95 protein-coding genes, 1 tRNA gene and 1 other RNA gene (1 of these 97 running past the window's edge) are annotated in these 115,343 nt (G+C 72.2%); 75 read left to right on the top strand and 22 right to left on the bottom strand.

The features are described from left to right. Positions 1 to 117: 117 nt before the first annotated feature. The gene (locus ABT008_RS24530; RefSeq protein ID WP_350698794.1) at positions 118 to 630 is read right to left on the bottom strand and encodes an Lrp/AsnC family transcriptional regulator; all 513 of its coding nucleotides are present in this window, start codon (positions 628 to 630) and stop codon (positions 118 to 120) included. Between the two features lie 205 nt (positions 631 to 835). Between ABT008_RS24530 and ABT008_RS24535 the strand changes: the two genes are divergently transcribed. From ABT008_RS24535 to ABT008_RS24610, 16 genes are all read left to right on the top strand, one after another. Further along, a complete protein-coding gene (locus tag ABT008_RS24535) occupies positions 836 to 2,020 on the top strand; it encodes a polyamine ABC transporter substrate-binding protein (protein ID WP_350698796.1) in 1,185 nt (394 codons plus the stop codon). Between the two features lie 2 nt (positions 2,021 to 2,022). After that, the gene (locus ABT008_RS24540) at positions 2,023 to 3,174 is read left to right on the top strand and encodes an ABC transporter ATP-binding protein (RefSeq protein WP_350698969.1); all 1,152 of its coding nucleotides are present in this window, start codon (positions 2,023 to 2,025) and stop codon (positions 3,172 to 3,174) included. A 22-nt stretch (positions 3,175 to 3,196) separates the two neighbouring features. Then, positions 3,197 to 4,111, top strand: coding sequence for an ABC transporter permease (locus ABT008_RS24545; protein ID WP_350698798.1), 915 nt, complete (start codon positions 3,197 to 3,199; stop codon positions 4,109 to 4,111). Beyond that, positions 4,108 to 4,941, top strand: a complete 834-nt coding sequence (locus ABT008_RS24550) for an ABC transporter permease (RefSeq protein ID WP_350698800.1) — start codon at positions 4,108 to 4,110, stop codon at positions 4,939 to 4,941. Before ABT008_RS24545 ends, ABT008_RS24550 begins: the two co-directional genes overlap by 4 nt. After that, the gene (locus tag ABT008_RS24555) at positions 4,938 to 6,356 is read left to right on the top strand and encodes an NAD(P)/FAD-dependent oxidoreductase (RefSeq protein ID WP_350698802.1); all 1,419 of its coding nucleotides are present in this window, start codon (positions 4,938 to 4,940) and stop codon (positions 6,354 to 6,356) included. The genes ABT008_RS24550 and ABT008_RS24555 overlap by 4 nt, the downstream gene beginning before the upstream one ends. Beyond that, entirely contained in the window at positions 6,356 to 7,558 is a 1,203-nt protein-coding gene (locus ABT008_RS24560; protein ID WP_350698971.1) for a saccharopine dehydrogenase family protein, read from the top strand. Before ABT008_RS24555 ends, ABT008_RS24560 begins: the two co-directional genes overlap by 1 nt. Further along, positions 7,555 to 8,568: an agmatinase gene (speB, locus tag ABT008_RS24565; protein ID WP_350698804.1), complete on the top strand. Its 1,014-nt coding sequence runs from the start codon at positions 7,555 to 7,557 to the stop codon at positions 8,566 to 8,568. The genes ABT008_RS24560 and speB overlap by 4 nt, the downstream gene beginning before the upstream one ends. A gap of 46 nt (positions 8,569 to 8,614) precedes the next feature. Next, positions 8,615 to 9,007 carry a type II toxin-antitoxin system RelE/ParE family toxin gene (locus ABT008_RS24570; RefSeq protein WP_350698805.1) on the top strand — a complete coding sequence of 131 codons (393 nt, stop codon included), beginning with the start codon at positions 8,615 to 8,617 and terminating at the stop codon, positions 9,005 to 9,007. Next, positions 9,004 to 9,315: a helix-turn-helix domain-containing protein gene (locus tag ABT008_RS24575; protein WP_350698807.1), complete on the top strand. Its 312-nt coding sequence runs from the start codon at positions 9,004 to 9,006 to the stop codon at positions 9,313 to 9,315. The genes ABT008_RS24570 and ABT008_RS24575 overlap by 4 nt, the downstream gene beginning before the upstream one ends. 279 nt (positions 9,316 to 9,594) lie before the next feature. Beyond that, on the top strand, positions 9,595 to 10,260 hold the full coding sequence (locus ABT008_RS24580) for a response regulator transcription factor (RefSeq protein ID WP_350698808.1): 666 nt from the start codon (positions 9,595 to 9,597) through the stop codon (positions 10,258 to 10,260). Further along, on the top strand, positions 10,257 to 11,315 hold the full coding sequence (locus ABT008_RS24585) for a sensor histidine kinase (RefSeq protein WP_350698810.1): 1,059 nt from the start codon (positions 10,257 to 10,259) through the stop codon (positions 11,313 to 11,315). The genes ABT008_RS24580 and ABT008_RS24585 overlap by 4 nt, the downstream gene beginning before the upstream one ends. Before the next feature lie 166 nt (positions 11,316 to 11,481). Then, on the top strand, positions 11,482 to 12,621 hold the full coding sequence (locus ABT008_RS24590; protein ID WP_350698811.1) for an acyltransferase family protein: 1,140 nt from the start codon (positions 11,482 to 11,484) through the stop codon (positions 12,619 to 12,621). After that, a complete protein-coding gene (locus ABT008_RS24595) occupies positions 12,573 to 13,640 on the top strand; it encodes a threonine ammonia-lyase (RefSeq protein ID WP_350698812.1) in 1,068 nt (355 codons plus the stop codon). Before ABT008_RS24590 ends, ABT008_RS24595 begins: the two co-directional genes overlap by 49 nt. Further along, complete coding sequence (locus ABT008_RS24600) at positions 13,637 to 14,764, top strand: D-alanine--D-alanine ligase family protein (RefSeq protein WP_350698813.1); 1,128 nt, start codon at positions 13,637 to 13,639, stop codon at positions 14,762 to 14,764. Before ABT008_RS24595 ends, ABT008_RS24600 begins: the two co-directional genes overlap by 4 nt. After that, on the top strand, positions 14,761 to 15,396 hold the full coding sequence (locus ABT008_RS24605) for a M15 family metallopeptidase (protein WP_350698815.1): 636 nt from the start codon (positions 14,761 to 14,763) through the stop codon (positions 15,394 to 15,396). The genes ABT008_RS24600 and ABT008_RS24605 overlap by 4 nt, the downstream gene beginning before the upstream one ends. A gap of 121 nt (positions 15,397 to 15,517) precedes the next feature. Next, positions 15,518 to 16,198 carry an RlpA-like double-psi beta-barrel domain-containing protein gene (locus ABT008_RS24610; protein ID WP_350698817.1) on the top strand — a complete coding sequence of 227 codons (681 nt, stop codon included), beginning with the start codon at positions 15,518 to 15,520 and terminating at the stop codon, positions 16,196 to 16,198. A gap of 88 nt (positions 16,199 to 16,286) precedes the next feature. Here ABT008_RS24610 and gabT read toward each other — a convergent pair whose 3' ends face one another. Continuing rightward, positions 16,287 to 17,594, bottom strand: coding sequence for a 4-aminobutyrate--2-oxoglutarate transaminase (gene gabT / locus ABT008_RS24615; RefSeq protein ID WP_350698819.1), 1,308 nt, complete (start codon positions 17,592 to 17,594; stop codon positions 16,287 to 16,289). Positions 17,595 to 17,598: 4 nt separating this feature from the next. Continuing rightward, entirely contained in the window at positions 17,599 to 19,035 is a 1,437-nt protein-coding gene (locus ABT008_RS24620; protein ID WP_350698821.1) for a gamma-aminobutyraldehyde dehydrogenase, read from the bottom strand. Between the two features lie 141 nt (positions 19,036 to 19,176). Here ABT008_RS24620 and ABT008_RS24625 point away from each other — a divergent pair, with 141 nt between their 5' ends. Continuing rightward, entirely contained in the window at positions 19,177 to 20,616 is a 1,440-nt protein-coding gene (locus ABT008_RS24625) for an aldehyde dehydrogenase family protein (protein ID WP_350698823.1), read from the top strand. 7 nt (positions 20,617 to 20,623) lie between these two features. Here ABT008_RS24625 and ABT008_RS24630 read toward each other — a convergent pair whose 3' ends face one another. Continuing rightward, positions 20,624 to 21,856 (bottom strand): SUKH-3 domain-containing protein, encoded by a 1,233-nt coding sequence (locus ABT008_RS24630; protein ID WP_350698825.1) that lies wholly within the window; start codon positions 21,854 to 21,856, stop codon positions 20,624 to 20,626. A gap of 222 nt (positions 21,857 to 22,078) precedes the next feature. Here ABT008_RS24630 and ABT008_RS24635 point away from each other — a divergent pair, with 222 nt between their 5' ends. From ABT008_RS24635 to ahcY, 7 genes are all read left to right on the top strand, one after another. Further along, on the top strand, positions 22,079 to 22,894 hold the full coding sequence (locus tag ABT008_RS24635; protein WP_350698827.1) for a hypothetical protein: 816 nt from the start codon (positions 22,079 to 22,081) through the stop codon (positions 22,892 to 22,894). A gap of 70 nt (positions 22,895 to 22,964) precedes the next feature. Continuing rightward, on the top strand, positions 22,965 to 24,344 hold the full coding sequence (locus tag ABT008_RS24640) for a phosphomannomutase/phosphoglucomutase (protein ID WP_350698829.1): 1,380 nt from the start codon (positions 22,965 to 22,967) through the stop codon (positions 24,342 to 24,344). Positions 24,345 to 24,406: 62 nt separating this feature from the next. Then, positions 24,407 to 24,589 carry a Trm112 family protein gene (locus ABT008_RS24645; protein WP_350698830.1) on the top strand — a complete coding sequence of 61 codons (183 nt, stop codon included), beginning with the start codon at positions 24,407 to 24,409 and terminating at the stop codon, positions 24,587 to 24,589. Then, positions 24,586 to 25,782, top strand: a complete 1,197-nt coding sequence (locus tag ABT008_RS24650; protein ID WP_350698832.1) for an SIS domain-containing protein — start codon at positions 24,586 to 24,588, stop codon at positions 25,780 to 25,782. The genes ABT008_RS24645 and ABT008_RS24650 overlap by 4 nt, the downstream gene beginning before the upstream one ends. A gap of 79 nt (positions 25,783 to 25,861) precedes the next feature. Next, on the top strand, positions 25,862 to 26,815 hold the full coding sequence (locus ABT008_RS24655; RefSeq protein ID WP_350698834.1) for a cation diffusion facilitator family transporter: 954 nt from the start codon (positions 25,862 to 25,864) through the stop codon (positions 26,813 to 26,815). Positions 26,816 to 26,818: 3 nt separating this feature from the next. Beyond that, positions 26,819 to 27,982, top strand: a complete 1,164-nt coding sequence (gene manA / locus ABT008_RS24660) for a mannose-6-phosphate isomerase, class I (RefSeq protein ID WP_350698835.1) — start codon at positions 26,819 to 26,821, stop codon at positions 27,980 to 27,982. A 292-nt stretch (positions 27,983 to 28,274) separates the two neighbouring features. Continuing rightward, positions 28,275 to 29,801 carry an adenosylhomocysteinase gene (gene ahcY, locus ABT008_RS24665; protein WP_350698837.1) on the top strand — a complete coding sequence of 509 codons (1,527 nt, stop codon included), beginning with the start codon at positions 28,275 to 28,277 and terminating at the stop codon, positions 29,799 to 29,801. A 141-nt stretch (positions 29,802 to 29,942) separates the two neighbouring features. Here ahcY and ABT008_RS24670 read toward each other — a convergent pair whose 3' ends face one another. Both ABT008_RS24670 and ABT008_RS24675 read right to left on the bottom strand, forming a co-directional pair. Continuing rightward, on the bottom strand, positions 29,943 to 30,101 hold the full coding sequence (locus ABT008_RS24670; protein WP_350698838.1) for a hypothetical protein: 159 nt from the start codon (positions 30,099 to 30,101) through the stop codon (positions 29,943 to 29,945). Beyond that, complete coding sequence (locus ABT008_RS24675; protein ID WP_350698840.1) at positions 30,101 to 31,177, bottom strand: RDD family protein; 1,077 nt, start codon at positions 31,175 to 31,177, stop codon at positions 30,101 to 30,103. Before ABT008_RS24675 ends, ABT008_RS24670 begins: the two co-directional genes overlap by 1 nt. Positions 31,178 to 31,218: 41 nt before the next feature. On the opposite strand from ABT008_RS24675, the gene ABT008_RS24680 reads away from it, so the two are divergent. Further along, on the top strand, positions 31,219 to 32,208 hold the full coding sequence (locus tag ABT008_RS24680) for a stage II sporulation protein M (RefSeq protein WP_350698841.1): 990 nt from the start codon (positions 31,219 to 31,221) through the stop codon (positions 32,206 to 32,208). Here ABT008_RS24680 and ABT008_RS24685 read toward each other — a convergent pair. The 5 genes from ABT008_RS24685 to ABT008_RS24705 are packed head-to-tail and all read right to left on the bottom strand — an operon-like array spanning position 32,175 to position 37,363. Then, entirely contained in the window at positions 32,175 to 33,485 is a 1,311-nt protein-coding gene (locus ABT008_RS24685; protein ID WP_350698843.1) for a DUF58 domain-containing protein, read from the bottom strand. The genes ABT008_RS24680 and ABT008_RS24685 overlap by 34 nt on opposite strands. Continuing rightward, entirely contained in the window at positions 33,482 to 34,471 is a 990-nt protein-coding gene (locus ABT008_RS24690) for an AAA family ATPase (protein ID WP_350698844.1), read from the bottom strand. The genes ABT008_RS24685 and ABT008_RS24690 overlap by 4 nt, the downstream gene beginning before the upstream one ends. Continuing rightward, the gene (locus ABT008_RS24695; RefSeq protein ID WP_350698846.1) at positions 34,468 to 35,847 is read right to left on the bottom strand and encodes a DUF4350 domain-containing protein; all 1,380 of its coding nucleotides are present in this window, start codon (positions 35,845 to 35,847) and stop codon (positions 34,468 to 34,470) included. The genes ABT008_RS24690 and ABT008_RS24695 overlap by 4 nt, the downstream gene beginning before the upstream one ends. Further along, complete coding sequence (locus tag ABT008_RS24700) at positions 35,841 to 36,521, bottom strand: DUF4129 domain-containing protein (protein ID WP_350698848.1); 681 nt, start codon at positions 36,519 to 36,521, stop codon at positions 35,841 to 35,843. The genes ABT008_RS24695 and ABT008_RS24700 overlap by 7 nt, the downstream gene beginning before the upstream one ends. Further along, complete coding sequence (locus ABT008_RS24705; protein WP_350698850.1) at positions 36,518 to 37,363, bottom strand: hypothetical protein; 846 nt, start codon at positions 37,361 to 37,363, stop codon at positions 36,518 to 36,520. The genes ABT008_RS24700 and ABT008_RS24705 overlap by 4 nt, the downstream gene beginning before the upstream one ends. Positions 37,364 to 37,572: 209 nt before the next feature. On the opposite strand from ABT008_RS24705, the gene mtrA reads away from it, so the two are divergent. From mtrA to hpf, 5 genes are all read left to right on the top strand, one after another. Continuing rightward, entirely contained in the window at positions 37,573 to 38,262 is a 690-nt protein-coding gene (mtrA, locus tag ABT008_RS24710; protein WP_111245291.1) for an MtrAB system response regulator MtrA, read from the top strand. A gap of 12 nt (positions 38,263 to 38,274) precedes the next feature. Beyond that, a complete protein-coding gene (mtrB, locus tag ABT008_RS24715) occupies positions 38,275 to 40,044 on the top strand; it encodes an MtrAB system histidine kinase MtrB (protein ID WP_350698852.1) in 1,770 nt (589 codons plus the stop codon). Beyond that, positions 40,041 to 41,837, top strand: coding sequence for an LpqB family beta-propeller domain-containing protein (locus ABT008_RS24720; RefSeq protein ID WP_350698854.1), 1,797 nt, complete (start codon positions 40,041 to 40,043; stop codon positions 41,835 to 41,837). Before mtrB ends, ABT008_RS24720 begins: the two co-directional genes overlap by 4 nt. A gap of 8 nt (positions 41,838 to 41,845) precedes the next feature. After that, complete coding sequence (locus ABT008_RS24725; protein WP_350698856.1) at positions 41,846 to 42,547, top strand: ComF family protein; 702 nt, start codon at positions 41,846 to 41,848, stop codon at positions 42,545 to 42,547. 250 nt (positions 42,548 to 42,797) lie between these two features. Beyond that, on the top strand, positions 42,798 to 43,427 hold the full coding sequence (gene hpf / locus ABT008_RS24730) for a ribosome hibernation-promoting factor, HPF/YfiA family (protein ID WP_350698857.1): 630 nt from the start codon (positions 42,798 to 42,800) through the stop codon (positions 43,425 to 43,427). Positions 43,428 to 43,518: 91 nt separating this feature from the next. On the opposite strand, the gene ABT008_RS24735 is transcribed toward hpf, so the two are convergent. Beyond that, the gene (locus tag ABT008_RS24735; protein WP_350698859.1) at positions 43,519 to 44,628 is read right to left on the bottom strand and encodes a GNAT family N-acetyltransferase; all 1,110 of its coding nucleotides are present in this window, start codon (positions 44,626 to 44,628) and stop codon (positions 43,519 to 43,521) included. Between the two features lie 170 nt (positions 44,629 to 44,798). Between ABT008_RS24735 and secA the strand changes: the two genes are divergently transcribed. Further along, entirely contained in the window at positions 44,799 to 47,726 is a 2,928-nt protein-coding gene (secA, locus tag ABT008_RS24740) for a preprotein translocase subunit SecA (protein ID WP_350698860.1), read from the top strand. A 115-nt stretch (positions 47,727 to 47,841) separates the two neighbouring features. Here secA and ABT008_RS24745 read toward each other — a convergent pair whose 3' ends face one another. Next, the gene (locus tag ABT008_RS24745; protein WP_350698862.1) at positions 47,842 to 48,498 is read right to left on the bottom strand and encodes an Rv3235 family protein; all 657 of its coding nucleotides are present in this window, start codon (positions 48,496 to 48,498) and stop codon (positions 47,842 to 47,844) included. Between the two features lie 123 nt (positions 48,499 to 48,621). Beyond that, positions 48,622 to 48,849 carry a helix-turn-helix domain-containing protein gene (locus ABT008_RS24750; RefSeq protein WP_350698864.1) on the bottom strand — a complete coding sequence of 76 codons (228 nt, stop codon included), beginning with the start codon at positions 48,847 to 48,849 and terminating at the stop codon, positions 48,622 to 48,624. Between the two features lie 205 nt (positions 48,850 to 49,054). On the opposite strand from ABT008_RS24750, the gene ABT008_RS24755 reads away from it, so the two are divergent. Continuing rightward, complete coding sequence (locus ABT008_RS24755) at positions 49,055 to 49,573, top strand: DUF6912 family protein (protein ID WP_350698865.1); 519 nt, start codon at positions 49,055 to 49,057, stop codon at positions 49,571 to 49,573. Between the two features lie 13 nt (positions 49,574 to 49,586). Here the strand turns inward: ABT008_RS24755 and ABT008_RS24760 are convergent, their stop codons facing one another. After that, entirely contained in the window at positions 49,587 to 50,624 is a 1,038-nt protein-coding gene (locus tag ABT008_RS24760; protein WP_350698867.1) for a hypothetical protein, read from the bottom strand. Between the two features lie 331 nt (positions 50,625 to 50,955). Between ABT008_RS24760 and pruA the strand changes: the two genes are divergently transcribed. The 8 genes from pruA to ABT008_RS24800 all read left to right on the top strand — a co-directional run bounded on the left by pruA (position 50,956) and on the right by ABT008_RS24800 (position 58,504). Next, on the top strand, positions 50,956 to 52,584 hold the full coding sequence (gene pruA / locus ABT008_RS24765; RefSeq protein ID WP_350698868.1) for an L-glutamate gamma-semialdehyde dehydrogenase: 1,629 nt from the start codon (positions 50,956 to 50,958) through the stop codon (positions 52,582 to 52,584). Between the two features lie 217 nt (positions 52,585 to 52,801). After that, on the top strand, positions 52,802 to 53,317 hold the full coding sequence (locus ABT008_RS24770; protein WP_350698870.1) for a PadR family transcriptional regulator: 516 nt from the start codon (positions 52,802 to 52,804) through the stop codon (positions 53,315 to 53,317). A gap of 164 nt (positions 53,318 to 53,481) precedes the next feature. Then, the gene (gene prfB, locus ABT008_RS24775) at positions 53,482 to 54,603 is read left to right on the top strand and encodes a peptide chain release factor 2 (RefSeq protein ID WP_350698871.1); all 1,122 of its coding nucleotides are present in this window, start codon (positions 53,482 to 53,484) and stop codon (positions 54,601 to 54,603) included. Positions 54,604 to 54,721: 118 nt separating this feature from the next. Beyond that, positions 54,722 to 55,402 carry a cell division ATP-binding protein FtsE gene (gene ftsE / locus ABT008_RS24780; protein WP_117229384.1) on the top strand — a complete coding sequence of 227 codons (681 nt, stop codon included), beginning with the start codon at positions 54,722 to 54,724 and terminating at the stop codon, positions 55,400 to 55,402. Positions 55,403 to 55,470: 68 nt separating this feature from the next. Then, the gene (gene ftsX / locus ABT008_RS24785; RefSeq protein ID WP_350698873.1) at positions 55,471 to 56,346 is read left to right on the top strand and encodes a permease-like cell division protein FtsX; all 876 of its coding nucleotides are present in this window, start codon (positions 55,471 to 55,473) and stop codon (positions 56,344 to 56,346) included. Between the two features lie 132 nt (positions 56,347 to 56,478). Further along, positions 56,479 to 56,958 carry an SsrA-binding protein SmpB gene (gene smpB, locus ABT008_RS24790; protein ID WP_350698875.1) on the top strand — a complete coding sequence of 160 codons (480 nt, stop codon included), beginning with the start codon at positions 56,479 to 56,481 and terminating at the stop codon, positions 56,956 to 56,958. Positions 56,959 to 57,065: 107 nt separating this feature from the next. Continuing rightward, positions 57,066 to 57,441: a transfer-messenger RNA gene (ssrA, locus tag ABT008_RS24795) on the top strand. 94 nt (positions 57,442 to 57,535) lie between these two features. Beyond that, positions 57,536 to 58,504: a hypothetical protein gene (locus ABT008_RS24800; RefSeq protein ID WP_350698877.1), complete on the top strand. Its 969-nt coding sequence runs from the start codon at positions 57,536 to 57,538 to the stop codon at positions 58,502 to 58,504. Positions 58,505 to 58,569: 65 nt separating this feature from the next. Here the strand turns inward: ABT008_RS24800 and mdlC are convergent, their stop codons facing one another. Beyond that, entirely contained in the window at positions 58,570 to 60,165 is a 1,596-nt protein-coding gene (gene mdlC / locus ABT008_RS24805) for a benzoylformate decarboxylase (protein ID WP_502890504.1), read from the bottom strand. A 271-nt stretch (positions 60,166 to 60,436) separates the two neighbouring features. On the opposite strand from mdlC, the gene ABT008_RS24810 reads away from it, so the two are divergent. Together ABT008_RS24810 and ABT008_RS24815 are read left to right on the top strand one after the other, a co-directional pair. After that, a complete protein-coding gene (locus ABT008_RS24810) occupies positions 60,437 to 61,027 on the top strand; it encodes a YqgE/AlgH family protein (protein ID WP_131053527.1) in 591 nt (196 codons plus the stop codon). Between the two features lie 102 nt (positions 61,028 to 61,129). Further along, positions 61,130 to 61,202 (top strand) — tRNA-Ala (locus ABT008_RS24815). Positions 61,203 to 61,389: 187 nt separating this feature from the next. Here ABT008_RS24815 and ABT008_RS24820 read toward each other — a convergent pair. Then, a complete protein-coding gene (locus tag ABT008_RS24820; RefSeq protein WP_350698973.1) occupies positions 61,390 to 62,598 on the bottom strand; it encodes an ATP-binding protein in 1,209 nt (402 codons plus the stop codon). Between the two features lie 465 nt (positions 62,599 to 63,063). Between ABT008_RS24820 and ABT008_RS24825 the strand changes: the two genes are divergently transcribed. Together ABT008_RS24825 and ABT008_RS24830 are read left to right on the top strand one after the other, a co-directional pair. Further along, positions 63,064 to 63,894 carry an aspartate/glutamate racemase family protein gene (locus ABT008_RS24825; RefSeq protein ID WP_350698881.1) on the top strand — a complete coding sequence of 277 codons (831 nt, stop codon included), beginning with the start codon at positions 63,064 to 63,066 and terminating at the stop codon, positions 63,892 to 63,894. Continuing rightward, positions 63,864 to 65,006, top strand: coding sequence for an NAD(P)H-dependent flavin oxidoreductase (locus ABT008_RS24830; protein WP_350698883.1), 1,143 nt, complete (start codon positions 63,864 to 63,866; stop codon positions 65,004 to 65,006). Before ABT008_RS24825 ends, ABT008_RS24830 begins: the two co-directional genes overlap by 31 nt. Before the next feature lie 53 nt (positions 65,007 to 65,059). Here the strand turns inward: ABT008_RS24830 and ABT008_RS24835 are convergent, their stop codons facing one another. Next, positions 65,060 to 66,283: an MFS transporter gene (locus tag ABT008_RS24835; RefSeq protein WP_350698885.1), complete on the bottom strand. Its 1,224-nt coding sequence runs from the start codon at positions 66,281 to 66,283 to the stop codon at positions 65,060 to 65,062. Between the two features lie 267 nt (positions 66,284 to 66,550). Here ABT008_RS24835 and ABT008_RS24840 point away from each other — a divergent pair, with 267 nt between their 5' ends. The 26 genes from ABT008_RS24840 (at position 66,551) to ABT008_RS24965 (ending at position 91,252) form a co-directional block, all read left to right on the top strand. After that, positions 66,551 to 67,432 (top strand): cupin domain-containing protein, encoded by an 882-nt coding sequence (locus ABT008_RS24840; RefSeq protein WP_350698887.1) that lies wholly within the window; start codon positions 66,551 to 66,553, stop codon positions 67,430 to 67,432. Then, positions 67,429 to 68,235, top strand: a complete 807-nt coding sequence (locus ABT008_RS24845) for an enoyl-CoA hydratase/isomerase family protein (protein ID WP_350698889.1) — start codon at positions 67,429 to 67,431, stop codon at positions 68,233 to 68,235. The genes ABT008_RS24840 and ABT008_RS24845 overlap by 4 nt, the downstream gene beginning before the upstream one ends. Next, positions 68,216 to 68,644, top strand: coding sequence for a MaoC family dehydratase (locus tag ABT008_RS24850; RefSeq protein WP_350698891.1), 429 nt, complete (start codon positions 68,216 to 68,218; stop codon positions 68,642 to 68,644). The genes ABT008_RS24845 and ABT008_RS24850 overlap by 20 nt, the downstream gene beginning before the upstream one ends. After that, positions 68,641 to 70,185: a class I adenylate-forming enzyme family protein gene (locus ABT008_RS24855; protein ID WP_350698893.1), complete on the top strand. Its 1,545-nt coding sequence runs from the start codon at positions 68,641 to 68,643 to the stop codon at positions 70,183 to 70,185. The genes ABT008_RS24850 and ABT008_RS24855 overlap by 4 nt, the downstream gene beginning before the upstream one ends. 249 nt (positions 70,186 to 70,434) lie before the next feature. Then, positions 70,435 to 71,457 (top strand): ABC transporter substrate-binding protein, encoded by a 1,023-nt coding sequence (locus ABT008_RS24860; protein ID WP_350698895.1) that lies wholly within the window; start codon positions 70,435 to 70,437, stop codon positions 71,455 to 71,457. Between the two features lie 29 nt (positions 71,458 to 71,486). Beyond that, complete coding sequence (locus tag ABT008_RS24865; RefSeq protein WP_350698897.1) at positions 71,487 to 72,347, top strand: ABC transporter permease; 861 nt, start codon at positions 71,487 to 71,489, stop codon at positions 72,345 to 72,347. Continuing rightward, positions 72,344 to 73,168: an ABC transporter ATP-binding protein gene (locus tag ABT008_RS24870; protein ID WP_350698899.1), complete on the top strand. Its 825-nt coding sequence runs from the start codon at positions 72,344 to 72,346 to the stop codon at positions 73,166 to 73,168. The genes ABT008_RS24865 and ABT008_RS24870 overlap by 4 nt, the downstream gene beginning before the upstream one ends. Further along, positions 73,165 to 73,677 (top strand): MaoC/PaaZ C-terminal domain-containing protein, encoded by a 513-nt coding sequence (locus tag ABT008_RS24875; protein WP_350698901.1) that lies wholly within the window; start codon positions 73,165 to 73,167, stop codon positions 73,675 to 73,677. Before ABT008_RS24870 ends, ABT008_RS24875 begins: the two co-directional genes overlap by 4 nt. Next, on the top strand, positions 73,674 to 74,465 hold the full coding sequence (locus ABT008_RS24880) for an enoyl-CoA hydratase/isomerase family protein (RefSeq protein WP_350698903.1): 792 nt from the start codon (positions 73,674 to 73,676) through the stop codon (positions 74,463 to 74,465). The genes ABT008_RS24875 and ABT008_RS24880 overlap by 4 nt, the downstream gene beginning before the upstream one ends. Further along, positions 74,465 to 75,397, top strand: coding sequence for a TIGR03564 family F420-dependent LLM class oxidoreductase (locus ABT008_RS24885; RefSeq protein WP_350698905.1), 933 nt, complete (start codon positions 74,465 to 74,467; stop codon positions 75,395 to 75,397). The genes ABT008_RS24880 and ABT008_RS24885 overlap by 1 nt, the downstream gene beginning before the upstream one ends. 130 nt (positions 75,398 to 75,527) lie before the next feature. Then, positions 75,528 to 76,292 carry a FadR/GntR family transcriptional regulator gene (locus tag ABT008_RS24890; RefSeq protein ID WP_350698906.1) on the top strand — a complete coding sequence of 255 codons (765 nt, stop codon included), beginning with the start codon at positions 75,528 to 75,530 and terminating at the stop codon, positions 76,290 to 76,292. A 172-nt stretch (positions 76,293 to 76,464) separates the two neighbouring features. Then, the gene (locus ABT008_RS24895) at positions 76,465 to 76,998 is read left to right on the top strand and encodes a MaoC family dehydratase (protein WP_350698908.1); all 534 of its coding nucleotides are present in this window, start codon (positions 76,465 to 76,467) and stop codon (positions 76,996 to 76,998) included. After that, the gene (locus tag ABT008_RS24900) at positions 76,995 to 78,035 is read left to right on the top strand and encodes an LLM class flavin-dependent oxidoreductase (protein WP_350698910.1); all 1,041 of its coding nucleotides are present in this window, start codon (positions 76,995 to 76,997) and stop codon (positions 78,033 to 78,035) included. The genes ABT008_RS24895 and ABT008_RS24900 overlap by 4 nt, the downstream gene beginning before the upstream one ends. Further along, positions 78,032 to 79,312, top strand: a complete 1,281-nt coding sequence (locus ABT008_RS24905) for a CaiB/BaiF CoA transferase family protein (RefSeq protein ID WP_350698912.1) — start codon at positions 78,032 to 78,034, stop codon at positions 79,310 to 79,312. The genes ABT008_RS24900 and ABT008_RS24905 overlap by 4 nt, the downstream gene beginning before the upstream one ends. Then, on the top strand, positions 79,309 to 80,667 hold the full coding sequence (locus ABT008_RS24910) for an MmgE/PrpD family protein (RefSeq protein WP_350698914.1): 1,359 nt from the start codon (positions 79,309 to 79,311) through the stop codon (positions 80,665 to 80,667). Before ABT008_RS24905 ends, ABT008_RS24910 begins: the two co-directional genes overlap by 4 nt. Before the next feature lie 14 nt (positions 80,668 to 80,681). Continuing rightward, positions 80,682 to 81,956, top strand: coding sequence for a Rid family hydrolase (locus ABT008_RS24915; protein WP_350698916.1), 1,275 nt, complete (start codon positions 80,682 to 80,684; stop codon positions 81,954 to 81,956). After that, positions 81,953 to 82,456 (top strand): FAS1-like dehydratase domain-containing protein, encoded by a 504-nt coding sequence (locus ABT008_RS24920; protein WP_350698918.1) that lies wholly within the window; start codon positions 81,953 to 81,955, stop codon positions 82,454 to 82,456. Before ABT008_RS24915 ends, ABT008_RS24920 begins: the two co-directional genes overlap by 4 nt. Next, on the top strand, positions 82,453 to 82,908 hold the full coding sequence (locus ABT008_RS24925; protein WP_350698920.1) for a MaoC/PaaZ C-terminal domain-containing protein: 456 nt from the start codon (positions 82,453 to 82,455) through the stop codon (positions 82,906 to 82,908). Before ABT008_RS24920 ends, ABT008_RS24925 begins: the two co-directional genes overlap by 4 nt. Continuing rightward, the gene (locus ABT008_RS24930) at positions 82,905 to 84,062 is read left to right on the top strand and encodes an acetyl-CoA acetyltransferase (protein ID WP_350698922.1); all 1,158 of its coding nucleotides are present in this window, start codon (positions 82,905 to 82,907) and stop codon (positions 84,060 to 84,062) included. The genes ABT008_RS24925 and ABT008_RS24930 overlap by 4 nt, the downstream gene beginning before the upstream one ends. Next, positions 84,062 to 84,478 carry a Zn-ribbon domain-containing OB-fold protein gene (locus ABT008_RS24935; RefSeq protein ID WP_350698924.1) on the top strand — a complete coding sequence of 139 codons (417 nt, stop codon included), beginning with the start codon at positions 84,062 to 84,064 and terminating at the stop codon, positions 84,476 to 84,478. The genes ABT008_RS24930 and ABT008_RS24935 overlap by 1 nt, the downstream gene beginning before the upstream one ends. 37 nt (positions 84,479 to 84,515) lie before the next feature. Continuing rightward, complete coding sequence (locus ABT008_RS24940; protein WP_350698926.1) at positions 84,516 to 85,673, top strand: acyl-CoA dehydrogenase family protein; 1,158 nt, start codon at positions 84,516 to 84,518, stop codon at positions 85,671 to 85,673. Further along, entirely contained in the window at positions 85,673 to 86,533 is an 861-nt protein-coding gene (locus ABT008_RS24945) for an HpcH/HpaI aldolase/citrate lyase family protein (protein WP_350698928.1), read from the top strand. The genes ABT008_RS24940 and ABT008_RS24945 overlap by 1 nt, the downstream gene beginning before the upstream one ends. Then, entirely contained in the window at positions 86,530 to 87,138 is a 609-nt protein-coding gene (locus ABT008_RS24950) for a cupin domain-containing protein (RefSeq protein WP_350698930.1), read from the top strand. Before ABT008_RS24945 ends, ABT008_RS24950 begins: the two co-directional genes overlap by 4 nt. 3 nt (positions 87,139 to 87,141) lie before the next feature. Beyond that, positions 87,142 to 87,906 carry a thioesterase family protein gene (locus ABT008_RS24955; RefSeq protein ID WP_350698931.1) on the top strand — a complete coding sequence of 255 codons (765 nt, stop codon included), beginning with the start codon at positions 87,142 to 87,144 and terminating at the stop codon, positions 87,904 to 87,906. Continuing rightward, the gene (locus ABT008_RS24960) at positions 87,870 to 89,081 is read left to right on the top strand and encodes an acyl-CoA dehydrogenase family protein (RefSeq protein ID WP_350698933.1); all 1,212 of its coding nucleotides are present in this window, start codon (positions 87,870 to 87,872) and stop codon (positions 89,079 to 89,081) included. Before ABT008_RS24955 ends, ABT008_RS24960 begins: the two co-directional genes overlap by 37 nt. A gap of 152 nt (positions 89,082 to 89,233) precedes the next feature. After that, on the top strand, positions 89,234 to 91,252 hold the full coding sequence (locus ABT008_RS24965; protein ID WP_350698935.1) for a sigma-70 family RNA polymerase sigma factor: 2,019 nt from the start codon (positions 89,234 to 89,236) through the stop codon (positions 91,250 to 91,252). Positions 91,253 to 91,281: 29 nt separating this feature from the next. Here ABT008_RS24965 and ABT008_RS24970 read toward each other — a convergent pair whose 3' ends face one another. The 4 genes from ABT008_RS24970 to ABT008_RS24985 form a co-directional block, all read right to left on the bottom strand. After that, a complete protein-coding gene (locus tag ABT008_RS24970) occupies positions 91,282 to 91,680 on the bottom strand; it encodes a carboxypeptidase-like regulatory domain-containing protein (RefSeq protein ID WP_350698937.1) in 399 nt (132 codons plus the stop codon). A 132-nt stretch (positions 91,681 to 91,812) separates the two neighbouring features. After that, positions 91,813 to 92,853 carry a trypsin-like serine peptidase gene (locus ABT008_RS24975; RefSeq protein WP_350698939.1) on the bottom strand — a complete coding sequence of 347 codons (1,041 nt, stop codon included), beginning with the start codon at positions 92,851 to 92,853 and terminating at the stop codon, positions 91,813 to 91,815. A 168-nt stretch (positions 92,854 to 93,021) separates the two neighbouring features. Further along, a complete protein-coding gene (locus ABT008_RS24980) occupies positions 93,022 to 94,293 on the bottom strand; it encodes a cation:proton antiporter domain-containing protein (protein WP_350698941.1) in 1,272 nt (423 codons plus the stop codon). A 78-nt stretch (positions 94,294 to 94,371) separates the two neighbouring features. Continuing rightward, on the bottom strand, positions 94,372 to 95,652 hold the full coding sequence (locus ABT008_RS24985) for an MFS transporter (RefSeq protein ID WP_350698943.1): 1,281 nt from the start codon (positions 95,650 to 95,652) through the stop codon (positions 94,372 to 94,374). A 420-nt stretch (positions 95,653 to 96,072) separates the two neighbouring features. Between ABT008_RS24985 and ABT008_RS24990 the strand changes: the two genes are divergently transcribed. The 5 genes in view from ABT008_RS24990 to ABT008_RS25010 are tightly spaced (at most 35 nt apart) and all read left to right on the top strand, a layout consistent with a single transcriptional unit that may run on beyond the window. Beyond that, positions 96,073 to 98,010: an amino acid adenylation domain-containing protein gene (locus ABT008_RS24990; RefSeq protein WP_350698945.1), complete on the top strand. Its 1,938-nt coding sequence runs from the start codon at positions 96,073 to 96,075 to the stop codon at positions 98,008 to 98,010. Then, on the top strand, positions 98,007 to 99,788 hold the full coding sequence (locus ABT008_RS24995; protein ID WP_350698946.1) for a carbamoyltransferase family protein: 1,782 nt from the start codon (positions 98,007 to 98,009) through the stop codon (positions 99,786 to 99,788). The genes ABT008_RS24990 and ABT008_RS24995 overlap by 4 nt, the downstream gene beginning before the upstream one ends. Further along, complete coding sequence (locus ABT008_RS25000; RefSeq protein ID WP_350698948.1) at positions 99,785 to 103,996, top strand: non-ribosomal peptide synthetase; 4,212 nt, start codon at positions 99,785 to 99,787, stop codon at positions 103,994 to 103,996. The genes ABT008_RS24995 and ABT008_RS25000 overlap by 4 nt, the downstream gene beginning before the upstream one ends. Next, entirely contained in the window at positions 103,983 to 110,603 is a 6,621-nt protein-coding gene (locus ABT008_RS25005) for a non-ribosomal peptide synthetase (RefSeq protein WP_350698950.1), read from the top strand. The genes ABT008_RS25000 and ABT008_RS25005 overlap by 14 nt, the downstream gene beginning before the upstream one ends. 35 nt (positions 110,604 to 110,638) lie before the next feature. Then, positions 110,639 to 115,343 carry the 5' portion of a non-ribosomal peptide synthetase gene (locus ABT008_RS25010; protein WP_350698952.1) on the top strand. Its footprint extends 5,717 nt past the window's final position, so the window shows 4,705 of its 10,422 coding nt (coding positions 1-4,705); the start codon lies at positions 110,639 to 110,641; the stop codon falls past the right edge of the window.

The raw sequence follows: 115,343 nt of genomic DNA on the forward strand, positions 1-115,343 counted from the left end.
AGCGACGTCGCCGCCGCCGTGGTCGTGGTCAGCCGCGACGACGACGCCCCGCTGACCGACGCCGACCGGGCCGCGATCACCAACGGCACCAGCGGCGGGGGTGCGCGGGGCGCACACTCAGGCGGTGCCCCAGCTGTAGGTCTGCTTGCGGAGTTTGAGGTAGACGAACGCCTCGGTGGAGAGCACTCCGGAGACCGCGCGCAGCCGTTGCAGGATCTCCAGCAGGTGCTCGTCGTTGCGGCAGACCACCTCGGCCAACAGGTCGAAGGAGCCGGCGGTGATCACCACGTAGTCGACCTCGTCGAGTTCGGCGAGCCGGTCCGCCACGCTCTCCAGGTCGCCGTCGGTGCGCAGCCCGATCATGGCCTGCCGGGGGAAGCCGAGCTGGAGCGGATCGGTCACCGCGACGATCTGCATCACCCCGGCGTCGAGCAGCCGTTGTACGCGTTGACGTACCGCTGCCTCGGAGAGCCCGACCGCCTTGCCGATGGTCGCGTACGGGCGGCGGCCGTCCTCCTGGAGTTGTTCGATGATCTGCTTGGCCACGTCGTCGAGCAGGACGTGGCTGGCGCCCTCCCGCACGCTGACCCGGCGTCCGCCGGTGGCGTTGTCCTGCTGCCGGTTCGTCATCGAGCGCTCCCCATGTCCATCACGGCGCTGAGCCTAACGCCACCGCGCAGTCTGGCGTAATTCGTCGTCCACGGCTATTGCGGCTACGGAATCCCTTGTGAGCGAGGTTTCCTCATGTCAGGATCAGTCGTCCATCGCCATTGACCCTCCCGTCGGCGCGCCCACCCCCGTCCCGCCGCCGACGATGACCTGTAGGAGTCGTCACATGCGAAACGCTTACCGGCCCCTCACCCGGCGTGGTCTGCTCACCGGCACCCTCGGCTCGGCCGCGCTGCTCGCGGCGGGTGGCACCCTCGCCGGTTGCGGCACCCCCGGCGCGCAGCAGACCGAGGCCGGTTGTGTCAGCGAGGACCTGTCCGGCACGGAGAAGACTCTCGCCTTCTCCAACTGGCCGCAATACATGGACGTCGACGACGACGACGCGTCGAAGCGCCCCAGCCTCGACAGTTTCGTCGGTGACTCCGGCATCCAGGTGACGTACACCGAGGACGTCAACGACAACAACGAGTTCTTCGGCAAGGTGCAGAACCAGCTCGCCGCCTGTCAGGGCACCGGGCGGGACGTCATGGTGCTCACCGACTGGATGGCCGCCCGGATGATCCGGCTCGGCTGGATCCAGAGGCTCGACAAGTCGAAGCTGCCCAACGTCGAGGCGAACCTGCTGCCGTCGCTGCGGAACCGCCCCTTCGACGTGGACAACCACCTCGCCGTCCCGTGGCAGTCGGGCCTGGCCGGGTTGGCGTACAACGGGCGGGTCACCAAGGAGATCCGGACCGTCGATGAGTTGCTCACCCGCCCCGACCTCAAGGGCAAGGTGACCGCGCTGACCGAGATGCGCGACACCGTGGGGCTGCTGCTGATGTCGAACGGTCACAACCCGGCCGACTTCACCGCCAACCAGTTCGACGACGCCCTGAACAAGCTCAAGAAGGCGGTCAGCTCCGGGCAGATCCGCCGGTTCACCGGCAACGACTACGCCCCCGACCTGGCCAAGGGCGACATCGCGGCGTGCATCGGGTGGTCCGGCGACATCATCCAGCTCGGCTTCGACGACGAGCAGATCAAGTTCGTGGTGCCGGACTCCGGAGTGACGCTCTGGTCGGACAACATGCTCGTGCCGAACAAGGCGACCCACAAGGGCAACGCCGAGGCCTTGATGAACCACTACTACGAACCGGCCATCGCCGCCCAGCTCGCCGCATACGTCAACTACATCTGTCCGGTGCAGGGCGCGCAGGAGGAGATGGAGAAGATCGACCCGGAGCTGGCCGCCAACCCGCTGATCTTCCCGGACGAGGCGATCCTCTCCAAGGCCCGCGTCTTCATGGCCTTGGACGAGCAGCAGGAGCGCGAGTACGAGACCAAGTTCCAGCAGGTTATCGGAGCGTGACGATGGCGCGGGACACTCCGGCCGGCGACCTGAGGCTGGCCAACCTCACCAAGACGTTCGGCCCGTTCACCGCCGTCGACGACCTGAGCCTGACCATTCCGCAGGGCTCGTTCTTCGCCCTGCTCGGCGCGTCCGGCTGCGGCAAGACCACCACGCTGCGGATGATCGCCGGGCTGGAGGAGCCGACCAGCGGGCAGGTGCTGCTCGGCGACCGGGACATCGCCCGGCTGCGCCCGTACAAGCGGCCGGTCAACACCGTGTTCCAGAGCTACGCTCTCTTCCCGCACCTGGACATCTTCGAGAACGTCGCCTTCGGCCTGCGGCGGCGCGGCATCCGCTCGGTCGACGGGCAGGTCCGCGAGATGCTGTCGCTGGTGCAGCTCGACGGGTACGAGCGGCGTCGCCCGGCCCAGCTCTCCGGTGGGCAGCAGCAACGGGTCGCGCTGGCCCGGGCACTGATCAACCACCCGCAGGTGCTGCTGCTGGACGAGCCGCTCGGCGCGCTCGACCTCAAGCTGCGCCGGCAGATGCAGATCGAGCTCAAGCGCATCCAGACCGAGGTCGGCATCACCTTCGTGCACGTCACCCACGACCAGGAGGAGGCCATGACGATGGCCGACACGGTCGCGGTGATGAACGCCGGGCGGATCGAGCAACTCGGCCCACCCGCCGAGATCTACGAGTTCCCGGCGACCGCGTTCGTGGCCAACTTCCTCGGCCAGTCCAACCTGATCGCGGGCGAGGTCGCCAGCACCGACGGCGACGACCTCCTGGTCACCGCGCACGGCGCGCGGTTCTCCGTGCCGTCGGCGCGGGCCCGCGCCGACCAGGGGCCGGTCTTCCTGGGCGTACGCCCCGAGAAACTGCACCTGGTCGGGGCCGCCGTGCAGGTGCCCGCCGGCAACCAGCACCTCGAAGGCACCATCACCGACGCCTCCTACGTCGGGGTGAGCACGCAGTACCTGCTGCGCACCGGCTGGGGCACCGAGCTGAGCGTCTTCGTCGCCAACAGCGGGGCGCAGCAGCGCTTCGCCGTCGGCGAGCGGGCCGTGGCGTACTGGGATCCGCAGCACGCCTTCCTGCTCGGTCGCCGCGCCGACGAGGAGGACCGGACCACTCCGGTTCTGGACGAGCCGGTCGGTGCGTCCTCATGAGCCAGCGAAGCGAGACCACGGCGTGAGCGCGCTGGCCCACGTACCCACCGGCTCCGGGCAGCCGGCGTCGCCGCCGCCGGCTGCCCGATCGGGGCGGTACCGCCTCCTGCCGTACCTGTTGCTGCTGCCGGGCGCGGCCTGGCTGCTCCTCTTCTTCGCCCTGCCGCTGGTGCAGCTCGCCGCCGCCAGCCTCTATGACCCGAACGGCACGCTCTCCACCGGGTACGCGATGACCTGGGCGTTCGGGAACTACCCGGTGGCGTTGCAGACGTACTGGCCGCAGTTCAGCCGCTCGTTCCTGTACGCGGGCATCGCCCTGGTGCTGGCGCTGCTGATGGGCTACCCGCTGGCGTACGCGATCGCGCAGAAGGCCGGCCGGTGGAAGAACCTGCTGCTGGTCTGCGTGATCGCCCCGATGTTCACCAGCTTCCTGGTGCGTACGTTGGCCTGGAAGACCATCCTGTCGGACAACGGCTGGTTGGTCGGGCTGCTGCGGGACGTGCACCTGCTCGGTCCGGACGGGCGGCTGCTGGCCACCCCGATCGCGGTGGTGCTCGGCCTGACGTACAACTTCCTGCCGTTCCTGGTGCTGCCGCTGTACGCGAGCCTGGAGCGGCTCGACTACCGGCTGCTGGAGGCGTCCAGCGACCTGTACGCCAGCCCGCTGAAGACGTTCCGGCGGGTCACCCTGCCGCTGTCGATGCCGGGCCTGATCGCCGGGACGCTGCTGTTCTTCATCCCGGCCACCGGCGACTACATCAACGCCGAACTGCTCGGCACGCCCAACCAGTACATGATCGGCAACGTCATCGACTCGGCGTTCCTGGTCCGGCTGGACTATCCCCAGGGCGCGGCGCTGTCGTTCCTGCTGATGTCGGCGATCCTCGCGGTGGTCTTCGTCTATCTGCGGCGGGCCGGTACCGAGGAGGTGCTGTGAAGATCTCCCGGTGGTTCGCCCAGCACTGGGTGATGGGCGTGGCCCTGCTGGTGCTCGGCTACCTGTTCCTGCCGATCGCGGTGGTGGGCGCGTTGTCGTTCAACCGCCCCTCCAACCGGCTCTCCTACGACTTCCACGAGTTCACGCTCGACAACTGGCGCAACCCGTGCGCCACCTCCGACATGTGCGACGCCGTGGTCCGCAGCGTGCAGATCGGCTTCATCGCCACCGTCGCGGCCACCGCGCTCGGCACGCTGATGGCGTTCGCGCTGGTCCGGCACCGGTTCCGGGGACGGTCCGGGCTCAACGTGCTGATCTTCCTGCCGATGGCCACGCCGGAGCTGGTGATGGGCACCTCGCTGCTGGCCCTCTTCGTCGCCGGTGCGGTGCCGCTGGGCTTCTGGACCATCGTCATCGCGCACGTGATGTTCTGCCTGTCGTTCGTGGTGGTGACGGTCAAGGCGCGGCTGGCCGGGATGGACCGGCGGCTGGAGGAGGCCGCGATGGACCTCTACGCCAGCGAGTGGCAGACGTTCCGCCGCATCACACTGCCGCTGGTGCTGCCCGGCATCGTGGCCGCCGCGCTGCTGGCGTTCTCGCTCAGCTTCGACGACTTCATCATCACCAACTTCAATTCCGGCACCACCGTCACGTTCCCGATGTACGTCTGGGGTGCCGCCCAGCGGGGCATCCCGCCGCAGGTCAACGTCATCGGCACCGCCATGTTCGCGATCGCGTTGCTGCTGGTGCTGGCCAGCATGCTGCGGGGGCGACGGGCCCGCCGGGCGGCGATCGCGGTGCCGGCTGTCCGGGCGACAAGCCGGTCATGACCGGGCCATCCGCCGGCCGGGCGCTGGCCGACGCGGTACGCGCGCCGTTCTGGCTCGACCGGCCGGAACGCCCCGACCCGTTGCCGCCGCTGCCCGGCCCGACCACCGCCGACCTGCTGGTGATCGGGGGCGGCTACAGCGGGTTGTGGGCCGCCCTGCTGGCCAAGCAGGCCGACCCGGCGCGGGACGTGCTGCTGGTGGAGGCGGGCACCTGCGGCTGGGCGGCCTCCGGGCGCAACGGCGGGTTCTGCGCCGCCTCGTTGACGCACGGGCTGGCCAACGGGGTGCAGCGGTTCCCGGACGAGATCGGGACGCTGGAGCGGCTCGGCCGGGAGAACCTGGACGCGATCGCCGCGACCGTGGCGGAGCACCGGATCGACTGCGACTTCGCGCGGACCGGCGAACTGTCGGTGGCGGTCGAGCCGTACCAGCTCGACGGGCTGGCCGCCGACGCTGCGCTGGCCGGGCGGTACGGGCACGACGTGAGCCTGCTCGACGCCGACGAGGTGCGCGCCGAGGTCGACTCGCCGACGTACCTGGGCGGACTGTGGGACCGTGACCGGGTGGCGATGCTCGACCCGGCGCGGTTGGCCTGGGGACTGCGCCGGGCCTGCGTGGACCTCGGCGTACGGGTGCACGAGCACACCCGGGTCACCGGCCTGTACCGGGACACCGGCGCGTTGCTGGCGCGCACCGTCGCCGCCGACGGCAGTCCCGGGGCGGTCCGTGCCGCCAAGGTGGTGCTGGCCACCAATGCGTTCCCGCCGCTGCTGCGCCGCCTGCGCACGTGGATCGTGCCGGTGTACGACTACGCGTTGACGACCGAGCCGTTGACGCCCGCGCAACGTGACGCCGTCGGCTGGCGCAATCGGCAGGGGCTGGCCGACACCGGCAACCAGTTCCACTACTACCGGCTCACCGACGACGGGCGGATCCTGTTCGGCGGCTACGACGCGGTCTACCACTACGGCAACCGGATGACGCCGGCACTGGAACAGCGCGACGCCACCTTCAGCGCCCTCGCCCGCCACTTCTTCACCACCTTCCCGCAGCTCGCCGACGTCCGGTTCAGCCACCGATGGGGCGGGGTGATCGACACCAGCACCCGGTTCTGCGCCTTCTTCGGCACGGCGTACTCGGGTCGGCTCGCGTACGCGGCCGGGTACACCGGGCTCGGCGTCGGGGCGACCCGGTTCGGTGCCCGGGTGATGCTCGACCTGCTCGACGGCGTGGACAGCCCGCTGACCCGGCTCGACCTGGTCCGCAGCCGTCCACTGCCGTTCCCGCCCGAACCGGCCCGCGCAGTCGGCATCGGGCTCACCCGCTGGTCCATGGCCCGGGCCGACGCCGCTCAGGGGCGGCGCAACCTGTGGCTCCGTACGCTCGATCGCTTCGGTCTGGGGTTCGACTCGTGATGCGTGTGCTGCTGATCGGGGCCGGAGGCGTCGGTTCCGCCGTCGTCGCCATCGCGGCCCGACGTGCCTTCTTCGACACCATGGTGGTCGCCGACCACGACGAGACCCGCGCCGCGCGGGCCGTCGCCGGACGGGACGCCCGCTTCGTCGCCGCCGGCGTCGACGCTGCCTCGGCCGAGGCGGTCGCGGCACTCTGCCGCGAACACCGGATCACCCACGTGCTCAACGCGGTCGACCCACGCTTCGTCATGCCGATCTTCGACGGTGCGTACGCGGCCGGCGCCGACTACCTCGACATGGCGATGTCGCTGTCCCGTCCGCACCCGACCCGTCCCCACCAGGAGACCGGCGTCATGCTCGGCGACGCGCAGTTCGCGGCGGCCGACCAGTGGACGGCGGCCGGGCGGCTGGCGCTGTGCGGCATCGGTGTCGAACCCGGCCTCTCCGACGTCTTCGCCCGCTACGCCGCTGACGAGCTGTTCCGCGAGATCGACGAGATCGGGGTACGCGACGGGGCGAACCTGACCGTCGACGGCTACGACTTCGCCCCGTCGTTCTCCATCTGGACCACCATCGAGGAGTGCCTGAACCCGCCAGTGATCTGGGAGGCCGGCCGGGGCTGGTTCACCACCGAGCCGTTCAGCGAGCCGGAGGTGTTCGACTTCCCCGAGGGGATCGGGCCGGTCGAGTGCGTCAACGTGGAGCACGAGGAGGTGCTGCTGATCCCGCGCTGGGTCCGGGCGAAGCGGGTCACCTTCAAGTACGGCCTCGGCGCGGAGTTCATCGAGGTGCTCAAGACGCTGCACAAACTCGGTCTCGCCGCGACCGAGCCGGTGCGGGTGGGCCCGGTGTCGGTGTCGCCGCGTGACGTGGTGGCCGCCTGCCTGCCCGACCCGGCCACGCTCGGCGACCGGATGCGCGGCAAGACCTGCGCCGGCACGTACGTCACCGGCATCGGCACCGACGGTCAGCCGCGCCGGGTCTACCTCTATCACGTGGTCGACAACGAGTGGTCGATGCGCGAGTACGGCCACCAGGCGGTGGTCTGGCAGACCGCGGTGAACCCGGTCGTCGCCCTGGAGTTGCTGGCCGACGGCGTGTGGTCGGGCAGCGGGGTGCTCGGTCCGGAGGCGTTGCCGCCCAAGCCCTTCCTCGACCTGCTCACCGCGTACGGCTCGCCGTGGGGAATGGCGGAACGATGACCCGGTACGGCCCGATGTACGGCCCCGACGTGACGTTCCTCGGCGTACCGCCCTGCACGATCGAGGAGCCCGTCACGTACGCCGACGCCGACGTGGTGATCATCGGCGCGCCCTTCGACGGCGGCACCTCGCACCGCCCCGGCACCCGGTTCGGCCCGTCCGCCATCCGGCAGGCGTGCTACCTGCCGCACGACGGCTCCCGCCCGTCCCTGGCGCTGCGCGTCGACGCGCTGCGCGACATGTGCGTCTACGACGCCGGTGACGTCGAGATGTTCTCCGGCGACATCGAACGGTCGCTGTCCGCGCTGGAAACCGCCGTGTACGCGGTCGCCTCGGCCGGTGCGATCCCGGTGGTCCTCGGCGGCGACCACTCCATCGCCCTGCCCGACGCCACCGGGGTAGCCCGGCACCACGGGCTGGGCCGGGTGTCGCTGGTGCACTTCGACGCGCACGCCGACACCGGCGACATCGAGTTCGGCTCGCTGCACGGCCACGGCCAGCCGATGCGTCGACTGATCGAGTCCGGCGCGGTACGCGGCGACCGGTTCCTCCAGATCGGCCTGCGCGGCTACTGGCCGGGCCCCTCGACCCTGTCCTGGATGGCCGAGCAGCGGATGCGCTCGTACGAGATGACCGAGATCGTGGCCCGTGGCCTGGACGACTGCCTCACCGAGGCGTTCGGCATCGCGACCGACGAGTGCGAGGGCGTCTTCCTCTCCGTCGACGTGGACGTGGTCGACCCGGGCATGGCCCCCGGCACCGGCACTCCCGAACCGGGCGGCTTCACCAGTCGACAACTGCTCGACGCGGTCCGTCGGGTCTGCTACGAACTCCCCGTCGTCGGGGTGGACGTGGTCGAGGTCGCCCCGCCGTACGACCACGCCGACATCACCGCGTACCTCGGCAACCGGGTCGTGCTGGAGGCGCTGTCGGCCATCGCCCGCCGCCGTCGCGACGCCGCCGGCGGCCCACCCTGGAACCCCACCCAACCCCTCCTCGACCGCCGCTGACCCGCGACGGCACCTTGCTGGGTTTAGCTCGGGCTATAGTTCTGCCATGGGTTCTGGTCGCCGCCGTTGGCAGGTCCGAGTCACGGGAGAGGTCCGCCGGTGGCTCCAGGATCTCCGTCGGGACGACTCGGATACCTACGAACGTGTCCGGGTGGCCGTGGACATGTTGGCGGAGATCGGGCCGGGGTTGGGGCGCCCCCTCGTTGACACGCTTCGGGGGAGCAGCGTCAGCAATCTGAAGGAGTTGCGACCGAGGTCGGGTCGGGATGTCGCCATTCGTGTGCTGTTCGTCTTCGATCCATGGTCGCAGGCGGTGCTTCTGGTCGCCGGTAACAAGGCGCACAACTGGACGCAGTGGTACAAGGAGAACATCCCGTTGGCCGAGCTGGCCTACAAGGCGTGGCTCGACAGCGAGTACGAGCGTAGGGGGGAATCGTGACCGAGTTCCACGACTGGGACGAGGTGCGTGCGGAGCTCGGCGGTGACGACGCCGCCCACGACGAGGAGCGTGCCAGGACCGAGGCGTGGGTGAGCGCCTATCACCTCGCTGAGGAACGCAAGCGGCTCGGGCTCACGCAGCGAGAGGTGGCCGAGCTCATGGGAGTGACCCCAGGGCGGGTCAGCCAGATCGAGAACGGCGACCTCGACGTCAACGAGGTCGCCACGTTGAGTCGGTACGCCAACGCGCTCGGAGCCCGGCTTCGCATCATCTTCGACTACGGCAACGATCTTCGTCAGATCGCCTGAACAACCTTGGTGCCCGGTGGGCCCGTTCCGCAGCCGTAGTGGGGTCGTCCACTGGATCGCGCATGCCCTTGCGAGCGTGAGGTGGGTCACGTTCTGTCACGTGGTGGGGGTGGGGGCGGGACGTAAGTACTGATCAGGCGCGCGGGGGCGGTTGGCGCACGCCGCCGTTTGTAGTGGCGTCGTGGACGTGGAGTATTGCTGCGGCGGGCACTTACGAAACCCTTATCTTCCGCCTGCGAACGTATGCCCGGCAAACGACGGACCACGGGGGCGAAGAGCGTGCGGGTGTTGGTGGCGGACGACGAGCGGCTGCTGGCGGACATGGTCGCCGAGGGCCTCAGGCGGCTCTCGATGGCGGTGGACGTCTGCTACGACGGTGACGGCGCGTTGGAGCGGATCGGGGTCAACCGCTACGACGTGGCGGTGCTGGACCGGGACATGCCGGGCCACACCGGCGACGAGGTGTGCCGCAGTCTGGCCGGGTCCGGTTCCGGTACGCGGGTGCTGCTGCTCACCGCCGCCGCCGGCATCCGGGACCGGGTGGAGGGGCTCGGGCTCGGCGCCGACGACTATCTCACCAAGCCGTTCGCCTTCGCCGAGTTGGTCGCCCGGGTGCAGGCGCTCGGTCGGCGGTCCGCGCCGGCGGTGCCGCCGGTGCTGGAGCAGCACGGGGTGGCGCTGGACGTGGCGCGGCACTCGGTCACCCGGGACGGCCGGTCGGTCAGCCTGAGCCCGAAGGAGTTCGCCGTGCTGCATGTGCTGATGCGCGCGGACGGGCGGGTGGTCAGCTCGGAGGAGCTGCTGGAGCAGGCGTGGGACGAGTTCGCCGACCCGTTCACCAACACCGTCCGGGTCACCGTGATGACCTTGCGGAAGAAGCTCGGTACGCCTCAGGTCATCCACACCGTGCCCCGGGCCGGTTACCGGATCGGTGCCGCGTCGTGACCCCGCGTCGCAGGATCGTGCTGGTCGGCGTGGTCGCCCTGATCGCCGGGTACGCCCTGCCGGGGCTGACCGTGTCGGTGGTGAGCGAGCTGTGGTGGCGGGTCCGGGGGCTCTGTTCCAGCGGGCTGCCCGGCGGCGGGTTGGTGTGTGAGCCGGCGCGGGGCCTCACCGGTCTCGCGCTTCCGCTGCTGGGCCTGGTCGTGTTCCTGCTCGCGGTGGCGGCGATCTGGGCCGCTGCGGTCTGGTGCCTGCGTCCGGTCCGGGACCTCGCCGGTCCGATCTCGAACGTCGGGCCGCAGAACCTCGGCTACCGGATCCGGATGCGCGGCAACGACGAGGTGGCCCGGCTGGCCCGGTCGCTCGACGAGATGATGGAGCGCATCGCCGCCGGGTACGAGGGGCAGCGGCGGTTCGCCGCGAACGCCTCGCACGAGTTGCGTACGCCGTTGGCCGTGCAGCGCACGCTGATCGAGGTCGGGATGGCCCGCTCCCTCAGCGGCGAGCAGCTGGAGCTGGTGACTGGCCAACTGCTGGAGACCAACGAGCGTAACGAACGGCTGATCGAGGGACTCCTCGCGCTCAGCGAGAGCGACCAGGGGCTGCGGTCCCGCCTGCCGCAGCGCCTCGACGAGGTCGTCAAGGAGGTGCTGGCCGCGTACCAGGACCGGATCACCGAGGCCGAGGTGACCGTCAGCACCCACCTGGAGCCCCGGACCGTGATGGGTGAGCGGGTGCTGCTGGAACGCCTGGTCACCAACCTGATCGAGAACGCGATCAAGTACAACCACCGGGGCGGCGCGATCAGCGTCACGGTCGGCCGCAACCCGGCGCTGACCGTGGTCAACACCGGCCAGGTGGTGCCGGCCGAGGCGGTGTCCGGGCTCTTCGAGCCGTTCCGCCGGCTGGCCCGGGACCGCACCAACCAGAGCGGCGGTGCCGGTCTCGGCCTGGCCATCGCCCGCTCGATCACCCAGGCGCACGACGGGCTGATCGCCGCCCGCCCCGCCGAGTACGGCGGACTGCGGGTCGACGTCCAGCTACCCCACGCGCCCTGAGCCGACGAGACCGTCGTCCCGTCACCTCGGTGACGAATCCATCGGCATAGGTCACACCAATCTTCGTTCCACAGTGAACGCTTCACCCCTGGCAATCGTCGTTTCGTCCGGAGCATCACCTTTCGCCTGCGCGAAATGTCCGTCCTTCGTCGGATGAGGAGACCCTGTGCGCACTCCTGAGCTGGTCGCGCCCACCACCGGCGCCCGCCCGAGCGGCGGGCGGTTGGACTGGGCGGACGTCGCCAAGGGCGGCTGCATCCTGCTGGTCCTCCTCTGGCACGTGATCATGAAGGACTACCTCCAGATCGACTGGCGGCTGGAGGTGCCGGTGGCGGGCGCCTGGGGGACGCTCGGCGAACTTCTGCTGCCGATGCGGATGCCGCTGTTCTTCACCATCTCCGGGATGTTCGCGGCCACCGCCGTGCAACGCCCGTGGCGGGCGGTCGGCCGCCCGCGCATCGCCAGGTTCCTCTACCTGTACGTGATCTGGCTGCTGATCCACACCGCCCTGCTGGCCCTCGCGCCGGGCTTCCCGACCGACCGGGCGACAAACCCGGGGGAGTTGCTGGCACAGCTGACGGTCACCCCGTCCAACCTCTGGTACTTGTACGCGTTGGCGCTCTACTTCGTACTCGCCAAGGCGTTGCGGCGGGTCCACCCGGCGCTGCTGCTGGCCGCGGCGGGTGCGCTCAGCGCGGTCGCCGCGGTGGGGCTGCTCGACACCCCCGGCAACCGGGGCGGGCTCTATCAGAACCTGGTGTTCTTCCTCGCCGGCCTGCACCTGCGCCGGTACGTGCAGCGCTGGTCGGCGGGGGTGACCACCGGGCGTCTGCTGCTGGCGGCCGGCGGGTACCTCGCCGTGCTGGCCGCCGTGCGGGTGACCGGAGCCGGGCAGGTGCCCGGGGTGACGCCGCTGGTCTCCGTCGTCGCGGTGCTGGTCGGCGTCGCCCTGGCGGTGCAACTGGCACGGTGGCCGCTGATCCGCGAGCCGCTCGCCGCTCTCGGTCGCCAGACGCTGCCGATCTATGTGATCCACATGCCGGTGCTGGCACTCCTGCACCGACTGATCGCCGAACCCATCGCCGACCTGGGTGACTCCGCCCGGCTCGCGTTGGCCTTCGGCTACCCGTTCTCGCTCACCGTCCTGGTGCTGGCGCTCAGCCTCGGCCTGCACCGGGCGTTGCTGGCGGCGCGCGCGACCTGGCTGTTCGACCTGCCGGCTCGCCGCGCGCCGATCGACTCGACAAGGGAGACGACATGTCCCACACCGATGCCGCCGAACCCGATCGGCGAACGGTCGACGTGACAGCGGCCGCGCGCTGGCTCGACGGCCAGGTGCTGCGTACCCCGCTGCTGCGGTCCCCGGTGATCGACCGGCTGGTCGGCGCGCAGGTGCTGCTCAAGGCGGAGAACCTGCAGACCGGCGGCTCGTACAAGATGCGGGGTGGGCTGTACGCGGTGGGGCGCCTCGCGGCCGCCGGTCACGGCGGTGTGGTCGCGCAGAGCACCGGCAACCACGCCGTCGCGGTCGCCCTGGCGGCCCGTCGGCACGAGATGGCCGCCACGGTGGTGCTGCCGGTCGACGCGACGCCGTCGAAGGTGGCACGGGCCCGCGGGGCCGGTGCCCGGGTGGTCCTCGCCGGCTCCAGCGTGGAGGAACGGCTGGCGGTCGCGCGCCGGATCAGCGACGAGACCGGTCACCCGATCGTCGACGCGTACGACCACCCGGACGTGATCTCGGGACAGGGCAGCGCCAGCCTCGAACTGATCGAGGACGCCGAGCGGGCGGGCACCCCGCTGGACACGCTGATCCTGCCGGTCGGTGGGGGCGGCGGCGTCGCCGGTGCCTGCCTGGCCGCCGCCGACCGGCCCATCGACGTGTACGGCGTGGAGCCGGTCGGCTGCGACTCCCTGGCGCACAGCCTGGTCGCCGGTCGACCGACGCCGGTCCCGCCGGCGGCGACGATCGCCGACGGGCTGCGACCGTCCTGCGTCGGCGAGCTGCCCTTCGACATCCTGCGGACCCGCCTGCGCGGCGTGATCCGGGTGGACGACGACGAGATCGCGGCGGCGTTCCGGCTGCTCCTGATGGAGCTGAAGGTGCTGGCCGAGCCCTCCGGCGCGGCCGGTCTGGCCGGTGCCCTGAGCCTGGCCGCCGACGGTGCGACGCGCGTCATCGTCGGCTCCGCCGCACCGGTCGTCGTACCCGGAGACGGCTCTCGACAGCGCACGGTCGGCGTGGTGCTGACCGGCGGAAACGTGGAAGCGGACCTGGTCGCCCGGCTGGCGACCCCGGTCCTGCCAAGAGAAGGAGTGGCGGTATGAGTGCAGAGGTTCGGATCGGGATTCTGTTCGGTGGGCCGTCGGCGGAGCACGACGTCTCCTGCGCCTCGGCGCTCGGGGTGGCCCGGGCGTTGTCCGGCGGCGGGTACCGGGTCGTCGCCATCGGGGTGACCCGCAGCGGTCGGTTCAGGCTGATGCCGGACGACGTGTTACGTCAGTTCCTGGAAGGCACCGGCGGGGAACGGGCCATCGACGACCGGTTCACAGTGACCGGCCCGGCGGTGGAGTTGCGGGCCGGGTGGCGGCGCGGCACCGCGCTGGTGACCGCGGCCGACCCGCCGGGTGCGGTGCAGGCCGAGTTGGACGTGGTCTTCCCGGTGCTGCACGGCCCGTTCGGTGAGGACGGTGTGGTGCAGGGGCTGCTCGAATCGCTCGGTGTGCCGTACGCGGGCTGCGGCATCCTCGCCTCGGCGGTCGGCATGGACAAGGTGGCCATGAAGCGGGCGCTTCGGGCCGAGGGGGTGCCGGTCACGCCGTACGTCTCCTTCGACGCGCCGACCTACCGGGCCGCCGAGGACCCGGAGAAGCTGGTGGTCGGGCTGCGCCGGCCGCTGTTCGTCAAGCCGGCCCGGATGGGTTCCTCGATCGGGATCTCCCGGGTCGGTGAGGGCGACGACCTGGCGGCGGCGGTCGAGGAGGCGCTGCGACACGACAACCTGGTCATCGTGGAGCAGGGGGTCACCGCGCGGGAACTGGAGTGCGGCGTACTCGGTGGGAACCGGCCGGAGGCGTCGGCGGTCGGCGAGGTCACGGTCACCGGTGGCTGGTTCGACTACCGGCAGAAGTACTTCGGCGACAGCGACCCGATGGTGGTCCCGGCGGTGCTGTCGGACGAGGTGACCGAGCGGATCCGGGAGTTGTCGCTGCGGGCGTTCGCCGCGATCGGCGGCTGGGGGCTGGCGCGGGTCGACTTCCTCTATGACGAGGAGGCCGGCGAACTGTACGTCAACGAGCTGAACACCATGCCCGGCTTCACCGCGCACTCGATGTACCCGAAGGTGTGGGCGGAGAGCGGCGTCGGCTACCGGGAGATCGTGGACCGGCTCGTCGCGTTGGCGATCAGCCGGCACGCGGAGCGGCCCGGCGGCACGGGGGAGGTGCCGTGATCCTGCTCTGTGATCCACGGGTCGCGGCGGTGCCGGGCGCGGACGACGGTGAGCCCCTCGTCGACCTGCGCGGGATACCGGAACTGCGGCTGGACGGGCGGGCGGCCGACCCCGAGGGTGCGTACGCGCGACTGCGCAAGGGGGTGGCGGAGCGGTTGCTGGCCGCGCAGGACGCGCTTCCCGACGGGCTGCGCCTGCTGGTGATCGAGGGCTACCGGCCGTACCGGGTGCAGTTGGAGATCTTCTCCGGCTATCACGACGAGCTGCGGCGGGCGCATCCCGACTGGTCGCCGGAGCGGGTGTACGAGGAGACCACGAAGTTCGTCTCGCCGGTCGAGGTCGCGCCGCACAGCACCGGTGGTGCGGTGGACCTGACGCTCTGCACCGCCGACGGGGTGGAGGTGGACATGGGTACGGCGGTCGACGCCACCCCGGAGGCGAGCGGGAACGCCTGCTTCACCGCCGCGCCGACGATCGGCGAGGCGGCCCGCCGGAACCGCCGCATCCTGGTCGACGCGTTGACCGGCGCCGGGATGGTCAACTACCCGACCGAGTGGTGGCACTGGTCGTACGGGGATCGGTACTGGGCGCTGCTGACCGGAGCCCCGCACACCTGTTACGGACCGGTGTGACCGGCATGCCGCAGAGTTCATCCGAAACTTTGTTTTCGATACGCGTCACGCCGGTGAACTGGATAGCGCTCCCAGGCCGTACCGACACCTGAACGCAGGCGGTGAGTACGGGAGGCGACAGGTGAGGCTGCAACGGAAGCACGTGTTGGCGGCGGGGGTGGCGGTGGTCGCCGCGGCGACCGTGGCGGTGGGCACCGGGCTCGGGTTCGCCGACAGCGGCCCGACCGGGCGCAGCGCCTGCCCCGGCTCCATCACATTCTCGGCGGAGGGCGGCGCGCCGGGCGCGACCAGCGACCGGTTCCCGGTCGGCACCCGGCTGCGGGTGACCAACCTGGACAACGACAAGTCGGCGGAGGTGACCGTGGTCGGACCGTCCGGCAGTTGCGTGCTGCTCAACTCCGCCGCCATGGAGTTGGTCCGCGAGCCGGGCCGGAACGTCATCCGGCGCAACCTCGTGGAGCGCCTGGACGGCCCGGCGGCGCGGCCGGACACGGCAGCGCCGGGCGGGCCCGCCGACCGGCCCGGCTCGTTCTCCCCGCCGGCCGCCCGACCCGGCACGGCGTCGGCCTGCCCGGGCCCGATCACCTTCTTCGAGGAGGCGGCCGGGCCGGGTGCGACCAGCGACCGGTTCCCGGTCGGCACCCGGCTGCGGGTGACCAACCTGGACAACGACCGGGCAGTCACGGTGACGGTGACCGGCCCGTCGGCGAGCTGTGTGCTGCTCAACTCCGCCGCGTTGGAGCAGATCCGCGAGCCGGGTAAGAACCTCGTCCGCAACAACGTGGTCGAGGTGCTGCGCTGAGTTGCGCTGAGCTGAGCTGAGCTGCGCTGAGCTGAGCTGTTAGGAGGGGTCCCCTGCTATGCACGAGGCGTTAGCAGGGGACCCCTCCTTACACAAAGGCCGCGTCGAGGATGTCCAGCCCGCGGGTGAGGTCGGCGTCGGAGATCACCAGTGGGGGCAGGAAGCGCAGCACGTTGCCGTAGGTGCCGCAGGTGAGGGTGAGCAGACCGGCGGCGTGGCAGGCGGCCGAGATCGCCGACGCGGCAGCCGGGTCCGGGGTCAGGGTGCCCGGCTGCACCAACTCCACGGCGAGCATCGCGCCCCGGCCGCGTACCTCGGCGATCCGGGGATCGCGTGCGGCGATGCTGCGCAGTCGAGCCGTCATGGTCGCGCCGATCCGCCAGGCGGCGGCGGCCAGGTCCAGCTCGTGCAGGGTCTCGATGGTGGCCAGCGCGGCGGCGCAGGCGATCGGGTTGCCGCCGTACGTGCCGCCGAGGCCACCGACGTGCACCGCGTCCATCAGCTCCGCCCGCCCGGTCACGGCGGCCAGCGGCAGTCCACCGGCGATGCCCTTGGCCAGGGTGATCAGGTCCGGCTCGACGCCCTCGTGCTGGCAGGCGAACCAGTCGCCGGTGCGGCAGAAGCCGGTCTGGATCTCGTCGGCGACGAAGACCACCCCGGCCGCCGTCGCCCAGGTGCGCAGCGCCGGCAGGAACCCCGGTGCGGGTACGACGAAGCCGCCCTCGCCCTGGATCGGCTCGATCAGCAGCGCGGCCACGTTCTCCGCGCCGACCTGCTTCTCCACCATCTCGATGGCCCGTGCGGCGGCGGTGGCGCCGTCGAGTCCGCCGTCCCGCAGCGGGTACGACATCGGTACCCGGTAGACCTCACCGGCGAACGGCCCGAACCGGTGTTTGTACGGCATGTTCTTCGCGGTCAACGCCATGGTCAGGTTGGTCCGGCCGTGGTACGCGTGGTCGAAGACCACCACCGCCGGTCGCCCGGTGGCGTGCCGGGCGATCTTCACCGCGTTCTCCACCGCTTCGGCACCGGAGTTGAACAGCGCCGACCGCTTCTCGAAGGCGCCCGGGGTGAGCGCGTTGAGGCGTTCGCAGACCGCCACGTACGACTCGTACGGGGCGACCATGAAGCAGGTGTGGGTGAAGCGTTCGACCTGGGCGCGTACCGCCTCGACCACTCGGGGCGCGGAGTTGCCGACGTTGGTGACGGCGATGCCGGCGGCGAAGTCGATCCACTCTCGACCGTCGACGTCGGTGACGGTGCCGCCCGAGGCGCTGTGCACATAGGAGGAGATCACGCTTCCAACGCCCCGGGCCACGGCGGCGCCCCGCCGCTTGTGCAGATCGTCCGAGGACGGTGTCGGCGGCACCGTACCCGGCTCGTTTCCGACGCTCACCGGCTCAGCCCTCGATGTTGTGCATGACGTGCTTGAGTCGGGTGTAGTCCTCCAGGCTGTAGACCGAGAGGTCCTTGCCGTGCCCGGAGTGCTTGAACCCGCCGTGCGGCATCTCGGAGACGAACGGGATGTGGGTGTTCACCCAGACGCAGCCGAAGTCGAGCCGCCGGGTCATCCGCATCGCCCGACCGTGGTCCCGGGTCCAGACCGAGGCGGACAGGCCGTAGTCGACCCCGTTGGCCCAGCGCACCGCCTCGTCCTCGTCGGAGAACCGCTGCACGGTGATGACCGGCCCGAACACCTCGTCCTGGATGATCTCGTCCTGCTGGCGCAGGCCGGAGACGACGGTGGGCGCATAGAAGTAGCCCCGCTCGCCCACCTGCGCGCCACCGGTCTGCACGGCGGCGTGATCCGGCAGGCGGTCGACGAAGCCGCGTACCCGGGCGAGCTGGTTGGCGTTGTTGAGCGGGCCGTAGAGCACGTCCTCGTCGTCCGGCCCGCCGGTGCGGGTGTTGCGGGCCTGCTCGGTCAGGGCGGCGACGAAGTCGTCGTGCACGCCGGGGCCGGTGAGCACGCGGGTCGCGGCGGTGCAGTCCTGGCCGGCGTTGAAGTAGCCGCCGGTCGCGATGGCCTCGGCCGCCGCCGCGACGTCCGCGTCGTCGAAGACCACCACCGGTGCCTTGCCGCCCAGTTCCAGGTGGGTGCGCTTGAGGTCGGGGGCGGCGGCTGCGGCGACCTCCATGCCGGCCCGGGTGGAGCCGGTGATCGACACCAGTTGCGGGGTGGGGTGCGCGACGAGGGCCCGGCCGGTGTCCCGGTCGCCGCAGACCACGTTGAACACGCCCGGCGGCAGGTACTCGGCGGCGATCTCGGCCAGCAGCAGCGTCGACACCGGCGTGGTGTCCGACGGCTTGAGCACCACCGTGTTGCCGGCGGCGAGCGCCGGGGCGATCTTCCAGACCGCCATCATCAGCGGGTAGTTCCAGGGCGTGACCTGGGCGCAGACCCCGATCGGCTCGCGCCGCACGTACGAGGTGTGCCCGGCCATGTACTCGCCGGCCGACCGCCCCTCCAGCAGTCGGGCGGCCCCGGCGAAGAAGCGGAACTCGTCCACGGCCGGCGGAAGTTCCTCGTCGGCGGTGAGCTGCCGGGGTTTGCCGGTGTTGCGGACCTCGGCGTCGACCAGGTCGGCGGCCCGCGCCTCGACCGCGTCGGCGAGCTTGAGCAGTGCCTTCTGCCGCTCGGCCGGGGTGCTGTCCCGCCAGCTCTCGAAGGCGGTCGCGGCGGCCTTCATGGCGGCGTCGACGTCGGCGGCACCGGAGACCGGGGCCTGGGCGAACGCCTCCCCGGTACACGGGTCGATCAGGTCGGCGTAGCCGCCGTCGGCCGGCTCGACGTACTCGCCGTTGACGAAGTTGCGCAGCTTCTGCTGGTCACTCATGACTGGATCACTCCGAGGGGTCCGGGGGTCGCGCTGCGGCGGTTATCGCAATCTTCGTGCCATCTTCGCTACTGAATTCGCGGCAGACAAGGTCTAGCGCGACCGTTTCCGTGGGCGACTGCCGGGGTTACGCTGCGATACGTGGAACCCACCCCGTTCTTCGTCGCCGGCCGTCCCGCCCACGGTGCCGGGGAGCTGACCGTGCACCACCCGTACGACGGCCGGGCGGTGGGGCGTACCACCCTCGCCACCGCCGAGCAGGTCGAGGCCGCCGTGTCGGCGGCGGCCGAGGTGGCCGCGGCCGCCGCCGAACTGCCCGCGCACGCCCGCGCCACGGCGCTGGACCACGTCTCGCGCCGGCTCGCCGAGCGGGCCGAGGAGGTGGCCGCGCTGATCACCGCCGAGAACGGCAAGCCGGTCAAGTGGGCCCGGGCCGAGGTGGGCCGCGCGGTCTCCACCTTCCGGTGGGCCGCCGAGGAGGCCCGGCGCTTCTCCGGCGAGCTGCAACGGCTCGACACCGACCCGGCCGCCACCGGCCGCATCGCCCTGGTGCGGCGGGTGCCGAAGGGCCCGGTGCTGGGCATCACCCCGTTCAACTTCCCGCTGAACCTGGTGGCGCACAAGGTCGCCCCGGCCGTCGCGGTCGGCGCGCCGGTGGTGGTCAAACCGGCCCCGGCCACCCCGCTCACCGCCCTGCTGCTCGGCGAGATCCTGGCCGAGACCGACCTGCCGGCCGGGATGTTCTCGGTGCTGCCGCTGCCCAACGACCGCGCCGCCGAGCTGGTCACCGACCCCCGGCTGCCGGTCGTCTCGTTCACCGGCTCCGGCCCGGTCGGCGCGGCCGTCCGCCGGGCCGCACCGGACAAGCACGTCACGCTGGAACTGGGCGGCAACGCGGCGGCGCTGATCTGCGCGGACTGGGCGGAGGACGCCGACCTCACCTTCGCCGCGCAGCGGATCGCCACCTTCTCCAACTATCAGGCCGGGCAGTCCTGCATCGCGGTGCAGCGGGTCTTCGTGCACGAGTGGCTCTACGACGGCTTCCTGCCCCGACTGGTCGCCGCCGTGCGGGAACTGCGGACCGGTGACCCGTCCGACGAGTCCACCGACGTGGGGCCGCTGGTCTCCGAGGAAGCGGCCCGACGGGTGGAGGCGTGGGTGGACGAGGCGGTGACGGGCGGGGCCGCTGTCGAGACCGGTGGCCGGCGGTCCGGGGCGACGTACCCGCCGACGGTGCTGAGCGGGGTGCCCCGTCAGGCGAGGGTCCGGGCCGAGGAGGTGTTCGGACCGGTGCTCGTGGTGGACCGGGTGACCGACGACGAGGCCGGCTTCGCGGCGATCAACGACTCGGCGTACGGGCTCCAGGCCGGTGTCTTCACCCGGAGGCTGGACGTCGCCTTCGCGGCGGCGCGGACGCTGGAGGTGGGCGGCGTGATCGTCGGTGACGTGCCGTCGTACCGGGCCGACCAGATGCCGTACGGCGGGGTGAAGGGGAGCGGGGTGGGACGGGAGGGGCTGCGCAGCGCCATGGACGACTACACCGACCCCCGGGTCACCGTCCTCACCGGCATCCGGCTGTAGACCCGGCTCACCAGGAGCCGTCGTCGCGTACCCGGGCCGGGGCGTGACCGGACAGCAGGGTGACCAGGGCGGCGTCGAGGTCCGCACCGAGGAACCACTCGCCGGCCTGGTCCAGCGCGAAGACGCGGCCCCGCTCGTCCACCGCGAGGACGCTGTGCTGCTCCTCGGTGCCGATCGGGAACAGCCGTGCCCCGATCACCGCCGCGAAGTCGGCGAGCGAGTCGGCGGTGTGCGCCACCTGACGCGCCCGTAGGTCGAACGGGGAGATCCAGACCTGCTGCCCCGGGCCGCGCAGCCTGCTGGAGAGGTTCGCGAACGCGGCGAGGGCGGTGATCGCGGCGGGGAAGCCGGGGTGCTCGTGCGTCCGGCCGCGTACCGCGCGGACGTCCCGGAGGGTCGCGGTCGCCGCCGCCTCGTCCCCCTGGTGCGGACGCCAGCCTGCGGCGACGAGGGCGTACGCGACCTGCGGCGGGAACCGACCCGGGGTCGGGTCCGGTGCCGGACCGGGCGAGCTGGGCGTGACCTGGTCCCGGGCGGTGTCCGGCAGGACGGCGAAGTCCACCAGCAGGGTCAGGCACGAGTCGCAGGGCCGCTCGGCCGGGCCGCCGTGCGGGTCACCCGGCTCGCGGACCCGGAACACCTCGGCGCGGGCCGGCGCCAGCAGACCCTTGGCGTCGCCCAGGCTCATCGGGGCGATGCCCTCGGCCGCGCGTCGGTGGTCGTAGTGGTGCAGCACGTCGGAGACGACCACCACCTCCGCGTGTCGTTCGGCACCACGGACCAGGTGCCCGGCCGGCAGCCCGTCCAGGTACGCGTCGAGCAGCGGATGGTGGCGCAGCGGCAGGTCGCCCTTTGCGCCCTGGGCGGTGAAGATCCGCCCCTCGACGGTGAGATGCGCGGTGACCGTCGGAGTGGGCAGCCGGTGGACCTCCCGCATGAGCTGACCGGCCGGGTCCACGGTCCGCGGCACCGGTGGTCCGCTCGGACGGCTGCGCCGGTAGAGCCGCTCGACCACGTCGGCCGCCACCCGGGGCCAGGTGCTCACCTCACCGGTGTGCTTGTCGACCACCGTGGTCGGCAGGTCACCGGGGAGCGCCCGCGCTGTCGTGGACACCGTGGAGGTGATGACGTAACCGAGGTCGAACTCGGTGACCGATGGTCGACACTCGTGCCCGAGGCGTAACGAGTCGCGACGCGCCCACACCGCAGCGATCTGCTCGGCCTGCTCGCGGTCGATCACACCGGGAACTTACCGGAGGAGCCCGCCGTCGTGGCACTGCGTACGGCCGTTCTTACCGAGGGTGAGTCGCGCCGGAGCGCGGTGCGGGATCCGATGCCGCCTCGGCGTACCGGCGCCAGCGTGATGCGGCACACCTGCGGAGTGTTCGCCGACCGGTCGAGGTCGTGCCCCGGTAGTAGCCTGACCGCGGTCCCCCGTCAGGGGGAAGAACGGTGGGTGGTCATGTCGGTACGTCGCCACACGGCGCGTCTCGCGACGCTCTGCGTGTTCCTGGGCGGCATGGTGGTGCTCGGCGGCGCGCCGGCTCACGCCGGAGACTGGGCGCACTCCGTCCAGGCCGTCAACCAGTCCTCCGGCGGATCGCCGGTGATGTACTTCGGCATCGGCATGGTCGCCCTCGGCGCTCTGCTCATCGTGTTTCTGATCGTCCGGTCCCGGAGGGACCGGCGGCAGCGTCGGGACCGGGTCGAGATCCCGCAGCCGCGCAACCCGGGTGGCACCACCTACCGCTCCGGCGCGAGCCACGGTGCCGCGTCGGTGCCGCCGGGCCCGGGTGCCGTGCCGCCGGGCCCGGTCGTCGCGCCGCCGATGCCGCCGGGTGCGGTCGCCCCACCACCGTCGCCGTCCGGCTGGGGCGTCCCGCCGGTGCCGCCCGCGTCCCCCGGCCAGGTGTACGGCAGCGCCCGGCCCGCCGCGCCCCGGGTCTACGGTGCCCCGGCGTCGCCGCGCCCGTCCGGCGGTCTGTACGGCGCCCGGCCGGAGCCCGATGACCAGCCCCGCACGTCGCCACCGGTCGCCACCGGGTCCGCCGTGCCACCGGTGTCGGCGCCGCCGATGGTCCCGCCGGTCTCCGCGCCGCCGATGGTCCCACCGGTGTCGGCACCGCCTGCGGTTCCCCCGGTCTCGGCACCTCCGGCGGTCCCGCCGGTCTCGGCTCCACCGGTGTCGCCGACACCGGGTCAGACCGGTTCGGCAGCGGTGCCGGGACGGCCCGAGGGCGGGGACGGGGACGAACCGGGACGCGGGCTCTCCGGCTGAGCCGGGACGGGGCCCGGCGCTCCGTTACGCTCAGGTGCGTTGACCGACCTGCGGCCGAGGAGTGGAACCGGTGTCTGATCTGTCCCAGATCGTGAAGGCCTACGACGTCCGTGGGACGGTGCCGGACCAGTGGGACGAGCGGGTGGCCGGCGCCCTGGGCACCGCCTTCGCGCAGATGCTCGACGGGGCCGGCCCGACCGGAGAGGCCGTCCTGATCGGGCACGACATGCGGGCCACCGGGCCCAAGCTGGCCGAGGCCTTCGCCACCGGCGTACGCGCCGAGGGCCGCCCGGTCATCGAGATCGGGCTCGCCTCGACGGACATGGTCTACTACGCCTCCGGTGCGCTCGGGCTGCCCGGGGCGATGTTCACCGCCAGTCACAACCCGGCGCAGTACAACGGCATCAAGATGTGCCACGCCGGTGCCCGCCCGGTCGGCCAGGACAGTGGGCTGGCCGAGGTCCGGGACCGGGCACAGGCCCTGCTCGACAAGGACGAGCCGCTCGGTGCGCCGACCGCGCCGGTCGAGCGTCGGGACCTGCTCGCCGCGTACGCCGCCCACCTGCGCACGCTGGTGGACCTCTCCGACATCCGTCCGCTGACCGTGGTGGTCGACGCGGGCAACGGCATGGGCGGGCACACCGTGCCGAGCGTGCTCGGCGACGCCGCGTTGTCGGCGCTGCCGCTGCACATCGTGCCGCTCTACTTCGAGCTGGACGGCACCTTCCCCAACCACGAGGCCAACCCGCTCGACCCGGCCAACCTGGTCGACCTGCAACGCGCGGTGGTGGCGCACGGCGCCGACATCGGGTTGGCGTTCGACGGTGACGCGGACCGCTGCTTCGTGGTCGACGAGCGCGGCGAGCCGGTCTCGCCCTCGGCGATCACCGCGCTGGTCGCGGCCCGGGAACTGGCCCGGCACCCGGGCTCCACGGTGATCCACAATCTGATCACCTCGCGGGCCGTGCCGGAGATCATCCGGGAGCACGGCGGCGAACCGGTGGTGGCCCGGGTGGGGCACTCGTTCATCAAGGCCGAGATGGCGCGCACCAACGCCGTCTTCGGCGGCGAACACTCGGCGCACTACTACTTCCGGGACTTCTGGTTCGCCGACACCGGGATGCTCGCCGCCATGCACACCCTGGCGGCGCTCGGCGAGCAGCCGCTGCCGCTGTCCACGCTGGCCGCCGAGTACGAGCGGTACGTCGCCTCGGGGGAGATCAACTCCACCGTACGGGACCAGGCCGCGAAGGTGACCGAGGTGCGGGCCGCGTACCCGGACGCCGAGGTCGACGAGTTGGACGGGCTCACCCTGCGCTTCCCGGACGGGGCCTGGCTCAACCTGCGTGCCTCCAACACCGAGCCGTTGCTGCGGCTCAACGTGGAGGCACCGACCGCCGAGCGGATGACCGCCCTGCGCGACGACGTGCTGGCCGTGGTTCGCCGATAGGATCGCTCGCGCCGGTCGGCACCGTCGATCGGTGAAGCCGCATACGTGGAAGGAGCCGCGCAGTGGCCCTCGACCCGCAGTTGCTGGAAATCCTCGCCTGCCCGGACACACACCATGCACCGCTCGACTACGACGCGCAGGCCGCGACGCTGACCTGCACGGAGTGCGGCCGGATCTTCGAGGTCCGCGACGACGTGCCGGTGCTGTTGCTGGACGAGGCGCGCGGCCCCGCGGAGCGGTCGTGATCGACGGAACGGCCGGCGTCAGCGGCCACCGCCACGCCGACGACCGGCTCCTCGACGATCCGCAGGCGCTGGCCGAGCGGGATCCGGGCGGGATGCTGCGGCACACCGCCTCGGCCGGCGCTCAGGTCCGTGAGTCGGCGGCGCTGGCCGCCGAGGCCAACCTCGGGGTCCTCGGCGACGACGGGCGTCCCCGGGCGGTCGTCATCGCCGGCATCGGCACGGCCGGGCGTACCGGTGACGTGCTGGCCACCGTGGCCGGGCCACGCTGCCCGGTGCCGGTCATCGCACACCGCAGCGCGGGCGTACCCGGCTGGGTCGGCGCGGCCGACGTGGTGATCGCGATCAGCGCCTCCGGGCGCAGCCCCGAGGCGCTCGGCGCGGCCGAGGCCGCCCACCGCCGTGGGGCCCGGCTGGTCGCGGTGGCCCCGCCGGACTCACCGCTGCACTCGGTGGCCGAGCGGGCCCGTGCCCCGTTCATCCCGGTGCCCCGGCGGGCTCCGGCCCGAGCCAGCCTCTGGGGGCTCACCGTGCCGGTCCTGATGGCCGCGCGGGCCCTCGGCCTGGTCAAGGTGAACGAGGCGGACCTGGCCGAGACGGCGGCCCGGCTGGACGCCGACGCCGACCGGTGCCGCCCGACCGCCGAGTCCTTCGTCAACCCGGCGAAGTCGCTGGCGCTCGGCCTGGCCGGCTCGATCCCGATCGTCTGGGGCTCGTCGCCGCTGGCCTCGGTCGCCGCCCGCCGTTTCGGTGACACGCTCTCCGCCAACGCCCGGTACCCGGTGGTCACCGGGGCGCTCGGCGAGGCGGGCCGGGGCCGCGTCGGTCTGCTCGACGGTGTGTTCGGCGGCCTCGCCGAGGGGGAGCGGGACATCTTCGCCGACCCGGACGACTCCGAGGGTGGGGACACCCGGCTGCGGCTGGTCCTGCTGCGCGACGGGGGCCTGAACGCCGAGGACGACACCGACGAGCCGCTGGCGGTCGAGGAGCGACGCGCGGAGGCGGTGCAGATCCTCGCCGAGCGACGTGGCGTACGGTGCGACGTGGTCACCGCCGAGGGCGGCTCCGCGCTGGAGCGTCTGGCCTCCCTGGTGGCGGTGCCCGACTTCGCGTCGATCTACCTGGCGCTGGCGCACGGCCTGGACCCGATGGCGGTGCCGGCGATCACGGAGATGAAGGAGCTGTCCAACCAGTGAGCGAGCGCAGCGAGCGAGCCGGCCGGCCCGGTGGCCCGGCTCCTCGCACCGGCTGCTCACGCCGCGGGAGATCCACGGCGTGAGCAGCCAGGGTGGCACACGGGCGATCGTCGCGGCGCTGCTGGCCAATCTCGGCATCGCGGTGACGAAGTTCGTCGCGTACCTGCTGACCAGCTCGTCGTCGATGCTGGCCGAGTCGATCCACTCGGTCGCCGACACCGGCAACCAGGCGCTGCTGCTGCTCGGCGGCAAGCGGGCCCGCCGGGCGGCCACCCCGCAGCACCCCTTCGGCTACGGCCGGGAGCGCTACGTCTACGCGTTCCTGGTCTCGATCGTGCTGTTCAGCCTCGGTGGTCTCTTCGCGCTCTACGAAGCCTGGCACAAGTGGTCCGACCCGCACGGCATCACCAGTTGGCAGTGGGTACCGGTGACGGTGCTGCTGGTGGCCATCGTGCTGGAGTCGTTCTCCTTCCGCACCGCCATCGTCGAGTCGAACCTGGTCCGGGGGCGGGAGTCCTGGACCAGGTTCATCCGCCGCTCCAAGGCGCCCGAGCTGCCGGTGGTGCTGCTGGAGGACTTCGGCGCGCTGGTCGGTCTGGTCTTCGCCCTGTTCGGGGTGGGCATGACGCTGGCGACCGGGGACGGTCGGTGGGACGCGGCGGGCACCGCGATGATCGGGGTGCTGCTGGTGGCCATCGCGGTGGTGCTGGCGATCGAGACCAAGAGCCTGCTGCTCGGTGAGGGTGCGGAACCGACCGAGGTGGCCGCCATCGAGCAGGCGGTCACCGCCGGCCCGGAGGTGGAGCGGATCATCCACATGAAGACCCTCTACCTCGGCCCCGAGGAGTTGTTGGTGGCCGCGAAGGTCGCGGTGTCGCGCTGCGAGACCGCCGAGGAGGTGGCCCGGAACATCGACGCGGTGGAGGCCCGGATCCGGGCCGCGGTGCCGGTGGCCCGGGTGATCTACCTGGAGCCGGACGTGTATCACGCGAATGCGGGGCCGGCGGAGGCGTCCGGTCGACGGGAGAGCTGACCGGTGGAACTGCTGCACGGACCGATCAAGGACTACGCCTGGGGCTCGCGCTCGGCGATCGCCGAGCTCCAGGGACGGCCGGTGCCCAGTGACGGGCCGGAGGCTGAGCTGTGGTTGGGCGCGCACCCGGGCGCGCCGGCCACCGTGTCGCGCGAGGACGGTCCGGCCACGCTGACCGACGTGCTCACCGCCGACCCGGCCCGGTGGCTGGGCCAGCCGGCGATCGACCGGTTCGGGGTACGGCTGCCGTTCCTGCTCAAGGTGCTGGCGGCCCAGGCGCCGCTCAGCCTTCAGGCACACCCGGACGCGGAGCAGGCCCGAGCCGGTTATGCCGCCGAGTACGCCCAGGTCGACGGTGCGCGCAACTACGTCGACCCGTTCCACAAGCCGGAGTTGCTGGTGGCGCTGGGGCCGATGGAGGCGTTGTGCGGGTTCCGGGACCCGGCGGTCTCGGCCAAGGCGCTGGCCGGGTTGGGCGTACCGGAGCTGCGGCCGGTGCTGGACGCGTTGAGTGCCGGGCCGGCGGGCCTGGCCGAGGCGGTCCGTGCGCTGCTGACCTGGCCGGAGGCGGAGCGGGCCGGGCTGGTGACGGCGGCCCGGACGGCGGCGGTGACCGGCCCGGACGCCGACCTGGTGGCGATGCTGGCGCAGACCTATCCGGACGACCCGGGGGTGCTGGTCGCCCTGCTGCTCAACCGGGTACGGCTGGCCGAGGGCGAGGCGATCTGGATGCCGGCCGGCAACCTGCACGCCTACCTGCGCGGCACCGGGGTGGAGGTGATGGCGGCCAGCGACAACGTGCTGCGCGGCGGCCTGACCCGCAAGCACGTCGACGTGGCCGAACTGCTGCGGGTGCTCCGGTTCGAGGTGCTCGACCAGCCCGTGGTGTCGTCCCGGCCGGTTGCCGACGGGGTGGTGACCTGGCCGGTGCCGGTGCCGGACTTCGCGTTGCACCGGGTGACCGTGCGGGGCGACCGGCCCGAGGTGACGCTCACCGTGCCGGGGCCGCGCGTGCTGCTCTGCACCTCCGGGGAGGTCACCGTCGCCGACGGCGTCGCGCCGGTGACGCTGGGGCGTGGGCGGGCGGCGGTGGGGCCGGCCGACGGCGGTGCGCTGACGGTGCGCGGTGCGGGCGAGATCTACGTCGCCTCGACCGGCTCCCTCTGATTCCGACGGACCAGGATCCGCGCCGTCACCCGAACTCGCAAGTCCGACTTTCCCGAAATCGCTTGACTCGCATCTAGCGCAGTGTGACTCTATGGGTGCGCAGCGTTATCGCGACGAAGGTCCGAGAACGCGCGGGGGAACCAAACCGGGGGGATGCACGGGGCGGGCGGGACTGGGCGGCACACGTCCACGACCGGCCGCCCCGTGTGCTGTCCGCAACCAGGCCGTCCCGCACCGGACAGCGCGCGTAAGGTGGGTGGTTGCGCAGCACCATCGTCCGACAGGAGCTTTCATGACCAGCACCCTCCCGGCGTCCGGCAACGGAACGTCGTCCGAGGCCCGCCCGCGTTCCCTCGCCGAGGGCGACTACAAGGTGGCGGACCTGTCGCTCGCCGAGTTCGGGCGCAAGGAGATCCGTCTCGCGGAGCACGAGATGCCCGGCCTGATGGCGATCCGTCGTGAGTTCGCCGAGGCGCAGCCGCTCGCGGGCGCACGGATCACCGGCTCGCTGCACATGACGATCCAGACCGCCGTCCTGATCGAGACCCTGGTCGCGCTCGGCGCGCAGGTCCGCTGGGCGTCCTGCAACATCTTCTCCACCCAGGACCACGCCGCCGCCGCGATCGTGGTCGGCCCGGACGGCACCCCCGACGCCCCGTCCGGTGTTCCGGTCTACGCCTGGAAGGGCGAGACCCTGGAGGAGTACTGGTGGTGCACCGAAAAGGCGCTCGCGTGGCCGGACGGCTCTGCTGGCGGTGACGGCGCAGCCGTCGGTGGCCCCAACATGATCCTGGACGACGGCGGTGACGCCACCCTGCTGGTGCACAAGGGCGCGGAGTTCGAAAAGGCCGGCACGGTGCCGCCGGTCGAGTCCGCCGACTCCGAGGAGTACGCGGTCATCCTCGGTCTGCTGCACCGCACGATCGCCGAGGACGGCGGACGCTGGACCCGGATCGCGGCCGACATCAAGGGCGTGACCGAGGAGACCACCACCGGTGTGCACCGGCTCTACGAGATGCACCGCAACGGCACGCTGCTCTTCCCGGCCATCAACGTCAACGACTCGGTGACCAAGAGCAAGTTCGACAACAAGTACGGCTGCCGCCACTCGCTCATCGACGGCATCAACCGCGCTACCGACGTGCTGATCGGCGGCAAGATGGCGGTCGTGCTCGGCTACGGCGACGTGGGCAAGGGATGCGCCGAGTCGCTGCGCGGCCAGGGCGCCCGGGTCGTGGTGACCGAGGTCGACCCGATCTGCGCGCTCCAGGCGGCGATGGACGGCTACCAGGTCGCCACCCTGGAGGACGTGGTCGAGCAGGCGGACATCTTCATCACCGCCACCGGCTGCTTCGACGTCATCACCAACGAGCACATGGCCCGGATGAAGCACCAGGCCATCGTCGGCAACATCGGCCACTTCGACAACGAGATCGACATGGCCGGTCTGGCCAAGCGCTCGGACGTCACCCGGGAGAACATCAAGCCGCAGGTCGACCTCTGGACGTTCGACGACGGGCACTCGATCATCGTGCTCTCCGAGGGCCGCCTGCTGAACCTGGGCAACGCCACCGGGCACCCGAGCTTCGTGATGTCGAACTCGTTCGCCAACCAGACGATCGCCCAGATCGAGCTGTTCACCAAGACCGACGAGTACCCGATCGGCGTGTACGTGCTGCCCAAGCACCTGGACGAGAAGGTCGCCCGGCTGCACCTGGGCGCGCTCGGCGCCAAGCTGACCACGCTCAGCAAGGAGCAGGCCGCGTACCTCGGCATTAGCCAGGAGGGGCCGTTCAAGCCGGAGCACTACCGCTACTGACCGACACGTACCGGGCCGGGTCGACCTCAGGTCGACCCGGCCCGGTCGTTCGTCTCCGGGGCGGCGAATCGCCGCGTGCCCGTAGCTCAGTGGGTGGCGCAGGGGACTTCTAATCCCACGGCCGCAGCACGGCCCGCCCGGTCAGCGGGGCCGGTCCTGGCGGCGGGCGGGCCGGACCCAGGTCCAGACGCACCAGGCCAGCCAGGTCAGCGAGACCACCGCCGCCAGGGTGCGCAGCCGCAGCGCACTGAGCAGCAGCACCAGCCCGAGCACGGCCAACCACGGCAACAGACCTCTCATCACGGCCTCCCAGGTGCGCGCTCGACATCGGGCACCGGAGTCCGGTCGGACTCGGCGACCGTGGACGGTCGTACCGCCGGCTGGCTCTGGGTCGGCACCGGCGCGCGGGGCGGTTCCGGCGCCACGGTGCCCGGATGCCCGGGGGCGGCGGGCCGTGGCCACGGTACGCCGAGCGGCGCGCTCGCCGGGCCGGCTGGCCGGTCGGCCTCCGGCAGCAGGCCGAGCCGAGGCCAGAGCACGGCGGTGAGCACCCGCTCCTCGGCGAGCCGGTGCCGGGCCCGCCGGTGCCGTTCGCCGAGCACGGCGGCCAGATAGACCGCCGCCGGCAGTCCGCCCGGTGGCGGCGGGGTGATCGCCGTGGCGACCTCCCGCCACAACCGCAGCGCCAGGTCGTCGGAGGCCGCACCGGTGAACAGGTGGGCCCGGGCCAGGTACTGCCGGGTGGCCAGGGCCAGCTTCGGATCGAGCCGGCTCAGATCCAGCGTGTACGCCCAGCCCCGCAACGCCGGCAGGGTGGCCGGGACCGGACGCCAGGACGTCGCGGTGCGGGTGTGCACGACCATGGTGCCCGCCACCAGGTCACCGAGACGCCGTCCCCGGGAGTCGCTGAGCATCACCGTCACCCCGGCCACCCAGGACAGCAGCGGCAGCACCAGACCGGGCCACTCGACGGCCACCCCGACCAGTGCCCGGGCCAGTGACTGGCGCACCCCGACCGGGGCGCCGTCGACACTGACCACCCGCAACCCCACCGCCGCCTTGCCGGGGGTACGGCCGTGGTTGAGCCGCTCGAACAGCACCGGGTAGCCCACCAGCAGCAGCACCAACCCGATGGTGAGCAGCGCCCGCTCGGTGGCCGCGTCGATCGCACCGTTCGGCAGCGCGGCCAGACCCAACCCGGCCAGCGCGGCCAGCAGCAGACCGAACAGGAGTTGGATCAGCACGTCGAGCAGCAGCGCGAGCACCCGGGAGCCGATCCGGGCGGCCCGTACGTCCAGCTCCACCGCCTCACCGCTGACCAGCTCGGCATCGCCCCAGGCCGGGGCGTTCCACGGTCGCGATGCTGCTGTGCTCACCCGCACAGTGAACACTATGATCGCGCGGACGGGGGTGGACGGTGGATCTCGACGCGTACGTCGCCGAGCACGGCGGGGAGTGGCGCCGGCTGGACCAGCTCTCCGGCCGCCGACGGTTGACCGTAGACGAGGTCGACGAGTTGGTCGCGCTCTATCAGCGGGCCACCACCCAGCTCTCCATGCTGCGCAGTCGCTCGCCCGATCCGGCCCTGGTCGGCCAGCTCTCCCAGGTGGTGCTCCGGGCCCGGGCGCGGCTGACCGACCGGCCCCGTCCCTCGTGGGCGGTCCTCCGACGGTTCGCGCTGGTCGACTTCCCCGGTGCGGTCTGGCGCGCGGCACCCTGGTGGTGCGCGGTGGCGACCGCCTTCACGCTGCTCACCTTCACCCTGATCGGGTTCGTGGCGGACAATCCGGATACGGCGGCGGCGTTCGTCGGCGAGGCGGAGGCCGCCCACCTGGTGGAGTCCGGCTTCGCCGGCTACTACACCGAGTTCTCCGCGCCGACCTTCGCCTTCCACCTGTGGACGCACAACGCCTGGCTGGCCGCCAAGTGCCTGGCCGCAGGCGTGCTGATCGTCCCGGTGGTGTACCTGCTGTGGCAGAACGTGGTGAACATCGGCGTGGTCGGCGGCGTGATGGTCGGGTACGGCCGGGCGGACGTCTTCTTCGGCCTGATCACCCCGCACGGGCTGCTCGAACTGACCGGGGTGTTCGTGGCCGCCGGGGTCGGGCTGCGCCTCGGGTGGGCGTGGATCGCGCCGCCGGAGCAGCTCACCCGGGGGCAGGCGGTGGCCCGGGCGGGTCGCGACGGTGTCGTGGTCGCCCTCGGCCTGGTGGTGGTCTTCGCGATCTCGGCGGTGATCGAGGCGTTCGTCACCCCCGCCCCGGTGCCGGTAGCCCTGCGCATCGCCGTCGGCGTCGTCGCCTGGCTCGCCTTCCTGGCGTACGTCTTCCTGCTCGGCTCCCGGGCCAGGGGCGACGGTGGCGACGTGTCGGGTCAGAGTTGGCCGGTGAACTTGAGCCGGAGGTAGGCGTCGGTCAGCGCGGAGGCGAGCCGTGGTGCGGGAGCGTCGATGACGGTGACGTCGTGGCCGGCCAGGGCGGCCGTGAGCCGGTCACGTTCGGCGAGCGTGCGCCAGGCGGCGGCGGCCGCGTAGGCGTCCTCGACCCGCTGGGGCTCTCCGGTGGCGAGCGTGGACAGCACCGGGTCCTGGGCCGCCGCCACCACCACCCGGTGCCGGGCGGCCAGCCGGGGCAGCACCGGCAGCAGACCCTCGCCGAGGGCGCCGGGCTCCAGCGCGGTGAGCAGGACGACCAGGCTCCGTGGGCGGTGCCGGCGCAGCAGTTCGCCCGCGATCAGGCGGAAGTCGGTCTCCACCAGGGCGGGTTGCAGCGGTGCCAGCGCGTGCGCCAGCCGGCTCCACTGCGCCGGTCGCTCCGCGCCGCTGACCGACGCCCGGGGCACCGCGTCGGCCGCGAACACGTCGACCCGGTCGCCGGCCCGGGTGGCCAGCGCGGTGAGCAGCAGGGCCGCCTCGATCGAGGTGTCCAGGCGCGGCTCGTCCCCGAGGCGCACCGCCGACGTACGCCCGGTGTCCAGCACGCAGACCACCCGTCGGTCCCGTTCGGGACGCCAGGTCCGCACCAGCACCTCGCCCCGCCGGGCGGTGGCCCGCCAGTCGACGGACCGTACGTCGTCGCCGGGCACGTACTCGCGCAGCGTGTCGAACTCGGTGCCCGCGCCGCGTCCCCGGCCGACCTGGCGACCGTCGATGACCCGCAGCCGGGCCAGCTTCTCGGGCAGGTGCCGGCGCGAGTCGAAGCGGGGCAGCACCCGCAGGGTCCACGGCGGTGTCGCCGGTCGACCGCTCCACTGCCGGAACGCCAGCCCGAGCGGCCCGAACGAGCGGACCGTCAGCGCCACGGCGAGCCGGTCGCCCCGGCGGGTCGGGGTCAGTCGGCTGGGCAGCGCCACCACCGTGCCGGGGGCGACCTGCACCACGCGGCTCGGCGGTACGTCGGGTCGGGCCCCGGCCGACGGCACCCAGGCGTCGCGGACCTGGGCCCGCAACGGCCGACCGGAGAGGTTGCCCAGGTGCAGCACGACGGTGGCGGTCCCGCCGAGCCGGACGGCCCGTTCGCCGTCCCGCGCGGCGGTGAGCGACCGCAGCGGCGCGGCGAGCGCGAGGTCCACGACGAGCAGCAGCAGGACCGCGCCGACCATCACCGCCACCCCGACGAAGGGGGCCGGCCACAGCGGCAGGGTCAGCGCGCCCACCGCGAGCAGCGCCGCCGCCCGCCAGGTCATCGTGGGGTCGGCACGGTGGCCAGCACCGTGTCCAGCACGGCGTCGACCGCGACGCCCTCCAGCTCGGCCTCGGGGCGCAGCCGGAGCCGGTGCCGCAGAGTGGGTCGGGCCATCGCCTTCACGTCGTCGGGCACCACGTGGTCGCGACCGCTGAGCCAGGCCCACGCCTTGGCGGCGCCGAGCAGGCCGGTGGCGCCACGGGGTGAGGCGCCCAGTTCCAGCGCGGGTACGGCCCGGGTGGCCCGGCACAGGTCGACGACGTAGCCGAGCAGCGGTTCGGCGACGTGCACCCGGTTGACCGCCGCGCGCGCCGTGGCGAGGTCGGCGGCACCGGCCACCGGGCCCACACCGACGCCGGCCAGGTCACCCGGGTCGAAGCCCGCGTGGTGGGCGCGCAGCACCCCCAGTTCCTCGTCCCGGTTGGGCAGCGGCACGGTCAGCTTGAGCAGGAAGCGGTCCAGCTGGGCTTCCGGCAGCGGGTAGGTGCCCTCGTACTCCACCGGGTTCTGGGTGGCCACCACGATGAACGGGTCGGGCAGGCCACGGCGCTCGCCCTCGACGGTGACCTGCCGTTCCTCCATCACTTCGAGCAGCGCGGACTGAGTCTTCGGCGGGGTCCGGTTGATCTCGTCGGCGAGCAGCAGGTTGGTGAAGACCGGCCCTTCGCGGAAGGTGAACGCCGCGGTCCGCGAGTCGAAGACCATCGAGCCGGTGACGTCGCCGGGCATCAGGTCCGGGGTGAACTGCACCCGCCGGGCCGTCAGGTCCAGCGCGGCGGCCAGCGTACGCACCAGCAGCGTCTTGGCCACCCCCGGTACGCCCTCCAGCAGGACGTGGCCCCGGCAGAGCAGCGCGACGACGAGGCCGGCGACGACGGCGTCCTGCCCGACGACCGCCTTGGCCACCTCGGCGCGCAACCGGTGCAGCGCGGCCCGGGCGGGGTCGGCGGCGAGCGGGTCGGCGGTGGTGGTGGCGGGTCGGGTCACCGGGGGTCTCCTTCGGATCGGGGCTGCGGTACGGGGGGTGACGGTCGTGACCCGGCCGGATCGACGCCGCCGGCCCAGGCCGCCCGGTCCAGGCCGGTGGCCAGGTCCAGCAGGTCCTGGTCGGTGGTCGGCGGCGGACCGTGCAGCAGGTGGTCGACGACCTCCCGGGGGGTGCCGGTGCGGGCTGCCACGGTGGCGGCGACGCCCTCGTGCCGGCTCTCCGCGGGCAGGTGCAGTCGGCGGGCCAACCGGGCCCGAGTGGCGGCCCGCAGCGTCTCGGCGGCGCTCTCGTGGGCCTGCGCCCGCTGATAGAGGCGGGCTCGTCCGCGCACCGTCTCGGCGGCGGGAACAGCCACCGGCAACGGCTCCGGCGTCGGCGGACCGAGCCGTCGGGCCCGCCAGACACCGACGAGCAGGGCGGCCAGCAGCAGTTGCAGCAGCAGCGCCCAGAACCAGGGCGGGAAGGCGGACCAGAGCGGGTTGGTCGAGTCGTCCGGCCCGGAGCGGCCGGGTCCGGACGCGTCCCGTCCGGACCCGTCACCGGGGGCGTTCTCCGCACCGTTGCCGGTGCCCACGTCCGGGGCGTTCTCGGGTTCGCCGTACCCGGAGTCGGTCCGGTCCGGTGGCGGGCTGGCCGGGCCGGGCGGCGGCTCGGGCGGCGCCGGTGCGGGGCCGTCCAGGTCGAGCCAGACCACCCGGCCGGTGCCGGCGAGCAGGCCGGTGGCGAAGGCGTGGTTGTCCCACTCGTCGATGCGGCTGTTGCGGAACGGGTCGCTGGCCCCGACCACCAGGCGCTCGCTGGGCCCCGGCAACCGGGCCAGGCCGGCGGCGAAGCAGAACTCGACGGGTTCCACGGCCCCGGTGGGCGCGTACCGTGCCCGGGTGACGGCGGCGGTGCCGACGCCGGACATCTCGGCGAGCGGGCAGGCCCGGCCGTGGTGGTGTGGTGCGACCGCCCGCGCCGCCCACCGCCGCGCGGCGGGCCGGATCGGCAGCCCGGCGGCGTCCAGCACCCGCCGGGGCGGGTCGACCAGGACCAGCCGGGTGCCGGCGGGCAGCAGGCCGAGGTCGTCGACGGTACGCGGGTGCAGCAGCTCGGGTGCCGGCACGAACAGGGTGGCCGGTGTGCCCCGGGTGGCCCGCAGCGCCTGGACGGTCTCGGTCTCCCGCTGCACCAGGACACCGTTGCGGGCCAGGCTGGCCGCGAGTCGGCTGCCGCCGTCGTCCCCGGTGGCCACCGGGGAGAGGAATCCCCGGTCGGTCTGGTCGGGCTGGTCGAATTCGCGACTGACCAGGGTGACGGTGAGCACCAGCGCGGCGAGGACGACCGGGATCACCACCCGGTGCCGGCGGCGGGCGGTCCGGGGCGTCACCACGTGGCCTCCCTCGATGTGGCCCCTGGTCCGTCGGCCGGGCCCGGTCGGTGGGTCGGGCCGGATTCGGCGGTGGTGCCGGGTGGTCCGGTCGTGGCGGCCACGGTCGGCGGTGCCTGGTCGTCGTCGGCGAGCACGTGTCGCAACCGGTCGGCGTGTTCCCTCATCCGGTGGTCGTGCTCGACGGTGGCGCCGCGTTGGGCGTACCAGAGCTCGGAGAAGATGTCCGCTGCGGCGGTCAGCGGCGGACCGACGGGCGGGCGGTTGGTGCTGGCCGCGGAGACGACCTCGCTGACGGTCATGCCCGGCCGGATCCAGACCACGCGCCGGTCGGTGAGGTCCTGCAGCATGGCGCGCAGTCGTTCCCGGACGGCCTCGGCGTAGCGGCCGTCGGCGGAGAGCCGGTCGGCCAGATCGGGCGCGGCGACCGACGGCACGGTCGGGTTCGGCACATCGACGACGGCGGGCGCGGGCACCGCAGTCGTCTCGGTGCGCTGCGCCCGGCTGCGGGTACGCCGACGCAGTCGGGGAATCCGTCGGGGTACCCAGCTCGGGTAGGCGTACCAGCCGACCGCGACCAGGGCCGTGACCAGCACCAGCAGCAGGGCGGCCAGCGGCAGCGGGAGGTGGTCGCCGAGTGCCGCCGTGGTCTCGGTCCACCACCGGCTGACGTTCATCCGTGCACCGCCAGGGCTGCCGGTGCCGCGTCGGCCGGTTGTCGGGACAGGTGGATGTCCAGCCCTTCGGTGCGGATCCGGGTCTCCAGGTGCAGGACCGCGTCCAGGCAGGCCAGCGCGGCGTAGGCGACGGTGTTGACCGCTGCCCAGAGCAGGGCTGCGGCGACGACCAGGGCACCCTCGCCCTCGATCAGGCCGAGCGTGGACAACCCGAGGAAACTGCCCCAGCCCAGACCGACCCGGAGGATCCACCAGACCAGGTAGCCGAGGGTCCGCAGGGCGGCGCCGCGACCCTCGATCCGCACGGCGAGCGAGGCGGAGCGGGTGAACGCACGCGGTGGCGTGACCCGGTCGAGCACGAGGGCGGGGGCGACCGCGCCGAGCAGGGCCCACCCGACGAACCATGCCGGGCCGAGTAGCGACAGGAACAGCATCCCGGCACCCACCAGCAGGGCGAGCAGCACGGTCGCGCCCCACCGGCCACCGGTGGGGCGGATCAGATGCCGGGCGGTGCGGTGGTGCCCGAGCAGCGCGCCACCGGCGGCCCGGGCGGCCGGGTTGCCGAGCAGCATGATGATCATCGCCTCGGTCGCCGCCCCGAGCGCGAGCAGCAGCCAGAACCCGCCGAGATTGTTGAGGTTCGGCAGCCACCACAGTGGCGGGCCGACACCGAGGGCGGTACGCAGCGGCAGCAGGAGGAGTTGTTCGCCGACGGCGAGTACGGCGGCGAGGGGGAGCAGTGTCGAGGCGTGGTGGCGCAACAGGAGCACGGCGGAGTCGAGGAGTTCACCGACGGTGAGCGGGCGGCCGGGGAGCACGGCGGTGGGGCCTGCTGCGGGCACGCGTACTCCTGGGAGGCGTGGATGGTGGCGCGCGGCGGCGCACCCGGGGATCATGTTGACACGCGCGGTCCGCCCGGGTGCAGGCCCGGCCCGGGGTGGCTTCGCGAGAGCGGTGCAACCGGCCGGTGCTGGGCACTGCGTGTCCTCCGGCAGTAGCGTGCCGGGTGACGCCGAGCCCACCGAACTGACGGGATGGAAACATTAACCCCATGAGAGCCCGGGTACTGGTGGTCGACGACGACCCTGCGCTTGCCGAGATGCTCGGCATCGTGCTGCGCAGTGAAGGCTTCATGCCGTCCTTCGTGGCGGACGGGGAACGGGCCTTGGCCGCGTTCCGTGACAACCGACCCGATATCGTCCTGCTCGACCTCATGTTGCCCGGAATGAGCGGAATCGACGTGGCGCGGGCGATCCGGGCCGAATCGGGCGTACCGATCGTCATGCTCACCGCCAAGAGCGACACGGTCGACGTCGTGCTCGGCCTGGAGTCCGGGGCGGACGACTACGTGGTGAAGCCGTTCAAGCCCAAGGAGTTGGTCGCCCGGATGCGGGCCCGGCTGCGGCGGGGCGAGGACGCGGCACCGGAGATGCTCACCATCGGCCCGCCCGGCAACCAGATCTCCATCGACGTGCCGGCGCACACCGTGAGCCGCAACGGCGAGGAGGTGAAGCTGACGCCGCTGGAGTTCGACCTGCTGGTCGCGCTCGCCCGCAAGCCGCGGCAGGTCTTCACCCGCGAGGTGCTGCTGGAACAGGTCTGGGGATACCGGCACGCGGCGGACACCCGTTTGGTCAACGTGCACGTCCAGCGGCTGCGTGCCAAGATCGAGCCGGATCCGGAGCGTCCGGAAATCATCCTCACCGTGCGCGGCGTGGGTTACAAGGCGGGCACCGGATAGCCTGGTCGCACTGTGACCAACTCCCCGCTACCGGATCTTGACACGACGTCCCACCGGCGAGGTGCCGCGTGGGAGTTGTGGCGTGGGCTCAGCGGCCGGGCCGCGCGGCTCCTCGCCGGGCTGCACCAGACCTGGCGGCGCTCGTTGCAGGTCCGAGTGGTGACCATCACCCTGGTGGTCTCCAGCCTGCTGGTGGGCGGGTTCGCGTTCCTCATCGCCGACAAGATCACCAACATCCTGCTGGACAACGCCAAGACCGACGTCCAGCTCCGGCTGATGAACGGCGCCGAGTACGCGGCCAAGCAGTTCAGCCTCTACGGCCAGCCGCAGGAGGCCCAGCTCCAGGAGACCATCGACGGCACGGTCAACTACCTGGCCGGCGGTGACCCCCAGCAGAACAGCGGCGTCGTGGTGGCCCTCACCGCCGACAGCTACCCCGGGGTGATCGAGCCCCGCACCTCGCCGGCGGTGAACGTCCGGCCGTTGATCAGCCCCGAGTTGCGGGCCGCGGTCACCGACGGCAACGTGGCCAACCAGATCGTCACCGGGCGCCTGACCAGCGACGACGACACGAAATACCTGGTCTACGGCACGCCGGTGCCGACCCAGTTCGGTCAGGTGGAGCTCTACTACTTCGTGCCACTGACGGTGCAGGACGTGACGTCGGGCCAGGCGCGGGCCACCGTGGTCGCCACCGGGGTCGCCCTGGTGCTGCTGCTCGGCGTGCTCGCCGCGCTGGTGACCCGGCTCGTGGTGCTGCCGGTGCGGGTCGCCGCCCGGACCGCCCAGCGGCTCTCCGCCGGCCTGCTCGACCAGCGGATGGCCGTCAACGGCGAGGACGACCTGGCCCTGCTCGCCGCCTCGTTCAACCAGATGGCCACCAACCTGCAACGACAGATCCTGCGGCTGGAGGAGATGTCGCGGCTGCAACGCCGGTTCACCTCGGACGTCTCGCACGAGTTGCGGACCCCGCTGACCACGGTCCGGATGGCCGCCGACCTGATCTTCGCCGAGCGGGACGAGTTCGACCCGGCGGTGGCCCGCAGCGCCGAGCTGCTCCAGGCCGAGCTGGACCGGTTCGAGGAGTTGCTGACCGACCTGCTGGAGATCAGCCGGTTCGACGCCGGCTTCGCGGTGCTCGACTCCGAGCCGACCGACCTGGTGCCGGTGGTGCACCGGGTGGTGGACCGGCTCTCCGGTCTGGCCGAGCGGGTCGGGGTGACGATCGAGCTGGACGTACCGTCCGCCCCGGTGATCGCCGAGATCGATCCGCGTCGGGTCGAACGGGTGCTGCGCAACCTGGTCGGCAACGCCGTGGAGCACGGCGAGGGCCGACCGGTGCGGATCACGCTCGGGATGGACGAGACCGCGGTGGCGCTCACCGTCCGCGATCACGGCGTCGGGCTCAAGCCCGGCGAGGAGAAGCTGGTGTTCAACCGGTTCTGGCGGGCCGACCCGTCGCGGGCGCGGCAGACCGGCGGCACCGGGCTGGGGCTCTCGATCAGCCTGGAGGACGCCCGGCTGCACGGCGGCTGGCTGGAGGCGTGGGGCGCGCCCGGACAGGGTGCCCAGTTCCGGCTCACTCTGCCGGCGCGGGCCGGGGACCGGCTGACCACCTCGCCGTTGCGCCTGGTCCCGGCCGACGCGACGCTGCCGTTCGGCGGTGCCCCCGCCGGGAGCCTGCTGGCCATCGGCCCGGGACCGGCCGGTGGACTCACCGTCGCACCGGCCGGCGGCGGGACCCCACCTGTGCCCGAGCAGCGCGCGGAGGTGGGGTCGTGAGGCGTCGGGTGGCCGGTGGCGTGTTCGGCGTCGCCCTGGCGCTGACCCTCACCGCAGGTTGCGGCATCCCGGATCACTCCGAGGTGCAGGTCGAGCAGCGTGGGCCGGCCGCCGAGGCGAGCTGGTCGCTGGGCCGGGGCAGCGAACCGCCGACCCGGACGGCCAGTGGGAGCGACGCCGAGGCGTTCGTCCGCAACTTCCTGGCCGCCGCCGCGGGCGAGCCGGACCGGGCGTACGAGCGGGTCAAGCAGTTCATCGCGGCGGCCGACAAACCCAGCCTGCAGGAGCGGCAGGGCAGCGAGGTGGCGCTGTCGGTGGTACGCCTGACCGACGACCCGGTGATCGAGCCGGACGTCGACAGCATGAAGGTCACCATCACCGTGCAGCAGGTCGGCCTGCTGCGGGCCAACGGCATGCTGGTGCCGCCGCTCGCCACCGAGTCGACCTACGAGTTCCGGCTGATCAGCGCCGGTCCGGCGGGTCAGGACGACGCCGGCTTCTATGTCAGCGACCCGCCCAACGTGCTGCTGCTCAGTGACGAGGCGCTGCGCCGCTACTACCAGGCGCAGTCGATCTACTTCTGGAACTCCGACCGCACCCGGCTGGTGCCCGACCAGCGGTACCTCTCCTCCGTCGTGCCCGCCGAACGCCGGGTCAGCGAGGTGGTCCGCTGGTTGACCGCAGGCCCCTCGGAGTGGCTGCGGGCCGGTGCCTCCGGCCTGCCCGACCGGACCGAGATGATCAACAACGCCACCGGTGCGGACGGCCGGTGGGAGGTCAACCTGGACATGCCCGGCGCCGACGACGGGCGTCTGGAGCAGCTCGCCACCCAACTGGCCTGGTCTCTGCCGGAGCTGGAGGGCACCGTCGAGATCAAGATCCTGAACCAGTCCCGCAAGGTGGTCGACCTGGGCGGTCAGCGGTCGTCGAACCCGCTCTACACGCTCGACGGCACCGCCCGGTACTGCGTCTACGACGGCGCGATCCACGGGCTGGCCGTCACCAGTGAACCGAACCGGCCGGTCCCGGTGGCCGCCGAGGCGAACCGCGACATCGTCTCCGCCGGGCTGCGTCGGGCCGGTCCCGACGTGCTGGCCGCGCTGGTCGTGACCGGCGGGGACGGCCGGCAGCGACTGAGTGTCGGGCGGGGCCGGGACGTGGTGGAGAACTTCGCGACCGAGCCGGGCCGTGGTCACACCGCGATCAGCCGGCCGGTGTGGCTCCGCAGCGACCACGGCCGCCCGTACGGGCTGGTGGTCGGCGACGGCCGGCTCTACCGCTTCGACGACCAGGCGGCGCTGCGGCCGGTGCAACTGGGCCTGCCGGGTCGGGTCAGCGGGGTCGCCGCGGCACTGGACGGGCACCGGGTCGCCCTGATCGTCGACGGTGCCCTGTACGTGGCGGCGATCAGCTGGGAGGGCGGTGTACCCACGGTCGGCCCGGCGCGTCGACTGGTCACCTCGTTGACCCGGCCGACAGCGGTCGACTGGGGCGCGGAGAATCGGCTGCTGGTGGCCGGCTCGGCGGGTCGACCGGCGATCTATGACGTCAGTGTGGACGGTGCCCTGGAGACCCCGCTACGGGAGGACGCCGGTGCCGAGGTGAGCCACCTGGCCGCGTACCCGACGATGCCGCTCTCCCCGTACGCGGGCTCGTTCATGTACGAGGCCAACGGCGTCGCGTACCGCAGCAACCCGTTCGAGCGGATCGTGCGGGACCAGGTGCAGGACGTGACGCCGCCGCCCGCCGGGGTGCGTCCGGGCAACCCCACCGCGCCCTTCTTCCTCTACTAGGCGTCGCCGTGCTGGGCGGGCTCTGGGCAGACCTGACCGACCTGGTGCTGCCCGCCGACTGCGCCGGATGCCGGGAACGCCGGTCGGGACTGCGCCACGGGGTGTGTCCGGAGTGCGTGGCCACGCTCGGGGCACTGCGTCCCCGGCCGGTGCGGCCGGTGCCCGCGCCACCCGGGCTGCCGCCCTGTCACGCCCTGGGCCCGTACGGCGGGCCGTTGCGGGAGACCCTGCTGGCGTACAAGGACCACGGTCGGCACGGGCTGGCCCGACCGCTCGGTGCCCTGCTCGCCGAGGTCGTGGCGGCGGCGGTCGGTCCGGTACGCCCGGTGCTGCTGGTGCCGGTGCCGGACACCCCGGCGGCGGCCCGGGCCCGGTACGGCGACCACCTCGGCCGGTTGACCCGCCACTGTGCCCACCGGCTGCGTGAGGCGGGCTGGCCGGTGCGGGTCCGCCGCCGGGCGTTGCGCGCCACGCCGCGTCCGGACTCGGTCACGCTGGACAGCGCCGGTCGGGCCGCAGCCGCGGCGGCGGCGTTCCGGGCGCGCCCCGATCTCGGGCCGGTGCCGGACGGGGCGAGTGTGGTGTTGCTGGACGACATCGTCACCACCGGTGCCACCCTGGCGGCGATCAGCCGGGTGCTGGCCGTGCACGGGTGGTCGCCGTCGGTGGCGACGGTGCTCGCGGCGACCGAGCGAAGGCGCCAACCGTAACCGATTGTGTTTCCGTTTCACCCCTTCGTGTATGAGCTGTGGAAATCACCCGGTGGTCTTGGCGACGGGGGGTGACTGCCGGGCGAACAGGAGTTAGCGTTTGGCTGTCGGGGGTAGGAAGGCGATTCCACCCACTCCCGGCGGTGAGAGGAGGCGTAGCCGTATTGACCGGTCGACGCCGAACGGGGCCGTCCCCACCACGCGCGACCGGGTTGCTCGGATCGAAGACCATCCGATCGAGGGAGGTCACGTGGACATCGTGGTCAAGGGCCGTAACGTCGAAGTGCCGGATCACTACCGGGTACACGTCGCAGACAAGCTCGCGAAGATCGAACGCTACGACCACAAACTTATTCGTGTCGATGTGGAGCTGTTCCACGAGCGCAATCCGCGCCAGGCCGATCACTGCCAGCGGGTGGAGATCACCTGCTACTCCCGGGGCCCGGTGATCCGGGCGGAGGCCTGCACCGACGACTTCTACAGGGCGCTCGACGCGGCCATCGCCAAGCTCGACGCCCGGCTTCGCCGCGCCGCCGACCGGCGCCGCGTACACCGTGGCCGGCACACGCCGATCTCGGTCGCCGCCGCCACCGCCGGTCTGCCGGTGACCGACCTGCCCGCGCTCGCCGCGCCCGCGGAGTCCGGCACCGCCACCGCCGTGGCCGAGCGGCCGGAGCAGGAGTACGACGAGGACCAGCCCTGGCACATCGCCCGGGAGAAGGTCCACCCCGCCGAGCCGATGACCGTCGACGACGCCCTGTTCCAGATGGAACTGGTCGGTCACGACTTCTACCTGTTCCACGACAAGGAGTCCGGCCGGCCGAGCGTGGTCTACCGACGGCACGCCTACGACTACGGCATCATCTCGCTGGACATCTGAGCGGCCCACCGCCGTCTCCGGATCGGGGAGCGCCCGACCCGGAGACGGCGCGGCAGTTCCGCAGGCGGCGCGCCAGGTCCCGCCCGAGCGGTCAGTCCGTCGGGTCGGTGCGGAGCAGCCCGTACACGGTGGAGTCGGCCCGGGTGCCCTCCGCGCCGAGCAGCCGCCCGCGCAGCAGCCCCTCCCGCCGGAAGCCGGTCTTCTCCAGGACCCGCTGCGAGGCGAGGTTCTCCGGCAGCGTGCCCGCCCAGAGTCGCGCCAGGCCGACGTGGTCGAACCCCCACCGGGTGAGCAGCCGGACGGCCCGGGTGGCGTACCCGCGTCCGTACCACGCGGGCAGCAGGCTATAGCCGATCATGGCCTGGCTCGCGGGCGGCTCGTGGATCAGCGAGCACCCGCCGAGGAACGCGTCGCCGGCCGCGTCCCTAACGACCAGGGCAGCGGACCGGCCGACCAGCCACTGGCTCTGCGCGCCGGCACACCTGCGGTCGACGTCGTCCCGAGCGGGCGGCTCGGGCGGCACCATGCTCGCCACCACCTCCGGCGTGGTCTGTAGGCGGTACATGTCGTCCGCGTCGTCGGGGCCGAGCGGGCGCAGCACGACCACCCCGTCGGTGAGCCGGCCGTCGGGCAGGTCCGGCAACGGACGCGGGGACGGTCCGGGCGGATCGTCGGCGAGGCGTACCCAGACCGTCAGGTCCCGTCGGCCGCCACCGCGTACCGGCCCGCCGCTGCGGCGTACCCCCTCGGGTTGGAAGCCGGCGGCCAGCGCGACCCGCTGGCTGGCCGTGTTCTCGACGTGGGTGACCAGCTCCAGCCGGGCGGTGCCGGTGGCGAAGGCCCGCTGCGCCAGGGCGCGGGTGGCGGCGGTGGCGACGCCCCGGCCGCGCGCCCACGGCGCCACCCAGTAGCCGATCTCGGCCTGGGCGCGCTGCGGCACCGGATGGCTCAGCCCGACCGCGCCGAGCAGTCGGCCGTCGTCCGGGTCCGTGACGGCGTAGGCGGCGCCGCCGGCGGCGAAGGCGGCGGGGGCTCCCTGGGCCACCCACCAGCGGCCGTCGGCCTCGGTGTACGGGCTGGGCAGTCCGTCGAGGTAACGCTGGACCAGCGGATCGGCGCATCCGGCCACGATGTCGGGGACGTCGTCCGGGCGGAACGGACGCAGCAGCACCCCGTCTTCGGCGATCTCCACGGGCTCCATCCGAGACATCGTGCCGGATCGTTCGCCCACGGCGTAACCCGATGAGCGAGCGGCGGACGGCCCGTAGGTGTGTTATGTCGGTTTCGCGGCGGCCGACCACCGCCACCAGTGACCATCGGCCCGATGGAACGCCTACGATGGTTCGAGACTGTCTAGGGGAGAGTTGATCCGTGTCGATTCTGGAAAAGGTCCTCCGCGCGGGCGAGGGGCGCATGGTGCGCCGCCTCAAGGCGATCGCCGCCGCCGTCAACTCGATCGAGGACGACTACGTCAACCTCACCGACGAAGAGCTGAGCGGCATGACCGAGCAGTTCAGGGAGCGGCTCGCCGAGGGCGAGACCCTGGACGACCTGTTGCCCGAGGCCTTCGCGGTCTGCCGGGAGGCGGCGGCGCGCGTGCTCGGCCAGCGGCCGTACGACGTGCAGGTGATGGGTGGCGCGGCGCTGCACTTCGGCAACATCGCCGAGATGAAGACCGGCGAGGGCAAGACCCTGACCTCGGTGATGCCGGTCTATCTCAACGCGCTGTCCGGCGAGGGCGTGCACGTGGTCACGGTGAACGACTACCTGGCCCAGCGTGACGCCGCCTGGATGGGCCGGGTGCACGAGTTCCTCGGCCTCAGCGTCGGTGTGGTGCTGCCGAACCGCCCGGCCACCGAGCACCGCGCGGCCTACGAGTGCGACATCACCTACGGCACGAACAACGAGTTCGGCTTCGACTACCTGCGCGACAACATGGCGTGGTCGAAGGACGAGCTGGTCCAGCGCGGCCACAACTTCGCCGTGGTCGACGAGGTCGACTCCATCCTGATCGACGAGGCCCGGACCCCGCTGATCATCTCCGGCCCGGCCGAGCACTCCGCCCGCTGGTACGGCGAGTTCGCCGCCGTGGTGGCCCGCCTCCAGGCAGGCAAGGACGGCGAGGGCGACTACGAGGTCGACTTCTCCAAGCGCACCATCGCGGTCACCGAGCGCGGTGTGGCCAAGGTCGAGGATCGGCTCGGCATCGACAACCTCTACGAGTCGGTGAACACCCCGCTGGTCGGCTACCTGAACAACGCCATCAAGGCCAAGGAGCTCTACAAGCGCGACAAGGACTACATCGTCAGCGACGGCGAGGTCCTGATCGTCGACGAGTTCACCGGCCGCATCCTGCACGGCCGTCGCTACAACGAGGGCATGCACCAGGCGATCGAGGCCAAGGAGGGGGTGGAGATCAAGCAGGAGAACCAGACCCTGGCCACCATCACCCTCCAGAACTACTTCCGCCTCTACGACAAGCTCTCCGGCATGACCGGTACGGCGCAGACCGAGGCCGGCGAGTTCAACAAGGTCTACAAGGTCGGCGTGGTGACCATCCCGACCCACCGGCCGATGGTCCGGGAGGACCGCGCCGACGTCATCTACAAGACCGAGAAGGCCAAGTTCAACGCGGTCATCGAGGACATCGCCGAGCGGCACCAGGCCGGGCAGCCGGTGCTGGTCGGCACCGTCTCGGTGGAGAACTCCGAGATCCTGTCCCAGTTGCTGCGCCGCCGGGGCATCCCGCACTCGGTGCTGAACGCGAAGTTCCACGCCCGCGAGGCGGAGATCGTCGCCCAGGCCGGTCGCAAGGGTGCGGTCACGGTCGCCACCAACATGGCCGGTCGAGGCACGGACATCCTGCTCGGCGGCAACCCCGAGTTCCTCGCCGCGAGCGAGCTGCGCCAGCGCGGCCTCGACCCGATGGAGAACGCCGAGGAGTACGACAAGGCGCTCGAAGAGGTCACGCCGAAGTGGAAGCAGGCCTGTGACGCGGAGGCCGAGGAGGTCGCCGCGGCCGGTGGGCTCTACGTGCTGGGCACCGAGCGGCACGAGTCCCGCCGGATCGACAACCAGCTGCGTGGTCGTTCCGGCCGGCAGGGCGACCCGGGTGAGTCGCGGTTCTATCTCTCCCTCCAGGACGACCTGATGAAGCGGTTCCGCTCCGGCGCGGTCGAGGCGGTGATGGAGCGCTTCAACATCCCGGAGGACGTGCCCATCGAGTCGAAGATGGTCACCCGCCAGATCAAGGGCGCGCAGGCCCAGATCGAGGGCCAGAACGCCGAGATCCGTAAGAACGTCCTCAAGTACGACGAGGTCATGAACAAGCAGCGCCAGGTGATCTACGCCGAGCGGCTGCGCGTACTCAACGGCGAGGACCTCTCCGACCAGGTCCGCAACATGATCAACAGCGTGGTCGAGGAGTACGTGCGGGGGGCCACCTCCGAGGGGTACGCCGAGGACTGGGACCTGGACCAGCTCTGGACCAACCTCAAGCAGCTCTACCCGGTCGGCATCACCATCGAGGACATCGAGGAGGAGGCCGGCGGCTCGCGCGCCAGCATCGACGCCGACTTCCTGGTCGCCCAGTTCAAGGACGACGCGAACGCCGCGTACGACCGGCGTGAGGAGCAGCTCGGCGCCGAGGGCACCCGGCAGCTCGAGCGGATGGTGCTGCTCCAGGTCATCGACCGCAAGTGGCGTGAGCACCTCTACGAGATGGACTACCTCCAGGAGGGCATCTCGCTGCGCGCCTACGCCCAGCGCGACCCGGTGGTGGAGTACCAGCGCGAGGGCTTCGCCATGTTCACCACCATGATGGAAGGCATCAAGGAGGAGACGGTCGGTTTCCTCTACAACCTGGACGTCCAGGTCAACGAGCCGGAGCCGGAGGCCGAGGAGGTCCAGCTGCTGGACAAGCCGGTGGAGGTCCGGGCCAAGGGCCTGGGGCGGGCACCGCAGCAGCAGGGCCTGCAGTACTCCGCGCCGACCATCGACGGGGAGGCCGGGTCCGGTGCGGTCGCCGTCCAGCGCGACGACCAGCGTGCCCCCGCCCTCGGCATCGGTGGCCCGGAGCCGGCGGCCCCGGCGGCGCCGGGTCGGACGGCTCCCTCGGCACCGCAGCGCTCGGCCACCAACCGGGGCGCCGGTGTGGCCGCCAGCACGGCCCGCCAGTCGGCGCCGACCGGGCAGGCGAGTGCCGGCAACGGGCCGTCCCGCAACGCGCCGTGCCCCTGTGGCTCGGGTCGCAAGTACAAGCGGTGCCACGGTGCCCCCGGGGGTGGCTCGGCGGACTGACGCCGCAGTCGGCGGGCCTACCGGTCCCGCCACGACGGGTTCTCGACGGAGCCGTGGTCCTGGTGGCCACGGCTCCGTCGCGTCTCCGGAGCGGTAGTGCTCCGACCGAGGGCGCTCAGAGGACGCGGAGGTCGGTGCAGAGCCAGGTGCCGCGCCGGTGTTCCAGGCGGAGCGCCATCGCCCAGGTGCGGCCGGCGGCACCGGCGAGCACTGCGGCGACCTCGATGGCGGCGGGACGCGGCTCGCAGACACGCAGTCGACGCAGCCGGAGACCGGGTCGGGTCGACCGGCGTCGGGTCGGGGCGCCTCGGGCGGCGGCCCGCGCCAACTCGGGCAGCAGGTGGGCGGCGCGGGCCGGATCGAGGTGACGCCGCAACTGCACCGGCGGCCGGAAGCCGTTGAACACCTCCAGGCAGGTCGCCACGAAGCGGTGTGCCACCCGGGTGGCCGCCGGTGTGGCGGTGACCAGGGCGTCGGGCGGTAGTCGTCGGGACCGGTCGGCCCCCGGCCCGGACGGTGCCGGGTGGGTGTGCGGCCCGGGTTCGCCGACCCGGGGCACGGTGCCGAGGACGGGGCGTCGGGTGGGCGGCCGGTCGGGTTCGCGCCGGACGGACCACGGCGCGGCATCGGCGAAGAGGTCGAGAGCGAGCTGGCCGTGCACCGGGACGGGCCAGCCGGTGGTGTCCTCGTCCAGGAACGGCGGGTCGAACGCGGGGGCGGGCCGTAGCCGCACGGGAGGGCGGGACGGCCCAGGTCGCCGGAGGTCGGTCATCGCACTGCGCCTCGCCTCGGGGATGTCAGCGGTTGTTGCTTGCGTTTGCCTTCGTTTGCCTTCGACAGCTTCCATCTTCGGACATGGATCAGGGTCGGTCAATGGCGCGACGGAATCGGGCGGCTACTCCGGGTCGCGGTCGGTGAGCGGGTTGCCCCGGATCCAGTCGGCGGTCTCCGCGTACTTGCGTTGGATGTACTCCTCCAGCCGGACGCGCTCCACCCGCCACTGGCCCCGGCCGCCGATCTTGATCGCGGGTAGCTCACCGCTGCGTACCATGTGGTAGACCTGCGAGTCCGACACGTTCAGCTCGGTGGCCACGTCGGACAGGAGCAGGAACCTCGGCTCCACGGAGACTCCCCGGGTTGGCGTCGTTTGCCTCAGTTTGCCATTGTCTACCTGGTCCAGCCCAGTCACTGCTCCGTGCGTCGGCGGGGCGACTCGGACACACCCGAGCGGTGCGGAACTTCCACCGGAGCGGGTCCGGGGTGTATGACGGTCTGGGCGTACGGCGAGACCGGCGGGGGCCGGTTCACGAGAGCGGGGGAGACGACCGGTGACCGACGAGCTAGTGCGGGTCTATGTGCCGGCGACCGTGCCGATGCTGGCCAGGCTCTCCGAGGACGGCCTCGGGATGACGCAGGCGCACGCGGTGACGCCGATGCTGCGCGAGTGGTATGCCGAGGGCGACGAGGAGGAGTTGGAGTACGTCGCCTTCACCCGGGCCGCCCAGGACGCCCTGCAACTGATCCGGCACGACCCCGCCGCCCCGCGTCGCCGGGTGGTGGTCTCGGCGGACCTGCCCGCCCGGGCGATCGGGCGCGGCGACGGCGAACTCGGGTCCAGCGTGGTCGAGTTGGGCGGCGTGGTGCCGGCCGCCGCGGTCGCGGCCATCCACGTGGACGGCGCGGACGCCGCCACGGACGTCGCCGCCGCCGCGGAGGTGGTGGCGGAGGCGCTGGCCGGCGACCCGGACGCCCAGTTCACCGTCGACAGCGCCGAGGACCACGAACTCGAGTGGTACGACCCGAGCGAACTGGAAGTGCTGCTGCGCGCGACCGCCGACGAGAGCTGAACCAGCGCGGCTCTCAGCGACCGGCGGTGGTCGATCCGTCGGCGGCGGTGGCCTCGGTGCCGCTGCCCGGCTCGTCGTCGTCCGAGGCCGGGCCGAGCGTGCGGCCGAACGCGACCAGCGCGGTCAACGCGCCGACGAACAGCACCCAGATGCCGTTGTCCACCCGGGAGGTGCCGAGCGAGGTCTGCGCCACCGCGTCCGCCTCGCTGAGCGCGGCGGCCAGGTCGATCAACGAGCGCCCGCCGATGCGGATGATCACCTCGGCGAGCAGCAGCAGGAGCCCGGGGCCTGCCCCGGCGACGAGGTACGCCGGCCAGCGCGGCCCGGTGACCGCCTGGTCGACCCGGGCGGCCCGCCGCCGGGCCCAGGCGAGACATCCGAAGGCCAGGGCGCCGGCGATCAGCCCGGCGAGCAGCGATTCGGTCCGCGAGACCCAGGCGGCGGCGTCGACCAGCGACTGCTGGCTGTCGCCCGCGCCGAACAGGTTGAACAGCGGGTCCCGGGCCGCGCTGAAGGCGACCACGAACAGCAGCGTGCCCAGCGTGGCGGAGGCCACCGCGCCGACGACCGCGCCGTTGCGCGCACCGGCCAGCGCGCCACCGATGACCGCTGCGGCGGCCGTGGTGCTCGCGATCGTGCGGGTGGTGGTGTTGCCGACGTAGGTCTGGTCGATCACGAGTGCGGCGGCGATCCCGACCAGCAGGCCGGCTCCGACCGCCACCGCGAATCGCAGGGTCACCCGGTCCCGGTGGCGGGTCACCGGCTCGGCGGCGGCCAGCCCGACCGCGGCACCGGCCACCAGCGCGGCCGAGATCACCCCGGGGAGCGCGAACGCCGACAGGCTGACCGCGGTGACACCGGCGGTGGCCGAACTGATCGCCTCCCGGGTGGACCAGAGCATGGCGGCCAACCAGCCCAGCGCCAGCAGCGCCAGTACCGGGGCGCCCGGTGCGCGCAGGGGCCGACCGGCGAGGGCGCCGGTGGCCGCCGGATCGCCGGTCTCGGCCCGATCGGGCTGCGCAGCGGTCGAACCGCCGGGCTGGTCGCTCATCGTCTCCCCTTCACCGCCGGGCCCGACGACCTGGCCCGGGTACGTCACCGGCAACCCAGCGTACGCGTCCCGCCCGGATGCCGGCCCGAACCCCGAGCGTCGCCCCCGCAACCTGCTTTCCTTCGGCCGTACGCCCCATCCGGGTACGAATCCATGCCGGGAGAGTGAAGGTGCCTCGCGATCAATGGTCATCCGGCGGTCGGGATGTGATCGACGGGCGGTGGGCGTGGGAGGATTGGCCGAGGTCCCGCCACCGTGGGACGGTTTCGTCACCGCACCCCGCCACCGCGGGACGGTTTCGCCACTGCCGTCGAGATCGCCAGGAGCCCTGATGGACGCCGTGTTCTCCGTACCCGAGCCACACAACGAGCCGGTACGCGCCTACGAGCCGGGCAGCACCGACCGGGAACGGCTCCAGCGGCGGCTCACCGAACTGGCTGCCGAGCGGATCGACCTGCCGATGACCATCGCGGGCACGCAGCGGATGGCCGGCGGCGAGGCGATCGACGTGGTGCAGCCGCACCGGCACGCGCACGTGCTCGGGGTGACCGGGCACGCCACCCGGGACGACGCGCGGGCCGCCGTCACGGCGGCCAAGGAGGCCGCGCCCGGCTGGCGGGCCCTGCCCTTCGAGGAGCGCGCGGCGGTCTTCCTCCGCGCCGCCGAGCTGCTCTCCGGCCCGTGGCGCGACACGCTCAACGCGGCCACCATGCTCGGTCAGTCGAAGACCGCCGTGCAGGCCGAGATCGACGCCGCCTGCGAGTTCATCGACTTCCTGCGGTTCAACGTGCACTTCGCCCGCAAGCTGCTCGCCGAGCAGCCGATGTCCTCACCCGGGGTGTGGAACCGGTTCGACCACCGACCGCTGGAGGGCTTCGTCTACGCGGTCACCCCGTTCAACTTCACCGCGATCGCCGGGAACCTGCCCTCGGCGCCGGCCCTGCTCGGCAACACGGTGGTCTGGAAGCCGGGCCCGACGCAGCAGTTCGCGGCGCACTTCACCATGCGCCTCTTCGAGGCGGCCGGGCTGCCGCCCGGCGTGATCAACATGGTCACCGGTCGGGGCGAGGAGGTCTCCGACGTGGTGCTGGCCGACCCCGACCTGGCCGGCATCCACTTCACCGGTTCCACGAAGGTGTTCCAGCACCTGTGGCGCACGGTCGGGGAGAACATCGCCAGCTATCGCGGCTACCCGAGGCTGGTCGGTGAGACCGGCGGCAAGGACTTCGTGGTGGCGCACCCCAGCGCCGACGTCGACGCCCTGCACACCGCGCTGATCCGGGGCGCCTTCGAGTACCAGGGCCAGAAGTGCTCGGCCGCCTCCCGGGCGTACGTGCCGCGGTCGATCTGGGAGGGTGGCCTGCGCGACCGGCTGGCCGCCACCGCGGACGGGCTGGCCTACGGCGACGTCACCGACTTCCGCAACTTCGGCGGCGCGGTCATCGACGACAAGGCGTTCGCCCGGCACACCGCCGCGCTGGAGCTGATCTCCGGCGACGACAGCTGCCGGGTCGTCGCGGGCGGCACCGCCGACGACTCGGTCGGCTGGTTCGTCCGCTCGACGATCTTCGAGTGCGGCGATCCCGCCCACGAGACCTTCACCACCGAGTACTTCGGCCCGATCCTCGGCGTGCACGTCTTCGACGACGCCCGCTTCGACGACGTGGTCACCCAGGCCGAGTCGATCGCCCCGTACGCCCTGACCGGGTCGATCTTCGCCACCGACCGCCGGGTGGTCGAGGCGGTGGCCGAGCGGATGCGGTACGCGGCCGGCAACTTCTATGTCAACGACAAGCCCACCGGTGCGGTGGTCGGGCAGCAGCCCTTCGGCGGTGCCCGGGCCAGCGGCACCAACGACAAGGCCGGCTCCTGGCACAACCTGGTCCGCTGGATGTCGCCCCGGACGATCAAGGAGACCTTCGTCCCGCCCACCGACCACACCTACCCCCACATGGGCTGAGAGATGTAAGGAAGGGTCCCCTCCTAACGCCTCGTGCATAGGAGGGGACCCTTCCTAACGTTCGGCCGGTCGCCGGGGGCGGGGAGGGCCGGAACGGTGCAGGTGGGGGCGGCTTTGGGGGACCGTCGTGCGCCGACAGTGCACATAGGAAACCCCAATGGGTGGCGAAACGGTGAAATCCTGGACGCCAGCTCAGCAAAGTGGCAGCGTAAGCGGCATGGCGGAATCCGGAGTCAACCCCACGGCGGCGGCCCTACTCGGGCTGCTCCACGAGGGCCCCATGACAGGTGGCCAGTTGATGGCCGCCGCCGAGCGCCGACTGGCGCCGTACTGGTCGATGACCCGCAGCCAGGTCTACCGGGAGTTGCCGGTGCTGGCCGAGCGAGGTTTCGTCCGGCTGGGCAAACCCGGGCCGCGGATGAGTCAACCGTACGCGATCACGGCCTCCGGCAAGCGGACATTCTCCCGCTGGCTCGCGGAGGACCCCGGGCGGGACACCATCCGCAACCCGATCGCCCTGCGCATCGCCTTCGGGCAGTTGCACTCGTCGAGCCAGCTCAAGAACCTCCAGGCAGCGGCCAACGAGTACCACACCGAGGCCCTGGCCCGGGTTCGTGAGCAGGTCAAGAGCGCCAAGAAGGAAGGCGACAACTTCGACGCCAGCGCGTTGGAGTTCGCCGTGGCGTACCACAAGGCCGCCCTGAGCTGGCTCAAGAGCGCCCCCGTCGGCTGACCGCGCGCCACGCACCAGCGTCCGGTCTCCTCGCCCGAGCGGCAGGTATTTGGCCCGGGACTGCGGGGCTCGCAAGCTCACTCCTCGCCCGAGCGGGAGGTATTTGGCCCGGGACTGCGGGGCTCGCAAGCTCACTCCTCGCCCGAGCAGTAGTCTTGTCTGTCGTGACCGCTGCCGACTACGCCGAACAGCTCAAGGACCTCGACGCCACCCTGCGCAACATCGAGGCGGTGCTCGACCTCGATCGCCTGCGTGCGGACAAGGCCCGCCTGGAGCAGGAGGCGTCCGCCCCGGACCTGTGGGACGACCAGGCCCGGGCGCAGCAGGTGACCTCCCAGCTCTCCTACGTCAACGGGGAGATCGAGAAGCTCGGCAGCCTGCGCGCGCGGATCGACGACGCGAACGTGCTGCTGGAGCTCGCCGAGGCCGAGTCCGACTCCGGTGTGCTCACCGAGGTCGAGACGGAGATCGCCGGGCTGGGCAAGGCCATCCAGGAGATGGAGGTCCGCACCCTGCTCTCCGGCGAGTACGACTCCCGGGAGGCGCTGGTGGCGATCCGGGCCGGCGCCGGTGGGGTGGACGCGGCGGACTTCGCCGAGATGCTGCTGCGGATGTACCTGCGCTGGGCCGAGCGGCACGGCTACCCGACGGAGGTCTACGAGACCTCCTACGCCGAGGAGGCGGGCCTCAAGTCGGCCACCTTCACGGTGAAGGTGCCCTACGCGTACGGCACGCTCAGCGTGGAGTCCGGCACCCACCGGCTGGTGCGGATCAGCCCGTTCGACAACCAGGGCCGGCGGCAGACGAGCTTCGCCGGCGTCGAGGTGCTGCCGGTGGTGGAGCAGACCGACCACATCGACATCCCCGAGAACGAGATGCGGATCGACGTCTACCGGTCGTCCGGACCGGGTGGACAGAGCGTCAACACCACCGACTCCGCGGTGCGGATCACGCACATTCCGACCGGCATCGTGGTGACCTGCCAGAACGAGAAGTCGCAGCTACAGAACAAGGCCTCGGCGTTGCGGGTGCTCCAGGCCCGACTGTTGGAGCGCAAGCGCCAGGAGGAGCAGGCCAAGCTCCAGGGCCTGAAGACCGACGCGGCGGGTTCGTGGGGCGACCAGATGCGCTCGTACGTTCTGCACCCTTATCAGATGGTGAAGGATCTGCGTACCGAGCAGGAGACCGGCAACCCGAGCTCGGTCTTCGACGGTGAGCTGGACTCCTTCATCGAGGCGGGCATCCGCTGGCGTAAGCAGCAGCAACTGGCTGGCGACAGTGCGTGACCGATCGTGGGCGGACTGCAGCATCGATCTCCACCTGACGTGCTGATTAGATGACATGGCCCGCAACGGCGGGGCGTGGGACTTGGCACGACAGTTACACCGCGTAGACTCACCACCCGTGATTCAGCTTGAGCAAGTGACGAAGACGTACCCGAAGGCGTCGCGGCCTTCGCTCGACAACGTGTCCGTGTCGATCGACAAGGGCGAGTTCGTCTTCTTCATCGGCCCATCCGGCTCCGGCAAGTCCACGATCATCAAGATGCTGCTGCACGAGGTGGCCCCCAACAAGGGCCGTGTCGTGGTGAACGGCAAGGACGTCACGTCAATGCGGTCCTGGAAGCGTCCGCACTTCCGCCGCTCGATCGGCTGCGTCTTCCAGGACTTCCGACTGCTGCCGAACCGCACCGCGTACGAGAACGTGGCCTTCGCGCTCGAGGTGATCGGCAAGACCAAGGCGGTGGCCCGCCGGGTTGTGCCGGAGGTTCTGGAGCTGGTCGGCCTCGGTGGCAAGGAGCACCGCTACCCGCACGAGCTCTCCGGTGGTGAGCAGCAGCGTGTGGCGGTGGCACGGGCGTTCGTGAACCGCCCGCTGATCCTGCTGGCGGACGAGCCGACCGGAAACCTGGACCCGGACACCTCCATCGAGATCATGCGCCTGCTGGACCGGATCAACCGCACCGGCACGACCGTCGTGATGGTCACGCACGACTCCAACATCGTGAACCAGATGCGGCGCCGCGTCATCGAGATCGAGAGTGGGCGCATCGTTCGCGACCAGGCCCGCGGCGTCTACGGGTGACGAGCGCAACCCACCGCACCCCGATCTGACGACGAACACCTCACGCCGGAGAGCCGGAGGAAATCCCGATGCGGATGAAATACGTCCTGTCCGAGGTACTGGTCGGACTGTGGCGCAACGTGACCATGACCATCGCGATGATCATCACGATGGGGGTCTCGCTGACCATGCTCGGCGCCAGCGGCCTGATCTACACCAAGGTCGCCGACATGAAGCAGTTGTACTTCGAGAACATCGAGGTCTCGATCTTCCTCGAGGCCGACGTCACCGACGAGCAGCGGACCGCGATCGCCGGCCAGTTGGAAGGCGACCCGCTGATCTCGCAGGTCACCTACGTCAACAAGGACGAGGCGTTCCAGCGTTTCCAGGAGATGTTCCGCGACTCGCCGGACCTGCTCAGCGCGGTCAAGGCCGACCAGCTTCCCGAGTCGTACCGGCTGAGGCTGGTGGACCCGGAGCAGTACCGGACCATCGCCGACCAGTACACCGGGACCGCGGGCGTCGACCAGGTCGTCGACCAGAGTCAGGTGCTCGACAAGATCTTCAACCTCTTCACCGCCGGGCAGAACATCGCACTCGTCGCCGCCATCGCGATGGCCGTCGCGGCGCTGCTGCTGGTGGCCAACACGATCCAGGTGGCGGCGTACAGCAAGCGGCGTGAGGTCGCGGTCATGAAGCTGGTCGGTGCCTCCAACTGGTTCATCCAGGCACCGTTCGTGCTGGAGGCGGTGGTCGCGGGTCTGATCGGCTCGGTCCTGGGTCTCGGTGCGCTGGTCGCGTTGAAGGTGTTCCTCTTCGACGGCGCGCTCAGCGCTCTCCAGGGTCTCTTCGCGCCGGTGAGTTGGGGCGAGATCCTGCTGACCTTCCCGGTGATGGCCGGTGTCGGTGGTCTGATCAGCGCGGTCACCGCCTGGGTCACCCTCCGCTTCTACCTGCGGGTCTAGTTTCCGTCGGCAGGGCCCGTCGGCGTCGGAATAAACGGCGCGGGCGGGCCCTTGTCGTTCGGGTAGCATGATCTCCGCTCTGCGGCGGGCCGCGTCGCCGGTCGGGGGCGTTGACGAGAGAGGGGGCCGCCGATGCCACGGGAAAAGGGGCGCAAGGTCGTCGCCTCCAACAAGAAGGCCCGACACGACTACGCCATCCTCGACACGTACGAGGCGGGCATGGCGTTGACCGGGACCGAGGTGAAGTCGCTGCGGGCCGGGCGGGCGTCGCTGGTCGACGCGTTCGCCCAGGAACGCGACGGCGAGATGTACCTGCATGGCATGCACATCCCCGAGTACGCCCAGGGCACCTGGACCAACCACGAGCCCCGGCGGACCCGCAAGCTGCTGCTCAAGCGGCTGGAGATCGACCGGTTGATCGGCAAGATCCGGGAGAGCGGTCTGACCCTGGTGCCGTTGCAGGTCTACTTCTCGGACGGCTGGGCCAAGGTGGAGATCGGCCTCGCCAAGGGCAAGAAGGCGTACGACAAGCGCCAGGACCTCGCCAAGCGGGACGCGGACCGGGAGATCGCGCGGGCCGTCGGCCGGCGCGGTAAAGGAATGGATAGCTGATTTGTCCGGATCATCCGGTTCCTGGTCGGTCGACCGGGGCTCGGGATGAATCCGGTTGCGGCAGGCGTTAGGCTTGTCGGAGTCGCCGGAGTCCGGCGGCACGTCGAGGGGGTGACTGGTTTCGACTTCGTGTGTTGCGGCAGGGGAAGCGAGCCGAGGAAGCCGACGTCGTCTCGAGAATCGTTCGTCGGAAACCAATAAGCGCCAAGAACAATCGCGCTGACTTCGCTCTCGCCGCCTGAGGCGAGTAGTGAGTCTGTCGGCCTGGGAGCGCCTTCGACCCAGATAGCCGGCATCAGCTAGAAGGCTGGCCAACCGGACCCGGTCGCGGGGTCCGTGCGGCGAGATCAATCAGCGACTGGGCCCGTCACACCGACTCGCTCGCGTGATCGGAGGGGCCGAGTAGAGGCACAGCGAGCTGCGCTCGGAGAAGCCCTGACAAGGCAGCGAAGGACCCGGGTTCGATTCCCGGCACCTCCACCCCCGTACTGCGCGCCCCGGTCATCACGACCGGGGCGCGCAGTCGTTCCCGCCCCGGTTGCGGAACCCCGTCGGGCGCTCACCCGTCGAACCCGGTATGCGCCGATCAGTCGCCCTGCTGGGCCTGCCCCTGATGATGATCGTGGCCGGGTGCGCCCCGGTGGGCACCGAGCCGGACGAGTCCGGTGCCGCGTCCGGCCCCTCGGGCGGCCCGGAGGACCGACAGGGGGCGTTCACGCAGCGGGCGGCGGCAGTGGCGGTGGCGTGGCAGCCCGACGACGCCTGGACCACGCGCTACGTACCCCTGCAGGAACCCACCGTGCTCGTCGGCGAACCCGACTTCACCCCGCAGACCAAGACCGCCTTCCAGGCCGGGTGGTACCGCGCCACCGTGGACCTGCCCGACCGCAAGCCGGCCGAGGGGACCGTACGCTTCCCGGACGGGACGGCGCGGGTGCCGCTGGTCAGCGCGGCGCAGGCGTACCGCGAACTGCGCCAGGGCGACCCGGGCGCCTGCCCGGGGCCGACGGAGCCCGCCATCCCGCCGGTGCCCGCGCCGGGTGGTGGACCGGACAGCGCGGTCGGTAGCCGGCCGCAGGGTGACTGCGTCGCGCTCACCGTGACCAAGGTCGAGCTGGGCACCGCGCCGGTGCACACCACCCGAGGAGCGGCGCAGGTGCCGGCCTGGCTGTTCACCGTGCCGGAGATCGGCGCGGTGGTGGCCCGGGTCGCGGTCGCGCCCGAGGCCGTCGCCACCCCGCTGGCACCGGTGCCGCCGTCCGAGACGCCCGAACCGGGCCTGGTGGGCGCGCAGGACATCGAGGCGGTCGAGGGGACGACGCTGCGCTACCGGCTCGGGGTGGGCAGCTGCGACACCGAGATCACTCCGCTGGTCTGGGAACAGGACCACGTGATCGTGGTCGGCGGCACGGTCGTGCCGCCGACCGGCGGCTGTGACGAGATGCTCAACCTGCACCCGGCCGAGGTGACGCTGAAGGCCCCGGTGGGCGCGCGCCCCGTCCTCGACGTGCTCAGCGGTTCCCCGCTCCGTCTCGCCGCCGGCTGAGATGTAAGGAGGGGTCCCTTCCTATACACGAGGCGTTAGTAGGGGACCCCTCCTTACACCCCACATCAGAGGATCGGGGGGATGTCGGTGCGGATGGGGACGGGCAGCACGGTCGGGCCGTCGGCGCGCAGCGCGGTGCCGAGGGCCTCGCCGAGGCCGTCCGCGGTGTCGACCACGGTGGCGGCGCAGCCGTAGCCCCGGGCGATCGCGGCGATGTCCAACCCGGGCAGGTCCAGTCCGGGTACGCCGGGCGTCTGCTTGAGGTCGGCGAACGCCTTGAGGATGGCGTACTGCTGGTTCACCGGCACCACGACGGCCAGCGGCAGCCGCAGTTGGGCGGCGGTCCACAGCGCCTGCACCGAGTAGTGGAACGAGCCGTCGCCGATCACCGCGACCACCGGTCGTTGTCGGCCGGTGTCGCGTTGCGCCAGCGCGATGCCGACCGCCGCCGGCAGCCCGTAGCCGAGCCCGCCGCTGGCCATGGTGAAGTACGACCCGGGTCGGGTGAACCGCAGCCGCCGCCGCAGCGCGGCCAGGTTCGACGGGGACTCCTGCACCAGCACCCCGTCCTCGGGCCAGTGCGCGGCCAGCGCGGCGAAGAGGGCGTCGGCGCTGAGCGGGACGCCGTCCGCCACCGCCGGGGACTCGGCGCGGACCGGCGGCGCGGGCCGGTCGGCGGGCGGCACCCGGTCGGCCAGCGCGGCGAGGGCGAGCCCGGCGTCGCCGAGCAGGCTGTCACCGACCGGGGCCCGGGCCGCCTCCTCCGGGTCGTCGGTGACGTGCAGCAGGCGTACGCCGTCGGGCAGCGTCTCGCCCGGCACGTGCGGGTAGTAGCGGAACACCGGCGCGCCGACCACCAGCACCGTGTCGTGGCCGCGTAGGCGCTCGGCCAGCGGGGCGATCGCGAAGGGCAGCACACCCTGGAAGTACGGGTGGTCCTCGGGAAAGGCGGTCCGTTCCGGTGCGGGCGCCGTCCAGACCGGGGCGGCCAGCCGCTCGGCCAGGGCGACCGCGTGCTCCCACGCCCCGGCGCGGTCCACCGCCGCGCCGAGCACGATCGCCGGTGACCGGCTGCCGGCCAACGCCGTGGCGAACTCGGCGAGCCGGTACGGGTCGGGAGCGAACCGGGTGGCCACCGTACGGGCCTGCGGCGGCGGATCCGCGGGCTGGGCCCAGTCGTCCAGCGGCAGGGAGAGGAAGACCGGCCCGGCGGGCGGCTGGACGGCGGTGGCGTACGCGCGCATCAGCGCCGCCGGTACGTCCTGCGCGCGGACCGGTTCGTGGGCCCACTTGACGTACGGCTGGGGCAGCTCGGTGGGGTGCCGGGCGGCGAGCCGGGGTTCGAGCAGCAGCATCTCGCGGGTCTGCTGGCCGGCGGTGACGATCAGCGGGGTGCGGTTGTGCCAGGCGGTGACGATGTTGCCCATGGCGTTGCCGGTGCCTGGCGCGGTGTGCAGGTTGACGTGGGCGGGGCCGCCGGTGGCCTGTGCGTACCCGTCGGCCATGCCCACCGCCGACGCCTCCTGCAGGGCCAGTACGTAGTGGAAGTCGTCAGGGAAGTCCTGGAGGAAGGGTTCCTCGGTGGAACCAGGGTTGCCGAAGACGGTGGTCATGCCGAGGGCGCGGAGCAGCTCGTAGGTGGTGTCCCGGACCGTTGCCATCGCCTTCGAATCTATCCGGGCGACCAGGTTGTCCAGGGCTTTTCGCATCTGCTCGGCGGCCCGTTCCGCTCGCCGCCCCGGCGGTCGGCCCGGTTTCGCCGCAACCGGTCGGCACCGGTGTCGATCACCCGACGATCAGACCTTCGCGACCGCCGTGGACGCAGGCTATGGTGCCAGGCATGGCAAAGACAGCGGGGATGGTGCCGATCGGGACCGCCGTCCCGATGTGTGATCGCTTCCGCCGTCCGGTACACGGTTGACGGGTGCGGTGATGCAGGGAGAGGGGCAGGCGATCGGCGGACGGGCGACGGAGTCGATGGCGGGCAAGCTGATGGTGGCGACGCCGGCGCTGAAGGACCCGAACTTCGACCGCACAGTCGTGTTGCTGGTCGCGCACGAACCCGGCGGCGCGCTCGGCGTGGTGCTCAACCGGGCGACCGAGGTGGCGGTGGCCGACGTGCTGCGCGACTGGGGCGACCTGGCCCGCCATCCGGCGGTGTTGTTCGAGGGTGGCCCGGTGCAGCCCGACTCGGCGATCTGCCTCGCCCGGATGCGGCAGCCGGTCCGTCGGCTCAAGGGCTTCCACCAGGTCTCCGGAGCGGTCGGCACCCTCGACCTCTCGGTCGACCCGCAGCGGCTGCGGGAGAGCGTGGAGAGCATCCGGGTCTTCGCCGGGTACGCGGGCTGGGGCGCGGGACAGTTGGAGCAGGAGATCGAGGACGGCTCCTGGTTCGTGCTGGACGCGCTGCCCGGTGACGCGTTCGTCGACCGCCCGGACGACCTGTGGCCGATGGTGCTGCGCCGGCAGGGCGGCATGATGGCCGCAGTCGCGCACTTCCCGCCGGACGTGGCACTGAACTGAGGGCCCCGCGACGCCGTCTCGCGGGGGACCCCCGCGAGATGACCATGCCGGCGGGCGTGTGTATAGTTCTCCCAGTGCCCGGGCGACCGGGTGCGACAGCAAGGGGCCGTGGCGCAGCTGGTAGCGCACCACACTGGCAGTGTGGGGGTCAGGGGTTCGAGTCCCCTCGGCTCCACCTTGTTTTTGTGCAGGTCAATCGGCGTCAGTCATAGGCTGGCGCCGATTGTTTGTGATCTCGTGGTCACGGCCGTGGTCACCCAGCGCCCCACACTGCACTTCGAAGATCGGTGTTGAGATCTCGTCAGAACCGGCCTCTGGCCAGGGATCTTTCGACTGCGAGTGCTGGCGGCATGCGCCGGTTGTCAGGGTTCGAGCAAGCAGAGCGGGATCACGGCGATTCCGTCAGCGCGGCGGTACGCCTCAGACCCGGTGGTGATGACCGCCGCATCGAGTAGGTCGTCGCCGAGTTGTCCACGCAGCCAGGTGAGGTGACGGACGTCGTCATCGCTCACCGACGGAGACAGCTTGACTTCGAGCGCCACGATTCGTTGATCGGCGCGCTGGATGATGAGATCCACCTCGTGCCGACTGTCCCAGGTACGTAGGTGATGAACCGTGGCTTCGGCTGCCTGCGCGTAGACCCGCACGCTGAGCGTCACCAGCGACTCGAACAAGGCGCCCAGCAGAGGACCGGGCCGGCGGACGGGTGTGTCCGGTGCTGAATCGTCGAGCAGAGCGGGTACGTCCACGCCGAGGAGTCGGGCGGCGAGGGCCGGGTCGGCGAGGTGGTGTTTCGGTGCGGCGCCGAGTCTGCTGAAGGCGCTGCGGCTGGGCAGCCAGCCGGGCACGGGATCGAGCAGCCACAGTTGGGACAGCACGTCGCGGTACACGGTCGTTGTCGTCTTGGCGGGCTTGTTGGTCTCGCCCGGGGTGGCCGCGTTCAGGATGGCGTTGTAGGAACTGGTGGTTGCCGTCGCGGCGGCGTACGCGGCCAGCCACCCGCGCAGGGTGTCGGGGCGGCGTACCAGGTGGCCTTGCTCGGGGAAGTCTCGTTCGACGATACGGTTCAGGTAGCCGTCGAGCTGTGCCCTGCGAGCGCGCGGCGGCAGTTGACGGATGGCGGGGAATCCGGAGCGCACGATCTCTTCGGCGTAGTCGACCAGGCTCAGCGCAGTGCTTCCGCTCACGGCCAGCCGCTGTCCGGTGAGCAACTTCCGAAGGCTGACCGTCGGCTCGGCCAGGGCCCGCTCGGCGATGCTCATCGGTCGCATCCGGAGCTGGACGATGCGCCCGGCTCCGGAATGTGTCGGCGCGGACGTGGGGGTGGCGCTGCCGGTCAACAGGAACCGGGCCGGTGCGGGATCACGGTCGACGCTGCGCCGCACAAAGTCCCAGACCGCCGGTTCGCGCTGCCACTCGTCGATGAGGACCGGTGCCAGGGCTCGGTCGAGGCGCTGCGGATCGGCGGTGAGCAGCTCCCGCTGTGTCGCGTCGTCCATGGCGAAGACGGTGGCGGCGCGACGCTGGGCCGTCGCGGTCTTCCCGACGCCCTTCGGCCCCTCGAGACTGATGGCAGGCTAACCGCCGAGCAGCTCATCCAGCTCTTGATCGACGGACCGCAGCTGATATGGCAGCATGTTGTAACGCTACCGAAGACGCATCCCGAAGGCTACCGTTCACACATCTGCCATGCTGCCGTACAGGCACGACTCCGAGACTCCCAGCGGTGGGGGCCGGCCCCGCCCGGCTCGACACCGACCAGCCAGCTTTCGCAGGCGAACCGACATCAGTCGAAGACTGATGTCGGTTTCTTTGCGTTCCGGGCCGGTCGCGGCCTGCGGCGTGCCGTACGCAGCGCACACTGCGGCGTGCCGCACACCGCGGCGCCGTACGCAGCGTGCCGGCCCGGCCGGAGATCAGTGGACAGACTTTTCCGCAAGCATCGACAGGGTCGCCCCCTAGCTGCCAAATGTTGGTTTGTGCACGTCGTTGACACCTCCTTAGGTTATAACTCAGACTTTTCGCGGGAGGTCGACATGAGTGAGCCTCGACGGCTGGCGGTCATCAACTCCGACGCGAAACGAGCCCCGGTGCTGCCCGATCCACCCGGTCTCGTCACTGACCTGGTGGACCCGCGACTGCGCCGGTTCGCCCGCACCAAATACGATCATCTGCTCACCGAACTGGGCACAGTGGACGCGGCCGAGGCGGCCATCGCCGCCGGGTGCGACGCGGTCTACATCGACACCTTCGCCGACTACGGAATGGCGCAACTGCGCGCCGCCGCACCCGTACCGGTCGTCGGGGCGGGTGAGGCCGTACTGGCCTGGGCGGCCGATTCCGGTCGCCGGTTCAGCATCGTCACCGTCTGGCCGGTGTCGATGGACTACATCTACGCCGACCGGCTCGCCGCCTGCCCTGGTGGGGAACTCGCCGTCGGGGTGCACTACCTCTCCGACGAGTCGGAGCTGGACCGGGTCGGCACCGACGCCGGGGTCAAGGCGCGGATGGGCCGGGGCGAGGACGACGTCGTCGCCGCCATCACCCGGGCCTGTCTGGACGCCGCGCAGCGTGACGGGACCGACCTGATCCTGTTCGGCTGCACCTGCATGACGCCGGTGTCGGCGGAGGTGGCCCGGCGCGCCGGCATCGAGATCGTCGACCCGTCGGTGATCGGGTTGCGCGCGGGTCACGCGGCGGCACTCGGCCCACGCCCGGAGCCGCCGGTCGCCGCGCAGCGACTCGGGGCGGTGACGCAACTGGTCGACGCCTACCTCGGCGTCGCCGACGGGTCCGCCGGGGCGAGCTGCGGCGTCGACGCCGACGGCTGTGAGGTGTGCGCGGTCACCGCCGGGCCGTCGTCGTGACCCCGCTGTGCCGCCGGCTCGGGGTCGACCTGCCGGTGCTGGCGTTCAGCCACTGCCGCGACGTGGTCGCGGCGGTCAGCCGGGCAGGTGGGTTGGGTGTACTCGGGGCCGCCTCGATGACCCCGGAGGACCTCGACCGGGACCTCACCTGGCTGGACCGGGAGTGCGCCGGGCGGCCGTACGGCGTGGATCTGCTCTTTCCGGCGAAGTCGGCCGGCGACGACCCGGCGGAGCTGGCCGGTCGGATCCCGGCCGACCACCGGGCGTTCGTGGACGCGCTGCGGACCCGGTGGGGCGTGCCGGTACGCCGCAGCGAGCCCGGCCACAACCGGCTCGGCGGCATGCCGACCGAGATCGACCACCTGATGACCCACGCCAACACCCATGCCCTGTGGGAGGTCGCCCGGGCGCATCCGATCCGCCTGGTGGCCAGCGCCCTCGGTCCGCCGCCGGCCGAGGTGCGTGCCGAGACGACCCGACGCGGCATGCTCCTCGCCGGGCTGGTCGGCGATCCGCGGCACGTGCGCCACCAACTGGCCGCCGGGGTGGACGTGCTGGTGGCGCAGGGCTACGAGGCGGCCGGGCACACCGGTGACATCACCACGATGGTGCTGGTGCCGCAGGTGGTGGCCGCCGCCGGTGACGTACCGGTGGTCGCCGCCGGTGGGATCGCCGCCGGTCGGCAGGTGGTCGCGGCCCTCGCGTTGGGCGCGCAGGCGGTCTGGACCGGATCGGTCTGGCTGGCCACCGCCGAGAGCGACCTCGACCCGGTGGTCAAGGAGAAGATCGTCGCGGCGGCGGCGACCGACACCGAGAAGACCACCTCGTACACCGGCAAGCCGACCCGGCAGCTCACCACCGTGTGGACTCAGGCGTGGCGGACGCCGGAGGCACCGCCGTCATTGCCGTCGCCGGTGCAGCAGGTGTTGGCCCGGGACACCGTGGTCAGCGCGTTCGAGCACCATGTGACCCCGGTGATGGGTTCGGCGGCCGGGCAGGCCGTCGGCCTGGTGACCGGGGTCCGCTCGGTCGCCGCCGTCCTGGACGACCTGCGGATGCAGATGGCCGACGCGGTCGAGGCGGTGGCGAGGCTGGCCGACGACGCGGGCTGACCGACGAGGCCGTCCGGCCGGCAGGTCGGGCGGCCCGGTCGGGAACGCCGTGGTCACCGTGCCGACCGTCGGTCGCGGCGCGCCTGCACGGCCACCGCGACCAGGGTGTACGCCGCCAGTGTCGTGATGCCACCGGTCGCCACCGTCATCACCGTGGTCAGCGCGACACCGCCCAGCGCGAGCCCACCGAGCAGCGAGGTGCCGCCCAGGGTGGCGAACGCGGCGACCATCCAGGCGGCGAAGACCTCGGCGCGGCGGTGTGTCGGCGCCCAGTCGCCGATCAGCCGGGTCGCGCCGAGCAGCACCAGACCACCGCCGGTGCCGACCAGCACCGTGCCGGCGACCGTCACCGCGCCGCTGGTCAGGTGCAGGGCGGCGGTGGTGGTGCCGGCACCGGCGGCGATGACCAGGACGCCGAGGCCGACCGAGCGGGCCGCCGGCACCCGGTTCGCCGCGAGTTGGGCGAGCAGGGTCATGGTGACCAGCAGGGTGAGCAGCCCGCCGGTGCCGCCGGCGGTGCTGATGCCGGCACCCTCGGTGAGGATGCGCGCGCCGAACGTGCCGAACAGGGCCATGCAACTGTTGAGCGTCATCAGCGAGCAGGTCGCGATGCTGAACGGCAGCAGGATCGCCCGGGGTACGCGAACCGTACGGACCAGCCGGACCCGGCCCGCCGTCCGGCGGTCGGCCGGTGCCCGGAGCAGCAGCACCAACGGCACCAGCGCGACCGCGCCGATCACGACGTACGGCAGCACCAGCGGGTACGCGGTGTGGTCGGCGAGGAGTCCGGCGACCAGCGGTCCGAAGCCCATGCCGAGGGTGGTGCAGACAGCGTGGGTGAGGCTGCCGGCGCGGGTGCCCCGGGGGTGGAAGTCCAGCAGCGCGGCGGCGGTGGTGGCACTGACCATGCCGGTGGCCATGCCCTGCACGAACCGCCCGGCGACCAGCATCGGCAGGGTGGTGGCGGCAGCGGTCACCAGGCAGGCGAGCAGCACCAGCGCGACACCGAGCAGCATGGTGACGCGTCGGCCGATCAGGTCGGAGAGCCCGCCGAGAAGCGTGACCACGACGATCACGCCGACCGGGTACCCGGCGAACGCCAGGCTCACCTGCGCCGGGTCGAGGTCCCACCGCTGCGCGTAGATCGCGAACAGCGGGGACGCGGCGAAGCTGCCGAGCACCGCCACCAGGACCAGCGAGCCGGAGGCGGCGGCCATCACCACCGAGGGTCGGTACGCCGGGACGTCGGGCGGGCCGGCGGTGGTGCCGTCGCGCACCTCAGTGGCTCCGGGGCAGAGAGGTAGACACTAGGACACCGCCTTCCGTCAAAAGTCTGAGGAATCAACAGCAGCAGTGTCAAGGTCTTGCCAGACCCGGCCTTCGGCCTGCACAGTGTGCACCTGAGCTGCTCAGGTGGACGTTGCGAGGCGGAACCGACGGGGCACTTCGCGACGCGCCATCGTCATCTTCTCGGTTAACACCTGACATATGCGTTTTGGAACCTGGAGAGCACCCCACACCCGGCGAGAGGTGGAGGAACGCAGGTGACAGTGACGATCGTCGACTCCACGACGCTGCCGTGGGTCAACGGCCAGGACGTGTACGACTCGATGGAACCTGCCTTCCGGGACAACTTCGGAGGCGACCCGGAGCAGGTGCGTGACCTGCTGTCCCGGTACTGGATGCGGTCGTTGTGGCTGGACCGTGAGAGCACCCGACGCATCGACCACGTACGGGCCACGCCCGGATACCGCGACCTCAGCGAGGCGTACCACGACAGTGTCGAGGAGTCGTACTTCCTGGGCGGGGTCGCCGAGCTGAGCGCCGAGGGGCGGCTGGTCGAGGGCGACTACTTCTGGCGTCCGCCCGGCTGGGTGCACAAGGCCTGGAGCGACGAGGGCTTCGAGAACATCCTCTGCATGGAGGGGGAGGTCGCCAGCGAGCACAGTGGTCGGGTCTCCCGGGTGGTCTGCCCGGACGACCGGGCCGGCGCCCAGGCGCGCGACGGCGCGGACGGCGGGGTCGGGCCACGGGGCTACCAGCGCCGGGTCGAGTCACGGTTCGTGCCCTGGACGCCGCTGGACGCGCCGTGGTCGGGGGTGGACGCCATCGTGCTCGGCCTGCCGGCCGCCTCCGGCGGGGCCCGGTCCACCACCGGCGAGGCGGTGCCGCTCGGCAAGTCGCTGAGCCACAACGTCGACACCGGAGCCTGTAGCGCCCTGGTCCGCCTGCCGGCCGGCTACGTCGGGGCACCCACCCCGGTGCCCCGGGAACGTTTCCTGGTCACCACCCGGGGCGACCTCGTGGTGGACGGGGCGACGCTCACCCCCTGCTCGCTGCTGCACGTACCCGCCGGTGCCCCGGCGCCGACGCTGACCGCGACGACCGACGTCGAGCTGTTCGTCAAGGTGGGGGAGCGGGCATGACGCGGGTACGGCACAGCACCGACGACCAGGTGATGACGATCGTGCTGGACGGCCCGGACTCGATGAACAGTCTCACCCCGGCGGTGATCGCCGGGCTGGACGCGGCACTCGACGAGGCCGAGCAGGACCACAGCCTGCGGGCAGTGGTGGTCACCGGTGCCGGGGAACGGGCCTTCAGCGTCGGCATGGACATCGACTTCCTGGAGACCTGCTTCGCCGATCCACAGCGGACGTTCCTGCCGTTCCTGCGGTCGTACCACGCGGTGCTGCGCCGGATCGAGCATCTCGGCGTACCGGTGATCGCGCGGGTCAACGGCCTGGCGCGGGCCGGTGGCTTCGAACTGATCCTCGCCTGCGATTTCGTGATCGCCGCTGACGAGGCCCGGGTCGGCGACATCCACCTGGAGTTCGGGATGCCGCCGGGCGCCGGGTCGAGCCAGCGCGCCCCGCGCAAGCTCGGCGACCAGCGGGCCAAGGTGCTGATGCTCACCCCGACGTGGCTGCGCGGTCCGGAGTTGGTGCAGTGGGGAGTCGCGCTGGCCAGCGCGCCCCTGGCGGAGTTGGACGACGAGGTCGGCAAGCTGCTGACGCTGCTGCGCGGGCGGTCCCGGCCCGGGCTGGCGATCACCAAGCGGCTGCTCAACTCGGTGCACACGATGACCCTGGAGGAGGGCCTGCGCTACGAGCGCGAGATGTTCTCCCGGCTGCACGAGGAGGTCGACGAGGTGGCCGAGGGCTATCGCGCGTTCGTGGAGAAGCGCCGACCGGTCTGGGGGGACGTCGATGTCCGCAACCTCGCCTGAGCCGGCCGCGACTCCGCAGGTGGTCGTCGACGCGGACCTGGTCGACACGCTGATCAGCCGGGGCGGGTACACCCACCCGTTGTTCCAGCGGACGCCCGGCGGCGACGCCGACGGTCCGCCGTTGCCGGGTCAGGCGGTCGTGCTGCTCCTCGGCGGGCTGGTCGAACAGTCCGGCCTGCTCGACGACGCGATCGCGCTGCTGGAACTGCGCCGGGCGCGGTTCCACCGGATGGTCAAGGCCGGCACGACGCTACGGGTGCGGATCGAACGCCTCGCCAGCCGGGTGACCTCCCGTGGCACGCAGGTCGTGGACTTCCGCTGGACCGGGATCGACGCCGACGACGAGCCGGTCGCCGAGGTCGAGGCCGTGATGCTGATGAACGGGGCAGGAAGGGAGGACACCAGGTGAGGGGTGTGCAGCTCAACATGGCGGCCGGCATCCGGGAGTTCGGCCGGGCCACGCCGCACCGGGTGGCGGTGGTCGACGGTGACCGCCAGATCTCCTTCGGCACGTTGGACGAGCGGTCCAGCCGCCTCGCCTCGGCCACTCTGGACCGTGGGCTGCGCCCCGGTGAGCGGATCGCGGTCCTGGCGAACAACCGCTACGAGTACTTCGAGATCTCGGCGGCGATGGCCAAGGCCGGTATCCCGACGGTGCCGCTGAACCCCCGCAACAACGTCGGCGACAACGCGTACGTCCTGGGCCACGCCGGGGTCCGGGGGATCATCGTGGCGGACGAGCTGGCCGACCGGGTCGACGGTCTCGTCGACGACCTGCACCTGGTGCTCAGCTTCGACGGCGGGGTGGGCGAGCACTACGACTCCTTCGTCGCCGCCGGTCGCGCGGTGGATCCGGCGGTGCCGGTGGACGAGATGGACCCGTTCTGCATCACCTACACCTCGGGGACCACAGGGCGGCCCAAGGGCGTGCTGTTGACCCACCGGGGGCGGGTGCTGACCGCCTTCGGGGTCGGGCTCGACTACGGGCTGGGCCCGAACAAGAGCACGATCGCGGTGGCGCCGATGTACCACGGCGCCGGCTTCGAGTTCGCGTACGCGGCGCCGATGCTCGGCGGCTCGTGCACGGTGCTGCCGAGCTGGGACCCGGAGCGGCTGCTCGACCTGATGGTGAGCAGCCGGGCGGAGACGGTCTTCCTGGTGCCGACGCACGCCCAGCACATCCGCCGGTTCTGCGAGGACCCGGCGGCCCGCTACGACCTGTCGGCGCTCAAGACGCTCTACTTCAACGCCGCCGCGCTGCCGGTGGCGCTCAAGGAGTGGGTGATCGCGGCGTTCCCGGGGGTCGCCGTGCACGAGTTGTACGGGTCGACCGAGTGCTCCATCGTGACCAACCTGCGGCCGGAGTTCGCCCTGGCCCGGGCCGGGAGCGTCGGTCATCCGTGGTTCTGGAACGAGGTGCGCCTGGTCGGCGAGGACGGCGCCGAGGTGGGCCCGGGCGAGCCGGGTGAGCTGTACGCGCGCTCGCCGCTGCTGCTCACCGGGTACCTCGACGACGAGGAGGCGACCCGGGCCGGTTACGACGCCGACGGGTTCTTCTCGGTGGGTGACGTGGCGGTCCGCGACGAGGAGGGCTTCATCTCCATCGTGGACCGTAAGAAGGACATGATCATCGCGGGCGGGGTGAACATCTTTCCGCGCGAGATCGAAGAGGTCATCGCCCGGCACGAGCCGGTCGACGACGTCGCGGTGATCGGGGTGCCGGACGAGGTGTACGGCGAGCGTGTCGCCGCGTTCGTGGTCAGCCGCCCGGGCCGACAGGTGGACGTGACCGTGCTGGACGGGTACGTGCGGGAGCACGTCGCCAAGTACAAGGTCCCCCGGGAGTGGCATCTGGTGGACCGGTTGCCGCGCAATCCGAGCGGCAAGATCCTCAAGCGCACCATCCGGGACGAGTACGCCGGTCCGCCGGAGCAGAGCCAAACCCGTTAGGCCAAAAGTCTGACGTTCCGCGTACCGGTCCACGAACTCCGGGTACGCGTCTCCTGCCCAGATGGCTCACTGGGCCGACAAGTACTGTCCAGAAGCGTCGAGATGATCGATGAAGATGTCAGTACTGTAAAACTCTGACTTTTTATAGACTGCCTGCCTGGAGACCGTTATGGTCGCCGTAATCAGGTGTAGATGCGGCCATCGGGCTCCCGCGCCGGGCCGTACGGACTTCGCCATCAGGAGGCCATCGTGTCCCACCTCAATAGCCCCGGTGCCGCCCTCTCCCGCCGTCGCCTGCTCACCGGTTTCGGGGGCGCCCTCGTCGGCAGTGCCCTGCTGACCGCCTGCGGCAGCGACGACGCCGACTCCAGCGCGAACGGCGGACGGACCACCATCCGACTCGCCGGCATCCCCGCCTCCGCCCTCGCGGCGTTCAAGCTCGCCCTCAAGGAGGGCGCGTTCGAGGAAGCCGGCCTCGACATCAGGTACGAGGAGTACGCGGAGTCGGCCGCCGTCTACACCGCCTACCGCGCCGGCCAGGTCGACGGCGGCCTCGGCGGTATCCCCTCCACCGCCAACCTGGTCGCCACCGGCGTGGACCGCAAGGTGGTCTTCGCGCTCCAGCGCACCACCAACGGGATCCTGGTCCGCGCGGACAGCGGCATCCAGTCGATCGCCGATCTCAAGGGCCGCAAGCTCGGCCTCTTCGGCAGCGCCATCGGCTCGTCCACCAACCAGTTCTTCGCGCTCTGCCGCGAGTACCACGGCTTCAACCCGACCACCGACTGTCAGGTCCAGTACGGCGCACCGAACCTGATGGCCGAACTGCTCGGGCAGGGCGACGTGGACATGGCCCTGGTAATCGACCCGGCCGGCGCGCCCGAGCTGGCCGGCGGGAAGTACCGCTCCCTCGGCGACCTCGGCGTCCTGCTGGAGGAGGCGACCGGGCTCAAGGCGTTCACCGCCGGCTGGGACTTCGCCAGCGAGTTCATCGAGAAGAACCAGGAGGCGGTGCAGGCGTTCGTCGACGTCAACCTGCGCTACCAGACCCGGTTCAACAACGACCAGTCGCTGTGGGACGCCGCGCTGCGCGAGCTGTACAACATCGACGACCAGGCGGTGCTCGACGTGATCTGGAACAGCCAGCGCGGCCGGTTGGTCGAGCAGTGGGGTGACACCGAGAAGCAGCAGGCGGCGCAGTTGCTCACCTTCCTCAGCGAGAACGGTGAGCCCGAGTTCCTGCCCAAGGTGCCCGACGGGCTCTTCGCCTGACCACCAGCCCGGCACGAGGAGAGGCACCGATGACCCTGTCCGAAACCACCAAGCCGGCGGCCGTGACGGCCGGCACGGCGGACCGTGGCGCGCCGCCGGGACACGGCGGCGGGCCCGGCGGCCCCCGCAGTCTCCTCCGCAACGGAATCGTGCTGCGGGTGGCCTCCGTGTTCATCCTGCTCGTCATCTGGTGGCTGGGCTCACTCGTCGTCGGTGAGCGCATCCTGCCCACCCCGGGCACGACCGCCTCGGCGCTGGCCGACAGCATGCAGCAGCAGACCTTCTGGACCGACCTCCAGGTCACCATGGTCCGGATCCTCATCGGGTTCGCCGCGTCGATGGTGCTCGGTGTGCTCGTCGGCCTGGTGATGGGGCTGTCCCGGATCGCCGAGGGCCTGCTGGACATCTGGATCGCGGTCGGTCAGACCATTCCCAGCCTCTGCTGGGTGATCGTCGCGTTCATCATGTTCGGGCTCAACGACACCGCCACCGTCGTGGCGATCACGCTGACCTCGTTCCCGATCATCGCGATCAACATGTGGACCGGGGTGAAGGCGATCGATCCCCGGCTCGGGCAGATGGCCCGTACCCTCAACGCCTCGCGTGGCCTGCGGACCCGGGAGGTGACCCTGCCGCAGGTGCTGCCGGCGGTGATGGCGTCGGCCCGCTTCGGTTTCGGCATCGTCTGGAAGGTCGTGGTGATCGCCGAACTGCTCGGGCGTACCGACGGCATCGGCTACCGGCTGAACTACTGGTTCCAGCTCTTCCGCATGGAGCAGGTCTTCGCACTCACGCTGTTCTTCTCGATCCTGATGGTGGTGCTCGAACTCGCCGTGTTCAAGCCGATCGAGGCGAAGCTGTTCCGTTGGCGTCCGGAGGGAGCCCGATGAGCACCGACGACCGGATCGTGATCAAGGACCTGGTGAAGGGGTTCCACACCCGGCACGGCTTCACCACGGTCATCGACGGGATGGACCTCACCATCGCCGACGGGGAGTTCGTCGCGCTGGTCGGTCCCTCCGGGTGCGGCAAGTCCACCGTGCTGAACATGCTCAGCGGGCTGGACACGGACTTCACCGGCACCGCCGAGATCCGCAGCCGGGCACCCGGGGTGCACTTCAGCTATGTGTTCCAGGAGCCGAGGCTGCTGCCCTGGAAGACGGTGCGGCAGAACGTCGAGTTCGCCCTCAAGGCCACCGGGGTGGACCGGTCCCAGTGGGCCGACCGGGTGCTGCCGGTGCTGCGCCGGGTGGGGCTGGCGGGTTTCGAGAACCACTACCCGCACCAGATCTCCGGCGGTATGCAGCAGCGCACCGCGCTGGCCCGGGCGTTCGTGCTGGACGCGCCGGTGATGCTGATGGACGAGCCGTTCAGCGGGCTGGACGAGTTCACCGCCCGCAGCCTGCGCCAGCTCCTGCTGGAGCTGCGCAGCCAGGAGGAGAGCAAGGCGTTCGTCTTCGTCACGCACAACGTGTTCGAGGCCGCCGTGCTCTCCGACCGGGTGGTGCTGATGTCCAACCGCCCGTCGACGATCCGCCGGGTGGTCGAGGTGGAGGTGCCGCTGCCACGCAGCTACGACGACCCCCGGCTGTTCGAGGTCAGCCGCGAGCTGACCCACGAGATCATCTCGTCGATGGTCAGCACCGACGACGGCGGCCTGGTGGTCGGCGAGGAGCACACCCGGCTGGCCGGACCGCAGGCGGCCCGATGAGCGCCCCGGTGGCCGGCCCGCCGCTGACCCCCCGGCTGCCCACGGCGTTCGCCGCCGGTGCGGTGCTGCTGACCCCGGCCCGGACCCTGACCGACGGCGACTTCGCCGCGATCGTCAACGCCTCGTGGGAGAACGGGCCACTGCACACCGACGCCGAGTACATGCGCGGCACCGGCTTCGGCCGCCCGATCCTCGGCGGTCCGTGCCTGATCGCGATCGCCGCCGGGCTCACCTCCACCACCATGTACGCCGCCTGGAACGCGGCCGGGGTGGACTGCCACGCCGCGCTCGGCATCGACGAGATCCGCTATCTCGGCCCGGTGTACGCCGGGGACACCCTGCGGGTACGGATCGAGGTGTCCCGCTTCGAACCGACCCGGGGTGGCCGGATGTACGTCGGCGCGGTCCACGACGACGTGCGCAACCAGCGTGACGAGACGGTGCTGCGGATGACCCGCTCGTACCTGCTGAGCCCGCTGCCGGCGGCCGAGGCGGGCGAGCCGGCATGAGCGGACTGCCCCGGACCACCACGCTCGGTCTGGCCCGCCACGACCGGGTGCTGCTGGTCACCCTGGACCGGCCGCACCGGCTCAACGCGTACGACCGGAGGATGGTCGACGAGCTGCGCCGCACCTGGCAGGCGTTCGGCGCCGACGACGGGCTGCACGCGGCCGTGGTCACCGGTGCCGGCGAGCGCGGCTTCTGCACCGGCTTCGACGTCGACGACACCCTCGACGCCGGGGTCACCAGCCCGTCGCTGGACTATGCCGGGCGGGTCGCGTTGACCGCCCGAGACCTGGGGGTGTTCAAGCCGGTGGTGGCCGCGGTGAACGGGCACTGCTGTGCCGGCGGCTGGCACTTCGTCAACGACGCGGACGTGGTGCTCTGCGCCGAGCACGCCACGTTCTTCGACACCCATCACGACGTCGGCCTGGCGAACCCGGTCGAGGCGGTCGGCGCGTTGAGCCGACTGCCGCTCGGCGAGGTGATGCGGATGGTGCTCACCGGGCGGAGCTACCGGATCGACGCCCGCCGGGCACTCGAACTCGGTCTGGTCACCGAGGTCACCCCGGCGTCGGAGCTGACCGACCGGGCGTTGGCGATCGCCGCCGAGATCGCCCGGCACCCGCTCGACGTGTTGACCACCACCGTGGAGACGGTCTGGACGGCGGTGCAGGCGCAGCGGGGCGCCGCCGAGGCGTTCGGGCTGGCGATGCTGGCCCGGTCGGACGCCTCGGCGCAGCACCGGGGCGAGGCGATGCGGGAGTTCCGGCACGGCGGCGGGGAAGGACACTGATGGAGTACGGCATCTTCAGCCACATCGAGCAGATCGACGAGATCGAGCAGCTCCTGCACGGCGCGGAGGCCGACGGGATCGCCAGCGTCTGGTTGACCCAGGGTTTCGGGCACGATGCGCTGACCGTGATCGGGGCGGTCGGGCGCGGTCTGTCGCGGCTGCGGATCGGCACCGCCGTGGTGCCGGTGTACCCGCGCCACGCGATGGCGCTGGCCCAGCAGGCGCTCACCACCAACATGCTGATCGGCGGGCGGCTGGTGCTCGGCGTCGGCCCGTCGCACCCGCAGGTGGTCGAGCCCTGCTGGGGCATGTCGTACGCCCGTCCGGCCCGGTACATGCGGGAGTACCTGACGGCGCTCAACGGGGCGTTGACCCAGCGGGTCCGGTTCTCCGGCGAGGTGGTCACCGCCCGGGGTGACCTGACCATCGCCGGTGACCCGCCGGTGCCGACGGTGATGGTCTCCGCGCTCGGTCCGAAGATGCTGGAACTCACCGGCGAACTGGCCTCGGGCACGGTGACCTGGATGGTCGGTCCGCGTACGCTGGCGGAGCTGACCGTGCCGGCGATCACCGCGGCGGCGGACGGGGCGGGTCGGCCGGCGCCCGAGGTGGTGGTGACCGCGGCGGTGTGCGTGACCGACGACCCCCGTCGTGCCCGGGCCGCCATCGACCCGGTGCTCGGCTGGTACGACGACAAGCCGTCGTACCGCGCGATGCTCGACCGGGAGGGTTTCGCGCGGGCCAACCAGATGGCGATCGTCGGCGACGCCGCCGAGGTACGGGCGGAGATCGGACGCTACGAGGCGGCCGGTGCGACGACGTTCGCGGCACAGCTCTACGGCACGCCGCAGGAGCGGGCGGCGACCCGTGCCCTGGTCGGCGAGCTGGCCACGGCGTCGATGTCGGCGGGCGCCACCGGCGCGGACTTTTGAGGTGCCGGAGTCGGCCATGGGTGACGCTGCGCCGAGCATCGGATGGCCTACCGTGGTTGTTCGCGACGAAGCCGCACGCGAGGGTGCGGGGCCGAGGGGATGCGGAGCCGGAGTGACCATGGCCAAGGACGTGACGGGGACCCAGACTGCCCGGCCCGAGCAGGTGATACCGGCTGACCGCAAGGGTCCCGAGGTGCTCGGGGTCACCCGGGTACGCCCGGCCTACCAACAGGTCGCCGACCAGCTCCGGGAGCGGATCCTGGACGGCTCGTTGACGGCGGGTGACCGGCTGCCCACCGAGATCGAGCTGTCCGAGATCTTCGGGGTCAGCCGGAGCACGATCCGGGAGGCGCTGCGGGTGCTGGCCTCCAAGGACCTGATCCGCACCACCCGGGGCACCACCGGCGGGACGTTCGTGGCGCGGGTCCAGTTCGACCAGGTCAGCGAGTACCTGGAGATGAGTCTCGGGCTGATGTCCGGGGCGCGCGACATCACGCTGGACAATCTGCTGGAGGCGCGGGAGAGCCTGGAGGTGCCGGCCGCCGGACTGGCCGCGCTGCGCCACGCCGACGAGCACCTGACGTTGATGCGCCAGGCGGTGGAGCGGGAGAAGCTGACCCGCGCCCGGGGCCGCAAGTTCCGGGAGCACGTGACGTTCCACGGGGTGCTGGTCGAGGCGACCGGCAACCAACTGCTCGGGGTGATGGTCGAGCCGGTGTTCCGGGTGTTGCAGGCGCGGACCGCGGATCGGGACATGCCGGCGGAGTACTGGAGCCAGATCGACGCCGAACACACCGAGATCTGCGGGTACGTGCAGGCCCGCGACGAGGCCGGCGCGCGTGAGGCGATGCGGGCCCATCTGGGCACCGTGCGGCGGGCCTACGAGCAGCGGTGAAAGGAATGTCACCCTAAAGTTCTGAGTTTTCATCAAGGCGCCTTGCCGAACGGCGGCAGGGCGCCTTTCTGTGTGCCCGTATTGGCAGTCCAGATCGCTTAGGGAGCCTTGACACGCAAAATGTCAGACAAATAGACTAGCTGCAGTTCAGGGCTGTCGAAAGGATCGACCGATGACGGTGCGCCAAGGATGGACCGGACGTTTCTTCGAGGACTTCCAGGTCGGTGACGTCTACCAGCACCCGCTCGGGCGCACCGTCACCGAAACCGACAACACCTGGTTCACCCTGCTGACGATGAACACCAGTCAGATGCACTTCAACGCGGAGTACGCGGCCCGGTCCGAGTTCGGTAGACCGCTCGTCGTCTCGACCCTGACGCTGGCCATCGCGGTCGGGCAGAGCGTCACCGACCTCACCCAGAACGCCTTCGCCAACCTCGGTTGGGACGACATCAGCCTGCCGCACCCGGTGTTCGCCGGTGACACGCTCTACAGCGAGTCCCTGGTGCTGGAGAAGCGCGAGTCGGGCTCTCGGCCGCACGCCGGCATCGTCACGGTCCGCACCCGTACGCTCAACCAGGACGGCAAGCAGGTGTGCGCCTTCAAGCGCACCTTCTACGTCTACAAGCGAGGCGCCGAGCAGGTCGAGGGGATCTTCCCGGTCGCCGCCACGCCACTGTCCCTTCCGGACGGGGCGGACGCATGACACTGCGCCTGACGTACCAGCCGTGGGGCGAGACGCTCGCCGAGGTGGCCGACGCCGGGCGGCGGGCCGAGCGGGCCGGCGCCGAGGTGCTCTGGGTCTCCGAGCTGCATCGCAGCGCCACCGGCACGGCCGCGGCGCTGGCCGCCGCCACCGAGACCGCCCGGATCGGTACGTCCATCGTGCTCGCCTTCACCCGCAGTCCCATGATCACCGCTCTGGAGGCGCTGGACCTGGACGAACTCTCCGGTGGGCGGTTCGTGCTGGGCCTCGGCTCCGGCGTCAAGCGGCTCAACGAGGACTGGCACCACGTGGCGTTCGGTAAACCCGTGCCGCACATGCGGGAGACCGTCCGCAACATCCGGCACTTCTGGCGCCACTGCACCAGCGGCGAGCCGATGCTGCTCGACGGCGAGTACGAGCCGATGCGGATCCGGGGCTACGAGCGGCCCTTCGCGGTGCCGGCCGAGGCGATCCCGGTCTACCTGGCCGCGATGGGGCCGTTGATGACCCGCCTGGCCGGTGAGATCGGCGACGGGTGGATCAGCCACGAACTCTGCTCGCCCCGCTACCTCGCCGAGCAGATCCTGCCCGACCTGACCGTCGGCATCGACCGCGCCGACGGTCGGACCCGTGCCGACCTCGACGTCGTCGTCTCGGCGTGCTGCTCGATCGCCGACGACCGGCAGGTGGCCCGCCGCCGCGCCGCCGGCCTGGTCGGCTTCTACGCCACCGTCCGCACCTACGCCGACTTCTTCGCCTTCCACGACCTCGCCGAGGACCAGCAGCAGGTCGTCGACGCGTTCCGGGCCGGAGCCGGTGCCGACTACCTGGCCGACGCCGTCAGTGACCGGATGGTCGACGCGCTCACCCTGACCGGTACCCGCGCCGACGTCGCCGCCCGGATCGCCGCGTACGACGGGATCGCCGACTCGGTCAAGCTGAGCCCGCCCACCCACGGCCTGCCGGCCGCCGACACCCGAGCCGCCCAGGACGAGATCATCGCCCTGATCGCCGAGTTGACCGGAGCCGCCACATGAGACCCCTGGCCGACATCCGCATCATCGCGATCGAGCAGTACGGCGCCGGACCGTTCGGCACCGTGCACCTCGCCGACCTCGGTGCCGAGGTCATCAAGATCGAGGACCCGCGCGCCGGTGGCGACGTGGGCCGGTACGTCCCGCCGTACGCGCAGGACGAGGACTCGCTCTTCTTCGAGACGTTCAACCGCAACAAGCGCAGTCTCTCGCTGGACCTGAGCACCGACGCCGGTCGGGAGGTGTTCGAGAAGCTGGTCGCCGTCTCCGACGTGGTCTACTCCAACCTGCGCGGCGACGTGCCGGCGAAGATGCGCATCCGCTACGACGACCTCAAGCACCTCAACCCGCGGATCGTCTGCGTCTCGCTGACCGGCTTCGGGATGACCGGGCCGCGCCACGCCGAGCCCGGTTACGACTACATCCTCCAGGGGCTGGCCGGCTGGATGGAGCTGACCGGCGAACCCGACGGCCCGCCGACCAAGTCCGGGCTGTCGCTCGTCGACTTCTCCGGCGGGTTCGTCGCGGCCATCTCGCTGCTCGCCGGGGTGCACGCGGCCCGCCGTGACGGCGTCGGCATGGACTGCGACGTGAGCCTCTACGACACCGCGATCTCGCTGCTCACCTATCCGGCGACCTGGCACCTCAACGCCGGGTTCGAGCCGGTACGCACCCACCACTCGGCCCACCCGTCCCTGGTGCCGTTCCAGGTGTTCCAGGCCAAGGACGGCTGGATGGTGGTCGGCTGCGCCAAGGAGAAGTTCTGGGCCCGGCTGGCCACGCTCGTCGGCCACCCGGAGTGGGCCGCCGACGGGTCGCCGTACGCGAACTTCGGTGCCCGGCGGGAGAACCGCGAGGAGTTGCTCGCCGCGCTGGCGGACATCTTCCGGCAACGGACCGTCGACGAGTGGCTGCCCGAGCTGTATGCCGCCGCGATCCCGTGCGGGCCGATCAACGACGTGGGCGCCGCGCTGACCGAGGAGCACACGGCGGCCCGCGACCTGATCGTCACCACCGACCATCCCCGCTTCGGCACCGTGCAGCAGCTCGCCAGCCCGGTCCGGGTCGGTGACGAACCGCCTGCGTACCGGCGGGCACCGCTGCGCAACGAGGATTTCGCCACGGTCACCGGTGAGCTGCTCGGCCTCGACCCGCAGGCGGTCGCCGTCCTCGCCGAGGCGGGCGCGTTCGGCTCGGCGGTCGACGGCGGCGTGACCGGCGACGGTGGAGCGGACCGCCCGCGTACCGCCGATCCCGGCACGGAGGCGGCCAGCCGATGATCGCGTCCGACCTGGCCGACTGGGCGACCGGCACCGTCGAGCTGCCGGAGCCGGTGCGGCACGCCGCGCTGCGGCACCTGCTCGACGGCCTGGGCGCCGCCCTGGCGGGTCGGCGCGCCGGGGTGGTCGATCCGGTGCTGGTGGTCGCCCGCGACCTCGGCGGCCCGGCGGAGGCCACCCCGCTCGGCGGCCGTGCCCGGATCGGGGCCCCGGCCGCCGCGCTGGCCAGCGGCGCCCTGGTGCACGCGCTGGACTTCGACGACACGCACGCCGCCGGTCTGGTGCACGCCACCGCCGTGGTGCTGCCCGCCGCGTTCGCCGTCGGCGAGCAGGTGGGCGCGACCGGACGACAGGTGCTCACCGCCGCCGTGGTCGGCTACGAGACGGTGTGCCGGGTGGCCGCCGCCGCCCCGCACGGCTTCCACGCCCGTGGTCTGCACGCCACCATGGTCGCCGGGGTCTTCTCGTCCGCGCTGGTCACCGCGCGGCTGCTCGGGCTCGACGCGGCCCGGGCCACCGACGCCCTCGGCATCGCCGGCAGCCAGGCCGGTGGCCTGCTCGCCTTCCTGCACACCGGCGCGTCGACCAAGCAACTGCACCCCGGCTTCGCCTCGCACGCCGGGGTGCTCGCCGCCCGGCTCGCCGCCGCCGGTGCCTCCGGCCCGGCGAACGTCCTCGACGGCCCGCACGGCGTCTTCGACGCCCTGGCCACCGGTCCGGTCGCACCCGTGTCGATCGTGGACGGGCTGGGCACCCGGTGGGAGACCACCCGGATCGGCATCAAGCCGTACCCGGCCTGCCAACTCGCCCACGCCGCGATCGACGCCGCCCGGGACGCCCGCCGGCAACCCGGCTTCCCCGCCGACCCGGCCGCCGTCGCCCGCGTCGACGTCGACGTGCACCCCGACTCGGCACCCACCGTCTGCGGGCCCGGCCGGGACCTGGCCCGCCCGGCCACCCCGTACGCGGCGAAGTTCTCGCTGCCGTGGAGCGTCGCCGCGATGCTGCTCGACGGCGATCTGACCACCGCCAGCTACCGACCCGAGTCGATCGCCCGCGCCGACGTGGCGGCCCTCGCCGATCGGGTGCGCTGGCGGATCGCCGACACCGGTGGGCACGCCGCCGACGCCCCCGGCACCGTCGTGCTCACCCTCACCGACGGCGCGACCGTACGCGGCACGGTGCCGCGCAGCGGTGGTGGACCCGACGCCCCGCTGAGCGACGACGAGTTGACCGCCAAGTTCCTCGGCAACGCCGGTGACGCCGGTACCCCCGTCGTCGACCTGGTACGCCGCCTCGACGACCTCGACAGCCTCGACCCGATCGTGGCGGCTCTGGCCGCCGCCGGTGACTGACCCGGGAGACCCACGTGCCGCTGTCCGCGATCCGCCCCGCCCACTTCCCCTGGTTCCCGTACGACGGGTTCACCTTCTGCCTCGGCCTGGCCGACGGCGACGCGGCCTGGACCTCGGGCCACACCGCCGCCGCGCTCGACCCCGCGCTGGGCCGGATGACCGTCGGCGGTGACATGGCCAGCCAGGCCCGCACCGCGTACCGGAAGGTGCTGGCCATCCTGGAGGCCGCCGGGCACGGTCCCGCCGACGTCACCCGCGTCACCGAGAACATCACCGTCGCCGGCCTCGACGAGTACGCCGTCGCCGCGGCCGTGCGCGCCGAGGTCTTCGGTGACCACCAGCCGGTGGTCCGCACCGTGGTGGTGGAGCGGTTGGTACGCCGGGCCGCGCTGATCGAGGTGGAGCTGCACGCGGTGGCCGGTGGCGGGCAGACGCTCGCGGCCAGCGAACCCCGTGCCGCCGGGACCTGGGTGCCCTCGCCGGTGCGCGACGGCCACGACGGCGCGGTCTACCTGCCGACCATGCTGCCGCTGGACGCCTCCGGTGAAGTGGTGTACCCCGGCGACTTCGTCAGCCAGTACGCGTACTGCCTGGACCGGGCACAGGACCTGCTGACCGCCGTCGGGCTCTCCCTGGACGCCGCCGTCACCACCTACGACTACTCCACCCCGGCGACCCGCGACGTCTATCGCAAGACCCACCGGGTCCGCCGCGAACGCCTCGGCGGCGCCGGTGTCTACCCGGGGGCCGGCGGCATCCTGATGAGCCGGCTGCACCACCCCGACGTGCTGGTGGCCATCGACGTCACCGCGTCGCGGCACCCGCTCGAACTGGTCAACCCGGGCTGGTCGCGCTACGACTCGCTGACCTACGCGCCCGGGGTGCGCGCCGGCCGGACGCTGTACATGTCCGGCTTCGCCGCCCTGGACATGCAGACCCAGCAGGCGCTGCACCCCGACGACATCGGCGCGCAGGCCGAGGTGACCTACGGCGCGATCCGGCACCTGCTGGATTACGCCGGGCTGGGCCCGCAGGACCTGGTGGAGACCACCGAGTACTGCGTGGCGTCGGCGATCGGCGACTACCGGGCCGTCGCCGGGGTACGCGAACGGCTGCTCGGCCCGCCCTGGCCGGCGTCGACCGGGGCGATCTGCGCCGCGCTGCTGCGCCCGGAGTTCCTGCTGGAGGTCTTCCCGACCGCCGTCTACCCCGAGCCCGCCGAACCCACCGAGTCTGCCGCATCCACCGAGCCCACCGAATCCACCGAGCCCGCCGGGGGGAGCCGATGAGCCTGCTGACCGACGAGGTGCGGGCGCTGCTGGGCAGCCGCCGGGTCTACACCGCGCCGGAGCCCCTCGGCGCCGCCGCCTGCCGCTACTTCGCCCAGGCGGTCGGCGACGACAACCCGATCTACCGCGACGGCGAGTTCGCCCGCGCGCACGGGCTGCCCGGGGTGACCGCGCCGCCGACGCTGATCTGCGAGACCGGCCAGTACACCGGGCTGCCGATGGACCGGGACGGCTACGCCGGTCACTCCTGGCACCTGCACGTGCCGGGCACCCGGCAGGTACGCGGCGGCAACGCGTACACCTTCCACCGGCGGGTCCGGCCGACGGACGTGATCACCGCGACGTGGGAGATCCACGACCTGACCGAGAAGCGCACCCGCGACGGCAAGGACATGTTGATCGTGGGTTCCCGGGCCACCTACACCGACCAGGACGGCGACCTGCTCGCCGTGAACGAGGAGACGATCATCCTGGTCGCGATGGACGGTGAGGCCGGATGAGCCCCCGGGTCGGCGACACCCTGCCGGAGCTGTGCCGCACCATCGACCTGGTCGACATGGTGGCCTACGCCGGTGCCACCTGGGACTGGTACCGCCTGCACTACGACCCGGAGTTCGTGGCCGCCGCCCAGGTGCCCGGCCCGGTGGTCGACGGGCAGGTCTTCGGTGCCCTCTTCGTGGAGCTGATCCAGGACACCTTCGGCCCGGCCTGCTTCGTGCACCAGCTCTCCTTCACCTTCCGCAACCTGATGTTCGCCGGGGAGACGGTGCGGTGCACCGGCACCGTGGTCGGGGTCGCGGACGACCGGATCGAGGTCGAGCTGGCCGCCACCATCCTCGCCAGCGACTACGGCCCCGAGCGCCCGGCGGCCCGACCGGCGCGGGCGACCGTGCTGCTCGGCACCGCCGACGGGCCGGGCGCGCACGCCGGGCCACCGGACGGTGCGACGTGACCGGGCGCGACCGCGCCACGGTGGCCGTCGTCGGCGTCGCCGAGTCCGACCTGGGCGTTACCACCGCCAGCACACTGACGTTGCAGACCCAGGCGATCACCCGGGCCCTCGCCGACGCCGGGCTGACGCTCGCGGACGTCGACGGGCTCGCCACCACCGGCATCTCCCGCTTCTCCACCACCTCGCTGGCCGAACACCTCGGAGTGCGGCCCCGCTGGGTCGACGCCAGCTTCGTCGGCGGCAGTGCCGCGGAGATGATGGTCGCTCGCGCGGTGCAGGCGATCGGCGCCGGCCAGGCCGACGTCGTGGTGGTCAGCTTCGCGTCCAACCAGCGCTCGGCGCGCTCCCGCAGCCTCGCCGGGGTGGTCGAGCAGCACACCCCGGAAGCCCAGTTCGAGACGCCGTACGCGCCGCTGTACCCGATCTCGTACTACGCGATGGCGGCGCAGGCGTACCTGCACCGGTACGGCGGCACCCCGGACCAACTCGCCGAGATCGCGGTCGCCGCCCGCGAGTGGGCCCGGCTCAATCCGGCCGCGTACCGCCACGACGCGCCCCCGCTGACCGTCGGCGAGGTCCGCGCCGCGCCGATGGTCTCCACCCCGTTGACCGTCGCGGACTGCTGTCTGGTCACCGACGGCGGCGGTGCGATCGTGCTGACCAGTGCCGACCGGGCCCGCGACCTGCGGCACACCCCGGTGGCGGTGCTCGGCTACGGGGAGCGCTCGTCCACCGCGTCGATGACCGGCGCCGACGACATCCTCGACACCGGAGCGCGGGAGGCCGCCGCCGAGGCGTACGCGCGCGCCGGGATCACCCCGGCCGACGTGGACGTGGTGCAGGTGTACGACTCGTTCACCATCACCGCCGCGCTGAGCGTCGAGGCGCTCGGCTTCTGCGGCGAGGGCGAGGTGCTCGACTTCATCGCCGACGGCCGCATCCGGCCGGGCGGCGCCCTGCCGCTGGACACCTCCGGCGGCGGCCTGTCCTACTGCCACCCCGGCCAGTTCGGGGTGCTGCTGCTGGTCGAGGCGGTACGCCAGGTGCGCGGCGAGGCCGGTGCCCGGCAGGTGCCGGGTGCCCGGATCGCGGTGGCGCACGGCACCGGCGCGATCCTGTCCACCCACGCCACCGTCGTACTGGGGGTGCGCTGATGAACCCGCCACCCGAGGTGCCGCCCGCCGACGACCTCACCGAGGGCTGGTGGCAGGCGACCCGTGACCACCGGCTGGTGGTGCAGGAGTGCACCGGCTGCGGGCACCGCCAGCTTCCGCCCCGCGCGGTCTGCACCCGCTGCGGCGCGACCGCCGGTCTGGGGTTCACCGAGGCCGGTGGTGACGGGCAGGTCGACACGTACACGCATGTGCACCGCCCGCCCCGGCGGGACCTGGCCGCTCCGTACACCGTGGCCCGGGTCCGGCTCGCCGAGGGCCCGCTGCTGCTCACCCGGCTCGTCACCGACGACCCCGACGACCTCGACGACTGGCGGATCGGTGACCGGGTCCGGGTCGACTGGGTCGACCTGCCCGACGGCCGCGCCCTGCCGATCTTCCGCCGCGCACCCCGCTGACGTTCACCCCGCTGACGTTCACCCCCAGGAGGCACCGATGGACTTCACCCTCACCGAGGAGCAACGCGAGTTCCAGCAGCTGCTGCGGTCCTTCGTGAACCGGGAGATCATCCCGGTGGCGCGGGAGTGGGAACAGACCGGCCGCTACCCGACGGAGATCGTGCGGGGGATGGCGGACATGGGGCTGTTCGGCGTCACCGTCCCCGAGTCGTACGGCGGCCTCGACCTCGACCCGGTGTCGTTCGCCCTGGTCTTCGAGGAGATCTCGCGCGGCTGGATGGGCATCGCCGGCATCCTCGGCAGCCACTCGCTGGCCTGCCGCATGATCGCCATGCACGGCACCGAGGAGCAGAAGCAGACGTACCTGCCGGGGCTGGCCACCGGTGAGCGCCGCACCGGCATCGGGCTGACCGAGCCGGACGCCGGCACCGACCTCCAGGGCATCCGCACCACCGCCCGCCGCGACGGCGACCACTACGTGGTCAACGGCACCAAGATGTGGATCACCAACGCCCGGTACGCCGACCCGCTGCCGGTGCTGGTGAAGACCGACCCGACGGCCGTACCCGCGCACCGGGGCATGAGCATCCTGCTGGTCGACGCGGACCTGCCCGGTTTCACCGTCACCCGGGACATCCCGAAGCTCGGCTACAAGGGCACCGAGTCCTGCGAGGTGCTGCTCGACGACGTACGGGTGCCCGCCGACCGGCTGCTCGGCGGCGTCGAGGGCACCGGACTCAAGCAGGCGCTCTCCGCCCTGGAGTGGGGCCGGGTCAACATCGCCGCCCGCTCGGTCGGCATCGCCCAGCGCGCCCACGAGGAGGCGCTCGGCTACGCCGGTCAGCGCAAGGCGTTCGGCACGCACATCGCCGACTTCCAGGCCGTCCAGATCAAGCTCGCCACCATCGCCACCCAGGTGCAGGCGGCCCGGCTGATGGCGTACTGGTCGGCCGACGCGGTCCGTCGGGGACGCGCCGACGCGCAGACCGGCATGGCGAAGATCTTCTGCTCGGAGGTGGCCCTGGAGGCCGCGATCGAGGCCATGAAGATCCACGGCGGGTACGGCTACTCCACCGAGTTCGAGGTCGAGCGGCTCTACCGCGACGCGATCCTGATGAGCATCGGCGAGGGGACCAACGACATCCTGCGTACCGTCGTCGCCAAGGCCCTGGTGCGGGGCGAGGTGACGATCTGATGGGCGCGCCCTTCCCGCCCCGCTCCTACCTGTACGTGCCCGGCAACGCCGCCGACAAGCTGGCCAAGGCGCCGGAACGGGGCGCCGACGCGCTCATCGTCGACCTGGAGGACGCGGTGCCGCTGGCCGGCAAGGCCGCCGCCCGCGACGCCGTGGTGGCCTGGCTCGCCGGCCGCCCGACCCACCTGCCGATCTGGGTACGGGTCAACTCCGGCCCCCTCGCCGAGGCGGACCTGCGGGCGCTGGCCGGAGCACCGGCCCTGACCGGAGTGGTGCTGGCCAAGGTGGACACCTCGACCGACGTGGCCGCCGCCGCCGAGCTGCTCGCCGCCGCCGGTGACCACGACACCCTGCTGATGCCGATGGTGGAGACCGCCGCCGCGCTGCTCGACGTACCCGCCGTCGCCCGGCAGGCGCGGGTCTACCAGCTCCAGATCGGCGAGGTGGACCTCGCTGGCGAACTCGGTCTCTCTCCCGGTGCCGACGACGCCGAACTGGCCCCGATCCGCAGCCAGGTGGTGGTGGCCAGCGCCGCCGCCGGCCTGCATCCGCCGGTCGGGCCGGTGTCCACGATCACCGCCGATCCGGTGGCGCTGGCGGACTCGACGCGTCGGCTGCGCCGACAGGGCTTCGCCGGTCGCGCCTGCATCCACCCCCGCCAGCTACCGGTGGTGCACGAGGTGTTCACCCCGACGGTGGCGGAGGTGAAGGCGGCCCGCGCCGTCATCGCCCTGCTCGACCAGACCACCGCCGCCGGCAGTGGAGTGGTCCTCGACACCTCGGGTCGACTCGTCGACGCGGCCGTGCTGCGCTCGGCCCACCGTACGCTGGCCCTGGCCGAGCAGGCGGGTGTCGAGTGAGCGGCACCGGCCCGGACGGGCCCGCCGTCGGTCGTGGCCGGGCGCCCCGGCCCGAGCAGGTCGACCTGACCGCCGCCCGCCATCCGTGGCGGGAGGTGCCGATGCCCGGCGCGAACCTCGGCTTCCACCTCACCCGACTCGCCTCCCGGTCGGGTGCCTTCGTGGTGCACGGCCACTTCCCGGCCGGGTTCGCCCGCGACGTGGCCGGCGGCTATCTGGTCGACGAGGAGTTCGTGGTGCTCGACGGCGAGCTGCTGCTCGGCGACGTCACCTACCGGCGGGGTGACCTGACCTTCGTCCCGGCGGGCGCGGTACGGACCCGGATGAGCGCCCCCGGCGGCGCCACCGTGCTCGCCTGGTTCGGCGGGCCGGCGGAGTTCCACCCCGCCGACCGGCTACCGGCCCCCGCCCTGCCGCTGGCCGAGACCGTCCACCTCGGACCGGACACGCCGTTGCCGGACCTGCCCGGCGCGCTCTGGCGGCGTGGCGCGTCGGTGTCGCCCGATGCCACCGGCGACGTGCTGACCGCCGACCTGTCCGGCTGGCGGCGGCTCGGCACCGGCTCGGCACCGGGACCGCAGGACTTCGTCCGGCTGGAGAAGTAGCGCATGAGCTCGCCGGTCTTCGCCCAACGATGGCTCGGGATGCAGGGCATCTTCGGCGGGTTCGTGCTCGGCCGGATCGTGGACGCCGCCGACAGCGTCGACGGCTTCGCCCCGCAGGCCGTCACCCTGCACTTCGTGGCGGGGGTACGCCCCGGACCGGTGCAGGTGACCACCGAGACGCTGCACCGGGGACGGGCCACCGCCAGCCTGCGGATCACGCTCAGCCAGCAGGACCGCGCCCGGGTGCACGCCATGGCCTCCCTGGTGCCGGTCGGTCAGCGGTTCCGCTGGCGTCGCCGGGCGGACCCGGCAGCCTGGGGTGACCCGGAGACGCTGCCCGCGTACGAGCCCCGGCACCGGCTGCTGGCCTACAGCGCCCAGCTCGACGTGCGCACCGGCAGCCCGGCGAGCCTGGCCGACGGCACCTCCGCCTGGGTACGGATCGCACCCGAGGCCGAGTTGGGCGAGGCACTCGGACCGCACGCCGTCGCCTCCATCTATCTCGACGCGCTACCGCCGGGCCTGTTCACCCTCGCCCCGCCGCCGCACTTCGTGCCGTCGGTGGACTTCACCATCCACTTCGCACCCGACGTCGGCGATGTCGCGGGAGGTTGGCACCACGTGGTCAACCGGACGGTCTGGTCGACGGAGGACTTCTGTGTGGACGAGTCGACGCTGCACGACCGGGCCGGCAACCCGGTCGCGCAACTGCGCCAGGGCCGGGCGATCCAGTGGCACGACCCCACCCGTACGCCCGGGGACGGATGACCGGGGTGGCCGCCAACGGCGTCCTCGCCGCCCTCGACCTGGACCGGACGTTCCTCGCCGAGGAGCACCGGTCCCTGCGCGACCTGATCCGGCTGGTGGTGGCCCGGGACGTGGTACCCGCCGCACCCGAGTGGGAGCGGCAGCGGCGGGTGCCACCCGGGGCGTTCACCCGCCTCGGTGACCTCGGGCTGCTCGGCCTGTCCTTCCCGACCCGCCTCGGTGGCGGGGAGGCGGGCGTCCGGGGCGCGGTGGTGTTCCACGAGGAACTGGCCCGCTCGACCTTCGGCGGGGTGGCCAGCTCGGTCGGCACCCACACCGACTTCTCCGCGCTGCACCTGGCCCGGGCCGGCAGCGCCACGCAGGTGGACCGGTGGCTGCCGGCGATCCTCGCCGGGCGGACCGTCGCCGCGCTGGCGGTGACCGAACCCGAGGCGAGTTCCGACCTCACCCGGCTCGCCCTGCGGGCCCGCCGCGACGGCGACACGTACGTCCTGGACGGCACCAAGACCTTCATCACCAACGCCAACATCGCCGGCCTCTTCTTCGTGGTGGCCCGCACCGGCGACGCGGGACGGCACGGGCTGTCGTTGTTCGCCGTCGAGCGGAACGCACCCGGCCTGGCCAACGGCCGCACCTTCGACAAGTCCGGCTGGCACTGCGCCGACACCGGCGAACTCGTCCTCACCGACTGCCGGATTCCGGCGGCGCACCGGATCGGCCCGGAGGGGGCGGGGTTCGCGTTGTTGATGCGTGGCCTCGACCACGAGCGGCTCTGCCTGGCGGCACAGGCGGTCGGGTTGGCCGAGGCGGCGTTGGACGCCACCGTCGGCTGGGCGCGGAGCCGGCCCGCGTACGGCGGGGTGCTCTGGGACAAGCAGGCGGTCCGGCACCGGGTCGCGGACCTGGTGGGGCGGCTCGCCGCCGGCAAGACGCTGCTCTACCACGCCGCCGCGCAGCTCGACCGGGGCGCCGACGGCCGGGTGTACGCGGCGCTGCTCAAGGCGCAGTTGCCGGAGCTGGCCAACGAGATCGCCTACGCGGCGGTGCAGTTCCACGGTGGGGCCGGGTTCGTCCGGGAGGGCCCGGTGGAGCGGATCAGCCGGGACGCCCGGTTCCTCGCCATCGGTGGTGGCGCCACCGAGGTCATGCGCGACGAGGTCGCCCGCCTCATCTGAGTCCGCGACGTACCGGTCATGGCCGCGGCGACGATGTTCGCGGAAACTGTTATCTCGTCCCGGCCCTGCCGTCTCCTGTGGGGAGGCATCGGCCGGATGTCTCGTCCGCCCGGAGTGCGGTGGCGGTGCGATCACGTGGAGGAGTGGCGGGTATGCGGGTCGGAGACCGGGGTGGCGCGGACGCGAGTCTGGTGATCGCCGCCCGCGCCGGCGAACCACAGGCGCTCGACGCCCTGCTCGCGGCCTCTCTGCCGCTGGTCTACAACGTGGTCGGCCGGGCGTTGCGCGGGCACGCCGACGTCGACGACGTGGTCCAGGAGACGCTGCTGCGCGTCGTGCGGTACCTGACCGAGTTGCGGGACCCGACCGCCTACCGGTCGTGGCTGATCGCCATCGCGGTCCGCCAGGTCCGTGATCGCGAACAACGGCGCCGTACCGCGCAGGAGCACACCTCGGACCTCGACGTCGCGTACGGCGTCCCGGATCCGGCGGCGGACTTCGCCGGCCTGACGATCCTCCGGCTCGGCCTGACCGACCAACGGCGGGAGGTCGCCGAGGCGACCCGCTGGCTGGACCCCGACGACCAGACCTTGCTGGCGCTCTGGTGGCTGGAGTCGACCGGAGACCTGGACCGCACCGAGCTGGCCGCCGCCCTCGGCCTCACCCCGGCCCACGCGGCGGTGCGGGTGCAGCGGATGAAGGAGCAGTTGGAGGCGGCCCGGAGCGTGGTCCGCGCGCTGCGGACCACCGGCTGCGCCGGGATGCAGGAGCTGACCCGGGGCTGGGACGGCACGCCCCACCCGCTGTGGCGCAAGCGCCTGGCCCGCCACGTCCGCGAGTGCGGCCGGTGCGGCGGCTCCGGCGGCGAGCTGTTCCCGATCGACCGGCTGCTCGCCGGGCTCCCGCTGCTGCCCGTCCCGCCCGCCGTGGCCGAGAGCGTGCTGACCCACCTGCCGCTGTCGCCCACCCTTATCCCGAACGTCGCGCCGGTCACCCCACGGGCCGGCGCGGTGAGCCCCCACGCCCCGACCCCGGACCCGACGGTCGAGGCGTTCGGGCGCACCGCCGTCGTGCAGACCGGCGGCGGTGCGCCCGGGGGTGTGCATGCGGCCCGCCCGCGCGGGCTGGCGGGCCTCCTGCCGGCCGGGTCGGCCAAGGTCGCCGGGCCGGTCGCCGCCGCCGTCGCGGTGGTCGTCCTCGCGGTCGGTGCCATCGCGGTCGCGCAGCGGACCAGTCCGACGCCGGCACCGGCGGCACCACCGCCACCGGTGGCGGCACCGGCGTTCGAGGCGTCCTCGCCGCCGGCCTCCCCGGATTCGCCCGGTACGCCGTCCGCGACACCCACCACCCCGGCCGCCGGCACGTCACCGTCGGCGAGCCCGTCGTCCCGTCCGACACCCACGGCGGTACGCCCGGCCGCGCCACCGCCCGCCGCCACCTCGACGAAGAAGGGCGTCGGCGTCTGGACCTTCGACGGGGTCAACGGGGCGCTGGCCGACTCCGGGGCGAGTTGGTACTACACCTGGAGCGTCGCGCACCCGGGCGTGACCACCCCGCGCGGCAGCGAGTTCGTGCCGATGATCTGGGGCGCGGACAGCGTCACCGCGGCCAATCTGCGGCAGGCCCGGCAGAACGGGAAGTACCTGCTCGGGTTCAACGAGCCGGACCTGAACGGCCAGGCGAACATGAGCGTGGAGCGGGCGCTGGACCTGTGGCCGCAGTTGGAGGCGACCGGCCTGCCGCTGGGCAGCCCGGCGGTGGCCTGGGGCGGGGACCGGCCGGGGGAGTGGCTCGACCGCTTCATGGCCGGTGTCAAGGAACGCGGCCTACGGGTCGACTTCATCGCCCTGCACTGGTATGGCGGTGACTTCCGCACCGCCAACGCGGTGAGCCAGCTCCGCTCCTACCTCCAGGCGGTGCATGACCGGTACGGGCTGCCGATCTGGCTCACCGAGTTCGCGCTGATCGACTTCTCGAACGGGGTCCGCTTCCCGACCCAGGCGCAGCAGGCGGCGTTCCTCACCGAGGCGACCCGGATGCTGCGCGGGCTACCCTGGCTGCACCGGTACGCCTGGTTCGGGCTGCCTGCCAGCGACAAGGACCAGACCGGCCTGTTCCGTCCCGGTGGCCAGGCCACCGAGGTCGGGCGCGCCTTCCGGGCCGCCCGCTGACCGCACCGGCCGTGCCCGAGGTCGACGGTTCAGCGCAGGACGAAGTCGAGTGTGGTGACCACGCCGGCCGTGACGGTGGCGGTCTGCGGTTCACTCATCCGCTCGCCGGTGTCCACGACGATCTCGTACCGGCCGGGCGGGAGGCGCCACTCGTACCGCCCGGTGTCGCCGGTGAGGACGCCGATCTCACCGATCGCCGGTGCCGGGTCGTCGAGCGACTCGACCAGCACGGCGGCGCCCTGCACGGGATCACCGGTGGCGGTGGCGGCGGTGCCGGTAACGATGCCGGTGGTGTCGCTCCGGGGTGAAGGTGGTGACGGCCCGTCGTCCGAAACCGACCGGTCGCCGTGCCACACCAGCAGACCGGCCCCGATCAGCAACGGCGCGGCCACCAGTAGGGCGAGCGCCCCGAGGCGCCCCCTGGTCATGCCGGAACCCCGTTCCGCTCGCACATAACTGCTCCCTCGCTCGTGGTGACGGACAGTTACTGGGACGTGCCGGAGTGGCCGGCGGTTCCGTGGGGTGGGGGCACTTCACCCCCACCCCACGTCCGATTCCGGTCAGCCGTTTCGCCAGGTGATCAGGTTGTTGGCGACGGCCTCGGTGATCCGGGTGCCGTGGTTGTTGGTCGAGTGCGGTGCGGAACCGTGCACGCCGTACGCGTGGATGGCCATCACGCACTCGCCGGCGCAGAACGAGCTGCCGGCCGGGCGGGTCTGGTAGACCGGGCTGCCGCTCTGGCAGCCGAAGGTGTCGTTCTGGTAGAAGACCTGCCGGTCCTGGGTGACCTGGATGGTCTGCCCGGCGTGCCGCCACTGCTGCCCGAAGGTCTTGTCGCACGGGTAGCCGCTGACCGTGCTGGCGGTGCCGGTCAACGTGGCGCTCTGCCACCAGAAGCCGAACCAGCCGGTGGTGTTGCCGGCGGAGCAGTTGAGCCGGATCGCACCGTAGTCGTTGGTCTCACTGCCGTCCTGGGTCCAGCCGGTTACCGAGAGCAGTTGGGTCGCGGTGCAGGTGCCGTACGGCGTCGAGGCCCCGTTGCGGCCGGGGATGATCTGGAAGTCGCCGCGCGGGTAGAAGCCGTTGCCGCCGCCGCCGTTGGCACCGCCACCCGGGTGGACGCAGTGCCCGGCGGTGGCCACGATGCTGGGCCCGTACAGCCAGCCGGTGCATCCCCAGGTGGAGCCGCCGGTGGTCCGGACGATCTGCACGATCGCCCGGGACGGGAAGACCGTGGTCGGGTCGACGCGGACCCGGTTGTCGGTGCCGATCACGCTGAACACGCCGGCCGAAGCGCCGCCCGCCTTCAGAGCCTGGCCACCGGCGTCGAACCGGAGCCCGCCGGGCCGGACCGCGCCAGTGCCGGCGGCGCCGGTGACGCCGCCGCCCCGGGAGCCGTCGATGCCGCGCTGCACGCTGGCGGAGAGAGCGGAACTGGGTACGGAGCCGGAGTCGGCGACTGCGCCGTGCGCGCCGGACCGGGCGGTGGTGGTCGGGGCCGCGGTGGCCGGCGCGGCGGCGACCACCGACGCCAGCACGGCGGCCAGGCCGACGGCGAGCATGATCCGCAGTCGGGCGGTGATGGACGGTGTGCGGGTCACGTGGGCCCTCCTCATCGAACGGTGACGCTGTCGATGGGAAGCTATATCGGTCCGGATGATCCAGACTCGTCTCTGTCTGTCCGTCGACACCGCTACGTTCAGTTTCGGACAGATGGCATACCGTGGCGGCGTGTCGGGCGACGCGCCGCCACGGTATGCCGTCGGGCGCTACCGGGCCGGGGTGCCCGCCGGTTCCAGGTCCGGCGCGTGCGGCGGCGCGGTGTCCCGGCCGGTGGGCATCGGGTAGAGCAGTTGCAGCAGCGGCCCGGCCATCGCGGTCGTCACCAGCGCCATCACCACCATCGACGAGTAGAGCTGGCCGTCGAGCATGCCGAGTTCCAGACCGACGGCGAGGATGATCAGCTCGGTCAGGCCGCGGGTGTTCATCAGGACGGCGAGTGCGCTCGCCGGTCGCGGTGCCACCCCACCGAGACGGGCGGCGGCGAAGGCCCCGACGAACTTGCCGCCCACCGCGACCGCCAGGATCAGCCCCAGCTCGATCGCGTCACTGACGTCCATGGTGGACAGGTTGACCTTCAGCCCGGCGACCACGAAGAAGATCGGCAGCAGCAACATGCTGTTCAGGTGCGTGATGCGCTCGCTGACCTGGGCGGTGACGCCCTGCTCGGGCAGGACGGAGCGGGGCATCACCACGCCGAACAGGAACGCGCCGAAGATGAAGTGCAGCCCGATCCAGTCGGTGAACGCCGCCGACAGCAGCAGCCCGACCAGCGTGATCACCAGCGCCGCCGGGCGGGGTGGGCCACCCTCGGTGCCCTCGGCCAGCAGGCGACGCAGCAGTGGCCGGACGACCAGGAACATCGCCAGCACGTACGGCACGAACAGCAGCACCCAGACGGATCCGGCGCCGGCCCCGGCGACCGCGACCACGACGGCGAGCAGCGTCCAGGCGAGCACGTCGTCGATGGCGGCACAGGCCAGCGCCACGCTGCCCAGCCAGGTGCGGCTCAGGCCCCGGTCGATCAGGATGCGGGCGAGCACCGGGAACGCGGTCACCGACATGGCCGCACCCATGAACAGCACGAAGCCCAGCTTGCTGTCGGTGGGGTGCCGGGGGAACAGATAGAGGGCCAGCAGCGCGCCGAGGCCGAACGGTAGGGCGATCGAGCCGGCGGCGACCGTGCCGGCCACCACCCGGCGCCCTCGCAGCAGGCAGGCGTTCAGTTCGGCCCCCACGGTGAACATGAACAGCACGACGCCGATCGTCGCCAGAGCGGTCAGGAACGGGCGGATGTCGGTCGGGAAGAGGGTGTCGGAGATGAGGCCGTTGAACAGGGTCGGGCCGAGCAGGATACCCACCACGACCTCGCCGATGACGGGAGGTTGCCGCAGTCGCCGGGCCACCGCGCCCGCCCCGAAGGCGAGCAGCGAGATCAGTGCCAACGCGAGAAGGAGTGACGGGACCTGATGCGAAGACATGGGCGTGTCTCCTGGTGAGAGCGGAGAGTTGTCGGCCGTCGAACGACGGCGGTCCGGCCGTGGGGTGGTGGGCGGTGCCTAGCGGTCCGACGTCGGCGTGGTGACCGGCTTGGCGGTGGCGGCCAGCACGTCGCCGGGCGGCACGTCGTCCGGCTGCCCGGCGGTGGGCTGCTCGCCGGAGTCGCTGGGCTGCTCGGGGCGGGTCACCAGATAGACGGCGGAGACGGTGACGGCGGCGGCCACGATGCCGAGCAGCAGCCGGTAGTCGAGCAGGGCGATGAGCGCCGCGCCGACGGCGATCGACAGGGTCTGCGGCACGGTCACCGCGAACTCGAAGGCCGCCGACGCGCGGCCGAGCAGGTGCTCCGGCGTACGGCGTTGCAGGGCGGTGGTGGCGCCGACGACGAGCCACGGGACGCAGAGGCCGAGCAGCGCCATCGCGGCGATCACCAGTGGCGTCATCTGGATCATCAGCAGCATGCTGGAGACGGCGACCATCGACAGACCGATGATCACCGTCATGCTCTCGCTGGTCCGGCGCAGGACCGCGCCGGCGGAGACCCCACCGATGATGGTCCCGACCGCCTGCGCCGCACCGAGGACGCCGAGGAACGTCGGCTCGCGGTCCAGCCCGGCGGTGACCACGGCCAGCCCGATCGCCTCGAAGAAGCCGAGCACGAGCATGGCCAGTCCACAGGAGATGACGAGCTGGCGCAGCGTCACGGTGCGGCCGATGAAGCGCAGGCCGGCGGTGAGCTCGGTGCGCCAGGGCTCGCCGGACGGAACCGGCTTGGTCTCTTCCACCTTGATCGCCAGCAGGGCTCCGGCGGCCAGGACGAACAGTGCCGCGTCGATGAGGATGACCGCCTCCGGGCCGAGCCAGGCGAACAGGCCCGCGCCGACCACCGGCGCGAAGACCCGGATCAGGCCACGGACCGACTGGATCAGCCCGTTGGCGTCGCCCAGCAGGTCCTTGGAGACGAGAGACGGCAGCAGGGCGAGCTGTGCCGGACCGGTCACGCTACCCAGCGCGCCGTAGGCGAACATCACCACGTAGACGAGCCAGACGTGGTGGGCGCCGCCGACCAGGAGCAGCAGCAGGACGACCGCGGCGAGGGCGAGGTTCGCGCCGATGAGCAGCGGGCGTCGGCGTACCCGGTCGGAGAGCAGCCCGGCGGCGGGCAGGAGAAGGCTGCCGGCGGCGAAGGAGAACATCACCAGGGCGGCGGCCGAGGTGCTTCCACTTATCGTCTTGACCCAGATCGTCATGGCGAGGAACAGCGCGAAGTCACCGAGGTTGGACGCCGTGTCCGCCAATACGAAAAGCCGCATCCGTCGCGTGGCAAGAATCCGTGACATGTCCTTCTCCTTGATAAAGGGCGCCAACGCGGGTGCGGCCAAAAGGCTGCCTCCAAGGGTCACACAAAAGACCAGCGCAAGGGGCGGATCGGTTTCCACTTGGCACAGTTCTGCCAGCGTGCCGCCGGCTCCCCCATGGGCGGGCGCGCTCCGGAATTAGGCAAAAACGGCCCGAAGATGACGAGGCAACCGGGGTATCTGACCCAGTCCTCGATGACATGTCCGATTGGTTCCGCCCGGCTGTGGCCGTTGACACCCCGATCCGGTCACTCCTAGCGTGCTGCCTCGTAACCCGGCGGGACCCGATCCAATTGCCGGACACGGACAGTAATTCAAGGATCACTCGTCCGGCATGAATGGGGTGGACGGCAGCGCGATGAATTGCTTTTCTCTGCCCCCGCCGGTATTAGGGAGTGCGCGATGACGCGATCGCTGGTGGCTTCGGGAAACGCCGCTGGGGCGAGTGCGTCGGTCAATGTCGAGACGGTCGCGGCCAGTCTGCTGGTGCTCGCGCACGCGGGTGCCGCGCCGACCGTCACCGGTGAGCTGACCGATCCGGCGACCGGCCGGTCGGTGACCGTGTCGGCGCCGTGGCGGGCCCGCCGGTCGGTCCTCGGCGCGCTCGTCGGCAAGCAGGTGGCGCGCCTCGGCCCCGACACCACGATCCGGGTCGACCACGGCGACGGGCCGCACATCCTGGTCACCGGAGCGGACGTCACGCCGTCGGCCGACGCGGCGCTGCTGGCCGGGCGCGTCGCGCGCGTCCTCGGGGCGGCGGACGACGTACCGGTCGGGGCGATCGACCTCTGCGGCGAGGAGGACCTGCGGATCGTCGCCGCCGCCCACCACCCGGGCCGGGCCCCCGGCGACAGCGTGCCGGCCCTGGTCCGCGCCCAGGCACTCGCCCGGCCGCAGGCCACCGCGATCGAGGACGCCACCCGCAGCGTCAGCTACGCCGACCTCGTCGCGGCGGCCGACCGGTACGCGGACGTCCTGCGTGCGGCCGGCGTGGCGCCCGGCGACGTGGTCGCGGTCGGGCTGCCCCGCCGGGCCGAGCTGGTGGTCACCCTGCTGGCCGTGTGGTCGCTGCGGGCCGCGTTCCTGCCCGTCGACCCGGGGCATCCGCGCGCCCGGCTGGACACCCTGCTCGACACCGCGGACGCGCGGTTCGCGGTGCTGGCCGATCCGCACGCGGTGACCCGTCCGGGTTGCCAGGTGGTCGCGCCACCGGACGACGCCCCCGCCGACGCCCCACTTCCCGCCGGTGACCCGCCGGTCGGTGCGGACCTCGCGTACGCGATGTCGACCTCCGGCTCGACCGGCCGGCCCAAGGTGGTCGGGGTGTCGCACGCGGCGCTGGCGCACTGTGTCGTCACCTTCGCCGACCTGCTGGCACCCGGCACCCCGACGGTGGCCGGCACGACGGCGCTCACCTTCGACATCTCGCTGCTCGAACTCTTCCTGCCGCTGGCCACCGGCGGCCGGCTGCTGCTGGTCGACGACGCGACGCGCCGGGACCCGGCCCGGCTGGGCGGATACCTCGACGCCGCCCGGCCCGACCTGATCCAGGCCACGCCGTCGGGGTGGCGGCTGATCCTGCCGCACCTGTCGGGCGACCTGACCGGGCGGACGCTGCTCTGCGGCGGCGAGGCGGTCACCGCCGACCTGGCCGCCCGCCTGGTGGACACCGGGGCCACCGTGTGGAACGTCTACGGCCCGACCGAGGCCACCATCTGGTGCACCGCGCAGCGGCTCGACCGGCCGGTGCCCGACCCGGTGCCGATCGGCGCACCGCTGCCGGGCACCGTCGCCGTCGTCAGGGGCCGGGACGGGCGGCCGGTGCCGGTCGGCCAGGTCGGTGAACTGCACGTCGGCGGTCCGCAGCTCGCCGTCGGATACCTCGGCGACACCGAGCGCACCGCTGCGGTGTTCCGGGACGACGAGTACCGCACCGGTGACCTGTGCGCCTGGCGTCCGGACGGGACGCTGTCGTACCACGGGCGCGCCGACAACCAGGTCAAGATCCGGGGACACCGGATCGAGCTCGAAGAGATCGAGACGTACGCCGAGCGCCACCCGGCGGTGACCCAGGCGGCGGCGGTGGTGGTGAGCGCCGCCGAGGACGACCAGCGGCTCGTGCTCTACGTGCGCAGCGGCGGCGACGCTCCGGCGGTCACCGACGCGGCGCTGCGCGAGCACCTGGCGGCGTCGCTGCCCACCGCGTTGTTGCCGCAACGGATCGTCGCGCTACCCGAGCTGCCCCTCACGCCCAGCCAGAAGGTCGACCGGCGGGCGTTGCGGGAGGCGGCGACGGCACACATCCACCGTCGGGCCGGCTCCGAGGAGACGCCATCATGAAGGTTCTGGGCATCAGCGGGCTGCACAACAGCGTCGACTTCAAACGCCGCGAGCTGCCGGACCTCGGTGCCCGCGAGTACCGGGTCGTGCAGGGCCTGGACTCGGCTGCGGCACTCGTCGTGGACGGTGTGGTGCGGGCCGCGGCGGCCGAGGAGCGGTACACCGCCGAGAAGGCGACCGGCGGTTTCCCGGCGCACGCGATCCGCGACGCGCTCCGGCGGACCGGGGTCACCCCCGACGAGATCGACGTCGTCGCACACGGATTCGCCCACCGCGCCGCCGACCTGGACCTGTCCGACCCGTACCTGGCCGCCCGGTACGCCGAGGTCTACGACCCCGACGTGCAGTTGACCTGGCTGCGGCGGGAGTTCCCGAGCGTGGACTGGGCCTCGAAGCTGGTGCCGGTCCCGCACCACCTCGCCCACGCCGCGAGCGCCTATTACCCCAGCGGGTACGACGAGGCGCTGGTCCTGGTCGCCGACGGGATGGGGGAGACGGAGAGCCTGACCGTGGCGGCGGGCACCGGCGGCAAGCTGGAGGTGCTGCACCGGATCCCGGCGCTGCACTCGATCGGCACGCTGTACGGCGTCTTCACCATGTACCTCGGCTTCGACATGATGATGGACGAGTACAAGGTGATGGGCCTGGCCGCCTTCGGTGACCGGCGAGCCCACTTCGCCGAGATGTCGAAGCTGGTCAAGCTGCTCGACGGCGGCACGTTCACGGTCTCCGCGCTGGCTGCCGACCGGGACCTGCGCGAGCGGGAGACGCACCGGGGCGTACTGGCCCTGCTCGCCGAGCGCTTCGGCCCGCCCCGGCAGCCGGGTACCCCGGTCGAGCAGCGGCACCGGGACGTCGCCGCCGCCCTCCAGGCGGTGGTGGAACTCTGCCTGGTGCACGTGCTGCGGCACTTCCGGCGCGAGACCGGGCTGCGGGACCTGTGCTACGCCGGTGGCGTCGCCCTGAACTGCTCCGCCAACGGGGTGATCGCCCGCAGCCGACTGTTCGAGCGCATCTTCATCCCGCCGGGCGCGGGCGACGACGGTTCGGCCGTCGGAGCGGCCCTCTACGTGCAGGCCCAGCAGGAACCGGCGACGCGGATCCCGGCCATGTCCATGCCGTACTGGGGCACCTCGTACACCGACGAGGAGATCGGCGCGGCCGTCGGGAGCCGGACCGACGTGGTGGTCCGGCACGTGCCGGAGCGGGCGCGGCTGCTTGCCGAGACCGCCGAGGCGCTGGAGGCCGGCGAGGTCGTCTCGTGGTTCCAGGGCGGAATGGAGTTCGGCCCCCGGGCGCTGGGCAACCGCAGCATCCTCGCCGACCCGCGGGACGCGCGGATGCGCGACCACATCAACGCGTTGATCAAGCGCCGGGAGGACTTCCGTCCTTTCGCGCCGGTCGTCACCGAAGAGGCGGCGTCCACGTACTTCGAGATCGAGCCGGGCGACGAGCAGCGGTTCCGGCACATGCTGTTCACCACCCGTACCCGGTCGGAACACCGGGACTCGCTGGGCGCGGTCACCCACTTCGACGGCACCGCCCGGGTGCAGGTGGTCACCCGCGAGGGCAACCCGCTGCTCTGGGAGCTGCTGACCGCGTTCGCCGACCGGACCGGCATCCCGGTCCTGCTGAACACCTCGTTCAACCTGCGCGGGCAGCCCATCGTGCGGACCCCGGAGATCGCCGTCGACACGATGCTGCGCGGCGGCCTGTCCCGCCTGGTCATCGGGGCGTACACGGTCACGCCGCCGGACGCCGGGCAGGGCCGGCCATGACCGTCGAGGTCAGCCGGGATCCGCTGGTGGCCGCGACCCTCGCCGCCGACGACGAGGTGATGCCCGGCCTGTCGTTCCGTCGCGGTGAGGTCAGCCGGGCGCTCGCCGTCAGCGAGGCGGACCTGACCGCCCTCGCCGTCGACCTCGGCACCACCCCGGCGGCGGTGCTGGCCGCCGCGACGCAGGCCCTGGTGGCCGGCGACCGGGGCCGGACCGCCGCGACGACGGCGGTGGTCGGCGTGATCGTCGCCGACGCCACCGACGGCGTCGCCCTGCGCGCGGTGCACTGCGCGGTCGAACCGGAACTGCCGCTGCGGCGGCTGGCCGAGCGCACCGCATCGGCGCTGCCGGCGGCGGGTCCGGCGAGCGACGGCGAGGTACGGATCGCCGTGGTGCCGCTCGGCGCGCTCGGCGGCGGACTCGACCCCGGCGACGTCGCGGACCTCGAACACGAGATCGTCTGGTGCGACGCCGTCCTGGAGTTCACCGCCCGCGACGGGCGGCTGGTGCTGCGCTGCGACCACGACGAGGACCGGTACGGCCCGGTGAGCGTCGCCGCCCACCTGGACCGGCTCGACGGGATCCTGACCGCCCTGGTGGCGGGCACCGGGCACCTGCCGGGCGCGGGCGCCACGGACGCCGTGGCGGCGGCCGTGGAGGGCCTGCCCACCGGCGAGCCGATCGAGCCGGCCACCCCGACCGAGCGACTGCTCGCCGCCGTTTGGGCCGACGTCCTGCACCTGGACCGGGTCGGTGCCGACGACAACTTCTTCGCCCTCGGCGGGCACTCCCTGCTGGCCGCCAAGGTCGTCGCCCGGACGACGGCCGAGCGCGGGGTGGCCCTCACCGTGGACCAGCTCTTCGCCCACCCGGTCCTCGCCGACTTCGCCGCGCTTGTCGACGCCGGTGCGCCGGCGGTCGCGCTGCCCGCCCTCACCGCGCACACCGGCGATCCGGTGGTGTCGTTCGGGCAGGAACGGCTCTGGTACCTGGACCGGCTGCGGGACGGCTCGGCCCTCTACAACGTGCCGGTGCTGCTGCGCCTGACCGGCCCGGTCGACCCCGAGCGGCTGCACGACACCGTCCGGGCGGTGGTGGCCGCCCATCCGGCGCTGCGCACGGCGCTGGCGACGGTCGACGGCCGTCCGGTCGCCCGCACCGCCGACCGGACCGAGATCGACTGGACCGTGGCGGACGCCCGTGCCGGAGGTGAGCGGGAGGGGCGGCGACTGGCCGCCGCCGGTGTCGCCCGACCGTTCGACCTGGCGCAGGCCCCGCTGCTGCGCGGTGGGCTGGTCCGGATCGCCGACGACGAGTGGTTCTGCTGGCTCTCCGTCCACCATGCCGCCTGCGACGGCTGGTCGCTGGACATCCTGCTCGCCGAGCTCTTCGGTAAGGAAGGGCCCCCTACTAACGCCTCGTGTACTAAAAGGGACCCTTCCTCACCCGCGCCCACGTACGCCGACTACGCCGCCTGGCAGCGCGAGGTGCTGACCCCGCAGGTGATCGCCGACGAGGTGGCCTGGTGGCGGCAGCGGCTGGCCGGGGCACCGAGCCTGCTGGAACTCCCCGCCGACCGTCGTCGCCCGGCGGTGGCCAGTCACGCCGGGGCCACCCTGCGGCACCGGCTGCACCCCTCGACGGTGTCGACGCTGCGGGCCGCCGCGAGAAGTCACTCGGTCACCCTCTTCGACCTGCTGGTGACCGCGTACCTGCTGCTGGTCGGCCGCTGGTCGGGCCGGACCGACGTGGTGGTGGCGACTCCGGCCGCCGGGCGTCCGCTGCCCGAGCTCGACGACCTGGTCGGCTTCTTCGTCAACACCGTCGTGCTGCGGGCCGACCTGCGCGGCGCGCCGACCTTCCTGGACCTGGTCGACCGGGTACGCGCCGTCTCGGCCGCTGCCCAGGCACACCAGCAGATCCCGTTCGCCTCCCTGGTGGACGCGCTCGACCCGGACCGTGACCAGAGCCGGGCCCCGCTCGCTCAGGTGGCCTTCGGGATGAACCAGCATGCCCGGGGCCGCTGGGAGTCCGACGGCCTGGTCGCCGAACTCGACTCGGTGGACACCGGCACCGCGAAGTTCGACCTCACCCTGGCGGTGGTCGACACCGGCGGACCGGACCTCGGCGTCGAGGTCGAGTACGCCACCGACCTCTTCGACGCGTCCACCGCCGAGCGTTTCGCCACCCAGTGGACGGTGCTGCTGGAGCGGCTGCTCGCCGACGTCGACGCCCCGGTCGCGTCGGTGTCCGCGCTGCCCGCCGAGGAGGAGCGCCGACTCCTGGACTGGGCCGGGCAGGCCCGCGACTACCCCGCCGGGTCGACCGTGGACGCGCTGGTGGCCGAGTGGGCCCGGTCGTCCCCGGACGCGGTGGCCGTGGTGGACGGCGAGGTGTCGGTGTCGTACGGGTCGTTGGTGGCCCGGGCCGACGCGCTGGCGGCGCGGTTGACGGACCTGGGGGTGGGGCGGGGCTCGCTGGTGGGGCTCTGTTGTCGGCGGTCGGCCGATCTCGTGGTGGGGATGTTGGGGGTGTTGCGGGCCGGTGGCGCGTACGTGCCGTTGGACCCGGACCATCCGGCGCAGCGGTTGGGTTTCATGCTGGCCGACACGGACGTGCGGGTGGTGGTCGGGCATCGGGATCTGCTCGACCAGCTCCCGCTCGGCGACCGGCACGCCGTCACCCTGCCCGAGGCCGCCGGTGCGGTCGCCCCGATCGCCGGTGCCGAACCGGACCGGTCGGCGCGTGGCGGCGACGACGCCGCGTACGTCATCTACACCTCCGGCTCGACCGGTGACCCGAAGGGCGTGGTGGTGCCGCATCGCGGCATCACCCGCCTGGTGGGTGGAGCCGACTACGTCGAGCTGACCCCACGGACCGTCCTCGCCCAGCTCGCCAACGCCAGCTTCGACGCCATCACCTTCGAGGTGTGGGGTGCGCTGGCCAACGGCGGACAGGTGGTGATCGTGCCCACCGAGACGGTGCTCTCCCCGTCGGGGCTCGCCGCGCTGCTGCGTACCCGGTCGGTGACCACGGTCTTCATCACCACCGCGTTGTTCAACGCCACCGTCAACACGGTGCCCGACGCCTTCGCCGGTGTGGACCAGCTCTACTTCGGCGGCGAGAGCCTCGATCCGGGGACGGTGGGCCGGGTCGTCGAGGGTGGACGGGGTCCGGCGCGGCTGCACAACATCTACGGCCCGACCGAGGTGACCACCTTCGCCACCTACACCCGGCTGACTTCGCGACCCACCAGCACCGGAGCCATCGGTACGGCGATCGGGAACACCTGGGCGTACGTGGTGGACGACGCGGGTCACCTGGCCGGCGTCGGGGTCCCCGGCGAACTGTGGCTGGGCGGGCCGGGCGTCGCCTGGGGGTACTGGGACCGGCCGGGGCTGACCGCCGACCGGTTCGTGCCGGACGGCTTCTCCGGCCTGCCGGGTGCCCGGTTGTACCGGACCGGGGACGTGGTGTTCCGGCGGCCCGACGGGTCGCTGGAGTTCGTCGGCCGCGCCGACCATCAGGTGAAGGTCCGGGGTTTCCGGGTCGAGCTGGGCGAGGTCGAGTCGGCGCTGCTGGCGTACCCGGCGGTGGCCTCGGCGGTGGTGGTCGCGGCGCGGTCCGAGGGTGCCCCGGTACGGCTCGTCGGCTACGTGGAGCCGGTGGCGGGTGCCCCGGTCAGCGTGGCGGGGCTGCGCGAGTTCCTGGCGCAACGGCTGCCGGAGTACGCGGTGCCGTCGGCGTTCGTGGTGATGGACACGCTGCCGCTGACCCCGAACGGCAAGATCGACCGGGCGGCGCTACCCGATCCGGACACCGACCAACGGGCCGACCAGGCCGCCTTCCGGGCGCCGGCCGATCCGCTCGAACAGATCATCGCCGAGACCTGGGGCGAGGTGCTCGACGTCGCCGAGATCGGCCTCGACGACAACTTCTTCGGCCTCGGTGGGCACTCGCTGCACGCCGTGCAGGTCTGTGGCCGGCTGGAGCGCACGCTGCGCACCCCGGTCTCCGTGCGCCACCTCGTCGAACAACCCACCGTCGCCGACCTGGCCCGACGCCTGCGCGCCGAGGGACCCGACGCCGGCCGGCTCGACCGGATCGCCGCCGTCGTCATGCAGGTCCGCCGACTCAGCCCCACCGAACGCGCCGCACGACTCGGCACCGCGTCCGCAACGAAGGAGAACACTGGTGACGACCACTGATTCCGCCGGGTCGCTGGGGCCGACCGAGGACGACCTCATCGACCACCTGCTCGCGCAGGCGGGGATCACCGACACCACCGCCCGTCCGGTCATCGCCGCCACCGGTGAGCCGACGGTGCTGTCGCCGGGTCAGGAACGCCTCTGGTTCCTCGACCGCTGGCGGCCCGGACTGCCGCTCTACAACGTGCCGGTCGCCTTCGCGCTGACCGGCGCGGTGGACCCCGACGCGCTGGGCGCCGCCGTGCAGCTCCTGGTCGACCGGCACGAGTCGCTGCGGACCGCCATCGACACCGAGGTGGGCCGGCCCCGGCTGCTCCGGGCCGAGGCGGGCACGCCGGTGTCGTGGCGGGTCGACGACCTGCGTACCGCCGGGACGGGAGCCGAGGCGGCGGCGCTGGACGCGGCGCGGACCGCCGTCGCCGAACCGTTCGACCTGTCGCGGGCGCCCCTGCTGCGCGCCGGTCTGATCCGGCACGCCGACGACCGGTGGCTGCTCTGGCTGTCGATCCACCACGTCGCCTGTGACGGACAGTCGCTGGAGATCCTGCTCGGTGAACTCGCCGAGGCGTACCGGGCGCTGGTCGCCGGTGCCCGCCCCCCGGCCCGGGACCGGTCCCTCGGCTACGGCGACTTCGCCGCCTGGCAGCGGGACCAACTCGTCGGTGACCGTCTGTCCGACGGCGTCGAGTGGTGGCGGCAGCAGCTCGACGACCTGCCGCCGGTGCTGGAACTGCCCGCCGACCGGGTCCGCCGCCCGGTGCAGAGCTACGCCGGACGTACCCGGCACGCCGAGCTGACGCCCGACGTGGCCGAGGCCGTCCGGTCGCTGGCCCGGCAGCGGTCCAGCACCGTCTTCGACGTCCTCTTCGCCAGCTTCGCCCTGCTGCTCGGGCGCTGGTCGCGCCGCACCGACGTGGTGGTGGCCACGCCGGTCGCCGGTCGGCCGGTGCCGGAGGTGGACGACCTGGTCGGGTTCTTCGTCAACACCCTCGCCGTACGGGTGGACACGTCCGGCGCGCCGACCTTCGCCGACCTGGTCGGTCGGGTCCGGACCGCCTCGGCCGACGCCCAGGACCACCAGGAGGTGCCGTTCGCGGCCCTGGTGGAGGCGCTCGCGCCGGAACGCGAGCTGGCCTGGTCGCCGCTGGTGCAGGTGCAGTTCGTGCTGCAACGCCAGGACCCCGCCGGGTGGCGGCTCGGTGACGACGTCACCGCCGCACCGGTCGGGATCGACACCGGCACCGCCAAGTTCGACCTCACCCTGCTGGTCTACGACGCCGGCAGCGGCGGCATGCGGGTGGAACTGGAGTACGCCACCGACCTCTTCGACGCCACCACCATGGACCGATTCGCCGCACAGTGGTTCACGCTGGTGCAGCGGCTGGTCGCCGATGCGGACCGGTCCGTCGCCGAGGTCTGCGGGCTACCGGAGCCGGAGCGCGCCACGATCGAGGGCTGGTCGGCCATCACCCGGACCTGCCCCGTCGACGCGCCCATCGGCGACCTGGTCGCCCGGCACGCGCGGCAGCGCCCCGACCACGTCGCGGTGCTCGACGGCGAGACCCGCACCACGTACGCGGAGCTGCTGGCCGCCGCCGACGCGGTGGCCGCCACCCTGCGCCGGGCCGGTGTCGGCCGGGGCGACATGGTGGGTGTCTGCTGCCGCCGCTCGACCGACCTGGTGGTCGGGATGCTCGGCGCGCTGCGGGCGGGCGCGGCCTATGTGCCGCTGGACCCCAACTACCCGGCCGACCGGCTCGACTTCATCGTGCGCGACAGCGGCCTGCGGGTCGTCGTGGCGCAGAGCGACGCGATCCCGGCCGACCTCACGCTGCCCGAGGACGTCCGCACGGTGGCGATCGAGGAGGCGGTACGCGCCGACACCTCCGACGCCCCGGACCTCGTCCCACCGGCGGTCGACGACCCCGCGTACCTCATCTACACCTCCGGCTCGACCGGGCTGCCGAAGGCGGTCATGGTCTCGCACCGCAGCGTGCTGCGGCTGTTCGCGGCCACCGAGGAGCAGTTCCACTTCGGCCCGCAGGACGTGTTCAGCCTCTTCCACTCCGCCTCGTTCGACGTCTCGGTCTTCGAGGCGTGGGGCGCGCTGACCCACGGCGCCACCCTGGCGGTGGTGCGCTACTGGGAGAGCCGCGACCCGGAGGCCTTCTACGAGCTGGTGGAGCGGGCCGGGGTCACCGTGCTCAGCCAGACGCCGGGCGCGTTCCGGCAGTTCGAGGCCGTCGACGAGCGGCGTCGGGCGGACCTGGCCGTCCGGGTGGTGATCTTCGCGGGTGAGGCGCTGGACCCCGACGCGGTGCGTCGCTGGTGGACCCGGCACCCGGAGACCAGCCCCGAGATGGTCAACATGTACGGCATCACCGAGACCACGGTGCACACCACGTACTGCCTGCTCACCGCCGACCTGTTGGCCGAGCGGCACAGCCCGATCGGGCGGCAGGTGGCCGACCTCAGCCTGCACGTGCTGGACGAGTACGGCCGGCCCGCCCCGATCGGCGTACCCGGTGAGCTCTATGTCGGCGGTGACGGTGTGGCACACGGCTACTGGCGTCGGCCGGAGCTGACCGCGCAGCGTTTCGTCGCCGACCCGACGAACCCCGGCGGTCGCCGCTACCGCAGCGGTGACCTGGCGACCTGGCGTCCCGACGGCACGCTGGAGTACCTGGGCCGCCTCGACCACCAGGTCAAGATCCGGGGCTTCCGGATCGAGCCGGCCGAGGTCGAGGCCGCGCTGCTGGCCCACCCCGCCGTCAGCGCCTGCCTGGTGATCGCGCACGGCGAGCCGGGCACCGAACGGCGGCTGGTCGCCTACCTGGTGGCCGACGGCGACCTGACCGTCCCCGAGGTGCACGAGTTCCTCGAACCGACGCTGCCCAGCCACATGATCCCGTCGGTGGTGACGGTGCTCGACGCCTTCCCGCTGACCGCCAACGGCAAGATCGACCGGCGGCGGCTGCCGGAGCCGGGCGTCGACCGGCCGGCGCTGGCCCGACCGTACGTGGCGCCCCGCAACGAGACCGAGCAGGCGCTCGCCGAGATCTGGGCGACCGTCCTGGAACTCGACCAGGTCAGCGTCGAGGACAACTTCTTCCACCTCGGCGGCGACTCGATCCGCAGCGTCCAGGTGATCGGCCTGGCCCGCGCCAAGGGGCTCGACTTCTCGTTGCAGCAGCTCTTCCAGCGCACCACCATCGCCGCGTTGGCCGGTGCGGTCACCACCGCGCAGGCCCCCGCCGCCGAGCGGCAGCCCTTCGCGCTGATCTCCGAGGCGGACCGGGAGCGGCTGCCCGAGGACGCGGTGGACGCGTACCCGATGGCGGTGCTCCAGGCCGGGATGATCTTCCACATGGAGGCCGACGAGGGACGTCGGCTCTATCAGAACGTCGACAGCTTCCACGTCCGCGCCCCGTTCGACGAGGCGTTGATCCGGCGGGCCATCGGGCAGATCGTGGACCGGCACGACATCCTGCGGACCTCGTTCCACCTCAGCGAGTACAGCGAGATGCTCCAGGTGGTGCACCGCGAGGCGGACCTGCCGATCGAGGTGTACGACGTCCGCGAGCTGGACGAGCAGGAGCAGGACCGCCGCATCGTCGAGGTGATCGAGGGGCTGCGCGACGTCCCGTTCGACCTGGCCCGGCCGCCGCTGTGGCGCTTCGTCTTCCACTGGCGCAGCGCGGAGTCCTTCGAGTGGACCCTGGTCGAGCACCACGCCATCCTCGATGGCTGGAGCCTGCACTCCTCGATCACCGAGATCCTCCAGCGCTACATGGAGCTGATGCGGGACCCGTCGAGCAGTGCCGACCCGAAGCCCGCCTCGACCTACCGGGAGTTCGTCGAGGCCGAGCGGGAGGCGCTCGCCTCGGCGCAGGAGCGGGAGTTCTGGTCGGCGCGGGTCCGGCAGGCCAACCGGCTCCGGCTGCCGCGCTGGCCGCAGGGCGCCGAGGTGGAGCCGCTGCCGCAGGCCGAGCCGGCCCCGGACGAGCAGCCGCTGCTGGAGTGGGAACTGCCGCCCGGACACTCCGACTTCTACCGGTGGCTGGAGACGAAGATCCCGGACGACCTCTGTGCCGGGTTGGAGCGGGTGGCCGCTGGTGTCGGCGTACCGCTGAAGAGCGTGCTGCTCGCCGCGCACATGCGGGTGCTGGCCCACCTGACCGGCAGCCGTGAGGTGTCCACCGGGATGGCCTTCAACGGCCGCCTGGAGGTGCTCGACGGCACCGAGTCGCGGGGTCTGTTCCTCAACTCGCTGCCGGTGACGGCGACCGTGGCCGGTGGCACCTGGGCCGACCTGATCCGGGCGATGCTCGACGAGGAGAACGAGCTGCTGCCGCACCGCCGCTTCCCGATGGCGGAGATCCAGCGCCTGGCCGGCGGGGAGTCGCTCTACGAGTCGCACTTCGTCTACAACCACTTCCACGTCATGCGGGGCCTGGCCGACCGGGACGTCCGGATCGTCGACCCGAAGATCAACTCGTTCACCACCATGCGGGTCGAGCCGACCAACTACCCGTTCGTCTGCGGCTTCCTGCGCGACCCGGGCGCCAGCGGCCTGTTGATGGGGCTCGACTACCACACCACCGAGTTCTCGCCGGAGCAGATCCGGCGGGTACGCGGCTACTACCTGGCCGCGCTGCGCTCCCTCGTGGCCGACCCGGACCGGTCGTTGTCCGAGGTGGACCTCACCTCGCCCGCCGAACGCGCCCAGGTCGACGGCTGGAACCGGACCGCCCGGGAGCAGTCCCCGGAGCTGACCGTGGACGCGCTGGTCGCCGGGTGGGCGCAGTCGTCGCCGGACGCGGTCGCGGTGGTCGACGGTGAGCTGTCGCTGTCGTACGCGTCGCTGGTGGCTCGCGCCGACGCGCTGGCGGCCCGGTTGGCGGAGTCGGGCGTGGGCCGGGGCTCGTTGGTGGGCCTGTGCTGCCGGCGCTCCGCCGACCTGGTGGTGGGGATGCTCGGCGTGCTGCGGGCCGGTGGCGCGTACGTGCCGCTGGACCCGGACTACCCGGCGCAGCGGCTGGAGTTCATGCTGACCGACACCGACGTGCGGGTGGTGGTCGGCCACCGGGACCTGCTCGACCAACTCCCGCTGACCGGCCGCGAGACCGTCGACATCACCGACGTGACACCGTCGCCGACCGGCCGGGAGACGACCACCGTCCCCGGAACGGTCGCCGAGGACGCCGCGACCCTCATCTACACTTCCGGCTCCACCGGCCGGCCCAAGGGCGCGATCGTGCCGCACCGCGGCATCGTCCGGCTGGTCCGTGACACCGACCTGATCCGGCCCGAGGAACTGCGCGCCGTCGGCCAGGTCTCCAACGCCTCCTTCGACCCGCTGCTGATCGAGGTCTGGGGGCCGCTGCTCAACGGTGGGCGGATGGTGGTGGTCCCCACCGACGTGGCGCTCTCGCCGCCGCGCTTCGTCGAACTGCTGCGCCGCGAGCAGGTCACCGCCGTCGCGATCGTCACCGCGTTGTTCAACTCCACGGTCAACGAGATCCCGGACGCGTTCACCACGCTCAAGCAGGTCTACATCGGCGGTGAGCGGATCAACCTCGGTGCGATCGCCGCCGCGGTGCAGGCCGGCGGGGCCCGGATGAACAACATCTACGGCCCGACCGAGGTCACCAGCATCTCGACCTGCAACCCGCTGTCCGAGGTGCCGGCCAGCTCCGGCGCGATCGGTGCGGCGATCACCAACACCACCACGTACGTGGTGGACGAGTGGGGCCGTCCGGTCGGCGTCGGGGTCCCCGGTGAGTTGTGGCTGGGCGGCCCGGGTGTGGCCTGGTGCTACTGGAACCGGCCGGGGCTGACCGCCGACCGGTTCGTGCCGGACGCCTTCTCCGGCGTACCCGGTGCGCGGCTCTACCGGACCGGGGACGTGGTGGCCTGGCGTGCCGACGGGACGCTGGAGTTCGTCGGCCGCGCCGACCACCAGGTCAAGGTCCGGGGTTTCCGGGTCGAGCTGGGCGAGGTCGAGTCGGTGCTGGTGGCCCACCCGACGGTGGCTTCCGGAGTGGTGCTGGCGCTGCGGTCCGGCACCGGCCCGGTACGCCTGGTCGGCTACGCGGAGCCGGCGGCCGGCGCGTCCGTGAACGTGGCGGAGTTGCGCGAGTTCATGGCCGAGCGCCTGCCGGAGTACGAGGTGCCGTCGGCGTTCGTGGTGATGGGCACGCTGCCGCTGACCCCGAACGGGAAGATCGACCGGGCGGCGCTGCCGGAGCCCGACCCCGAGCGGCCCGAGACCGCAGGCGCGCACGTGGCACCGCGCGACGCCCTGGAGCGGGAGGTGGCCGCCGTCTGGGCCGACATCCTCGGCGTCGAGCGGGTCGGCATCGGCGACAACTTCTTCGCCCTCGGTGGGCACTCGCTCCAGGCCGTGCAGGTGGCGTTCCGCATCCGCACCACGTTCGGGGTGGACCTGGAACTGCGCCGAATCCTCGAGGCGCCGTACGTCGAGGACCTGGCCAAGGCCATCAACGAGGCGCTCGGCGAACAGGACGACCTCCTCGCCGAGGCGCTGGAGAGCGTCGAGTCGATGTCCGACGAGGACGTCCGGGCGCTCCTGGCGAACTCCTAGCCGGCCACCGACGGCCCAGTTCCGAAGGGACCTCCATGTCTGACACCCTCGCCGAGCGGCTCGCCCAGCTTTCCCCGGAGCGACGCCGGCTGCTGCTGGAGCGGCTGGGCCGCGGCGACGCGCGTCCCACCGGGATTCCCCGCGCCCCGCGCGACGAGGCACTGCCGCTGTCGTTCGCCCAGGAGCGGCTCTACTTCCTGTGGCGGCTGGCGCCGGCCTCGGCGGCGTACCACGCGCCGGTGGCGGTGCGTCTGCGGGGAGCGGTGGACGTGGCGGCGCTGGGCACCGCGCTGTCGGCCGTGGTGGCCCGCCACGAGGTGCTGCGGACCCGGTACGTCGACGGTGCGCAGGGCCCGGAGCAGGTGGTCGACGCGGCGGCCCCGGTGCCGCTGCCGATGGTCGACGTACCGGCCGGGTCGGAGGCGGCGCTGCGTGAGCTGATCGACGCGGAGACGCTGCGGCCGTTCGACCTGGCCGAGGGGCCGGTGCTGCGGGCCACGCTGTTCCGGCGGGCGCCCGAGGAGCACGTGCTGCTGCTGGTGATGCACCACATCGCCTGCGACGGGTGGTCTCTGCCGATCATGTGGCGGGAGCTGTCCGCGGTCTACCGGGACGGTGCGGCGGCGGTCGAGCGGCTGCCCGCGCTGCCGGTGCAGGTCGCCGACGTCGCCTGGTGGCAGCGCCGCCGCCAGGCCGACGGCGGGTACGAGGCCGGTCTGCGGCACTGGCAGGAGCAACTGACCGACGTTCCGGTGCTGGACCTGCCGGTCGCCCGGCACCGTCCGGCCACCCCCACCTTCGCCGGTGACCGGGTGCCGGTCCGGCTGCCCGTACCGGTCGCCGACGGGCTGCGGGAACTCGGCCGGTCCACCGGCTGCACGCCGTTCGTCGTGCTGCTCGCCGCCTTCCAGGTGCTGCTCTCCCGGCTCTCCGGTCAGCCGGACATCGCCGTCGGCACGCCGGTCGCCGGCCGGGACTCCGACGCCGTCGCCGGGCTGGTCGGCTTCTTCGCCAACACCGTCGTGCTGCGCGGTGACCTCTCCGGCGACCCCACCTTCACCGAGCTGCTGACCCGGGTCCGGGGCGTGGTGCTCGACGGCCTGGCCCACCAGGACGTGCCGTTCGACCAGGTCGTCGAGCGGATCAACCCGGCCCGGGACGCCAGCGCCACCCCGCTGTTCCAGGTCATGTTCACCACCGACGGCGACGCGGCCGGCGCCAACGACGCCTGGGACCTGGGCGATGTGGACGTGCAGCCGTACTCGGGGGCGGCCCAGGGCGCGCAGGTCGACCTCACGCTCGGCCTTCGGGAGAGCCCGGAGGGGCTGACCGGTGAACTCGAGTACAGCGTGGACCTCTTCGACGCCGACGCCGCCGAGCGGATCGTGGAGCACCTGACACAGCTGCTCACCGGCATCGCCGAGGCACCGGACCGCCCGATCAGCGACTACCGACTCTCCACCAGCCACGAGCGTCGCCTGGTGCGGGACTGGAACAGCACCCGGCTCAGCTACTCGCCGTCGATCTCCGTCGAGCAGCACTTCGAGGCGTACGCGGACACCACCCCGGACGCACCCGCGCTGGTCTGGGACGGGCGGACGCTCGACTACGCAGGCGTCGAGGACCGCGCGAACCGGATCGCGAACCTGCTGCGCGGGCTCGGTGTGGGCATCGACGACCGGGTGGCGATCTGTGTCGGACGCGGCCACGACACCGTGGTCGCACCGCTGGCCGTGCTCAAGGCCGACGCCGCGTTCATGCCGGTGGACCCGGAGCAGCCCGCCGCCCGCATCGCCGTGCTGCTCGACGACGCCAGCCCGACCGTGGTGCTCTGCGACGCCACCACCGCACCCGACCTGCCCGCCGGTCCGTGGCGGCTGATCCGGCTCGACGACCCGGCCACGCTCGCCGACACCTCGGCCGCCCGGCCACCCCGCACCGCGCCGCCGTCCGCCCTCGCGTACGTGATCCACACCTCCGGTTCGACCGGTACGCCCAAGGGCGTGATGGTCACCCGGGGCGGCACGGCGAACCTGCGCGCGGCCTGGACCACCTGGGACCCGGGGCCGCTGCGCCGCTGGATGACGATCGCCAGCTCCGCCTTTGACGTCTTCGTCGGTGACGTGGTCCGGAGCCTGGCGTTCGGTAGCTGCCTGGTGCTCGGTCCCCGCTCGCTGGCCCGGGACCCGCAGGCGTTGGTGGACGCGTTGGCGGCGGAGCGCGTCGACGCCTTCGACACGGTGCCCGCCGTGCTGACCGCCATCACCGCGCACCTGACCGAGAGCGGCCGGCGGCTGCCGGAGGTCAAACTGCTGATGGTCGGTGCGGACAGCTTCGCGGTCAGCGACTACGCCGCCGCGTTGGCCGTGCTGCCGGACGGTGTCCGGATCGTCAACGCCTGGGGCGCCACCGAGACGTCGATCGACAGCACCATGTTCCCGGCCCGGCCCGGGGTGAGCACCGCCTCCGGCATCGTGCCGGTCGGCTCCCCGGTGGCCAACACCGCCGTGTACGTGCTCGACGAGCGGCTGCGTCCGGTCCCGATCGGGGTGGTCGGTGACCTGTACGTCGGCGGCCACGGGGTGACCCGGGGCTACCTGAACCGGCCCGGCCTCACCGCCGACCGGTTCCTGCCCGACCCGTACGGAAGCGACAGCGGCAGCCGGCTCTACCGCACCGGTGACCGGGGCCGGTGGCTCGCCGACGGGGTCGTGGAGTTCATCGGGCGCAGCGACGACCAGGTGCAGATCCGGGGCCACCGGGTCGAGCCGGGCGAGATCGAGGCGGTGCTGCGCGGGCACCACGCGGTCAGCGAGGCGTGCGTGGTGGCGGTCCGGGACGGGGTCTCCCACCACCGGCTGGTGGCGTACGTGGTGGCCGCGACCGGCACCGCACCCACCGGCGGCGACCTCCGCGCGTACCTGGACGAGCGCCTGCCGGCGCAGTTGCGGGTCTCGGCGTTCGTGCCGATCGACCGGCTGCCCCGCACGCTCAGCGGCAAGGTGGACAAGTCCCGGCTGCCGGCGGTCACACCCGAGGACGGCGCGGTGGACCGGGTCGCCCCGCGCGACGACACCGAACGGGCCGTGGCGCAGGTGTGGCAGCAGGTGCTGGACCGCACCGACCCGATCGGCGTGCACGACGACTTCTTCGAGATCGGCGGGCACTCGCTGCTGGCCACCCGGGTCGTCTTCGGCCTGCGCCAGACCCTCGGGATCGAACTGCCGGTGCAGGCGGTGTTCGACGCGCCCACGGTCGCCTCGATGGCCGCCCGGCTCGCCACCACCGCGCACACCGGCGGCCCGGCACCGGCACCGGTGCCCCGCCTGCCCGGCGGGATGCCGCTGTCGTACGCGCAGGAGCGGCTCTACTTCCTCTGGCAGTACGCACCGGAGTCACCGGCGTACAACATGCCGGTCGCGGTACGGCTGCACGGCGCGCTCGACGTGGACGCCCTGGCCGGCGCGCTCGGCGACGTGGTCGCCCGGCACGAGATCCTGCGGACCCACTACGTCGCCACCGACGACGGCCCGGTGCAGGTGGTCGACGCGCCGTACCCGGTCGAGCTGCCCGTGGTCCCGGTCACCGGCCTCGCCGACGACCTGATCACCCGGGTCCTGCACGACGAGTGGGCCCGCCCCTTCGATCTGGGCAGCGGCCCGGTGCTGCGCGGCTTCCTGCTGCGGGTCGGCGAGCACGACCACGTGCTGCTGGTGGTGCTGCACCACATCGCCTACGACGGCTGGTCCCACCAGGTCGTCTGGCGCGAGGTGACCGAGTGCTACCGGGCCCGGCGGGCCGGCACCGCACCGGACCTCGACCCGGTGACCCTGCACTACGCCGACTTCGCCTGGTGGCAGCGGGAACGGCGGGACAGCGGCCGGTACGAGGAGGCGCTCGGCTACTGGCAGGGGCAACTCGCCGACCTGCCGGTGCTGCGCCTGCCGCTGGACCGGCCGCGCCCGGCGACGCCCAGCTTCGCCGCCGACCGGGTGCGGCTGGAGGTGCCGGCCGAGACCGTCCGGCGGCTGCGGGAGCTGTCCGCGGCACGCGGCGTCACGCCGTTCATGGTGCTGCTGACCGCCTTCCAGGTGCTCCTGGCCCGGGTCAGCGGCCAGCGTGACATCGCCGTGGGCACCCCGGTCACCGGCCGCGACCACCCCGAACTCGCCGACGTGGTCGGCTTCCTGGTCAACAGCGTCGTGATCCGCACCGAGCTCGGCGACAGCCCGCACGGTCCGACCTTCGCCGAGCTGCTGGAACGGGTACGCGGCACGGTGCTCGGCGCGCTCAGCCACGCCGAGGTGCCCTTCGACCAGGTGGTGGAGCGGCTCAACCCGGTCCGGGACCAGAGCATGTCGCCGCTGTTCCAGGTGATGTTCACGCTGGCCGGCGCGGAGGACGAGCCCACCGGGCTGGCCGACGTCGAGGTGCGGACGCAGGATCTCGCGCTCTCGTCGCTCCAGTTCGACCTGGCGCTGATGATGCACCTGGTCGACGACCGGCTCACCGGCGAGGTCTACTTCGCCACCGACCTGTTCGACCACACCACCGTCGAGCTGCTGGCCGACCGGCTGGTCCGGCTGGTGGGCAACCTGGTCGCGGAGCCGACGGCACCGGTCTGCGCGGTGGAGATCCTGGCCGAGCGGGAACGGCGGGAACTGCTCACCACCTGGGCGGGCAGCGCCGGTGCGCCGTCCACCCTGACCCTGCCGGAACTCTTCGAGGCACAGGTCGCGG

The sequence above is a fragment of the Micromonospora sp. NPDC002389 genome (genome assembly GCF_040296095.1).
Lineage (GTDB): Bacteria > Actinomycetota > Actinomycetes > Mycobacteriales > Micromonosporaceae > Micromonospora.

Coding starts and splice junctions, on each gene's coding strand:
- ABT008_RS24530 (WP_350698794.1), bottom strand. CDS start 630: ATGACGAACCGGCAGCAGGACAACGCCACCGGCGGACGCCGGGTCAGC.
- ABT008_RS24535 (WP_350698796.1), top strand. CDS start 836: ATGCGAAACGCTTACCGGCCCCTCACCCGGCGTGGTCTGCTCACCGGC.
- ABT008_RS24540 (WP_350698969.1), top strand. CDS start 2,023: ATGGCGCGGGACACTCCGGCCGGCGACCTGAGGCTGGCCAACCTCACC.
- ABT008_RS24555 (WP_350698802.1), top strand. CDS start 4,938: ATGACCGGGCCATCCGCCGGCCGGGCGCTGGCCGACGCGGTACGCGCG.
- ABT008_RS24560 (WP_350698971.1), top strand. CDS start 6,356: ATGCGTGTGCTGCTGATCGGGGCCGGAGGCGTCGGTTCCGCCGTCGTC.
- speB (WP_350698804.1), top strand. CDS start 7,555: ATGACCCGGTACGGCCCGATGTACGGCCCCGACGTGACGTTCCTCGGC.
- ABT008_RS24570 (WP_350698805.1), top strand. CDS start 8,615: ATGGGTTCTGGTCGCCGCCGTTGGCAGGTCCGAGTCACGGGAGAGGTC.
- ABT008_RS24595 (WP_350698812.1), top strand. CDS start 12,573: ATGTCCCACACCGATGCCGCCGAACCCGATCGGCGAACGGTCGACGTG.
- ABT008_RS24600 (WP_350698813.1), top strand. CDS start 13,637: ATGAGTGCAGAGGTTCGGATCGGGATTCTGTTCGGTGGGCCGTCGGCG.
- ABT008_RS24620 (WP_350698821.1), bottom strand. CDS start 19,035: ATGAGTGACCAGCAGAAGCTGCGCAACTTCGTCAACGGCGAGTACGTC.
- ABT008_RS24635 (WP_350698827.1), top strand. CDS start 22,079: ATGTCGGTACGTCGCCACACGGCGCGTCTCGCGACGCTCTGCGTGTTC.
- ahcY (WP_350698837.1), top strand. CDS start 28,275: ATGACCAGCACCCTCCCGGCGTCCGGCAACGGAACGTCGTCCGAGGCC.
- ABT008_RS24670 (WP_350698838.1), bottom strand. CDS start 30,101: ATGAGAGGTCTGTTGCCGTGGTTGGCCGTGCTCGGGCTGGTGCTGCTG.
- ABT008_RS24685 (WP_350698843.1), bottom strand. CDS start 33,485: ATGACCTGGCGGGCGGCGGCGCTGCTCGCGGTGGGCGCGCTGACCCTG.
- ABT008_RS24700 (WP_350698848.1), bottom strand. CDS start 36,521: ATGAACGTCAGCCGGTGGTGGACCGAGACCACGGCGGCACTCGGCGAC.
- mtrA (WP_111245291.1), top strand. CDS start 37,573: ATGAGAGCCCGGGTACTGGTGGTCGACGACGACCCTGCGCTTGCCGAG.
- ABT008_RS24735 (WP_350698859.1), bottom strand. CDS start 44,628: ATGGAGCCCGTGGAGATCGCCGAAGACGGGGTGCTGCTGCGTCCGTTC.
- ABT008_RS24745 (WP_350698862.1), bottom strand. CDS start 48,498: ATGACCGACCTCCGGCGACCTGGGCCGTCCCGCCCTCCCGTGCGGCTA.
- ABT008_RS24760 (WP_350698867.1), bottom strand. CDS start 50,624: ATGAGCGACCAGCCCGGCGGTTCGACCGCTGCGCAGCCCGATCGGGCC.
- pruA (WP_350698868.1), top strand. CDS start 50,956: ATGGACGCCGTGTTCTCCGTACCCGAGCCACACAACGAGCCGGTACGC.
- ABT008_RS24770 (WP_350698870.1), top strand. CDS start 52,802: ATGGCGGAATCCGGAGTCAACCCCACGGCGGCGGCCCTACTCGGGCTG.
- ftsX (WP_350698873.1), top strand. CDS start 55,471: ATGCGGATGAAATACGTCCTGTCCGAGGTACTGGTCGGACTGTGGCGC.
- smpB (WP_350698875.1), top strand. CDS start 56,479: ATGCCACGGGAAAAGGGGCGCAAGGTCGTCGCCTCCAACAAGAAGGCC.
- ABT008_RS24800 (WP_350698877.1), top strand. CDS start 57,536: ATGCGCCGATCAGTCGCCCTGCTGGGCCTGCCCCTGATGATGATCGTG.
- mdlC (WP_502890504.1), bottom strand. CDS start 60,165: ATGGCAACGGTCCGGGACACCACCTACGAGCTGCTCCGCGCCCTCGGC.
- ABT008_RS24810 (WP_131053527.1), top strand. CDS start 60,437: ATGCAGGGAGAGGGGCAGGCGATCGGCGGACGGGCGACGGAGTCGATG.
- ABT008_RS24825 (WP_350698881.1), top strand. CDS start 63,064: ATGAGTGAGCCTCGACGGCTGGCGGTCATCAACTCCGACGCGAAACGA.
- ABT008_RS24845 (WP_350698889.1), top strand. CDS start 67,429: ATGACGCGGGTACGGCACAGCACCGACGACCAGGTGATGACGATCGTG.
- ABT008_RS24850 (WP_350698891.1), top strand. CDS start 68,216: ATGTCCGCAACCTCGCCTGAGCCGGCCGCGACTCCGCAGGTGGTCGTC.
- ABT008_RS24865 (WP_350698897.1), top strand. CDS start 71,487: ATGACCCTGTCCGAAACCACCAAGCCGGCGGCCGTGACGGCCGGCACG.
- ABT008_RS24870 (WP_350698899.1), top strand. CDS start 72,344: ATGAGCACCGACGACCGGATCGTGATCAAGGACCTGGTGAAGGGGTTC.
- ABT008_RS24875 (WP_350698901.1), top strand. CDS start 73,165: ATGAGCGCCCCGGTGGCCGGCCCGCCGCTGACCCCCCGGCTGCCCACG.
- ABT008_RS24880 (WP_350698903.1), top strand. CDS start 73,674: ATGAGCGGACTGCCCCGGACCACCACGCTCGGTCTGGCCCGCCACGAC.
- ABT008_RS24885 (WP_350698905.1), top strand. CDS start 74,465: ATGGAGTACGGCATCTTCAGCCACATCGAGCAGATCGACGAGATCGAG.
- ABT008_RS24895 (WP_350698908.1), top strand. CDS start 76,465: ATGACGGTGCGCCAAGGATGGACCGGACGTTTCTTCGAGGACTTCCAG.
- ABT008_RS24900 (WP_350698910.1), top strand. CDS start 76,995: ATGACACTGCGCCTGACGTACCAGCCGTGGGGCGAGACGCTCGCCGAG.
- ABT008_RS24905 (WP_350698912.1), top strand. CDS start 78,032: ATGAGACCCCTGGCCGACATCCGCATCATCGCGATCGAGCAGTACGGC.
- ABT008_RS24910 (WP_350698914.1), top strand. CDS start 79,309: ATGATCGCGTCCGACCTGGCCGACTGGGCGACCGGCACCGTCGAGCTG.
- ABT008_RS24920 (WP_350698918.1), top strand. CDS start 81,953: ATGAGCCTGCTGACCGACGAGGTGCGGGCGCTGCTGGGCAGCCGCCGG.
- ABT008_RS24925 (WP_350698920.1), top strand. CDS start 82,453: ATGAGCCCCCGGGTCGGCGACACCCTGCCGGAGCTGTGCCGCACCATC.
- ABT008_RS24935 (WP_350698924.1), top strand. CDS start 84,062: ATGAACCCGCCACCCGAGGTGCCGCCCGCCGACGACCTCACCGAGGGC.
- ABT008_RS24940 (WP_350698926.1), top strand. CDS start 84,516: ATGGACTTCACCCTCACCGAGGAGCAACGCGAGTTCCAGCAGCTGCTG.
- ABT008_RS24945 (WP_350698928.1), top strand. CDS start 85,673: ATGGGCGCGCCCTTCCCGCCCCGCTCCTACCTGTACGTGCCCGGCAAC.
- ABT008_RS24955 (WP_350698931.1), top strand. CDS start 87,142: ATGAGCTCGCCGGTCTTCGCCCAACGATGGCTCGGGATGCAGGGCATC.
- ABT008_RS24965 (WP_350698935.1), top strand. CDS start 89,234: ATGCGGGTCGGAGACCGGGGTGGCGCGGACGCGAGTCTGGTGATCGCC.
- ABT008_RS24970 (WP_350698937.1), bottom strand. CDS start 91,680: ATGACCAGGGGGCGCCTCGGGGCGCTCGCCCTACTGGTGGCCGCGCCG.
- ABT008_RS24980 (WP_350698941.1), bottom strand. CDS start 94,293: ATGTCTTCGCATCAGGTCCCGTCACTCCTTCTCGCGTTGGCACTGATC.
- ABT008_RS24985 (WP_350698943.1), bottom strand. CDS start 95,652: ATGTCACGGATTCTTGCCACGCGACGGATGCGGCTTTTCGTATTGGCG.
- ABT008_RS24990 (WP_350698945.1), top strand. CDS start 96,073: ATGACGCGATCGCTGGTGGCTTCGGGAAACGCCGCTGGGGCGAGTGCG.
- ABT008_RS24995 (WP_350698946.1), top strand. CDS start 98,007: ATGAAGGTTCTGGGCATCAGCGGGCTGCACAACAGCGTCGACTTCAAA.
- ABT008_RS25000 (WP_350698948.1), top strand. CDS start 99,785: ATGACCGTCGAGGTCAGCCGGGATCCGCTGGTGGCCGCGACCCTCGCC.